Here is a 115,343-nt window from a genome sequence, read left to right on the forward strand (position 1 = left end):
CTCCACCTCGCCGTTGCGGCCGGCAGGGGTGATCATGCCCCGCGCGCCCAGCCGGGGAACCGCGACCTGCATCTGTGGCGTGTCCGGGTTTTCGACCACCACGCGCACCTGGTCTTTTGTGCTGCATCCCGCAGTCATCACGAGGGACAGGATCAAGAAAAGCCGCCTCATTTCCAGAACCTTCCCCAGCCGTCCCGAAGCGCGGTTTTCTGGGTGCGGCGTACGGTTTCGTACAGCCGCCCGGACACGTTCAGCCGCGCCCCGCCATCGCGGGTGACGGGGCGAATGACGGTACTGTATTGCTCGGTCGTCGGCTGGCCCGAGATGAAATTGATCGGGATGGTCAGGCGCAGACCCTTGTCAAAGGATCCTTCGCCGAAATCATCAAAGGACACGTCGGTAAGGGTGGCAAAGACCCCGATCCGCCAGCCATTGCGGAATTCGCGGTCGATCGAAAAGGTCGTGCCCCAATCCTTGGCCAGGTAGCGGCCCACATCGACCTGTGTCGTGAACCCGTTGCCGAAGTCCCAGTAGGCCGAGACATGGCCGGTCGCCACGTCGTAGTCGCGAAAGCCGAACATCTGGTCGAAATCGCGCTGCCGGACATAGTTGAGCTCGGCCCCCAGTGCGAAGCGGCTGTCCAGGGGCTGCCACAGCAGTTCGGTTGAAATCCCGCCATACATCGGTTCGAGGTAACCGGCGGTCACGCGGCCATAGAGGTTGGCGCCCGGCTTGAAGTAATAGGCGCCGACCAGTTCGGTGACCGCCGGGTCGCCCTCTCTTTCGTAGATGTTGAAATCCGACCGCACATGCGGCAGCACCGAGGTCGAGGCGCGCGTGCTCGCGTCGAGGTTGCCGATCACCTTCTTGCGCAGGCTCCCCTTGAACACGAGACCCTGGGCCGGCTGAAAAACGGCCGAAAGCTCGGCACCGAGGTCGGCCCGCAACGGCGAATCCGGATCGAACAGGCTGGGCGACAGGTAGGGTTTCAGATCCCATTCAAAGCGCGGATAACGTCCCGCGACAGGGTTGAGCGGCCCGGCGTCCGAAACGATCTGCGCCCGGGCGTAACTGCGCCAGCTGTTGTCATAGTCGAATTCCAGCTCTTCCAGGTCCGTCCGGCGCAACGTCACCGCCGCCCCTGCCAGCCCGTTCTCGACCGGGACGATGGTAAAACTCTCGACACCCGCGGGCACCGCATTGGTCAGCGCGCGCGCTGTGCGTCCAATCACCTGGGCCGAGTTGGCAAAGCGTTCATTCTCCACCTCCACCCGGAGGGTATCGCCCTCTGCCCGTATCCCGTGCAGGCGCAGGCCGTTGTTTGCCAGGACCTGAGCGACGCGGGCCTCGACCGTGGGCAATCCCACGCTCTCGACGCTCCATCCCAATTGCGCCGCGTTCTTGCGCGGCAGGACGGGCATCGCCCCACGGTCATACCCGGCAACGCCCCCGGGGTGCTTGGGATTGGTGGCCAGCGTCAGTTGAAATCCCAACTCCGAGCCGTAGAGATAGTTGACCCCCAACGTGATGCTTGGATTGAACCTGTAGGCCACCCCGAAGTTCACCGGAGAGCGGCGATTGAAGGCAGAGCCGTCTTCGTTCGGATAGGCGTCCGAGGAATATTCGAGAGCAAAGCTGAGGTTGTCCGTCGCCTGCCATTCGACCCCGCCAAAGAGCGCGGCATCTCCACGAAACCAGTTGCTCCACTCGACCTCGCCGCCCATGCCGCTCGTTCGGGGTGGACGGTTTTTGAACGAGTCCCCAATGATGGACAGCGGGTTCTGGAACCCGCCATGAGTGGCCAGCCGCCCCCAGCCCATACCCCCGGTCAGGCGCAGTCCCGGTGCCAGAGTCTTTGTCGCGACCACATACTCGGACGAGTACAGCCCGGTGCCGAGAAAGTCGTTCAGACCAACCGCGACAGCCGGCTGCCAACCTTCTTCATCCATCAGCCGGTAGTGAAGCGAGAAGCTGCGATCGAACCGGTACGGGGCCACCGCCCCGCCGGGGTTCGGGCGGATGTCATACAGTTGGGCATAGCGAAAACTGCCCGACAGGCGCGGCGTGATCTGAAAGGTCAGGGTGTTTCGGGTCTGGTTCTGGAAATGGCTGGATGTGATGGCCAGTTCGGCATCCGGCCGACTGACGGCAGAGGGCATGTCGATCAGCCCCGGATAGCCATAGGTATTGTACCGCGCCATGGGATCCGAACGCCCGGCCTCGGGCGCTGTGATCAGCAAGAAACCAAGGCACAGCGTTGCCCGAGAAAGAAGTGCGCGATTGGCCATGTCAATCAGATACGGCAGAGGGTTAGAAAAGACACAATTGAGACGACCATTTGACTTGGAGACAGAACCTTCGCTGTGTTTAGAGCACGCGAATATGTGTCATGTCGAGACGAATTGCGCGCCACTTTCATCACACAAGGCGGCCGTCAACGTCCCGGTGGCATAGGCACCGGTGTCGATTGCAATGCGGCCTGCCTCGGCCAGGGGCGCGTCGACGATCGTGTGCCCGTGAACCACCCACTGACCATCATCACGCGGGGTCGAGATGAAATCGCGATGCCCCCACAGGAGGGTCCGGCTGTCCTGGGCATCTAGCGGTCGTGCAGGGTCGGCGCCGGCATGAACCACGGTGACGTTGCCGCTGCTCCATCGCAACGGCAGCCCGCGCATCCATTCGATCAGAGGATCGCCCATGGCCAGGGCAAGCGCATCGCGCGCGCGGACATAGGTCGCCCCGGAACTGACCTCTCCCACGTCTCCGATGCCGAAACTGGCAAGGGTCTGCAACCCGCCATGGCGCATCCAGCGTGGCCCGGCCTTTTCGGGGTCGTCAAGGAAAGCCAGGCACATCGCCTCGTGGTTGCCCATGAGGCAGTGCACGCCCTCGGGGTTGTCGCTCCAGGCGGCGTGCAACAGGCGCAGCACCTCGGCGCTTTGATCGCCCCGGTCGATATAGTCGCCCACGAAGACCATCGGCAGTCCAAGCGCCAGCCCCGCGACCTTTTCCCCGAGTTCGAGGAGTAGGTCGGCCCGACCATGTATGTCGCCGATGACGCAGAACGCCCGATCCGGGGCGATGGGGGCGGTTGGCCTGGGAGCGCGCTCCACCTGGTCTCTGGACTGAAAGAAATTCCGCAACCCCAACATGCGGCCATAGATACCCAACCTCGGCGAATTGGCAAGATGTCGGAATGTCAAAAGGAGACAAACTTACATCACGGGCAAAATCCACCACTCGAAACCCCGAGGCGCGCGCGAGCTCTGCGGTGAGTTCAAAATGGGACATCATGTATCGAGCCTGCATCCAAACCGAAAGCGGGTAATAGATCATCGGCTTGTCATAGATCGGCAGCAACTGTTTCGGCACGCCGGTGGTCACCGGATAAAGGCGTGTTCTGGGCCCGCCGGCCAGGATGATGCCCCTGCGGTCGGTCATTGGGAAAACTCTCCGGGTTCTGTCGGCAAATCGTGACACTGGCTGCGTCGGTCGGGACGGGGGTCAACGATACCTTCCGGTTCGCAGCAACAAGGCCATGACCCCTGCGGTCCTTGCGACAGGTTGGCTTTCATCAGCGGCGGGACTGCAGGTGACTGTCACAGGGTCAAAGGGGAGGAGGCCACCGCCGTCGAACAGCCGGTCGGTTGACGTGTTTATGAAAGTTCAACGCTGGAGAGGCAGGGGGCGAGGATCCGAGTTGCAGGAACGGGCAGTATCATTTCAAAATAAAGTCACTCGGAAAACCGAAAATCCAACTGTCATAGGGAATATAGCATTGCTGGAAGTGCCCCGAAATTTGTGTCCACACAAAAAAGACCAGCAGCAAGCCCAGATAGGGCAGCGCAGAGTGCAGGGACTGGCTTGACCTGAACGGCAGAAATGGCAATCGGGCGAAAATCATCGTTTGAATTGGGATGAGATAGTAGCCGAACCTGTCACCGATGACGCTGGAAACCGGGAGCAAAAGAAACGCCAGCGCCATCCCGATCGCCCCGATGCTTGCCAGGCTGTAATCCTGCGGAAAGGATCGCATCCATTTCTTTCGCACGAACAGGAAGAAATAGAGCGCCGATAGCCCAAGGATGCCAACACGAAACACCGCACCGAAAGCCTCGGTACCTGTTCCGATATAGCGACTGCCCGCGATCTCTGCACTTTCCCCGCTGGCGAGCAAGATCGCCCCAGGAACAGCAAGGAGTGCCGCCATGACCAAGCGGGTCCTCGTGTAACGACCGGTTGTGAGCGGCAACAGAAGCAGGAAAACTGTACTGCTGGCGTGGAATCCGGCGGCGAGAACCACCCAAAGCGCAAACCGGATCGGGCGACGGTCGATGAAGGCGGTGAAAGCGATGCACAGCAACCCGATCGCCGCCCCCTGTCGGATCGCGGACATCGGCATGTTGATGATCAGGATCGGAAACAGCAGCACCAGAAAGCCCAAGGGGTCCGGCTGCCGCCGCGCCAATACATGAACCCCGACGAAGAACACAGCGCTGGAGACGATATTGGCAACCGGGTAGGGCAGACCTGCGCCCTGGATCCAGGCCAGGATGGCCCACCAGATAGGCTCACGGCCACTGACAATTTGGGACCAATCCTTGCCGGCGGCGCCCAGGTACTGGAAATAATACCCCGACCAGTCGCATCCGACCTGATAACGAAAGGCCGAGAACATGAACAGCGCCAGAAGAACAACGTAATAGACCTGTCGCCGCAGTCTTTGCGCTCCAGCCAATGCATAACGCAGAAGGAACAGCACATTCGTCACCCCGAAGTAGAGCATCGACCCTACCCGTTTCCCTCGGCGACTTCGCGCAACATCTGCGCCACACGTGGTCCCCAGACCTGGAGCGAATACTGCTCTTCGACTCTTCGGCGACCGGCGGCCCCCATCCGGCGCCGAAGGTCCGCATTTCCCAGCAAGGTTTCGATGGCTTCCCGCCAGCCGTCCTCACTCGCGGCCAAAAAACCGTTCACGCCATGCTCGACGATATCGCGATTGACGCCGACCGGCGAGGCCACGACCGGAAGGCCGCAGGCCATGTACTGGATCAGCTTGTAGCCACATTTTCCTCGTGCCCAAGGCGTGTCGGGCAGTGGCATGACCCCGATATCCATGCTCTGGATCAAAGCCACTTCCGCTTCTTCGCTCCAAGGGAGGACTTCCAGCGTTCCCCTGACTTCAGGCTGCATGCCGGCTCCCACGGCGCGAAACAGCGCCCGATGTTCTTCCAGCAGCGGATTCAGTATGTCGTGGATGGGATGTGCCAGTTCATGCCACGTCTGCGGGGTGCCGATCCAACCTATACGCTGTGCGTTTTCATCCACTGAACCCGGTCGAACCTGATAGGCTTCTAGATCGACAACGGTTGGCACTGTCTCAACCCGAGCGGCACCAGCGCGTCGTGCATGATTGCCGAGATAGGAGTTTCCGACCGTCACAAGGGCCGAGGCCGCCATCACCCGCCCGATTTTGCCGCCCAACACACCCCGAACCGCGCCAAGCCGATGTTTGTCGTAACGATGAAAGATCGCATCGTCGTAATCGCTGACGATCGGAACCCCGCGCGGCAGAAATGCGCGTTCGACAAGCCACGGCACCCAGGGCAAGGCTTCTTTTTCCAACCAGATCAGATCCAGCGCCGGTCCTTGTCGCATCTGGCCGATGCGTTGAAGCATGTACCGGGAAATCGACCGACGCACCCCTTGGCCCGAATAGAGTACGCGCAAATGGGCGTCATCGAAAAAAGGAGCAACCTGAACGTTCAGGCCTTCGCGAGCCAGCGCAGGCAGATACTGCATCGTGCGCAAGCGACTTGATGCCCCCATACGCGTGTAGCGCGACAACAGCAGGATGTTCATGCGTGCTCCTGCCCGGCGATATCATCGCCAGGCGCCGCGCAGAGCAGTCCTGTCAGGCCGCACATGGGGTGTCTTTCGTTCTAAGGATCGTTGCATAGATGTCGCGATAGCCCGCAGTGCCCGTTTCCAACGAGAAGACAGCCTCGGCCGTGGCACGGCATCGCACCGAGAGATCGGGATCGGTTTTCAGTGTTTCGAGTTGTCGCAGGGCCTCGACCATCTGGTCTTCGCGCGGTCCCGCGACGATCACGCCGACGGTGTTCCGTCGAACGATATCCGCGACATCGCCGACCCCCTCGTTTGCAACGACGGGCAGCCCGCACCCCAGGACCTCGGCCATCCTGGTGGGAGAGCGTCCAAGCTCTGAAATCTCGCCCCCGGCATAGAACATCATCGAAAGATCATGGCCGCGCACGGCATCGGGCATGTCCGCGGAGGGGCGCGGGCCGATGCTGAGGCGACCGGCCAATGCATCCGCCGGGTCAATGGCCGCACGCACGTGCTCCGGGTCGTCGCGCGTCACGATCTCGAACCGGGCGTCGGGATCGCGAGCGGCAACGGCCGAGATCCAGGCGGCGAGCCAGTCGGTTCGGAACCACCCCGACAGGATCGTTCCGATGCAGCCGTGTACGGCGTCGCCGCGGCTGCGCGCCGGGGCCGGGGTGAACCGATCCAGGTCGGCGCAGGTCGGGATCACGTCGATCCGTTGAGCGTGAAGCTCGGCGGGGTAAGCGCGCCTCAGGTGGGCGACCGCCGCATGTGTAAGTGACACGACCGCCGCCGCCTCGCGCAGACAGGCGCGTTCGACCCGGACGATGGCGCGATGCATCCACGAGCCGCGCCTGAGGCGCCCAGCCGTGATCAGCTCTTCCGGCCAGAGCGCCCGCATGTCAAAGATGAACGGCACCCGCGTCAACCGGTGCACCGCAAGGGCCACCGCCGCCGGAATGTAGGAGCGCGCGTGGATCAACTCGGCCCGTCCGGCGCGCACCTCGCGCAACACGAGCCAGACCATGCGCATCATGCTGAGCGCGGGAGCGATCACGCGCGGCTTGGCGTGGAACCGTTGCGGCAGCCAGCGAATGCCGTGCCGGTCACACTCTTCCCGGGCCTGCGCGACCCGGGCGCGATCGGCCCAATCCTCGGGCTTTTCATAGGTGATCAGGGTGATGGCATGGTCCCGCGACAACCCGCGCAGATAGCCAAGGACCTGGCTCTGGCCGAGCGGTTCCAGCAACCCGTTGCGGGTGAGGTAGAGGGTGGGGGTCAAGGTCAACCTATCTGTTCGAGATACGCGGCGGCTGCGCGTTTTGGACTGAACTCTGCGGCGCGGTTTTGAAGCTGCTCTGCCGGCACCCTGTCCTCCAGCGAGGCCCCGATTGCATGTGCCATCGCCCCGGCATCGCCCACCGGAACCAACCGTCCGTATCGCCCCTCCTCAAGTATCTCACCGGGACCGGAGGGGCAGTCGGTGGACACCACGGGCGTGCCGCAGGCCATGGCTTCGACAATCACATTGCCGAACCCCTCGTAATCCGAGGACAGCGCGAAAAGATCGGCGGTCTTGTAGAACGGCGTCGGATCGGGGTGAAATCCCGCAAGGATCACCCGGTTGGCCACGCCCAGATCGCGGGCCAGCGACAGAAGCGCATCGCGCCCATCTCCGTCGCCCACGAACATCAGTCGCGCGTCCGGCCGGTCGATCCGCGCGAAGGCCCGCAGGAGGAGCGGATGGTTCTTCTGCGCCTTCATGCTGCCCACGGTCACGATGCGTGCCCCCTTGGGAGCGGCCCAAAGTGCTTCGGCGTCCTCCATGGACCGGGCGGGCGGTTCGGGACGTGGAGGAACAGGATTGTGGATGACGTCAAACGCCTCAGGGCGCAGTCCCGATAGCCCTGAGATATCTTTCACCACCCCCAAGGAAACGCCGACCCGACAATCCGCAAGCGGATATCCAACGGCCATCGAGGCGCGCATGGCAACACGGTGCAAACGCCCCCAATCAGCATACTGAACGGACATCGTGTTATGTTCGGACACCAGTACCTTGCAGCGATGCCCGGACAGGCGCCGGGCGACCGGGGCGATCACGGTCAGTGGCCACATCGCGGCCAGCAGGGCGTCGGGCCGACGGCGGCGCAGGTAGCGGGCCAGGGCAAGGGGAACGGCGCGGGCGCGGGGAGTGGCGAGGTCGACAACCGAAAAACTGTCCCGCGCCTCCTCCAGCAACTCTCCGCGCGCCTGCATCAACACGAATTCCACCGTGTGTCCGGCACGGACGAACTCATGGGCGAGGTCGATATTGACCCGCTCGGCACCACCGCCACGCAGGTCGGGGAGGAGGATGGAGATGAGATTTTCACACATAAATCACGCTTTCACCGCAGAAATAAGGCGCTTTATATGCAAAAAAACTCTTCTACCGGGAAGTCTGATCAGAACAGATTTTGCGTAACCATGCGAAACTGCACTTGGAAACAAAAAGCCCCGGGCCAGAAAGCTCATCTCTGGCCAGCGGGCGTATTTCTGCATGAAAATAGATCGCTTGCGCAGTTTATCTGAATCGCAGCCTAAAAAAGAAATTGCATCAGCAGCATACTTGTACGCCTCTGCGGTTCTAGCGGTAATTTGCAGCGCTCTTGTTTCGCGGGCCCATTGGTCTTGCTGCTGAAGCAACCTGATCGGTCCAACATTGTTTTCGTGAACCCGTCGTCTGATGAGTGGCCTTTCGATCCTTTGTGAGGTCTTGTCGAGATGCTTGAACACGGCCATAAGCGCCATGTCCTCGATCAGTACTTTTGAAGGCGGCATCGGAAGGCGGGAAAGTTCGTCGGTTCGGAAACACGCAGTTGCGCCATGGAACCAGCAGCGGCTCGTCGAATAAAATTCGCGCCGCCTCACGATGTCATGTTCAGGATCAAAGGTGTTTCCCTGATCGTCAAAGAGAATGTCATCCGCTGAGCAAACGACAACGTTTCGTGGTGCCGAGAGCATGGCACTAGACATTACTTCAGTCCGTTCCGGAAATGATATGTCGTCTCCGGCAGCAACGACGAGAAACTTGCCCTTTGCGAGTTGGGCAACCGAAAGGACGTGCGCAAGCGTGCCTTGATTGTTCTCACCCCGCCGCACCTTGACCTCATGCGGCCCGTCATATTCCTCTGCCATCTCCTGCATGATCTCGAAGGTCCGGTCGCTCGAACAATCGTCGGAAAGGATGATTTCCAGCGGCTCGTAGGTCTGGGAAAACGCGCCCTCAATGGCCTCGCGGATGTAGTTTTCCTGGTTGTAGGCGAACAGCGCGAAAGTCACGAGCGGGCGGTCTGGGGTCGGGTCGGTCATGTCTCACTCCGGATGGGCCAGCCGAGGACGGCATAGATGCGGGACAGGCGGGTGGCGAGGCGGCCTTGGGGGCCGACCTTGATCAGCACGACGCGCAGGCCGAAGACCCCGGTCGCCCCCGCCAGCAGCGGCGAGGCGATGGCCGCCGCAAGGGGGGCCGTCAAGGCGAGCGCCAGCAGGGCCACGGCAAGACCGGCGTGAAGGCCCAGCAGGCCGAGCGACAGCGCCTCCCACCGGAAGCCGTGGATACGGCGGGCCAGAACGTACACCGTGGTCAGATAGACGAGGTAGCCTAGTACAAAGGCATAGGCCGTCACCTCCAGCCCGACGCGCGGCAACAGGGCCAGGACCATGGTCAGAAAGACGATGTTGAAGCTCAGCTCCATGAAGAAGAACGTCTTGGCACGGGCCGCCGCGACGATGGAAAAGCTCATCGCCCAGCTTGCCAGCTTGAACACGTTGCCCAGGGTCTGCCACTGCAAGAGCGTCACCGCAGGTCCGAACTCCGGCGAGTAGAGCAGGGAGATCACCCAAGGCGCCAGGCCGATCAACAGCAACAAGACCGGCCCGCCGATCGCGAGGCCAAGCTGCGCTTGGTCGTTCATCAATCGCACCGCCGCCACGCGGTCGTGGATCACCTCCGTCAGGCGGGGGTAATAATCGGCCCCCATGGCCCCCAGCAGAAACCCCACGTAAGTCATGGTCATGCCCCAGGCGGCGGCGAAATGCCCGGCGGCGTCCAACCCCAGCTCCTGCAGTATCCGCCCGCGCACCAGGAGAAGCGTTGCCGTCGTGGCCAGCCCCCCCAGCATGAAGGCGATGCCAAGCCTTGCCATGGGCTTCCAGATTTCCCAGATCTCGCCGAGCGACAGCCGCGCCGCCGTCGGCTTGGGCAACCGACCGGTGTAGGACCGGGCAATCAGAACCGTCGCCAGGGGTTGCACAAGGATGAACCAGATCAGCCCGCTTTCCCCCCGCAGCCAGACGGCGGCAAGGCCGGCCACCGTGCCGGCAAAGGCCGCGAACACCGTCACACGGCCCAGGTCGCCAATCCGGCGCAACCCCTGCAAGAGGGCGGTCTGCGCCGTGCCCAGAAGCGTCAACAGGATCGCGACCCCAATCAACCCGACCTCGGTCGCTCGCAGCGCATCCCCGAACAGCCAGGTGGCGATCCGGCCCCGCAAGACCCAGACCGCAACCATTGCCAGCGCGCCCTGAACCAGATGCGCGGCAAAGAGGACCCGGCGCACCCGGCTGAGCGTTGCCTCCTCACCGCGCGACGCGGCGATTTCGCGGACACCGCTGGACCCCATGCCAAGGCCGGCTGTCTGCGTCACCATGCCCAGCAGGTTGTTGTAGATACTCAGCAGGCCAACACCACTCGGACCCAGAAGGACGGCCAGCACCTTCATCCTGGCAATCGAGATCAGGATGTTCACCACCTGCGCCGAGCCGATGACCAGCATCGACTTGATCAACCCGCGCGAACTGGACGTATCAGCCATGCTCATTACGTGTTTCGGATCTGCGCGGTGATGTGGTGGACGTCGCCCAAATCCAACTGCGGTCCCATCGGCAGGCTCAGAACCTCACCGGCCAGTTGCCGTGCCAGCGGCAGCGCCTCGGGCGCGATCCCGAGCCCGGCATAGGCCGCCTGCATGTGCGGCGGGATCGGGTAGTGGATCAGCGTGCCGATACCCGCCTCGGTCAGCCGCGCCTGCAGCACATCGCGCCCGGGCGTGCGCACCACGTAGAGATGCCATGCGGGCTCGGCCCAATCCGGCACATGAGGCAGGGTCAAGTCGGTTGCCGCCAACCCCTCGGCATAGGCGGCGGCCACCGCGCGGCGGCGCTCGGCCCAGGCATCCAGCACCGTCAGCTTCACCCGCAGAACCGCCGCCTGAAGCGGATCGAGGCGCGAATTCACGCCCGCCTCTTCGTTCACGTATTTTTTCCGGGAACCGTAATTGCGCAACAGCGCCACCCGCTCGGCCAGGGCGTGATCGTTCGTCGTGATTGCCCCCGCATCGCCAAGCGCCCCAAGGTTCTTTCCGGGATAAAAGCTCCAGCAGACGATATCGCCATGCGCCCCGATCCGCCGTCCCTTGTAGCGCGCGCCATGGGCCTGTGCGGCATCCTCGATCACCCGCAGCTTATGACGGCAGGCGATATCAAGGATCGGATCAAGATCGGCGGGTTGCCCATAGAGATGCACCGGCAACAGGGCGCGCGTTCGCGGTGTGATCGCGGCCTCGATCCGCGCCGGATCGATGTTGTGTGTTGCCGGGTCGGGCTCGACCGGAACCGGCGAGGCCCCGACCCCCGAGACCGCGAGCCAAGTGGCGATATAGGTGTTGGAGGGCACGATCACCTCGTCGCCCGGCCCGATATCCAGCGCCCGCAGGGCCAGCCTCAGCGCGTCCAACCCGTTGGCGACCCCCACCGCGTGGCCCGCCTCGGAATAGGCGGCCCATTCGGCCTCGAAGGCCTCGACCTCGGGGCCAAGGATGTACCATCCGCTCTCCAGGACGCGCGACACGGCGGCGTCGATCTCGGGCTTGAGTTCGCGATAGGCCGCGCCCAGGTCGAGGAAGGGGATCATCACGCGTTTTCCCGTGCCGCCGCCAGGAACTCATTGTAATCGCGGTAATAATCCGCCTCGTCATAAGGGTGCGAGGCCAACACCATGCAGACCGCCCCCTGGCTGAAGGCATCCATTTCGCGCCAGATCATGCGGCTGATATAGAGGCCCTTTCGCGGGTCGCGCAGCCAGTATTCCGACTTGGTCTTGCCGTCATCGACCGTCATTCGGAAGCTGCCGGACAGCGCGAAGACGACTTGTTCCAGGTCTTTATGGGCGTGGCCGCCACGCTCGGAATCTACCGGTACATTGTAAAGGTAATAGACCCGCGCGATGTTGAAAGGCAGGTGATTGCCCCCCTCCACAAAAGTCAGGTCCCCGCGCGGGTCGTGGATTTGGGGCAGGTTAACGAGGCGGACTAGCCCATTTTGGTGTGGTTTGGTTTGATCTTTCATTGGGTATCCTCCGCTCCTATCGCCCGTAGGTGATCGCCGGCGTCCTGACGAAATTTCTCGACAGAATAGGTGAAGTAGATATTCTGGTGATCTTCCGACACGCGGGTCATGTTGAATCGCTCGTAGAAATGCAGTGCGCGATGGTTGCCTTTGCGGACGTCCACGGCACCAAACTTCAGGTTCAAACGATTGAACGCGGCGCCAAAACTCAACACGGCACTTTCCAGCGCCGCTTTGGGCGGCTTGTCCTCATTCAGGATCCAGCTGCCCCAGGTGAATTGATCGCCTTCGATTTCGTAAAGGCGCACGACGCCACAGGCCCGGCCGTTGTCCAGCCGTTCGATGACATAGTAATATTCGGTGCCCGCAGCTTCGCGAACCTTGTAGCGTTCGATCCACTGGTGCTGATCCGCGACACTTCCGGTGACCGCTGAAAGATGGGTGTTATAGCGCGGATCCAGCCGAAGTCCGTGGATGAAAGCCGCGTCTTCGGGCGCGACCAGGCGCAGCGCCAATCGCACGCCCTCGATCCGTTCCATGTCGGGGCGTGTCACAGTCGCAGGTCGCTGGCGCCGGAGGTCAGCACGTGTTTCAGATCGTACAAAACATGCTCCTTTTTCCCCAGTTTTCGCAGGGACTCGGCGCCGGTTTCGCAAAACTGTTGATGGGCGACGGCCAACACGATGGCGTCATAGGTTCCGGGTTCCGGCGCCGTGACCAAGCCGAGCCCATGGGCGTGGCGGGCCTCCTCCGGATCGACCCAGGGGTCATGCACGTCGACCTGCATCCCGTAGTCCTGCAACTCCACGATCACGTCCACGACCCGCGTGTTGCGCAGGTCCGGGCAGTTCTCCTTGAAGGTCAGCCCGAGGATCAGCACCCGCGCGCCGTCCACCTGGATGCGCTTGCTCAGCATCGCCTTGACCAGTTGACCGGCAACATAGGCCCCCATGCCGTCGTTGATCCGCCGCCCGGCCAGGATCACCTGGGGGTGATAGCCAAGTGCCTCGGCCTTGTGGGTCAGGTAGTAGGGGTCCACGCCGATGCAGTGCCCGCCGACCAGACCAGGCCGGAAGGGCAGGAAATTCCACTTGGTTCCGGCGGCCTTGAGCACTGCTTCGGTGTCGATCCCCATGCGGTTGAAGATGATCGCCAACTCATTGACCAGCGCGATGTTCAGGTCCCGCTGGGTGTTCTCGATCACCTTGGCCGCCTCGGCCACGCGGATGCTCTCGGCCTTGTAGGTGCCGGCGGTGATTATGCCGGCATAGAGTTGATCCACCTCTTCGGCCACCTCGGGCGTCGAGCCCGACGTGACCTTGCGGATATCGGGCAGGCGGTGGGTCTTGTCGCCGGGGTTGATCCGCTCGGGCGAATAGCCGGCAAAGAAATCCTCGTTGAAGGTGAGGCCCGAGACGCGTTCAAGTACCGGGACGCAATCCTCCTCGGTCGCGCCGGGGTAGACCGTGCTTTCATAGATGACGATGTCGCCGCGCTTCAGCACGCGACCGAGTGTTTCGGAGGCCTTGATCAGCGGCGTCAGATCGGGGCGCTTGTGCGCATCAATCGGCGTGGGCACCGTGACGATATAGATGGACGCGGCGGCCAGGTCGGCCGGATCGGTGGTGAAGGTGAGTTGCGTGGCGGCAGCCAGCTCCTCGGCCGACACCTCCTGCGTGGCATCCTGCCCGGCCCGCAGGGCCGCGATCCTGTCGGGATTTACGTCGAACCCGATCACGGGTCGTGATTTGCCGAACTCCACCGCAAGGGGGAGGCCGACATAGCCGAGGCCAACAACCGCTAACGTTGCTTTACTCTTCATAATTTGGATTTCCTGCCGCGAGTGGTGAAACATCTGGCACGCTGATGTGGTTCAATTCTCTAGCCAAACGAAGTTTGCGCCTGCGGGTTCGCAGAATTTGTTTCGTAATCGGTAACTTGTTCAAGAAATTTGAAACCAAGTATTTCGCAGACCCGGGATCCAAATATCCTATCGTGGATTTAAACGGCTCGACCAGAACGAGGCTTGGAGACGCAATCCTGACATATTTCATGCACCCATGGTTCCAGAATGAATTAAAATCATCTGCAACAAATCTCACGGGCTGATTGACCGCAAGGATCCTTCGTGCGGCCTCGATATCGATTATGTAGCACAAAGTGGAACGGACAAATCTTGCTTCGAATGGTGTAAGAACATTAGAAACCCCAACACTGAAACTGTCGTTTGACGAAAATTTAGATTCCCCCATCGTCGGACTGTGCAGTGAAATGATCTCACCTTCGCGTAACTGGCGCGCGACACCGGACACAATTTTATCAAAGTCAGGGGGCAGGGACGCGTCATCCTCGACAACAACTGCCTGCTTGATGCCGCGGTCTACCATAGCTTTATAAGCATTGAGATGCGACAGCGCGCACCCAATTTGACCGGACGAAAGCGTTGATACATCGCAACAGTCCGGCCGGCGCTCCAACTCGAGTGCACCGACTACACCAACGATCTCATAACTTATCTTCGATACCTCTTCTACCTGCTTCCGAATAAAGTGATATCGTTCGCCAAAAAATTCGTTCGCAACAATAAAGCCGGTAAGATCTGCTTCGATCCGATCTGACCTAGCCATTAGCCCGCATCCTGAATAAGATTATTTCTCTCAAAAATCATGATATTCCGGGAATACCAATCCGCGACATTTCTGTTCTCCCGAAGTTCGCTTCGGGCCATTTCCGACAGGCTTCCGTTATACAAGAAACCTCGCCGTTCAAATTTCTCGATCCAATAGGAATGCGGTTGCTCATTGACATGGTCCACCCCGCCCTGACCGGGTATCGCAGCCGTCATGAACACCTTATCGGACAGTCCGCAAAGCGTATCGACATAGCGGTCAGACAGAGCAGCAGGTAGATGTTCCGCAACTTCAGTGCTTACTGCCAAGTCAAATTTATTCTCCAGCCCCAGATCCTGATAATTGTCTCGCTCCAAGTCGAATTTCCGCACGTTCAATCCGCGTTCACGGCAGTAACGAAGGCCTGCGGTTGAATACTCCAACCCCATTACTTCGCAGCCCGCTTCCCTAAATCCAACGGCAATTCCACCTGTCCCACACCCTACATCTATCACGGATTTAACGGGGAGGTTCTCAACAACAAAGTCAGATATCGGACCGGATGCCCGCACAGCACCAACATCTACGCTTTCCGCATAGTAGGTTTCGTCATATAAAATCTGATGCGGTATTATGGCCGACTTAATCCGTTGCGCCATGCTCGTTCTACGTATTGACGCGGGAACAACTGATCTATACGTCAGTTTGGCAATTTTACCAAATTTCATTTTTGATAGTACTCCCGATACCACTCCACGAACCGGGCAATCCCATCGCGGAAATCCGTCTGGGGCCGATAGCCGGTCAGGGTTTTCAACAGTTCGGCGTTGGCCCAGGTCGCCGGAACGTCGCCGGTTTGCATGCCCATGTAATTCCGCTCGGCCTTTTGCCCGAGGCAGTCCTCGATCGCGTCAACGAAATCCAACAGCCGTACCTTGTCGGAATTGCCGATATTGACGACGCGGTAGGGGGCAACGGGCGAGAGACTGTCTCCCTCGGGCACCAGGCCATCTTCGGGGCGCACAGGGGCGACGTCGATCAATAGGCGGATCGCACGGACAAGATCGTCGACATAGGTAAAGTCGCGATACATGTCGCCGTTGTTGTAGATGTCGATGGGTCGTCCATCGAGGATCGCATCGACGAACTTGAACAGCGCCAGGTCCGGACGCCCCCAGGGTCCGTAGACGGTAAAGAACCGGAACATCGTGGTCGGCAGATCGTAAAGGTGGGCATAGGCATGGCCCATGCTCTCGTTCGCCTTCTTGGTCGCGGCATAGATCGTCAGCTGCGTGTCGGCCTTTTCGGTCTCGACGAACGGCATCTCGGTATTGGCGCCGTATACCGACGAGGTCGAGGCCATCAGCAGATGCTGCACGCCCAGCCGGCGCGCGGCCTCCATCACGTTGAAGGTGCCGATCACATTGGCATCGAGGTAGGCGCGGGGGTTTTCCAGGCTGTAGCGCACGCCGGCCTGTGCGGCGAGATGGACGATCACGTCGGGGTCAAAACCATCCGCAACGCGGTCGAACAGCGCCTGATCCTCCAGCATGCCTTCTGTGGCGGCGAAACTCGGACTCTCCAGCAACATCTGGTGCCGACGCTGCTTGAGGGTGACATCGTAATAATCCGTCATCCCGTCATAGCCATGAACGGTAAATCCCTCGGCCAGCAACAGCTTGGCCAGGTGGAATCCGATGAACCCGGCGGTGCCGGTGATCAGGACACGTGGTGGCGATGACGCCATTATTTAACTCCTCGCAAACGGCCAGAAAGGTATTGTAGAATTGTCGGGTGGTACCACTGCCGGCTCTGATCGCGGGACATGTCCTCAATCAGTCTCAGGTCGCCATCGGAAACTTGCCTCAAGACCTTAAGGAGCTCGGGCAAAGCAGCCGCTTGTTGAATGAGCGGGTAGGTCGAGAAATTGTCAGACGGCCCTATCTTTGGTCGGACGTGGCGCAGAACGCCACCGGTATCGACCCCCTTGTCAACAAGGTGGATTGTTGCTCCGAAGTTGTTTTCATCTCCGGCCCACAAGGCCCAATAGCCGCCGTGAACACCCCGGTACCTTGGTGTAATTCCGGCATGTATGTTGATGTAAGGGCAATCGGCGGCCGACAGTATATTGTCGCGGATAATACGCGTGCCATTTACAACAACAGCGTCCGGATTGCTGGATGCAAGATGATCTGCAACCATGGGAGTGTTGATCGACTTGACCCTGATGGCCGGGCGATCTGATGTCGTCTCCTTCAAACCGTGACGGCTCAGAATTTCCAACCGTCGACGTTTCGACCCTCTGCGAAGGAAGGGGAGTACGAGACCCATGAACGCCACCTGTCCGATAACAGGAATTATGCCTAATTTTCGGCGCCGATGGGCCAGCATGGCTTTGCGTGATGGCGGTTCTTCAATGATCGTTTCGATTTCGGCGAAAACGTTCTCTTCAAGGTAGTTTCGAAGGATGTTGGTCGACGGGCCATCGCCAGCGAGAAGCACGAGTTTCATGCGCCCTGATGTTCCATGCTTGCGGATTGCATGCCAAATGCGTCCTTCAAGGACCGAAAATGGGTCACTATGTCTCGCAACCCGTCCAGGTTCGCCTCGGTGTTCACGCCGAAGTTATGCGGGTGCCACCAAAGGTGGTATGCGTGGCCCAGTTTCGCGGAGTTGGTCATGCCCCGTTTGATTGTGTCAATGTGACGCCCATGAAACGGGGCGAGCTTGCCAGCACAAGGTCGGAGGAAACGGCTGGCCGGGGTATTGCGTGGGACGGTTGGGCCTTTGTCCCCGGCCACAGAATGAGCATGGCTTCCCAGAACACCTGAGTAGGCATCAACCAACCGCAGCGCGCGACGCGCCGGTGTTTGCTCGGCGCCCTTTGCGGCCCGGTAGGCCCAATGGGACGGGTTGCCACGATAGGTCTTGATTCCTGCCTTTTCGCAAACTCGCAGGTGTTCATCAGAATACTGGTTTCTTGGGAAGACGATCGACCGCAGGGCAATACCCTTTCGAGCGGCGATGGCGATAGCGGCTGAAAGGTCAGCAGCGAAAGTGGGTGAGGTGGCGCCATCTTCGAGGCAGTAGAAATGCGAGAATGTATGCGTCCCGATCTCCTGGCCGGGCGTCTGGGAAATCCGCCGGACAAGAGACGGGGCGAAATAATACGGGTCATCCTTTTCGTTCTGCCCGACCTCGCTCAGATAGGAATAGTTCGAGAGCACCGCGTTCCCATATGCGGGGCGGTCCTCCATCGCCGGCAAGCTCTCGATCAGTTCATCCTTGTCCTCACAGAACAAGAAACCGACCGTTGCCCATGTTGCCCTGACACCGTGCTCTGCGAACAGATCGAGTATGCGCGGGATCGCGGCGCGCCCACCCAACACATTCTCGCCATAGCTGTTCCGGTCCGCATGGTCGCGAACCCCCCAAAGGAGCTCGAAGTCGAGCGATATGACCAGTTTGCCGGTCATTCCACCGTGACCGACTTGGCCAGGTTGCGGGGCTGGTCGACATCGGTGCCCTTGCACACCGCCACGTGATAGGCCAGCAGCTGCATCACGACCGCCAGGCCGACCGGGGCGACCGACGGTGGAAGATCGGGCAGGCGGATGTGGTCGAAGCCCGAGGCCCCCTGCCGCCCATCCAGCGCGGCATCGCTGACGATCACCACGCGCCCGCCCCGCGCGGCAACCTCCTCGGCGTTCGTCAGTGTCTTGTCGAACAGCGCGTCGCGGGGGGCGAGAACCACGACGGGCACGTCCTTGTCGACCTGGGCAATCGGCCCGTGCTTGAGCTCGCCCGCAGGATAGCCTTCGGCGGTGATGTAGGAGACCTCCTTCATCTTCAGCGCGCCTTCAAGCGCAATCGGATAGGACGGACCGCGCCCCAGGAAGAGCGCAGTCGAAGCCTTTGCCGTGGCCTCCGCCTGCCGGGCGATCACCGGCTCCAATTCCAACACGTCGCGCACCAGGCGGGGAAGGGCCGACAGTTCCGTGACGAGGGCCCGTTCCGCCTCGGCGCAGATCCGTCCGCGCGCCTTGCCCATCGCCATGGCCAGCGCGGCAAGGGCCAGCAACTGGCCGGTGAATGCCTTGGTCGAGGCGACACCGATCTCCGGTCCGGCCAGGATCTCCAACATTCCGTCGGCCTCTCGCGCCATCGAACTGGTGGGGACATTCACCACCGCAAGGCGCGTCGCCACCCGGCCCCGCAGATGGGACATCGCAGCAAGGGTATCGGCGGTTTCGCCCGACTGGCTGACAAAGACGGCCAGTTCGCGCCCGCTGAACGCCGGCTGGCGATAGCGGTACTCCGACGCGATATCGACCTCGACCGGAAGGCCGGCGAATTGCTCTAACCAGTATTTCCCGGACAGGCAGGCATAGTGGGACGTCCCGCAGGCCACAAGGATCACCCGGTCGACCGAGGCAAGGTCGATCCCGGACAGGATCGGGCGCAGCCCCCCGGCGTGATGATCGGCAAACTGCGTCAGGGCGCGCGACAGGCTCTCGGGCTGTTCGTGGATTTCCTTGGCCATGAAATGGCGGAACGGCCCTTTCTCCACCCGCCAATCTTCTTCCGGCAGGGTCTGAACCGCGCGCACGACCTCTTGCCCATCGCGGTCGCGGATGACCGTGCGGCGGCGGGTGATCACGGCCAGATCCCCCTCTTCCAGGAAACAGACGTTCTGCGTGAAAGGGGCGAGCGCCAGCGCGTCCGACCCCACGAACATCTCGCATGTGCCATCCGGCGCGGCGTCGCCATACCCGAGCGCGAGCGGCGAGCCCCGCCGGGCCGCGATCATCAGTTCGGGCTGGTCCTCGAACAGAAAGGCCAGCGCATAGGCACCGCTCAACCGCTCCAACGTCTCGGCCACCGCTTCGATGGGGTCGCCCCCTTGGTCCAGCGTCTCGGCGCAAAGTTGGGCCACGACCTCGGTGTCGGTGTCCGATGTGAACCGAACGCCGCGCTGTTGAAGGTCACCGCGCAACTCGGCGTAGTTCTCAATGATCCCGTTATGGACCACCGTTACCGGTCCCGCGCGGTGGGGATGCGCATTGCGTTGGGTCGGGGCGCCATGGGTGGCCCATCGTGTGTGGCCAATACCGGCGGTGCCCGCGATCCTATGGTCGTTCAAAAGACCGCGCAGCGAGGACAACTTTCCGCTTGCCCTCCGGGTCTGCAGCCCCGCCTCGGGCGTCATGACCGCGATTCCGGCGCTGTCGTAGCCCCGGTATTCAAGCCGCGACAAGCCATCCATGAGGCGGTCCACCACATCGGCAGCCCCCAGAATGCCCACGATTCCACACATTTCGGTCGATGTTCCAGATAGTTAGGGTTGCATGTGCAACCGTGACCAGTCGCAACCGGTCGGATGCCCTATCGTTTCCGGCAAGGGGCCATGTCGGCCCCAAGTTCCATTTCGGCCTGCACGGCCTCGATCTCGGCCTTCAGAGCTTCGAATTCCTTGCGTTTCCGCTTCAGGAAGTTCCGTGTCAGCGTGGCCTTTTCAGCCACTCCCTTGGGTGTCAGCAAGTAGGCATATCGGCGCTTGTCCCTGGATGCCGAGAAATTCCCCAGCTTGATCAGCCCTTTTTCGACCAGTGCGCTCAGCACGTAATGCATAGCGCCCACACTGACCCCGACCGCCTCCGCCAGTTGGCGCTGTGACATCTCCGGGTTGTCTTGAAGCAAGCGCAGAACGCGAAACCTGACATCGTCTCGAAGGGCGTCGCGGCGCCCCGCCATCCAACTCCGCCCGGCCACGGCTACCGCACCGGAGCTCGCTGACAAGCCCCTCGGCGGAAAAAGCTAAGAATTTTCATAACCTTCGAACATGGTCGTTCAGGTATGAGCGATAGCATGACCAGCAAGCGAAAAAAAGATCATTTTGCGACCAATTGTTTTCCCACTGTAAGCGCTTCATCCGGTGGTTGCGCGGGCAAGCAAGCGGTTTCTATCGCCGTGACGACAGGCCGCCCATGCGTCACTTGCGCATAGGGCCGCGATCACAGGTCATTTCCCGGCAAAGCGATAGGCCATTAGACCGATGTTCTCCTTGATGGCCGTGTTCAACACGGTAAGATTCCGCGCCAGGTTCCATCCGATCCCGCTGGCGACTTTGCCGGTGCGAAAATCCACCGGATAGGGCACAAGCCCCGCCCAGCCCGCGTTGGCAAAGCTGCGCATGGCGCGCTTCATGTGAAAGGCACTGGTCACAAGCACCCAGGTCTGGTCCGGGTCGGGATTGACCAGCTTCAGGCTCAATTTGGCATTTTCCGCCGTATTGCGGGATCTCCCCTCCAGAATCAGGCGGTCACGAATCAGACCTTGGGTCGCAAAGAACCGCGCGGCGACCGTGGCCTCCCGGTCGGATTTGCCGATCAGACTGCGCAACGCACTGCTGCCACCGGTGAACAGGACCCGGGCCTCGGGAAACCGCCGCGCCAGTGCCAGCGCTGCTGTGAACCGCTCGGCACCTTCGTTCAACTGCGGTTGCCCCCAGGCGGCAGTCGCGCGCGCGTCCTCGGCCCCGCCCAGAACGATGATCCCGTCAACGTGGACAAGCGGTGGATCAACAGGAAACTCGCTTTCGATCGGACGCAAGAGCATCTCGCCAAGCGGCAGGATCGAGAGGGTCAGCAGAAAAACAAGCGTGAGGCCCCCCGTTGCCAGCGCCAAGCGCCGGCGATTGACCGCGATGGCCAGTGTTGTCAGGGCGACGGCGGCGATGATCCAGCTTTCGGGGCGGATCAGAAAACCGACCAATTTCGAGATCACGAAGAACAGCGTATCCATCCCGCCCTCACCCCTGCCCCGTCAAATGGGCGATGGCATCGCGGTAGGCGGCGACCACGATCGCCTCGTCAAATTCACGCTCCATTTTTTGGCGGCCGTTCTGCCCCATCGCGACCTTCGTACCATGTGGCATGTCAAGAAAACGCAGGCAGGCCTCGGCCAGGCTGTCGCTGTCGCGCGCCCGGCACAGCAACCCGGTCACACCATCCTCCACCACGGCGCGACAGCCGGGCACATCGGTCGTGATCAGCGGCCGGGCCATCGCAGCGGCCTCGATCAGCGTGCGCGGCGCCCCCTCTCGGTAGGAGGGCAACACCACGCACTGCGCCTTCGCGATGAACGGGCGCACATCCGGCGTGATACCCAGATGCTCGATCAACCCCTCCCGTTGCCAGGACCGCACCGTCGGGGCCCCTATCGCGGTGCGGTTTTCCGACCCGATCGCGCCCAGAAGTTGAAATCGGGCCTCCGGCACGCGGCTCTTGACCTGGCGCGCGGCCTCTACGAACTCGATCACGCCCTTGTCGCGCAAGAGCCGCCCAATCATCAGGAATACCGGCGGTTCCTCTGCATCCGGCAGGTCCGCAGCCGCAAACCGGGTCAGGTCAATTCCCGATCCGGGCAACAGACGCGCCTGACCGGGGCGCAACAGTCGGCGGCTCACGAACAGGTCGCGGTCGTCCTCGTTCTGAAAGAACACCACCGGCAACCGCCCGAAGGCCCGCCGGGACAACGTCTCGGCCACCATGCGTAGCGCACCACCCGACAGGAAGGCCGTGCCAAGCCCGGTGACGTTCGGGATGAACGGCAGCCCCACCGCCCGCGCCGCCATCGCGCCGAAAATGTTGTTCTTGATCGTATAACTCAACACGACGTCAGGCCGCTCAGCCCGAAAGATGCGTTTGAACCGGGTCATCAGCTTCAGGTCCTGCACCGGGTTCAGCCCCTTGACGTCCATCTCGAGCGACTGGAAGCCGCACCCCATGGCCTGGAGCTGGGCCACGCTGTCGTCGGACGGCGCCAGCACCGTGACCCGATGCCCTTGAGACAGCAGGTCACGCACCAGCGGACGCCGAAAGTTCCAGATGTTCCAGGCCGCGTTGACGGTCATCAGGATGTGCATGTCGTTCTCGTCTGGTGATGTTCAGGACCGTCAACGGACCAGGGACATCTGTATCAAAACGGAATGAGTCGCCACCCTTTCTCGCGACGGGATCCATGACCGCCGAAGGAGGCGCGCTCAACGCAGGGCGCCAAGATATTGTGTTATTTTGCTTTATATGTTCGTTCGGGAAATGAAGAAGCGGCATTCCAAGAGTCCGCATTTCATGATAGTACTCGGTCAGGTTATGTGTTCCGTATGGAGACTATTATGAAAAAAACCATGGCCACAATGGCCCTTCTCGCCCTGGCTGCTCCGGCGTTTGCCGCGGGCGATCCGGTCACCATTGCCCAGAATAGCGGCGTATGCGGTCAGGCAGGCGTGAAAAGCGCCCGCTGGCGTGCGGATGGGAGCGTAGGTGCTGTCTGCAATGCCAAGGCGTCCACGAAACGAACGACCTCCCTTCAGAATACCCCGCCTCCGCCGCCCACATTCCTGCCCGTGGTGGCAGGTGGAGCCGCTCTTGCCGGGCTTGCCGCTATCGCCGGTGGCGGTTCCAGCACGTCCGACACGCAGTAGACGTCCGTGAAATCACTCGACGCACCGGCCGAATCGGTCGGTGCGCGTAAGGCAAGGCGGTCGGCACCGTCTCCGCGCCGTCTCTTTTGTCACGCATTTTGGCCGGATCAGCCTGCATGGCGTCCTGCTATTGCTAAGAAGTGATCCGCTCGGACTGACCCGAGAAACTATCACTTCGTTCCTCGACGGCGATTTGCAACAACTGGAAAACGGGTGACGCCAACCCAAAGGCAAGCCGGGCGTCATTTGGGATCTGCGGTAGTTACACCGAAATCCGCATCGAAAATCCTGAAAAGACACCCAGAATCGGCGCCATAACCCTGCTACCTTCATTTCAGGATATACGCAGGGCGCCTTGAGCCGGCCTCTTGCGTTCACCGCGTGGTTGCGAAGCGCTCCCTCCATATGTATCAAAATGACATTGTTTAGCGTGTCACCAGAGATCGGGGCGGTTCATGTCGAATGACCAAATTGCGGATCAAGACTTCCGAGACTGGTACGCGGTTCAACTGAAGCCCGGCGGTCTCGACGCCGCGCGCCGCAATCTCCATCGCCAAGGATACATCGCCTTCATGCCGATGCGCCCGTCGGCCTCCGGCCCAAAGGGCGGGACAAGACAGCCCAAGCCGGTCCCCCTGTTCCCCGGGTACCTGTTCGTTCATGTCCCGGAGCGGAAACAAAACTGGCGCACCATCAACAGCACCCTCGGAGTGTCGCGGTTGGTGATGTCGCGTCCCGATCGCCCCGCCATCCTTCCGCGCGGATTCGTCGAATCCTTGCGGGCGCGTTGTGATGCGGATGGGCTGTATCGAACGACTGACAATCTCAGGCCGGGGGACTCCGTCGCCATGATCTCCGGACCGTTCGCCGGCGTGATCGCCCAGATCGAAACCCTGTCGCAGTCCGCTCGGATCGGGGTGCTGCTGGAAATCCTCGGCCGCAGCGTTCGCTCCCAGGTGCCGGTGGACTATTTGGACGTGGTGCCCATTGCGACGAAAAGGGCTGGTTAGTCCCTGGTGACCAGCAGAAATGCGCACTCTTTCAGGTGCCGCGAAGCGAAGCACATGGCAAAAAGCCATAACAGCAATCCTGTCATCCCGCCGACAAAAAGGTTTAGCGCGATCCAGAGCTGAGCCTCTAGCGAGAATTGATTGAACACGAGCTGCATGTTGATCACCCCATTGATCAGGCCCGCCAGCGCCCCGACCATCAGCACGGTGCGCCAGTTTGCCGGGTTGTCATACGATGCGTAGGCATTCCCCCCGAACCAGTTCACAACCTCGAAGGCGATAAGGCTGCAGCAGGAATAGCTCAGGACCATGGCGACCCACTCCGCTGCGCCAAGGCCGTAGTACTCGGCGATGATGAGCGCCTGCAGCGCCGTTCCAGGGAGGAGCAAGACCACGGCGCGCCCCTGCCAAAGCCAGGTCAGGACAACCCGGAACCCGTGCGGCAGAACCAGAAAGGTCGTCCACTTTCCGACCGACAGGTATTTCTCGGCGACATGTGCCTGACAGGGCATGAGTAACCAGAACGTGATACCGAACAGCGCCAGATAGACCCCCGTCACCCCCGATATCAGAACGATATTCTTTTTTCCGATCATCTGCACAGACCCCGCCCGTCCTGTGAATGGGGAATTCCTCAACGCGACCCGCCCATTGGCGTGGACGCCAAGGCGAGATTGAAAGGAAATGCAGCGCCCCCACGACACGTTGCGCCATCGCCACTTGACCCCAGCAACGCCACATCCGCGCCCGCGGACAAAGCGTGCGAAGCAAAAAATATATCGCCTGTATCAAAGTGACAAACAGATTCTGCGATGATCGGCTTGAGTCGTGACGCGATGCCACAGTCAGATTCACTGACCAGAGGGAGAGGACGCCGTGCCCCCCGATATAGCGCCATTATCGGGGCTGGCGTAACGATTATTCGGGTTTCCAAGTGTCCGAAAGCACGTAAACCCCCGTTTTGCGGCCCGGCGCCGGCAGGACAACGCCCTTGTGAACCAGCTTCTTGAGGTTCCTGTAAAACGTCGGTTTGGAGATTTTCCGGCAGAACGAATGATCCTTGATATCAGCACTTTGAAACTGCTCCGTCCCGTCCTGAGTGGACGCGGTCATCGCATAGATCATCGCCCGCTCCTCGTCCGAAAAGGTATCGAGACCCAAGTCCTCCTCCATGGAGGCGACAAGCTCATACAGCTTGGCAAGACGCGACAAAAGTTGGTTCGGCAAACGAGTGCTCCATAACATTTTCGCCCATTCATGGCCTCAAGTACCACTAGGGATAAAGAGTAGTATAGTATCAATACCGATTATTTAAAGCTTCAACAAAGGTGATGCAATGAGGTCGGCACCTGAGTAACCGCCCCGTGATGCACTTGTTGGCGCGTGCGCCTTCATGTCGGGGCGCCTCAAGTGACGACCAACATTTGCAACAACGACAGGCCAGACACCTATTGCCGTCAGGCCGCAACCTCCAGCCGCACCTGTGGAAACTGTGCCAGGACATCGGCACCGCGCAGAGGCGGCAGCAGGCAAAGCGCCGTGGAAAGCCCGTCTGCCAAGGCCGCGTCGGGCGCCGAGACCGAGACCAGCGCCCGCGCCGGAGCACCCCCGACCGGGTTAAGGATATGCCCCTGCCCGGTTTCGGCGTCCAGCACCGTGCCCCGCGGCGCCGAGGTGGCGAGCGCCCGGTCGGTCAGGGTCATCCGCCGCAGGACCTGGCCCTCCGGATCGGCGATGCCCACCGACCAGGCCGCCCCGTCGTTACGCCGACCCGATGCCGCGATCTCGCCCATGTCAATCAATACGTCACGCAGCCCGCGCGCCCGCAGCAGCGCCGCGATCCGGTCGGTCACCGCGCCTTGGGCAATACCGTTGAGCGTGATCGCCATGCCGGGGGCCTCGAAGCGCACCGCGGCGGTATCAAAGCGCAGCCTGTTCCAGCCCACCTGCGCGCGCGCCGCTTCGACCCCCTGCCCATTTGCCAGGGCCAGCCACAGCGGCTGCACCGTCGGGTCGAACACCCCACCCGTCGCATGGTGCAGCATGTCCGACAGGCTCAGCACTTGCAGCAGGTCGGGCGAGGGTGCGGTCAGCACACCGTCGCGGTTCAGCCGGGTGATCTCGGAGTCGGTCCGGTACAGGCTGAAGATCGCCTCCAGCCGGCTCAACTCCCGCTCGACCTCGGCAAAGATCGGCGCGGCGTCCGCCTCAGACAGCCCGGCCAGTTGCATTGACACCCTGGCACCCAGGGCGCGGCCCTGCCAGCGGGCAGTGGCGGGTGCCGCCCCTACGGGCACAGCCGCACAGGCGGCTGCGATGGTCAGAAATCTGCGGCGGCTGAAAGGGGTCATGACGCGCTCTCCAGTAACGGGGTCTCAAGGGGGTGTTCCAGGTCGACGGGGCCAAGGGCGGCATCGTCGGGAATGTCGGACATCGGCAGAGCCCGGCCGCCGTAACGGGCGATGAACCCGGCCGCCGCCGCCGGGTCGGCAAAGGGGACGATCTCGGGCGCGCCCATGCCGCCGGCAACCTCGGCGCCGATCACGAATGTCGCCGTCTCGGCAACCGTCCAGTTCTTCGGGCCGGGGTCTTCCCAACTGCCGGCGCGGCCCATGTCGCTGACGTAGACGGCGGTGATCTCGGCGTCGCGCTCGGGGCTTTTCAGATAGGCCACGAGATCCCGCACCTGGGCAAAGAACAGCGGCTGTTCGTGCCCGTCCAGGTGAATTTGCCCCTTGGGCCCGCCATGCTCGGCGATGTTCATCTGGCAGAAATAACTCAACGCGGTTTCGGTCAGCGGCGCCGGGGGCGGGGGTGCTGCGGCCTCGTCCTTCTTGCAGGCGACCAAGGCCAGCAGCGCGGCAAGGACAAATCCTTGTTTCATGGCTCGACCCTCCGGAATGCGGCGCGGGCAGCGGCAAAGCCCAGCACCGGCCAGATCAGCAGCGAGACCGGCGCCGCCCAATCGGGCAGCGCGCGTGCCGCACCGGCCATGCCGCTGCTCAGCGCAACACCGTCCGAGGCGGCGATGTTCCAGACCCGGAACGCATCGGCCGGATTGGCGACCATGATCCAGGGAAACACCGATTGCGTGAACGCGCCGCCCTGGTCCATCACCACCGCGCCCAAGAGGCCCAAGTCATAGAGCACCACGAAGATCAGCCACAGCCCGGCCGACATCCCCGCCGCTGCGGTGGTTCCCGGCGCCACCGCCGAGATCAGGTAGCCCAGCGTCAGAAACACCGCGCCCAGCAGCACCGAGGTTCCGATCAGCCGGGCCAACGCGGCGAGGCTGTCGCCCCCCGCGCCGCCGGACCAGGCCGCCACAGCGCCGGCGCTGCCGAACCCGATAATCATGGCAAACCCGAGGGCCGCCAGTTGCGCGGTGAATTTCCCCAACAGAACCTCGCCCCGCCCCGCTGGATAGGTCAGCAACAGCGCCAGGCTGCCGCGATCGGCCTCGCCGGCGATGGCATCGAAGGAGATCATCAGCGCCAGCAGCGGCGCGAGGTAGACCGACAGGGTGGTCATCGAGGCCACCGATACCGTCAGCATGTCGACCCCCAGCGTGCCGGTCGGCGCGCTGCCGGCAAAGGTCAGCGCCAGCGCGAACAGCACCATGATCAGCGTCGCCACCACCAGCCAGCGGTTGCGCTTGAGGATCTGCATCTCGGTTCGTGTGATGGCAAGAAAACGGATCATTGTGACACCTCCTGCGCGTAGTGACGGTAGAGATCCTCCAGTCGTGGCGGGGTGATGTCGATATCGGCCACCGCCTCGCCCATTGCCGCGACACGGCGCAGCGCGTCCATCTTTTCCGCCGGGCTGCACAGGATCTCGACCGAGGCGCCATTGACCCGTCGTCCGCAGGTCCGTTCGGCGATCGCGCCGGCATCCGCGCTGGCGCGGATGCGCAGCCGGATCGGCAGGCCGGCGCGCGCGCTCAGCCCGGCCAGCGTATCGTCGGCCACGAGGACACCCCGGCGCAGGATCGCGATCCGGTCGGTGCGCGCCTCGACCTCGGTCAGGGCATGGCTGGCGATCAGCACCGCGGTGCCCTGCCCCGCAAGTTCGTCGATGATGTCATAGAGGTCCTGCCGCGAGATCGGGTCCAGACCGCTTGTCGGTTCGTCCAGCAGTGCCACGCGCGGACGGCCCAGCAGAACCTGCGCCAAGCCCAGCCGCTGCCGCATGCCCTTGGAATAGGTGCCGATGCGGCGGTCGAGCGCGTCGGCCAGCCCGACCCGCGTCAGCAGGGTGGGCACATCGGCGCCTGCTCCGGCCAGCCGGGAAAACAGCGTCAGCTGTTCGCGCCCGGTCAGCGCGGGGTGAAAGCTGACCGCCTCGGGCAGAAAGGCCGTCGCCGCCCGCGCCGATGCGCTGCCCGGCTTTGCGCCATCGACACGGATGCGCCCGTCGCTGAGCGGCGTCAGCCCCAGAACGGCCTTGATCAGGGTCGATTTCCCGGCGCCGTTGTGACCCAGAAGCGCCACCCGTTCGCCGGGTGCGACCGACAACGACACGGCGTCGAGAACCCGCAGCTTGCCGCGATCCTTGCTCGCCTCTTCGATCTGTAAAACTCTATCCGTCATGGGGTACCTTCTGGCTGGCCTCGGGCCGCGCCGGTTTCATCATCGGATGGGAATCGATCACGCCACCGGGCAACAGCGCCGGGAACGCCGATTGCGACCAGCGCACCAGTTGCACCGCCGGCGATCCCATCAAGAGCTTGGCCGCCGGCTGGGTCCACAGCACGTGATCCATGCTGTCGTTGGGCCGATAGGGCGCGTCGGCGATCCCGTCGCCATCCACATCGAAACCGGCGAAATCGCTCCAGTAATTGCCGCGGCCCTGCTCGGACCATTCCACCCATTTGGTCGAGACATACTTGACCTGGGTGCGGTTGCCGACAAAGGCGTTGCCGCTGATCCGGTTGTCCTGCGACCCGGCGGTGAAATGGATGCCGATGCCGCAGCCCTCGAACCAATTGCCGGCAAACCGGTTGCGATGCGCGTTGTAGAGAAAGGCGCATTTGCCCTTCGTTCCCTTCACGTAATTTCCGCTGATCTCGCCCTTGTTGGCATAGTTCAACATCACCCCGTGATCGCGATCCCCGACCGAAACGTTGTCCGTGACCTTGACCCGGGTCGAGAACATCACCGCGTAACCGAGGTGGTTGCCGATCGAGACATTGCCGCTGACCTCGCTGTCATCGGCATACATGTAATGCACCGCGAAACGCAGGTCGCGGAACAGGTTGTTTCGAAAGATGTTGCGCTTGGAGGAGTTGACGAAGATCCCGTCACGGCCAAAGCGGATATCGTTATCCTCGACCACCGCGCCGGGCGCGTTCCAGACATAGACGCCGTTGCCGCGCGAATTCATGCGGGCGTCATGGCGCCCCTCGATCCGGTTGCCGGCAACGCGGGCCTCCTTGGCACCGTGGATGTCGATCCCATACAGATTGCCCAGCAGCACATTGTTCAGGACCTGCGGCGCGCGCGCGGTCTTGGTCAGCTTGATACCGCTGTCGATCTCCTCATGCGCCGAGCCTGAACCGATAACCGTCAGGTTCCGCACGGTGACGCCTGGGCCGGTAATCGTGATCACGCTGCCGGCGCCCTGCCCGTCGATCGTCGCGTGCCCCTGCCCGTCCAGCACCATGGGCCGGTCGAGCACGAGGGTTTCGGCATAGCTGCCGGGACGCAGGCGAAGAACGTCGCCGTCCACCGCCTGCGTCAGGGTTTCGGAGATGGCCCCCGGCCGGTTCGGCACGTCCCACTCCGCCGCGGCAGCAGCTGCGGCGAACAGGATCGGCATCAGGGCGAGGAGCCAGCGCATCGGTCAGACCGCCCGCGGCTCGACGATCATCCGGCCGCGCATCTCCATATGCAGCGCATGGCAGAACCACTGGCAATAGTACCAGTGCACGCCCGGACGGTCGGCGGTGAAGGTGACCGAGGCGGTCGCCTGCGGTGCAAGTTCCATCGCGACACCATAGTTCGAGATGGTGAACCCGTGGGTCAGGTCGTCGATGTCGTCGATATTGGTGACATAGACCGTCACCTCGTCGCCCTGTTTGACGGTGAACTTCTCCAGGCTGAACATCGGCGCCGAGGAATACATGTAGACCCGCACCTTGTTGCCATCGCGGATCACCTCGTCATGACCATCCTCGAGATCCACGCCATCGGCGGCGGCCTGTTTGACCGCATCGGCGAACATCGGATCGTCGCGCGACCAGACCCGCGACGGGTTGACGATATCCGACCGGACCAGGATCACGTCATGCGGCTCGGCAAAGGTCGGGCCGTCGTGCACCACCTTCATCTCGTCCGAGGAGATGTCGATGATCTGCTCGTTCTCGGGCTTCAGCGGACCCACGTTCAGGAACCGGTCTTTCGAGAACTTGTTGAGCGAGATCAGCCACTTGCCATCGGCTTCCTTGGTTTCGCCCATGGTCGTGTGGTTGTGGCCAGGCTGGTAATGCACATCGACCTTGGAGACGATCGGATCGACATCCTCGCCGGCATAGGCGCGCACGGCCTTGTCCATGTCCCATTTCACCACCTGGCTGTCGAGGAACAGCGTCGTATAGGCGAACCCCTTGCCGTCATAGGCAGTGTGAAGCGGCCCCAGCCCCAGTTCCGGCTCGGCCACCACGCAGGAGCGCGGATCGGCATCCTCGTCGAACAGCGCGTCGATCTTGGTGACGTCGATCACCGAGCAGGTCGGCGACAGCTTGCCGTTGATCACCACGTATTTTCCGTCAGGCGCGGTGTTGCAGCCATGCGGGCTGTTCGGGATCGGGACGTAACGGGTGTATTTCTTGTTCTGACCCTTGCGCCCGTCGATCACCGGCACGCCGTTCAGCACCTGAACATCGCCCTCGGCCACGCCCTTTTCGATTTCCTTGAGGTTGAAGATCACCACGTGATCCATCTCGTTCTCGGTCATATCGGCCAGGTTCATGCCCATTTCCGAGTTGTACGAGGTCGAGAAGGCATACTTGCCCTGGTAGTCGCAGTCGGTGTTGTCCAGGTTGCCCGAGACGATCACCTGCCAGGACACCTTCATCTCGTCGCCGTCGATGGCGGAAAAGACGTTCACGTATTTTTCCGGCTCGTCCAGGATCGACCCGTCATTGACCAGCGGGGCCTCGTGTTCGCCATTGGCAAAGACATAGCCGGTACGCGGGAACTTCTGCGGCCGCAGCCCGTGGATGTCGCTGGCGTTGGGGATCTCGATGATCTTGTCGCATTTCATCACGTCGCAGCGCACCCGCGCGACGCGGGTATTGGCCTTGTCGTTCATGAAGATATAGCGACCGTCATAGGTGCCGTCGGTGAACGACATGTGCGGGTGGTGCAGGTCGCCGTTGTCATAGGTGACCTTGCCGCGCTTGGCGAGAAACTCCTTGGTCTCCGGCAGCAGCCCCTCGGTCAGCACCTTGAGGCTTTCGTTGGTCTGGCCCCAACCGGTGGCCGAACAGCGGTTGAACACCGGCACCCGGACCAATTCGCGCATCGAGGGGATCCCGAGAATGCGCAGCTCGCCGGTCTGGCCCGAGGACCAGAAGCCATAGTATTCGTCCAGCTCTCCAGGCTCGAGGTTGATCTTGCCGGCGGCATTGGCCGCGGGCGCGCTCATCAGCGTGGCGCCAAGGCCGGTTCCGGCCACGACGGCCCCGGTCGCCGTCGCCCCCAGCAGGCCGCGACGTGTGACATTCAGTGTCTTTTCCTGTTCCGACATAGTGTCCTCCTTTCAGGAAATGGGTGTTGGTTTCGCGTTGGGGTGGTTCGCAGGCGGATCACCGATCGGCATCTTGAGATCGGCGGTCCCCACCTTGGCCCGGCGCTTGATCCGCTTGATCACCACCGGGCATTTGCTTTCCGACTGGTACAGAACCTGGCAGTGCAGGCAGTCGATGCATTCGTTGGGATTGATCTCACCCGTCGGATGGATCGCCTGCACCGGGCATTCGTTGGCGCAGGTCTGGCACGGGTTGCCGCATTCCTTGTAGCGGCGCAGCCAGTCGAACATCCGCATCCGTGCCGGGATCGCCAATGCCGCGCCCAACGGGCAGAGATAGCGGCAATAGAACCGCTCGACGAACAGCCCCAGCCCGAGCAGCACCAGCGCGAACACCACGAAGGGCCAGTCGCGCATGAACTTGAGGATGATCGCGGTCTTGAACGGCTCGACTTCGGCATAGGCCTCGGCCATCGGGATCGAGACCATCGACAACCCGAACAGCCCGAGGAAGATCATGTATTTCACCGGCCACAGCCGCTCATGCAGGCCCCAGGGCAGCCCCCACTGCGGCAGGCGCAGGGCGCGGCCGACCTGGTTGACCAGCTCCTGCAGCGCGCCGAAAGGACACAGCCAGCCGCAATAGGCGCCCCGCCCCCAGAAGATCAGCGCAGCGGCCACCGCGAACCACTGGATGAACACCAGCGGATCCAGCAGGAAGGCATCCCAGGTGAACCCGGTGCGCAGCGTCCCGGCCAATGCCATCAGGTTGACCACGCTCAGCTGCGCGTTGGCGTACCAGCCCAGGAACACCAGCGTAACGGTCAGGAACCCGATCCGGAACCAGTAGAACACGCGCTCATTCGCGGTGGCCTGGAACTGGAAGAAGAACACGCCCGTCAGCACCAGCAGCATCGCGGCCAGCCCGGCGATCTGGCCGGTGCGATCCTTCCAGATGCGCTGCCACAGGGCGGCCTTGGCGGCCTCCTCGCCGCTGGTGTCACTGACCAGTTCGGGCGCGGGCGCCGCCGGCAGCAGATAGCTCTCGGGCAGGTGATAGCCCAGGTCGAAGGTGAGATAGCTCTTTTGCACCGCGCCGACCGCGCGCTGCACCAAAAGCTGCAGGCGGAACGGTTCCGCCGGGTCGAAACCGGCGTCGGCGGGAATACGGAACAGGTCCAGCTCGGTGAACTCGGGCGCATCGTCAGCGGCCAGCGCGCCGATCCGCTTGTGCTGGCGATCGACGAAGCGCACCGATTGATCGCCCTGGATCAACTGGATCCGGTCAAAGATGCCACCGCGCACGTAACCCGAGCCCTTGAAGCTGTAACGCCCGCGCCCCATCACCAGGATCGCCTGTTCGCCCGGCTCCAGCGCCTCGATCAGGTTCTGGTACTCAGAGTCGCCCAGCAGGCTGCGCCCGATGCTGGGAACCGAGACCATCGCCATTTGCAAATCGATGAAGGTGTCCGAGGCCTCGCCCGGCTCCGGTCGGCTGATCGCGCGGGCATCGCCGCTCGCCTCGAAGGCGGCGTTGATCTGGCCCACGTCCAGCGTCAGCCGCCGCACCGATCCGTCACCCGCCAGGGTGATCCAGTCCTGCACTGCGTCCTGCGCCATGTCGATCTCACGCGGGGGGCCGCTCGGCCGGGCCGGTGACAACCCGCCCAATCCCAAGGCGCGCGCCACCTTCAGCCCGCCGCGCACGATGCTGTCGTCGATCACCATGATCGTCACCGTCGCGCCCGAGATGATGTCGAGGTCATGTGACTCGCCGCCGGTTTCGGCCTCGGCCTTGAGGTCCAGCCCGGCATACCCCTCGGTCAGGCGGATCATCTTCGCGTTGGGAATGCCGACCAGCACGATCGGTTCGGAATGCTTGACCAGCTTGACGCCGGTCATCACCGCGTCAGCGTCGATCGCCGCCACCACGTGGATCGGCTTGCCGGAATAGCCGGTGGTGCCGACGAAATCCGAGGTCAGGAACGCCCAGGCGACGGTTTCGCCGCCCTTCCGCACCGGCGCGACCGGCACGTCCTCGCGGATCGGGCCAAAGCTATCGGCACCGGGAACCAACTCGTCTGGGGAAATATCGGGAAGGAAACTGGCAAGGCTGTCTGCCCGGGCCGGAGTGGCGAGGATCGGAGAAAGGATCAGGGCCAGGGCCATCAGCCAAGAAGATATCGCGCGCTTTACGTCCACAGCGCACCTCCTTTGTTCGGGGTTGACGCATCGGACGCGACCGGGGCGCGGTCGGTCATGTTCTTGGGCGCGGACGGGGGGCCGCGCGGGCTGGGCCAGACCGCGCGCGGCACTGCGCGGTCCGTTTGTGCCTCAGGCAGGGTCGCGGCACGTGCCACACCATGCACAAGGGTCAGTGAGACCGAGTTTGGCGGAACCGCCGCAGCAGGGCCGCTGTAGGCCAGGCAGAAACCGCAGCACTCACAGGGGCCGTCTGGCGCGCGCGGCGATTGCGGCGCCTCGTCGTCCCCGAAATTCATCGGCACCACCACGACGCCCTGATCGGAACAGATCTCCATCCAGTCCGTCTGCGACGCCCGCGCCAGACCCGGCGCCAACAGTTGCAGGATCAGCGCGAAAACCCCCAGGATCGCCGCCACCGGGCACGCGCCGCACCGGCGCCGGGGCGCGGTGGCGGGCACGAGGGCCGGTTGCTGGATCGGGAGGGTCATGGTCACATCCAAACTCTTGTTCTGCGCCGGGTGTATGCCCCAGTGGTGAGGGCCTACTTGATTTATGTCAAGCATACCCATTCATTTGTCCGGAAATTCCCACTTAAAGAAATTCACTCGGAAAGAACCGTGCGCGGCCCGTCAAACATCGTAATTTTGCAATATTAACAAAATGTTGCGTATGTACTTTGAAAGCGGCTTGGGACAGTGCGAAGCCGCGATCCCATACCCTCGACGGCCCCGCGTTCGACGATGCCCAAGCGGTTGGAAATCCGCTTCGCGACGCCGGATTTGGCCGGATGGAACGGTCGCGCCGTGGACGACCTGTTCGCTTTTTGCTAGCACGTGCGCGGACACCGGCGGCAGACCCTGCCCGTGCAGGACGGCAACGAAAAAGGGACAGGTCTTGATCCAGGAACACCACAGGGTGATCGCGCGCAAGTCCGTGTTATTGCAATCCCTGCCCGACCAGCACGTCGAACCGCTGCTGTCCCGGGCCATCCACCGTCACTATGAACGCGGCGAGACGCTTTTTCTGCAGGATGAGGCCGCCGACGCGATCCACATCGTGCTGGCGGGTTGGGTCAAGCTCTATCGCGTCACCCCGAACGGCATCGAGGCGGTGGTCGGGGTCTTTACCCGCGGTGAAAGCTTCGGCGAGGCGATTGCGCTGCGCCACCTGCCCTATCCGGTCTCGGGCGAGGCGGCGACCTCGGCCGAAGTCCTGTGCCTGCCTTCCAGCGTTCTGATCGACCTGATCAAGCGTGACGCCGAGGTGGGGCTTTCGATCCTGTCCTCGACCTTCACCCACCTGCATTCGCTGGTGGCCCAGCTGGAACAGCTCAAGGCCCGGACCGGGGCGCAGCGGGTGGCCGAATTCCTGCTAGACCTTTGCGATGGCGACGGCGGCAGTTGCGTTGTGAAGATGCCGTATGACAAGGTGCTGATCGCCGGCCGGCTGGGGATGAAACCCGAAAGCCTGTCGCGCGCCTTTGCCCGGCTCCGGCGGTCCGGGGTCACCATCGAAAAGAACCAGGCCAGGATCGAGAGCATCGAACAGCTGCGCGACGTGGTGGAAATCAGCGGCTGAGCGCGCGGGAGGGCCGCCGCCTGATGCATGAGGTCGACGGATCCTGCGCCTGCCCGGTGAAATGGGGCGCCGGACTCTCGATACAAGCATCGGAAAAGGCGTGCGAATTTCCCAGGTATTTGCGTTTTGCATGGGCAATTTGAAATTGGCATTGGTCAGCCTGTGGGGCTTTCCAATAGGCTCCACTCGCCTAAACCGGAGACCAACCACTGGTCCCTTCTGGTCCCTTCAAGGAGGAAATGAAATGAGCTCTCTTCTACGCATCGCCGCGGTCGGCGCGATGTCTGTCATGCTCGGCAATGCCGCGTTGGCAGAGACCACCGTCAAGGTCGCCTATGATGCGGACCCCGTGTCGCTCGACCCGCATGAGCAACTGTCGGGTGGCACGCTGCAGCTGTCCCACATGGCGTTCGATCCCCTGGTCCGCTGGACCCAGGATCTGCAATTCGAACCGCGGCTGGCGACGAGCTGGGAACAGATCGACGACACCACCGTGCGGTTCCACCTGCGCGACGGCGTCAAGTTCCACAGCGGCAACCCGCTGACGACCGCCGATGTGGAATGGACCTTTGACCGCCTGAAGAGCAGCCCGGATTTCAAGGGGATCTTCGAGCCCTTTACCGATCTCGAGGTGGTCGACAGCCTGACCTTCGACCTGAAGACCTCGGCCGCCTATCCGCTGGTGCTGCACACCGCGACCTACCTGTTCCCGATGGACAGCAAGTTCTATACTGGCACCACCGCGGACGGGAAGGACAAGGCCGAGCTGGTCAAGCATGGCGACAGCTTTGCCTCGCGCAACCTGTCGGGCACCGGCCCTTTCATCGTGACCGAACGTGAGCAGGGCGTGCGCATGGTATTCGAGCGGTTCGACGGCTATTGGGACACCGCCTCCAAGGGCAATGTCGACAAGATCATCCTGACCCCGATCAAGGAGGATCCGACCCGCGTCGCGGCGCTGCTGTCGGGCGATGTGGACTTTATCGCGCCGGTGCCGCCGACCGACCTCAAGCGCGTCGACGAGGCCGAGGGCACCACGCTGGTGACCATGCCGGGCACCCGGATCATCACCGTCCAGCTGAATCAGGACCGGGTCGAGGCGTTCAAGGATGCCCGCGTCCGTCTGGCGATCGACTACGCGGTGAACAACGCCGGTATCGTGGACCGCATCATGCGCGGCTTCGGCACCGTGGCGGGTCAGGCCAGCCCGGCCGGTTACCTGGGGCATGACGCGGCGCTGGCGCCGCGCTTTGACCTGGAGAAAGCCAAGGCACTGATGGCCGAGGCCGGCTATGCCGACGGGTTCACCGTCACCATGATGTCGCCGAACAACCGCTATGTGAACGACGACAAGATCGCCCAGGCCGTGGCCTCGATGCTGTCGAAGATCAACATCAAGGTCGATCTGCAGACCATGCCCAAGGCGCAATACTGGCCCAAGTTCGACGAGCGCGCCGCCGACATGCTGCTGATCGGCTGGCATTCGGACACCGAGGATTCGGCGAACTTCCACCAGTTCCTGACCGCCTGCCCGGATGCTGAGACCGGCAACGGCCAGTACAACTCGGGCAACTACTGCAACCCGGAAGCCGATGCGCTGATGGTCGCCTCCAACACCGAGACCGACCCGGCCAAGCGCGCCGAAATGCTGCAAAAGATGGAAGGTATCCTGTACAACGAGGCCGCCTTCATCCCGCTGCACTGGCAGAACCTGGCCTGGGGCGCCCGCACCGGCGTTCATGCCGAGGGCATCGTCAACGCGATGAACTTCCCCTACTTCGGCGACTTGGTGGTCGACTGACCCCCGATCGCATTTTTCTCCGGGGCGGGCGCGTGCCTGCCCCGGGGTATCTGACTTTCCCGTTTCCAGGTCATTCTTTCATGCCCATGGCAGCCCACGGTCCGTTACCATGGCCTGTGCCGTGTGCATCAGACAATGACCCAAGAAGGTAACCAGACACCATGCTCGCCTATCTCGTGAAACGCGTGTTCCAGGCCGTGGCGGTGATGCTTGTCATCTCCGTGGTCGGATTTGCCATCCAGGACAACCTGGGCGACCCCCTGCGCGAACTGGTGGGGGTATCCGTATCGGAGGAGACCCGCCAGCAGTTGCGCGACGAGCTTGGGCTGAATGACAGTTTCGTCGTGCAGTACCTTCGTTTCCTCGGCAATGCCTTGCACGGCGATCTCGGCACCAGCTATTTCTTCAAGGAGCCGGCGCTTGAAGTGATCCTGAAAAAGATGCCGGCCACGCTGGAGCTGGTTTTCGGCGCCACCTTCATCATCATCGGCCTGTCGGTGCCGCTGGGGGTCTATACCGCGATCAAGCCCAACACGATCCTGGCCCGTCTGATCATGGGGCTGTCGATCGTCGGGATCTCGATCCCGGTGTTTCTGACCGCGATCCTGATGATCTTTGTCTTTGCGGTCAACCTGGGCTGGTTCCCCTCGTACGGGCGGGGGGAGTTGGCGCATGTCTTTGGCTATTGGGACACGAATTTCGCCACCGTCGATGGCGTGATGCATATCCTGCTGCCCTCCGTGGCGCTGGCCTCGATCATGCTGCCGCTGTTCGTGCGACTGATCCGGGCCGAGATGATGGAAGTGCTGCAAAGCGAATACGTCAAATTCGCCAAGGCCAAGGGGATCCGGCCCTGGCGGATCTATTTCGTCCACGCGCTGAAGAACACGTTGCTTCCGGTCATTACCGTCGGCGGGGTGCAGATCGGCACGATGGTGGCCTATACCATCCTGACCGAAACCGTGTTCCAGTGGCCCGGCATGGGGTTCATGTTCCTTGAGGCGGTGAACCGCGTCGATACCCCGTTGATCGTGGCGTATCTGATCGTCGTCGGCTTCATCTTCGTGGTGACCAACACCATCGTCGACCTGATCTATGGCCTTGTGAACCCCACCGTGAACCTGGCGAGGATGGGCGCATGAGCACCTTGAGCACAAATGGCCTGACCGAAAGCCGCTGGACCCGCATCTGGAACTCCAAGATGGGCTACAGTTTCCGCAGCAACCCGGTGGCGGTGGTGTCTCTGGCGATCTTCCTGATCATCGCCATCGGCGCGATATTCGCCCCGCTGATCGCGCCGTTCGATCCCTATGATCCGGCGCAGATCGACATCATGAACAGCGAGTACCCCCCGCTCTGGGTCGATGGGGCGGACCCGCAGTTCATTATCGGCACCGACGACCAGGGGCGCGACCTGTGGTCCACGATCCTGTACGGTACGCGGCTGTCGCTGATGATCGGGATCTGCGCCGTAGCCTTGCAGGCGGTGCTTGGCATCAGCATCGGGTTGCTGGCGGGATACGTCGGCGGCCGGCTCGACAGCCTGCTGATGCGGTTCGCCGACATCCAGCTGTCGTTCTCGACGCTGATGGTCGCCATCATCTTTCTCGCCGTGACCCAGGCCATGTTCGGCAGCGAGACCTTCAACCAATACGCGATCTACTTCCTGATCGCGGTGATCGGGGTGGCCGAATGGCCGCAATACGCCCGTACCGTCCGCGCCACCGTCCTGGCCGAGAAAAAGAAGGAATACGTCGATAGCGCCCGCGTTCTGGGTTTCGGCCCGATGCGGATCATGGTGCGCCACATCCTGCCCAACTCGCTGTCGCCGATCTTCGTGATCTCCACAGTGCAGGTGGCCAACGCAATCATTTCCGAGGCCTCGCTCAGCTTTCTCGGGCTGGGCATGCCGCCAAGCCAGCCGTCGCTGGGCTCACTGATCTCGTCCGGTTTCGACTATATCTTTTCGGGCAGCTGGTGGATCACCGCCATTCCCGGCGTGGTTCTGGTGGTTCTGGTGCTTGTCATCAACCTTCTGGGCGACTGGATGCGCGATGTCCTGAACCCGAAACTCTACAAGGGATGACCGATATGTCGTTGCTTTCCGTCCGCGACCTGACGGTCAAATTCGCCATGCGGTCCGAGACCGTGACCGCGCTTGACCAGATCTCCTTCGATCTGGGCAAGGGCGAGCGGCTGGGGATCGTCGGTGAATCCGGCGCCGGCAAATCCATCACCGGCTTTTCGCTGATGAACCTGCTCAGCCGCCCCGGTTACATCGACAAGGGCAAGATCCTGTTCGGCGGCGAGGACATCGTTCAGCTGTCCGAAGCCCGGATGCGCAACATCCGCGGCAACCGCATGGCGATGATCTTTCAGGATCCCATGGTGACGTTGAACCCGGTGCTGACCATCGGCCAGCAGATGGTCGAAACCCTGATGGCGCATCGCAAGCTGAGCCGGGTGGAGGCCGAGCATATCTCGGTCCTGAAGCTGCGCGAGGTCTATATCCCTTCGCCGGAGGAGCGAATGGGCCAGTATCCGCACGAGTTGTCGGGCGGCATGCGCCAGCGGATCATCATCGCCATCGCGCTGTTGCTGGATCCCGAACTGATCATCGCGGATGAGCCGACGACCGCGCTCGACGTGACGATCCAGGCCGACATCATGGAACTGCTGCTGGAGCTTTGCCAATCGAACAAGGTCGGGCTGATCCTGATCACCCACGATCTGGGCGTCGTCAGCCAGATGACCGAACGCACGCTGGTGATGTACGCCGGTCGCATCATCGAGGCCGGCCCCACGCGCGAGATCATCAACGACCCGCAGCACCCCTATACACAGGGGCTGATCAACGCCCTGCCACAGCAGACCCTGCCCGGCCACCGGTTGAAGCAGATCCCCGGCAACATGCCCTCTCTGACGGCAATACCCCAGGGCTGCCCATTCAACCCGCGCTGCGAATACGCCACCGATGTCTGCCGACGGGTGTTGCCGGAAACGGTGCACTTCGGCCAGGTCGAGGTCGCCTGTCACGAGGTCAGCCGCCTGCACGGCAGCGCCAATGAGGAGCAGAGCGCATGAAGGACATGATCACCACGGACGGCCGGACCCTGCTCGAACTGAAACAGCTGGAAAAAAGCTTTGTCCTCGACAAGAGCTTTCTCGAAACGATCAAGCTGCGCGGTGGCCACATCATCCGAGAAAAGCGCGCAGTGCATGCGGTCAACGACCTGTCGCTTTCGGTGAGCCAGGGCGAGGCGCTCGGCATCGTGGGGGAATCGGGCTGTGGCAAGTCCACTGTGGCGCGGCTGGTCGCGGGGCTGCTGACCCCCTCAGGCGGCGAAATCCACTATGACGGGGAGCGGATCGACAACCGGTCGCGCAAGGCGATGCTGCCGCTGCGCAAGAAGATGCAGATGATCTTTCAGAACCCCTATGCATCACTGAATCCGCGGATGACGATCCAGCAGGCGCTGGAAGAGCCGGTGCGCCATCACAACCCCTCGATATCGCGGGCGGAGGTGCACGAGAAGGTGGCCGAGGTGATGCGCTCGGTCGGCGTCGATCCCAGTTGGTCGTCGCGCTATCCGCATGAGTTCTCCGGCGGGCAAAGGCAGCGGATCGCCATCGCGCGCGCGCTGACGGTGGACCCCGAGTTCATCATCGCGGACGAGCCGATCTCGGCACTCGACGTCTCGATCCAGGCGCAGGTTCTGAACCTGATGCTGGAGGCCAAGGAAGAGCGGGGGCTGACCTACCTCTTCATCACCCACGACCTGAGCGTGGTCGAGCATTTCGCCACCCGTGTGGCCGTGCTGTACCTGGGCACGCTGTGCGAACTGGCCGAAACCCGCACCCTGTTCGAAACCCCCAAGCACCCCTATACAAAGGCGTTGCTGTCTGCGGTGCCGCAGCTGGAGGATGACAAGCCCAGCCACATCCGGCTCAAGGGCGAGATCCCGACCCCGATCAATCTGCCGCAGGGATGCCCCTTTCATAGCCGTTGCGCATCTGCCAATGATCGGTGCAGAAATGAGCGGCCCCGGCCGCTGCAGCAGGTCGACGGCAGCACGGTGGCCTGTCATGGAGTCGAGGAAAACCGGCTGGACGGTTGAGTTCCCCACCCTCCCAGGACGGATCAGGACGCATTGGACATCATTTGGCTCAGAGATTTCGAAGCGCTCACGGTGCACAAGAACTTTTCCCGTGCCGCCGAGGATCGCAACGTCAGCCAACCGGCCTTTTCCCGGCGCATCCGCGCGCTTGAGGACGAGGTCGGAGTCAAGCTGATCGACCGCCAGACCTTTCCGCTGTCGCTGACCCCGGCGGGAGAGGTGTTCTTGTCGCAGGCCCGGGCCATCCTGCGCACCTATTCCGAGACGCTGGAGCGGTGCCAGACAATCGCGGCTGCGGGCGAGAATGTCGTGCGCTTTGCCTCATCCCAGTCGCTCTACATGACGCATTACAAGACGCTCATCGCCCCTCTGGCGGAACAGGGCGGGTTGGATATCGACCTGAACTCGACCAGTTGGGGCGCCGATCAGTTCGTCACCGCGCTGCAGCAAAGCTATTGCGACTTGATCCTGACCTATTGGCACCCGGCCATGGATTTCCTGTCGCCCTTAGAGGTCAGCCGCTGCGAATACCTGACCCTGTCCACCGATGAGTTCATCCCGGTTTCCAAGCCCGGCCCGGACGGCCGCCCGCTCTTCAGTCTCGATTCCACGCAGAAACGGCAGGTTCCACTGCTGTCGTACGGAACCGCCTCGGCGCTGCGCGCGGTGCTGGACCATGTATTGCGCCAGCAGATCAACCCGCCGGGCATTCTGGTGGTCAACCAGAACGCGCTGGCCAATTCGGTCAAGGCGATGATCCTCGAAGGCTTCGGGCTGGGGTGGCTGCCCCGCGCGATCTGCGACGAGGAGCTGGACGAAGGGCGGCTGCAGATCGTTGGTGGTCAAAGCCATGTGAGCGGGCTGGAAATCCGGATCTACCGCGATCCGGGCAATCGAAAACCCACGCTGGACAGCCTCTGGGCGCATCTGAAGACGGTGGTGGACCCACAAGGCTGAACGGCCCTGCGCCCCCCCCCTGTCGCCGGTCGAACCGGGCGCAAACCAGCGGCGCGGGCGTCGGGAAGTTCCCCCTGTTTCAGTTGATCGCGGCTCCTTCAACCCGGTCTTCAAGCCTCGACCGTCGCACGCCTGCGCCAATTCGGGAGGGTTTTGGGGGTCATCCGCGAAACGATTCACTGGGTCGTTTTCGGATTCTCCTCACGGCCCACCTCCCTGCCCAGCTGCGCGAGCGAAGCTTGCCCCTTGTCGGAGCCATGCAGTTTCGCGTGGCGACGGGGGAAGGGCCGGTGACGGTTTGGATACAGCGCGGAATGACCACGTCTTTCAACAGGCGGACCCTGCCTCTCTTTACCGTCTCGAACAGTTGACGGCTGCCAGATTCGACCTCACGATCCTCCGCTGATCCTGCCCGCAATTGCGATCCCGTAGCGCGGAAAACGCGGGCAGAAATTTCCCAAGACTCCCTCAGCGAAGACGGGCCAAACCCACGATCGCTTCAGGATCTCCCCGCACGCATGGCTGCCTCGACCAGGTCGCGGGCGGGCAGGCCCGGATGCGCGCCCAGGGCCTCAGCCGCCGGGTTGCAGGCCGAGATCACCCCATCCTCCAGCGTAGATCTCGCGTCGCCGATCCGCGCCGACATCGCCGCGACCGTCGCTGCCGCCACGCCACGGGCCTGAAGCGCCGGCAGGCGCGAGGTGGCTGCGCCGCCCGCGTCGTTGAACAGCGCCAGAGCCGCATCTGCTTTCAGCGCATTGGCCGGGTCGCCACCGAAGATTGCCCCGTGTGACCCGGTAACGACCACCTGCCCCGCGTCCTGCGGCCCGACCAGGCTGGCGGAATCGACCAGGACCAGGCGCCGCCCGCCAAGGACCGGAGTTTCCTCTTGCCGTGCTTCGCGGATGTCCGGGCAGGTACCAGCAGGTTGTGTCGCCCCCTCCAGCAACCGCACGGCTTCGGCGCAGGACATCCCCAGCCGCAGCCCCAAATCCTCGGCCAGGGAGTTGGCGTGGGAAATCACCCCCTGCCCCACCATCGCGCCGGCGTTGCCGATGGGGGCGCTTTGGTGATCCACCGCCGCGGCCGCCATACCCAACCGCGCCAACCAGCCAAGGCCGCCGATCCCGGCGTGATCCAGCCCGACACCCGCGTCGTTGAACACCGCCGCCCGCGCACCAGAGCGAAAGGCGAGACAGGCGGCAAAGACCCCCCCGTGCGACCCGGTGACGACGACGCGGCCCGCCGCACCTGCGAGTTTCGTGACACTGTCGGACAGCAGCGGCTCAGGCAATCCGGTCACCCTTCTTCACCTGCACCGCGCGGCTGTCGGCGGCTGGCAGCATCTTGCCCGGATCGCGGGTGACCACCACATCCAGCACCGTGGGCCGCCCCTGTTCCGCCAACCCGCGCCGGATCGCACCGGCCAGCGCGTCGGGTGTCTCGACCCGGATACCAAGGCAGCCGGTCGCCTTGGCGACATCGGCGTAATTGGTCTCGGCCAGATCGCTGGATTGGTAATTGCCCTCGCCATACATCAGGTGTTGCAGTGCTTTGACATAGCCCGAGGCAGCGTTGTTCACGACGATGATCACCGGCGCCACACCCATCCGCCGGGCGGTCTCGATCTCGCCCAGCACCATGTTGAAACCACCATCGCCGGTGATCGCCACCACGGCGCGCTCCGGGGCGGCCAGACAGGCGCCGATTGCGCCGGGCAGCCCATAGCCGATCGAGGCAAACCCGCGATCCGGAACAAAGCCGCGCCCGGCCCGGCGGCTGTCATAAAGCAGCCCGCCCCAGTGCGCGGCGAACCCGCCGTCAGCGATCAGGATGGCGTCCTCGGGCAGATGGGTGTTCAACTCCCCCATCATCCGGCCCATGGAGACCGGAACGTCTTCGCTGGTCAGCCGCTCCTTCGCCATCTCGCGCCAGTCGTTCATCTTGGCGACGACACCCTCGCACCAGGTCTTGCGCGCCTCGGGGATCGGCTTTCCATCCAGCGCCGTCATCAGATCGCGAATGCCCTCGCGCGCATCACCCCAAAGCGGAAGCTCGGGTTGATAAGTGCGGCCAATCTCCTCGGCGACGCAATCCAGATGGATCACCCGCTTGCCGGGCGCTGGCACGGTGTAGCGTTTGGTGGCGATCTCCCCCAGTTTGCAGCCGATGACCAGCAGACAGTCGCTGTCCTCGATCAGCCCGTTGGCGATCCGGTCATAACGCCCGAACAACCCCGCCGACAGCGGGCTGGTGCAGGCGATCGCCCCCTTGCCGCTCATCGTATGGGCGACAGGGATCTGCGCCGCCTCGGCCAGCGCCTGAAGATCCGGCGCGGCCTGCGAGATGTGGATACCGCCCCCGGCAAGGATCAGCGGACGCTCCGCCGCCGCCAACAGCGCCGCCGCCTCGGCCAGCCCCTCGGCCTCGGGTCGACACCGCAGAGCCGGCGCCGCCTGATAGCGGGGATCGCAGGCGAAATCTTCGTCCGCGAAGCCATGAGTGCCATGCGCGATATCCTCCGGCACGATCAGCACCACGGGGCCGGGCCGACCGCTGGTCGCCACGATGAAAGCCCGGCGCAACAGCTCGGGAATGCGCTGGATCGACTCGACGCGGATCACCTCTTTCGCGGCGGGGCGCAGGATCTCGGCTTGGTGGGTCTCCTGCGTCATGTTCTTCCAGGAATGATCGCGGTGAGTATCCCCCACGATCGCCACGATGGGAGAGCCCGCATTCAGCGCCTCCACCAGCCCGGTGACAAGGTTCGTGGCCCCCGGTCCAAGCGTGGCATCGACCAGCCCGACCCGGCCGGTGACCTTGGCATAGGCATCCGCCGCGAAGACCCCGCAGCGTTCGTCGTTGATCAGGTGATGGGTCAGCCCCAGCCGCCGCGCGGCATCGTAGTAGGGCAACAGTTGAAACCCGCCCATGCCGAAGACCGGCCCGGCCTCATGCGCCAGCAGGCCCCGCACCAGTGCTTCGCCACCGGTCATCTCATTGGTTTGTGTCATCGTCTCTTCCAGTCAGGTAATGCGATAGCCCAGCAGCCTCGGCAGCCAGAGCGCGATTTCGGGAAAGATCAGGATCAGCGCCAGCGCCACCACCATCGCCAGCAGCAGCCAGCCGACCCAGCGAAAGGTGGATTCCAGCGGCACGCCGGCGATCTTGGCGGTCACCATCAGGTTGACCGCGACCGGCGGGGTGAACTGGCCCATGGCGATGTTGATGGCCATGACGACACCGAACCAGACATAGGACCAGCCAAAGGTCTGCACGATCGGGATCAGCAGCGGCAGCGTGATCAGATAGATCGAGACCCCGTCCAGAACCATGCCAGCAAACAGCATGACGATCATGATCAGGACAAGGATGACCCATTGATTGTCGCTGACCGACAACAACAGGTCCGCCGTGGCGCTGAAGGCACCCATGGTCGACCCGGCCCAGGCGAACAGCCCGGCCAGCGACAGGATCAGCATCAGAACGCCGGATATCCGGGCGCTTTCGGCCAGCACGTTATAAACGTCGCGCCACCCCATCGTGCGATAGAGCACCACGCCGACGAAGAACCCGTAGACCACCGCCACCACCGCCGTTTCGGTCGGCGTGAACAGGCCCGAGCGCAGCCCGCCCAGGATGATCACCGGCGCCATCAGCCCCGGCAAGGCCCGGCGCAGGCTGGCCCAGAACGGCGGGCGCTCGGGCGCCTCATTCGCGCCAAAGCCGTGCTTGCGGCTGAGCAGGATGGTCGGCACCGCCACCGCTGTCCCCAGCAACAGCCCCGGGAACAACCCGGCGGCGAACAGCGCCCGCAGATCAAGGCCGGGAATGATCACCGAATAAACGATCATCGCGATCGACGGCGGGATCAGGATCGCGGTCGAGGCCGAGGCGGCGATCACGCTGGAGGTGAACGACCTTGGATAGCCCGCCTTGACCATCGAGGGCAGCATCACGGTGGCCACCGCCGCCGCATCCGCCGGGCCGGAACCCGACATGCCGCCCATGATCATGCAGACGAGGATCGCCACCAGCGCCAGCCCCCCCCGGCGCGGCCCGACCATGGCCTGGGCAAACTCCACCAGCCGCGCGGCCACGCCCGAGCGTTCAAAGACCGCCCCGGTCAGGATGAACAGCGGGATCGCGATCAGCGGGTACTTGGCCACCGCCGCATAGGTATTCGGCCCGATCATCCCCATCGCGGTCAGGTCAAGCCCGAGATAAACCCCCACCGCGCCACCCAGGCCAAGGGCCACGGCGATCGGGGTGCCGATCAGCATCAGGCCGACGAAGACCAGCAAGAGCATCAGGTTGGCAAGGATCATGATCGCGCGCCCCCGTCTCGGCGACGGCGCAACAGCACCGCCCAGCCCCGGCCAAGTACGCGCAGCAGGATCGCGACGCAAAGGATCGGCATCCAGATCGTGTAGATCCAGCTCGGGTTGCCCAGCCCCGGCGTGGTCTCTTCCCAATACCATTCGGAATAGGTCACCCGCGCGCCGTAGAACAGCACCAGAGAGAACATCAGCGTGGTCGCGGCCAACGTGACCAGCTCGCAGACCCACCGCAGCCCGCGCGGCATCCGCTCGAGGAAAAAGGTGATGCGGATATGCTCGTTGCCCGCGAAGGCGGCCGAAGCCCCCACGAAGGTCATGAACACCAGCAGAAAGACCGAGTATTCCTCGGTAAAGGCAAAGGACACGTCGGTGGCGTAGCGGGCGATCACATTGCCGAAGGATATCAGGCAGATCAGCGCCATCGCTGCGGCGCCGAGCGCCTCTTCGATTCGAACCGGGACGATCACATGTCCGGTGTCCGGCCCGTTGGAACCGGGGCCGGTTTCGGGCTCGTCGGGCGGCATCTCACCCATTCCGCGCTCCTGTCTTGGCAGTGGAAAGGCCCGGCCCCGCAGACTTGACGCGGGGCCGGAATGTCAGCTTAGCGGTTGGCGATCGAGGCTTCGGCCTGATCCACCAGATCCGCACCGATCTTCTGCTTCCACTGGTCATAGACGCCACGGGTCGCATCGACGAACTGCTGGCGTTCTTCCGGGGACAGGGTCACCACGTCGACGCCATAGCCCTTGATCTCGTCGATCAGGCTCTGGTCGTCACCGGTCATGCCCTTGCGCGCGACCTCGATCCCATAGGCCCCGGCATCCACCGCCGCCTGTTGCAGGATCTGCTGATCCTCCTCAGTAAAGCTGTCAAAGACCGCCGGGTTCACCGCGAAGATCAGCGGATCGGCGACATAGCCCCAGAGCGTCACGTGGGTTTGGCCCAGCTCGTGCATTTTCAGCACCGAGTAGATGGTCAGCGGATTTTCCTGGCCATCGACCGCACCGGTGGTCAGCGCCGGCTGCGCGTCGGCCCAACTCATCTGGGTGGGGTTGGCGCCAAGCGCGGTGAACATGTCGTTGTAGATCGGCGAGCCCACGACGCGCAGTTTCAGCCCCTCCATGTCGGCGGGGGTGCGGATCGACCGTTTGGAGTTGGTGACCTCGCGAAAGCCGTTCTCGGCCCAGGCCAGCGGCACCGCGCCCTTCTTGCGGACCGCGTCGAAGATCGCCTCGCCCACCGGACCTTGCGTCAGCGAATCCAGCGCCGCGTAATCCGGCATCAGGAACGGCAGCGAGAACAGGTTGAGCTCGTTGATTTGCGGCGACCAGTTGATGGTCGAACCGACCGCCATGTCGATCACCCCCTGCCGCAGCGCGGTGAATTCGCGGGTCTGATCGCCCTGCACCAGCTGCACGCCGGGATAGATCTTCAGGTTGATGCGCCCTTCTGTACGTTCTTTGGTCAGTTCCGCCCATTTCTCGGCGGCCAGCCCCCATGGGAACGGGGCGGGAACCACGGTCGAAACGCGGTACTCGTCCTTGTACTCCGCCATCGCCGGGGTCAGCCCCAGCGTCGTCAGCGCCACGGCTGCGGCGATCATTGTTTTTAAGGTTTTCATCTTATCTCCTCCCTTGGTGATGAATATTGAAATGGCGGTGCCCTCCTCGACACCGCCGGTTCACGCCACGGCGACGGGCTCCATCATCCCCCGAACCGCAGCGGCAATGCTGTCGTCGCTGACCCGCGCCTGATCCTCCATCGGCGGGGCATAGGCGATGGGGATGCGCGGCGCCCCCAACCGGCGCACCGGCGCCTTCAGCCGGTGGTGCAAAGCCTCGGCCACGCTGGCGGCGATCTCTGCCCCGAAGCCCGAGACCGCGACCGCCTCATGCACGACCAGAAGACGCCCGGTCTTTTCGACCGATGCAAAGACGGTGTCGCGATCCCACGGCCAGAGCGTGCGCAGGTCGATCACCTCGACGCCGATCCCGCTGGCAACCATCTGTTCGGCCACGCGCAGACAGCCCTGGCGCATTCCCGACCATGTCACGATGGTCAGCTCGTCCCCCTCGTGGGCGACGTCGGCCTTGCCCAGCGGCACCAGGTGCTCCTGTTCGGGCACCTCGCCCTCCAGTGGCCAGAGGTTCTTGTGCTCCAGGTAAACCACCGGATCGTCGCTGCGGATCGCCGCTTTCAACAGACCGAGGTTGTCGGCCGGGGTCGCCGGGGCCACCACCACCAGTCCGGGGATATGGGTGTACCAGCTTTCCAGCGATTGCGAATGCTGCGCCGCCGAGGAGCGCCACATCCCCACGGGTTCGCGTACCACCAACGGCACCCGCATCTGACCACCAAACATGAATCGGGCCTTGGCGGCCTGGTTGACCAGCTCGTCCACCGCGCAGAGGGCAAAGTCTGAAAACCGCATCTCGACGATCGGTCGCGTGCCGGTCATCGCGGCCCCGACGGCGGCCCCCATAATGCAGGCCTCGGAGATCGGCGTGTCGGCGATGCGGTCGGCGCCGAACATCTCCTGCAGACCCTTGTACTGGCCGAAGACACCGCCGCGGCCCAGGTCTTCTCCGAGTGCCCAGACGGAGGCATCGCGCTGCATCTCCTCGATCACGGCGCGGCGGCCGGCCTCAAGATAGGTCGTCATTGCCATCAGAATGCCCTCTCCCTCGGGTCGCCGATATCCTGAACGTCGGTAAAGGCGCCGGCGGCGGCGGGCCAGCCGGTGTCCCGCGCCTCTTGCGCGATCCGGGCCATCGTTCCTGTCTCCTCCGCATGCAGGGCACTGAGCCGCGCGTCGCTTTCCCCGGCCATCCGCAGCGCCACCTCAAGCCGGGCGATGGGACAATTGCCTCGCCATTCATCGACCTCTTGCGCGGGGCGGTAGGTCGCCGGATCAACGGCGGTGTGCCCGGTCATCCGGTAGGTGTGGCAGGTCAGGAACCGCGGCCCCTTGCCCGCCCGGATTGCGTCGATCGCCGCACAGGCGGCGGCATCCACCGCGACCACATCGTTGCCGTCGACCTCCTGCGCCTCCAGCCCCAGGCTTTCGGCCCGCGCCGCCGCCCCCGCTCCACCGGTCATCTCCCGCGTGCGGGTGGTAGCCGAGAACCCGTTGTCCTCGCAGACGAACAGCACCGGCAGGTCAAAGACCCGCGCCCAGTTCAACCCTTCGAGAAAAGGGCCGCGATTGATCGCGCCATCACCAAAGATGCAGACGGTGATCTGGCGCGAACCTTGCAGCTTTTGCGCATGGGCGGCACCGGTGGCGATCGGGATATTGGCCCCGACCACCCCGTTGGCGCCCAACATGCCGACGCCGAAATCGGCGATATGCATCGAGCCGCCCTTGCCGCCGCAGGTCCCGCCCGCACGCCCGAACAGCTCTCGCATCATCGCCAACGGATCGGCCCCCTTGGCCAGCGTATGACCGTGGCCGCGATGGGTCGAGAGCAGCAGGTCGGCGGGTTCGAGGTTGGCGCAAACGCCTGCCGCGACCGCCTCCTGTCCGATCGAGGGGTGGATTGCCCCCAGCACCAGACCGTCCTTCTGCGCCGCGATCGCCTCCTCCTCAAAGGCGCGGATGCGGTGCATCAGGGCCAGTCGACCCAGGAACCTTTCCCGATCCAGATTATGATGTCGCCCCTCGGCGGTTTCGTCCTGCACCTCGATCTCCTCCTCCTTGAAGTCACGCGCAATCGCACGCCGTCATGTCCCGTCTCGCGTCCAGCACCCGCGCCAGATCCGCCGCCTCGGCCTTGAGTTGCGCCACCAGCTCTTCCTGCCGGGGGGACACCATGCGCTCGCGGATCGCGGCGATCGACAGCGCCGCGACAACGCGACCGTCCCGGTCGAGAACCGGTACGCCCACGGCATTCATCGCGCTGACGATCCGCCCGTCGTTGAAGGAAAAGCCCGCCTTTCGCGCCGCGTCGATCATCCCGCGCAGCGCAGCGTCATCAAAGGCGCCGAACGCTTGCCGCTCCTCACGGCTTGCCTCCAGCACCCGCCCGACCTCCGCGTCGGGCTCGAACGCCAGCAGCGCCAGCGACCCCGCCCCCACGCCCAACGGCCGCCGATCCCCGACCGACAGCGTCAGCGTCCGGATCGGAAACGCGCCGGTCTGACGATCGACGCAGAGCGCCTGGTTGCCGTCGCGCAGGGACAGAAACACCGTGTCCCCGGTCAGGGCGGCCAGCCGGGCAATCCCCGGGCGCGCGAGGTCTATGATGTGAAACCGTCGCGCGGCATTGCCCAGTTTGAACAGGCTGTATCCCAGCCGGAAATGCCGCCCCCCTGCGTCCAGTTCGACATAACCGACATCGATCAGCGCCTTGAGCAGACGAGCTGCGGTGGTTTTACCCAAGCCCACCGCTTCGGCCACATCGGACAGGCGCATGCCGCCGGACGGCCCCTCGGACAGTGACGTCAGCACCATCGAAGCGCGCCCGATCGTTTGCACGGATGCCACGGATTTGTCCGGCACTCATTCCTCCTCCAGCCGGTTCCTCCCAACCGGTTCCGTGGAGTGAAACAGATTCGACCGCTGAATGAAACATTTTCTGCACCGAGGTCGGTTTTTTCCGGTCCGGGAAACCGGCCGGGAGGAAGAATGGAACCCGTCGCACCAACCGACATTGATCCAATGCCGGCAAGCCCAGCCCTTCTTTTCAACCGTCACCCTGCCGGGATTCGTACCCGGGATGATTGCCAGGGTTGGACCTCGTCATGCCGGCGATGTCCCGTAAACACGAAAGGGACGATAAGAGGTCTGACCGGACTGCCAACATGTTCGCGAGCGTACTTTCGCATTGGCCCCCGGTGTCGCAACCGCTGCCAGGCGAGCGCGGTAATACAGACCGATTGCGCCGGGCACAGGGACCGAACAACAGGATCGAAGGATCGCACGGGCAAACCGGAAAACGCGATGAAAGCGCCAGACTTCCAGAGCTTGGCACCCAATGGCACCATCTGGAAGCCTTGGCGCCGGTCTGCGATGCACCCAGCCTGCAGCTCAGGCGGATTGATGAACTCGGCCCGTCGAAAGCACTCAATCCACCATGAGCAATAGCAGGCTATCGGGCATGATTGGCATCATCCGGCATAGACCACCTCGGTGCCCCAACCTGCACAGGCCTCGGCGAGATCGGGTTTGATCTCGCGATCCGTGAAAACCGCATCCACATCCGAAAGCGAGGCGATCCGCGCCGGCGCGCTTCTGGCGAATTTCGTGTGATCGGACACCAGAAATGTCTTGCGCGATTGCCGCAAGATGGTCTGGCTGACGTTGACCTCCTGAATGTCGAAATCCAGAAAATCGCCGTCCTGGTCGAGGGCGGAACAGCCGATGACGGCAAGGTCGAATTTGAACTTCTGGATGGTTTGCGCCGCCAAGGTACCGACAAGCCCGCCGTCCGAACGGCGCAGGTGACCCCCGGTCACGATGACTTCGCACTTCGGGTTGGTGGCCAGGATATTGGCCACATTCATGTTGTTGGTCACCACCATGAGGCCTTCGTGTTGAAGCAGCTCCTGGGCCACCGCCTCGGTGCTCGTGCCGATGTTCAGGAACAGGGAAATCCCGTCCGGGATCCGCGCGGCACAGGCGCGCGCGATCGCGGTCTTGGCCTCGGCATTGAGGCGCCTCCGGTCCTCATATCCGATGTTCGTGGTGCCAGATGGCATGACCGCCCCGCCATGCACGCGTTCGAGACGCCCCTCATCCGCAAGCTCGGAAAGATCGCGGCGGATGGTCTGAAGGGTCACGCCGAAATGATCGGCTAGCCCCTCCACGGTGACTTTTCCCGTCTTGCGGGCGATCTCGACGATCTCGGGATGGCGAAAATTGTTGGACATGCAGGTTCGCTTTGGTTCGTTTTCTCTCTGTACCCCCTTAAAGAGCCTGATACCCCCCTGCGAATCCAGTTGATTCTTTTCGGGATGCCAAGATTTCCCGGAAACAGGCCTTTCAGATGCAGAACGGATGCCGCACGGGAATATTGCAACTACCTGAAGTTAAACGGATAAAATCAAAACGAACAAAACCGAATGAAATTACTTGCGATTTTTCATCCTTCCTGTGTAGATTTTTGCGAAGTCTAGGAGGGCCGAGCGTGAGCGGACAGCAGGTTTCCAATCCGGTCGATCTCTTTGTGATCGGCGGCGGCATCAATGGCTGCGGGATTGCACGAGACGCTGCGGGACGCGGATATTCCGTGACGCTCGCCGAGATGAACGATCTGGCCTCGGCCACGTCTTCATCATCGACCAAACTGTTCCACGGCGGGCTGCGCTATCTGGAGTATTTCGAACTGCGGCTGGTGCGGGAGGCACTGATCGAGCGTGAGGTGCTCTTGCGCGCGATGCCGCACATCAGCTGGCCGATGCGGTTCGTCCTGCCCTATCACAAGGACATGCGGTTCGAGGCAGAAACGCCCACCTCCAAACTGCTCTCCGTTGTGATGCCATGGATGAAAGGGCGGCGTCCCGCGTGGCTGATCCGCATGGGGTTGTTCATGTATGATCACCTGGGCGGGCGCAAAATCCTTCCCGGCACCGAGACCCGCGATTTGCGCGGCACACCCGAGGGCGCCCCGCTGCAGGAGCGGTACGCAAAGGCCTATGAATATTCCGACTGCTGGGTCGAGGATTCGCGACTTGTCGTGCTCAATGCCCGCGATGCCGAGGCGCGGGGCGCTGCGATCTTGACCCGCACGAAAGTGACCCATGCCGCCCGTAAAGATGGCCTGTGGCACATTGACGTGAAGGATATGAAGAGCGGCGCCACCCAAACCCACTATGCGAAAATGCTGGTGAATGCGGCGGGGCCATGGGTCGGAAAGGTCATCCACGAGACGATTGATCTGCCGTCGAAAGAAGACGTGCGGCTGGTTCGCGGCAGCCATATCGTGACACGCAAACTCTACGATCACGACAAGTGTTATTTCTTTCAGGGCACCGACGGGCGCATCATTTTCGCCATTCCCTACGAGACTGATTTCACCTTGATCGGCACCACGGACGCCGAGCATCAAGATCCGTCGCAACCGCCCGTCTGCACCCCGCAGGAGCGGGATTATCTCATTGCCTTTGCGAACGAGTATTTCAAAGAGCCGATTGGCGCCGAGGATGTCGTCTGGAGCTATTCGGGTGTGCGCCCGCTCTATGACGATGGCGCGTCTTCGGCAACCGCGGCGACGCGGGATTATACGCTCAAGGTCGATGCGAGTGCCGGCGCACCGGTGCTCAATATCTTTGGCGGAAAGATCACGACCTACCGACGCCTTGCCGAGAGTGCACTTGAGAAGATCTCGGAACATCTGCCGCGCGCGACGGGCCCGTGGACGGCGGGTGTGCCGCTCGCGGGGGGCGATTTCCCGGTTGGCGGGGTCGACGCCCTGGTGGGGCAGCTTCGCGCGCGCTTCCCGTTCTTGACCGCCGCATGGGCTAAACGGCTCGTGCGGGCCTATGGCACCGAGGCGGAAACGTTGCTTGGAGAGGCCGGAACCGCCGAAGACCTCGGTCAGGACTTCGGCGCGACACTGTGTGAGGCAGAGGTGATCTGGCTGATGGACCATGAATATGCGCGCACCGCGGAGGACGTGATCTGGCGGCGCACGAAACTCGGGCTTCGGCTTGATGCGGCGCAGATCGCGGTGCTGGAGGATTGGATGAAAACCCGACGCGAACGGGTGGCCGCAGCGGAGTAATCGTTTCGGCCAGACAGAAATCAAGCGCGGGGAGGAGGGCCTTATGACGCTGGAATTGAAGGGCGTGTCAAAGATCGAGGACGGGCAGACACATATCGCCCCCACCGATCTGACGCTCGAAAACGGAACGATGAACGTCCTGCTGGGGCCGACATTGTCGGGCAAGACCTCATTGATGCGTCTCATGGCGGGCCTGGATCAGCCCGCTTCTGGCCAGATCTTTTGGGATGGTCAGGATGTGACCGGCATGCGGGTGCAAGACCGACGCGTGGCCATGGTCTATCAGCAGTTCATCAACTACCCGTCGATGAGCGTGTACGACAATATCGCCTCTCCGCTGCGGCTCATGGGGGTCTCCCGGTCCGAGGTCGACCGCCGCGTGCGTGAAAGCGCCGAGATGATGAAGCTCGGCCCTTTGCTGGACCGCAAACCGCTTGAGCTTTCGGGCGGACAACAGCAGCGCTGCGCCCTGGCGCGAGCCCTGGTCAAGAATGCCGGGCTTGTTCTGCTCGATGAGCCCTTGGCCAATCTCGACTACAAGCTGCGCGAGGAACTGCGCGTCGAAATCCCCAAGATCTTTGAAGCGTCCGGCGCGATTTTCGTCTATGCGACCACCGAACCGGAAGAGGCGCTTTTGCTGGGCGGCAACACCGCGACGCTTTGGGAAGGGCGCGTGACGCAATTCGGCCCGACACCCGAGGTCTACCGCCAACCGGTCGATGCGACCACGGCACGGGTGTTTTCCGACCCGCCGATGAATTTCCTGCAGATCGCCAAGACGGGCGATCAGTTGATGTTCGGAGAGGGCCAGAACACGACGGCCAGCGGAAAGCTCGCCGAACTCCCCGACGGGCGTTACATGGCGGGGTTCCGTCCGAACCATCTGGAAATTCTCCGGCATTCGGACACGGCCATGAGGTTCACCACCGATCTGCATGTGACCGAACTGACCGGCTCGGAGACCTTTGTGCACCTGGACCACCACGGCGCGCGCTGGGTCGGGCTTATCCAGGGGGTGCATGATCTCGCGATCGGGGAGGCGCTCGAGGTCTGGCTCGATCCGCGTCACGTCTATGTGTTCGATGAAGACGGGCGTCTCGTTGCGCCTGCTGCCTATGCGATGGCAGCGTAAGGGAGGCGGAAATGGCACGTATCACACTCGATAATCTCGCACATTCCTATATGGCAAACCCGGCCTCGGACGCGGATTTCGCGCTCAAGGAATTGAATTACGACTGGGAAGACGGTGAAGCCTATGCGCTCTTGGGCGCATCGGGCTGTGGCAAGTCCACGCTTCTCAACATCATCTCGGGGCTCTTGATGCCGTCGCAGGGGCGCATCCTGTTTGACGGCAAGGATGTGACCCACGCCCCGACCGCAGAACGCAACATCGCGCAGGTGTTTCAGTTCCCCGTGGTGTACGACACGATGACGGTGCACGACAACCTGGCCTTCCCGCTGCGCAACCGTGGCCATGATGAGACCTATGTGGCCGAGCGCGTTCAGGAAATCGCGCGGATGATCGGCATGGAAGACATGCTGCGCAAAAAGGCGCGCGGGCTTGGAGCGGATGCGAAACAGAAGATCTCGTTGGGCCGTGGCATGGTGCGCAAGGATGTGAATGCGCTGTTGTTCGACGAGCCGCTGACCGTGATCGACCCGCATATGAAGTGGGAATTGCGCACGCAACTCAAGAAGCTGCACCACGACTTCGGCCACACGATGATCTATGTCACCCACGACCAGACCGAGGCGCTGACCTTCGCGGACAAGGTGGTTGTGATGTATGACGGGCGGGTGGTTCAGATCGGCACCCCCGAAGAGCTGTTCGAACGGCCTGAACATACCTTTGTCGGCTATTTCATCGGCTCGCCGGGGATGAATGTGATCCCGGCGCAGGTCAAGGGGACGACAGCCTATGTCAACGGTGCCGAGGTCGCGCTTGGGGCCGGATATGGTCCGCTCGACGGCAAGGTCGAGATCGGAGTGCGCCCCGAATTCGTGCGTCTGACCGATGGCGAGGGACTGCCCGTAAAAGTGCGCCGCGTCGAGGACGCGGGGCGTCACAAGATCATCCGCGCCGACTGTTTCGGTCAGGACATCAACATCATCTCGGGCGAGGACGATCCGGTGCGCGCGGACATGACCCGCGTCACCTTCGAGGCCGCGAAAGTGAATGTCTATGCAAATGACTGGCGCGTGGCGCCAGTGGATGGCGAGGCCGCGTGATGCAACAGAAAACCACCAATCAGAAAGCATGGTTCCTCGTTCTGCCCGTGCTGATCCTCGTGGCCTTTTCCGCCGTGATCCCGCTCATGACCGTGGTCAACTATTCGGTGCAGGACACCTTCGGCAACAACCAGTTCTTCTGGGCCGGACTTGAATGGTTCGAGGAAATGCTGAGCGACGAGCGCATGTGGAATGCTCTGCAACGCCAGCTCATGTTCTCCGGCATCATTCTGGTCATTGAAATCCCGCTCGGCATTTTCGTGGCGCTCAACATGCCGAAATCCGGCCTATGGTCATCCTTCTGCCTTGTCGTCATGTCCTTGCCGCTGCTCATTCCATGGAATGTGGTGGGCACGATCTGGCAGATTTTCGGCCGCGTGGACATTGGCCTCCTGGGCCATGCGCTTGAGGCCATCGGGATCAACTACAACTACACCCAGAACACGGTGTCCGCATGGATCACCATCATCGTCATGGATGTCTGGCACTGGACCTCGCTGGTCGCGCTTCTGGCCTTTGCCGGTCTGAAATCCATCCCCGACGCCTATTACCAGGCGGCACGGATTGACCAGGCGAGCCGGTGGAAAGTCTTTCGTTTCATCGAGCTTCCGAAAATGATGGGCGTGTTGATGATCGCGATCCTGCTGCGGTTCATGGACAGTTTCATGATCTACACCGAGCCCTTTGTCGTGACAGGGGGCGGGCCGGGCAATGCCACGACGCTTCTGTCCATCGACCTTGTGAAAATGGCGCTGGGGCAGTTTGACCTCGGACCCGCCGCCGCCTTCTCCCTGATGTATTTCCTCGTGATCCTTTTGATCTCATGGGTGTTCTACACCGTGATGGTCAATCTCGACAAAAAGGACCTCTGAGATGACAGACGCAACCGTACCTGTCACCGCCGGCAAGCGCCGGAGCCTTCCGAGGGTCAACGGCCGCGCCGTGGTGATGACGCTCTATCTCGTGTTCCTGATGCTGCCGATCTACTGGCTGATCAACATGAGCCTGAAAACCAATGCCGAGACCCTGGGCAGTTTCTCGCTCTGGCCGCGCGATCTGACCTTCGCCAATTATCTCACCATTCTCACCGATGAGGCGTGGTACATGGGCTATGTCAATTCGATGATCTACGTGGTGATGAACACGGTCATCTCTCTGGCCGTGGCGCTGCCTGCCGCCTATGCCTTCTCGCGCTACAACTTTCTTGGCGACAAGCACCTGTTCTTTTGGCTGCTGACCAACCGCATGGCCCCGCCCGCCGTGTTCGCCCTACCGTTCTTTCAGCTCTATTCCTCGATCGGGCTGTTCGACACGCATATCGCGGTGGCGCTGGCGCATTGTCTGTTCAACGTGCCGCTGGCGGTCTGGATTCTCGAAGGGTTCATGCGCGGCGTGCCCAAGGAAATCGACGAAACCGCCTATATTGACGGCTATGGCTTTGGCCGGTTCTTCGTGAAAATCTTCATGCCGCTCATCGCTTCGGGGATCGGCGTCGCCGCCTTCTTCTGCTTCATGTTCAGCTGGGTCGAACTGCTCTTGTCCCGCACGCTCACCTCGGTGGATGCCAAACCCATCGCCGCCACCATGACGCGCACCGTTGGCGCGGCAGGGGTCGATTGGGGCGTCCTGGCCGCCGCAGGGGTACTGACCATCGTGCCGGGCGCGCTCGTCATCTGGTTTGTCCGCAACTACATCGCCAAGGGCTTTGCCCTCGGGCGGGTTTGATCGAGGGAGGATCAAGCAATGGAATGGATGGCATGGACGTGGCCGACCGCTGCATTTTTCGCAACGATTGCGACGCTGTTGGTAATCTTCACCGTGTTGGCGATCAAGTTTCCCGAAACGCCGCGCGTCGGGGTTTTGCGGATCGAGACCACGAGGGGGGACCGCCTGTTCATCACCCTCCTGGGGTCCGCTTTCATCAATCTTGCGTGGCTGGGCCTTGTCGGCACGGCACAGCCCGCCGCGCTGATCGTGTGCCTCATCTATGCCGCGGCGGTGTTCCGCTGGGCATGAGGGGCGCCGACCGGTGCGGGGAGCGCCGGTACTTGAGGAGTCGTATGGATTAGGTTCAATCAGGGAGGAAACCATGAACCCAACGATCAAAACATCAACTGCCATGGCGCTTGCGCTTGGCATCCTGTGCGGCCCGGCCTGGGCCGATATGGAGGCGGCGAAAACCTTTCTCGACGCTGAGATCGGCGATATGTCCGCGCTGTCGCGGGCAGATCAAGAGGCCGAGATGCAGTGGTTCATCGACGCCGCCGAGCCGTTCAAGGGCATGGCAATCAAGGTCGTGTCAGAGACCATCACCACCCATGAATACGAAAGCCAGGTGCTTGCCCCGGCATTCGAGGCCATCACCGGCATCAAGGTCACCCATGACCTGATCGGCGAAGGCGATGTGGTCGAGAAACTTCAGACCCAGATGCAGTCGGGCGAGAATATCTATGACGCCTATGTAAACGACAGCGACCTGATCGGCACCCATTGGCGCTATCAGCAGGTGCGCAATCTCACCGACTTCATGGCGAATGAAGGCGCGGATGTGACCAACCCCGGTCTTGATCTCGGCGATTTCATCGGCACGCAGTTTACCACCGCACCCGACGGGAAACTCTACCAGCTTCCCGATCAGCAATTCGCGAACCTCTACTGGTTCCGCAATGACTGGTTCAGCGATCCGGCCATCATGGCCGAGTTCAAGGAAAAATACGGCTACGATCTGGGCGTTCCGGTCAACTGGTCGGCCTATGAGGACATCGCGGAGTTCTTCACCGGCCGCGAAATTGACGGGGTCGAGGTCTTTGGCTCGATGGACTACGGCAAGAAAGATCCCTCGCTTGGCTGGCGCTATACGGACGCGTGGATGTCCATGGCCGGCATGGGCGACAAGGGCGAGCCCAACGGCCTGCCCGTCGATGAATGGGGCATTCGCGTGAATGAAAACTCCCAACCGGTCGGCGCCTGCATGGCCCGTGGCGGTGCGGCCAACAGCCCGGCGGCAGTCTATGCGGTCGAAAAGGCCATCGACTGGCTCAACAAGTACTCGCCGCCCTCTGCGATGGGGATGACCTTCTCCGAGGCCGGGCCGGTTCCGGGCCAGGGCAACATCGCGCAGCAGATGTTCATGTACACCACCTTTGTCGCGCCCCTGGTCGACAGCCCGGCGGTGATGAACGAGGACGGCACGCCGAAATGGCGCCTCGCCCCCTCGCCGCATGGTGTCTATTGGGAAGACGGCATGAAGGTCGGCTATCAGGACGTGGGGTCCTGGACGCTGATGAAATCCACGCCGGAAGATCGCGCCAAGGCGGCATGGCTCTATGCGCAGTTCGTGACCTCCAAAACGGTGGATGTGAAGAAATCGCACGTGGGCCTGACCTTCATCCGCGAAAGCACGATCCAGCATGAAAGCTTCACGGAACGCGCGCCCAAACTCGGCGGGCTGGTCGAATTCTACCGGTCCCCGGATCGTGTGCGCTGGTCCCCGACAGGCACCAACGTGCCGGATTATCCGAAACTTGCCCAGCTTTGGTGGCAGAATATCGGTGACGCCATGTCCGGTGCCAAATCGGCACAAGAGGCACTCGACAGCCTCTGCTCGGACATGGAGCGCGTGATGGAACGTCTCGAACGTGCGGGCATTCAGGGCGACCTTGGCCCGGTCATGAACGACGAGAAAGACGCAGCGGAGTGGCTCGCCATGGCCGGTGCGCCGAAACCGGCGATCGCGAACGAGCGCGAAGAACCGAAAACCGTTGCCTATGACGACCTGGTGGCGTCCTGGCAGTAAACAAACCTTGGGTGGAGCTTCGGCTCCGCCCATGTCTCTTTTGCGCCATGGGCCTTCGGGGCCATTGTCCAAAAGAGATGTACACGGAACGATCCTTGGGAGGATGTGAGTGCCCTATATTCTGGCCATTGATCAGGGAACGACCTCGTCGCGGGCGATCCTGTTTGACGACAGCCTGTCCGTGGCCGCCACGGCCCAGGTGGAATTTACCCAGCATTTCCCCAAGAGCGGTTGGGTCGAACATGCGGCCTCCGATCTTTGGTCCACCACGGCGGCCACCTGCCGTTCGGTGATCGAAAAGGCGGGAATCGAGGCGCGGGATATCGTGGCCTTGGGCATCACCAACCAACGGGAAACCACCCTGGTCTGGGATCGAAAGACCGGGAAACCCATTCACAACGCCATCGTCTGGCAAGACCGCCGCACCTCGCAAGCCTGCAAGGCGCTCAAGGCGGGCGGGTTAGAAGAGGTGGTGACGGAAAGAACGGGGCTTTTGCTCGACCCGTATTTTTCCGGCACCAAGCTCGCCTGGATTCTCGACAATGTGGACGGTGCGCGCGCCCGTGCCAAGGCCGGAGAGCTGGCCTTTGGCACGGTGGACAGCTGGCTGGTGTGGAACCTGACGGGCGGCAAACGCCATGTCACCGATGCCACCAATGCGGCGCGCACGATGCTCTATGACATCCGCAAGGGCCGCTGGTCGCAAACCATTTGCGATCACCTGAACATTCCGATGTCCATGCTGCCCGAAGTGCACGATTGCGCCTCTGACTTCGGAGAAACCCGCGCCGATCTCTTTGGTCGTCCGATCCCGATCCTCGGTATCGCGGGCGATCAACAGGCGGCCACGGTGGGCCAGGCGTGTTTTCAACCGGGCATGGTCAAATCGACCTATGGCACGGGCTGCTTTGCCCTGCTGAACACCGGAGACACGCCGGTGCGATCACAGAACCGGCTTCTGACCACCATCGCCTATCAGTTGGATGGAAAACCGACCTATGCGCTTGAAGGCTCGATTTTCATCGCGGGCGCAGTGGTGCAATGGCTGCGCGACGGGTTGAAGATCATCCGCGATGCGAAAGAGACGCAGCCCTTGGCCGAACGCGCCGATCCGACACAAGAGGTTGTCCTGGTCCCCGCCTTCACCGGGTTGGGTGCGCCCTATTGGAATGCCGAATGCCGTGGCGCCGTGTTCGGGCTGACCCGCAATTCCGGCCCCGAGGAATTTGCCCGCGCCGCGCTAGAAAGCGTGGGGTACCAAACCCGCGATCTTCTTGAGGCGATGCATGCGGATTGGCAGGGCGCCTCAACCACCGCGCTGCGGGTCGATGGCGGGATGAGTGCCTCGGACTACACGATGCAATTCCTGTCTGACATCATCGCAGCCCCGGTGGATCGCCCCAAGGTCGTCGAGACCACCGCCATGGGCGCGGCGTGGCTTGCCGGGCACAAGGCGGGGCTTTACCCGGACCAGGATGAATTTGCCGCGGCATGGGCCTTGGACCACCAGTTCCATCCGCACATGGCGGACGACATGCGCAAGGAAAAATACGACGGCTGGAAACGGGCCGTCGATGCCACGATGAGGTTCTGAAAGGGGCCTGACATGCAGGGGTTTTCCCTCCTCACGCCCGCGCGCACGCTGTTTGGTCGGGGCACCTTGTCCCGCGCCGCAGACGAGATCGCCCGCGTGGGTCAGCGCATCCTTTTGGTGCGCAGCGGGTCGGTCGCCTGGGCCGATGTTCTGGCGGCTGATCTGGGCGCGCGGGACGTGCAGGTCGTGCTCTTGCAAAGCGGTGGAGAGCCGGCAATCGACGACGTCCGGCACGGTGTGGCCAAGGCGCGCGAAATCGCTGCCGATTGCATCGTCTCGGTGGGCGGCGGCGCGACGATTGACCTGGGCAAGGCCATTTCCGGTCTCTGTATGTCAGGGGGCGACCCGACAGACTATCTCGGGGTCGGCAAATCCCCTCCGCCTCGCCTGCAGGATCCCGTGGCATTCGTCGCCATTCCATCCACGTCCGGAACGGGGGCAGAGGCGACACGCAACGCGGTGATCACCCTGCCGGAGCGACAGCTCAAAATCAGCCTGCGCGACCCGCGTCTGGTCCCTGATCTGGCGCTGATCGACCCCGCCCTGACCGATGATCTGCCCAAAGGCCTGACGCTGAGCACGGGGCTGGATGCCCTGACTCAGTTGATCGAGAGCTATCTGTGCAACCGATCGAACCTGCTCACCGATGCCCTCTGCCGTGACACGATCCCCATGGCAATCACCGCCCTGCGACGCCTGATGGACGATCCAGACAGCGCGGCACGGGACGTCATGGCACAGGCCAGCTATATCAGCGGCATCGCGCTTGCCAATTCCGGCCTCGGGATCGTCCACGGACTGGCCGCCGTGATCGGCAGCCGCGGCGGGGCCCATGGCGCGATCTGCGGGCGGCTTTTGCCCGCAGCCCTGATCGTCAACCGAGAGGCGATGATAGAACGCGGCCACGCCACGGGCCGGATCGACCAAGTCGATGCATGGCTCAGTGCGGCTCTTGGCACCGGTCCCGGTGACCAGCAGGCCGGACACGGCGCGCGGTCCCTGCGTGACTTCATGGATCGCCATTCTCTGGCTTCTCTCGGCCATCTGCACTGTGGGCCGGAGGTTTGGACCGATGTCGCGCAAAATGCCCGAACCGCCTCTTCGACCAAGGCCAATCCGGTTGACCTGAGCGAGAGAGAGATCGCAAGAATTCTGGAGCTTTCTGAGTTACTCCCCGATCGTTGGACAAGGTCTGGCGTAATTTAAGCTACTCGTTGCACCTGCTGATCGGGTTGGTTGTGACCTAATGGGATGAACTACCCTCCCACCTTGCATCGTGGCGATGGAGGCGTGCGGAGGGGCCCAGGTAAACGAACGCGTTGCCGGTCTCGATACCGAGATCCGCACCAACGCGCGCCATGACGCGGACATGCGGCGGTTGATGGAGATCCCCGGCGTTGGCCCCACCATCGCCACCGCACTCGTCGCCGCGATCGGCGACGGGAGCAGTTTTCACCGGGCGCGGACCGTCCTGCATCTTGTCCGTGACAGGTCGACGCCGTTGGCACGGTGGGTCGATGCACTGAAGGCAAGAGCACACGCCAACGTTGCTGGCGTTGCTATGGCGAACAAACTGGCGCGCAAGCTCTAACGACGACCGAAGACACGTCGGGTCGCACATCAGTCACAGATATAGACGTCTTGCATCACAGGTCCTCCGGAACAATCAACTCGGCGACCGGGCCGCCGGTGTGCAGGGTCGCGCCCGTCACCGCCTGCAGGTCCGCCATGGAAACCGCGGGCAGTTTTTCGCGCAGCACGAAATGCGCGTCCTCGACATCAATCACCGCCAACGAGGTGTAGACGCGGGTCACGCACCCCTTGCCGGTCAGTGGAAAGCTGCATTGCTCGACCAGCTTGGGCTTGCCGTCCTTGGTCACGTGATCAGTGACCACCGCCACCCGTTTGGCCCCATGTACCAGGTCCATCGCGCCGCCCACCGCCGGCACACCGCCGCGCCCGGTGGACCAGTTCGCCAGATCGCCGTTCTGCGCCACCTGGAACGCGCCAAGGATCGCCACGTCCAGATGGCCGCCACGCACCATGGCGAAACTGTCGGCATGGTGAAAGAACGCCGTGCCAGGGCGCACCGTGATCGCCTTCTTGCCGGCATTGATACAGTCCCAATCCTCCTGCCCCGGCTCGGGGGCGGGACCGAAATCCAGAACGCCGTTCTCGGTGTGAAAGATCGCCTGCCGGCCTTCGGGCTGGAACTTGGCCACCATCTCGGGAAACCCGATGCCGAGGTTGACATAGGCGCCGTCGCCAATGTCCTGCGCCGCGCGCCATGCGATCTGCGCGTTGGTCAGTTTGATCTCGCTGATATCGGTCATGGGTATACCGCCCCCTCGCGGTTGAGCACCTCTTCCTGCGCCGGATCCGTCACCTCGACGACGGCATCGACGAAGATTCCCGGTGTCACCACATGTTCCGGGTCGATCCCGCCAAGCGGAACAATGCGACGCGCCTGCACGATGCTGCGCCTCGCCGCCATCGCCATGACCGGGTTGAAGTTCCGCGCTGCCATCCGATAAGTCAGATTGCCATGCGGGTCGGCGCACTCCGCCTTGACCAGCGCGTAATCGGCCTTCAGCCAGCGTTCCCGCACGTAGTGCCGGCCTTCGAACTCCTCGACCGGCTTACCCTCGGCCAGATCGGTGCCATAGCTGGTGGGCGTGTAGAACGCCGGGATGCCGGCGCCGCCGGCACGAATGCGTTCGGCCAGCGTTCCCTGCGGCACGATCTCCAGCTCGATCTTTCCCGCCTTGTAGAAATCGTTGAAAACCGTGGGATCGGCGGAACGCGGAAAGGAACAGATCAGCCGGCGCACCCGACCCTGTTCGATCAGCGCGGCCAGTCCGACATGCCCATTGCCCGCGTTGTTGTTGATGACCGTCAGATCCCGGGCACCCTGGTCGATGAGGGCGTGAATCAGTTCGATCGGCGCGCCCGATCCGCCAAAGCCGCCGATCATGACGGACGCGCCATCGGGAATATCGGCAACCGCCCCGGCCAGAGATGAGATTGTTTTGTCCATGCGGAATCCTCCTGCCCGGCAGTGCTAGGAACAATTTCGGATCGTTTCCAGACATCTCGTTCACATAATTCATTTGTTCAAAATGCTTATTCTGGTGGTCGCATGGTGAACAGATCCGACTTCATAGGTTCCCTGGCCAAGGGATTGAGCGTGCTGGAGGTGTTTGGCGGCGAGACCCCGCACCTGTCGATCGCAGAGGTGGCCGAGGCGACCGGGCTGATGCCGGGATCGCGCCTGCCGGCGCATTGCCCCTCGATGGGGCGCAGGTTGTTCGCGGCGTTGCCGCCGCCGCAGGCCCGCGCGTTGATCGACAGGTTTGACCTGACACCGCACACGGTCAACTGCGTCACCGACCCCGGCGAGATCATGGACCGGATTGCCCAGGTGCGGACTGACGGCTTTGCCATCATCGAACAGCAGGGCGAGATCGGTCTGCGCTCACTCGCGGTGCCGGTGCTGAACGCCCGCGGCTTCGTCATCGCTGCGCTCAACACCGGCCTTGCCGTCTCCGAAGCGGATCTTGTCCGCGACCACCTGCCCAAATTGCTTCGGGTACAAGCCGGGTTGCGCAAGATCCTGACCTGATGCCTGACGTGGTGCCCGGGCGAAGATCTGGCCTGCCCAATCCCCGAACAGGTTCGGCAGGATCTCGAGGTGATAGAACCGGGCGATGTTGTCGGCCGGCACGCGGCGTTCGAAATGGCCCTGCATGGGGACCTCCGGTGTCTCGGAATGCTCCATACATGATGGCACGAATTCGACATGATGCGCAAAATAAAACAGGTTTGCACAGCACCGATGCGAGTTGTGGATACAGATAATTATACCCGATAAGTACCGTTATCACGCCTGTTGCGAAAGCGCCGGAAAAGCCGCAATATCCCCGCCATGTCACACCTTGATCCCCCTCGCCTGCCTTGCCACTCAAGCCGAGACGCCGCCCTTCGGCGCCCGCCACGGGACATGCCGCTTCAGTCGCAGCCCCATGCCTGGGGAGGGAACACTTGACCCACCTGCCCTTCCCGATCCGCACGCAGCTTTCCGAAGCCGACCAGGCGGCGCTGACCGATCTCTATGTCCGCGGCACGCCGGAGAACACGCTGCGCGCCTACGAGCGCGACCTGCTCTACATCACGCTGTGGCGCGAGATGGTGTTCGGCGCCGGGCCCGAGTGGCCGGAGCGCGAGGAGGTGGCGCTGCGGTTCATCCTCGATCACGCCCGCGACCTCGGCACGGCGGAGGCGGCGGACAGCGCCCGCATCGCCGGTGAGGCGCTGGTCGACGCCGGGTTGCGCAAGAGCCTCGCCTGCCCTGCCCCGGCGACGCTGGATCGCCGCATCGCCTCTTGGCGGGCGTTCCACCGGATGAAGAACCTGCCGTCGCCGTTCGAGGCGCCGATGCTGCGCCAGGCCCGCGCCAAGGCGCGCCGTGTTGCCGCCCGGCCCCGGGCGCCGAAGTCGAACAAGCCCATCACCCGCGACGTGCTGGAACAGATGCTGGCGACCTGCGGCCGCGATCTGCGCGGGATGCGCGACCGGGCGGTGCTGATGCTCGGTTGGGCCAGTGGCGGACGACGCCGCTCGGAGCTCTCGAGCCTGCAGCGCGAGGACCTGTCGCTGGAGGAGTTCGAGGAAACCGGGCTGATCTGGATCCACCTGCTGGAGACCAAGACCACCCGCCGCGATGCGACGCCACGGCTGGTGCTCAAGGGCCGCGCCGCCCGCGCCGTCGCGCGCTGGATCGAAGCGGCGGAGATCGCGGACGGGCCGCTGTTCCGACCGATCAGTAAATCGGGGCGCCCCCTGCCCCGCCGGTTGTCGCCTGACGGGATCTACCAGATCGTCAAGCGGCGGCTGGTGCTGGCCAGTCTGCCGGAAGACATGGCCAGCCCGCACGGGTTGCGCTCCGGCTTTCTGACCCAGGCAGCACTCGACGGCGCCCCGGTACAGGCCGCCATGCGGCTGTCCCTGCACCGTTCCATGGCCCAGGCGCAGCGCTACTACGACGACGTGGACATCGCCGAGAACCCGGCAACCGATCTGTTGGAGTGAGGGGATTTAGTTGGTTTGCGCCTTTTCACTGCGGGGAAACAAATCGCCACGCGCTCTTTGACACGTCCGCATTTCCGGGTTGGTTTCGCCGCTGCACCCGACAGGTTTCGCGGCGAAACCTCGATCCTTAGGGTTCCAGCAGGTTCTGGATTTCCGCCATCAGCGTATCCATGATTTCGCTGTCGACCGCCTTGCCCTCGAACCGCAGGATGTGGCCCTTGCTGTCTTGTGCGCGGCGGATGGTGATGCCGCTGGAGGTGCGCACCGTCTTGCTGTCGATCCAGCCGTAGTCCTGCGGTTTCGACTTTGGCCGCCCGCCCCGGCTGGCGTCACGCGGGGTCTTCTCGATCGCCGCAAGGACCGGTTCGATCAGCGCCCATTCCTCTTCGGCGTCTTCCGGTGCCCGCTCCGCAAGGGCCTCGCGCAGCCGCGCCTCGGCGCCGAACCGCAACGCCGAGGCAAGGCGCAGACCCCGCTTTTCGGTCAGGGATTCGGGGAAGACCAGCATGTCGCCCAACTCTTCGAAGACCAGCGCGAAGGAACGGACCTTGGATCGCTTGGCCTTTGACCCGGTGGCGAAGAGCTTGTTCACCGCCTCCTCGGTATTGGCAAAGGCGCCCTGGTTGGCGGCGATCACCGCGATGCGCCCGCGCTCGAAATGGCTGAGTTCCTGCCGAACCTCGTTCTCCTCGACCATCGAGACAAAGGCGGCATCGGCCTCCGAACGTTCGCGGATGATGGCACGGATGCGGGTGTATTTTTTGGCCTCGGTCAGTTCCAGCAAGCCGCGCACCGCCAGCAATCGGCGATAGCCCGAGAGCAACCCATACCGCTTGCCATCGGTGCCGGGGGTCTCGAGTTCGAACACCTCGACCGGCAGGCGCAGCCCGTTGGTGGCAATCGACAGCCGCAGCTCGGTCTGTTCCTCTTCGCTCAGGGCCATGCGATCGCGCACCAGCGCGTTTTCGTCGATCTCCTCCACTGGCAGCTCGACCATCAACAGACCCTGGTCCTCGGCCGCCTTCAGCCTTGCCGCATCGGCCTCGGTCTTGGCGCGGGCGGCGCGGGTGTCCGGGCTGGCGGCCTGAACCTCTGCGGCGGTTTCTGCGGCAACCTGCGCTATCGGCGCGAGGCCACGGGCCGGCGCGGGCTTGGGGGAGGTTTCGCCGCGAAACTCCTGCTCCAGCCGATCGAGATCGGCGGTGCTGGGGGCCGAAAGACGTCTGCGTTTAACCATGTGCCTGTTCCTCTGCTGCGGCCTGTTCCTCGGCCTTTTCCATCTGTTGATCCCGCCACCACGTACCCAGGATCAATTCCTTGACCTCGGCCCAGGTCCGGTCGAAGGTCTCGCGCCCGCGCACGTAGGTGTCGCGGTTGAACTCCCGGTAGTCGGCCTCGTAGATCCCGTTGACCTGCTCGCCGGCCTGCCCGACCATCGCCGTCAACTCCTGCCGATAGGTGGTCATGAAATCCCCGAAATAGGCCTGGATCACGTTCGCCAGGTCGGTCTGTTGCGCCGCGTCGAACCGCGTGACCAAGGCCCGGACCGCATCCCACTCAAAACGCATCTCGGGCAGGCCGTCTCGGCGGCGGGCGGCGTTTTCCCCCTCTTCGACGCTGGCAAAGGTGGAATAGAGCATGTCGAAAAAACGCCCGGTGGAATCGAACTCCAGGAAAGAGGCGCCAAGCGGCACCAGCAGGATATCGGCGGCCGCCAGCGCGTTGATGGTCAGGTAGCCGAGTGCGGGCGGAGTATCGAGAATGATGATATCGTATTCGTCAACGATGCGGTCGTTGACCAGTGCGTTCGACAGCGCATCCCAGAGCGGCCAGCTGCGCAAGCCCATGCGCCAAACCGGCACCTGGAATTCCGCCCAGTAGAGATTGAGCTGCGCACCGAGCAGGTCGATGTTGGGCCAGTGGGTCGATTGGATCACGTCGCGCGCCGAAACCGTCAGCGCCTCGGTCAGGGTCTCGTCGAAGGGCAGGGGAGGCTGACCGGCGGCCTCGCGCACCCGGTTCTCGTCCTGCAGGGCGAGGGCGTAATCCTTGGCCAGAAGCGGAAAAGCGGTGGACCATTCGTCGGGCACGTCGCCGCCCATGATCGAGGTCATCGAGCCCTGGCTGTCGAGGTCGACCACCAGCACCTTGTAGCCGTCCAGCGCGGCCGACATGGCGATATGCGCCGCCGTCGAGGTCTTGCCGACCCCGCCTTTGAAGTTCGCCACCGCGATAGTCTTGGCCGGCAGCCCCTCGGGGCGCCAGGGTCGATATTCGCGCCCGGCGGCACCTTCGGCCGCGAAGTGATCGCGGAGCTTGAGAACCTCGTCCAGCGTGAACCACTTGGAATTGCCCTCGCCGGTGCCCTGCGGCAACTCGGGGTTCTTGCGCAGGACACGGCGGAAATGGGCCGGGGCGACGGGGATGAGATAGCGGCAAACCTCCCACGTGGAGAAGCGGCGCAGGCGTTTGCGGCCATCGGGGGCATAGCCACGTTCGGCGAGATCCTGGCGCCCGCGGGCGGCGAAGGCGGCCGCCTTGGCGAATCGCGCGGTATCGATAGGATCGGACAGACGCTCGGCCGCCTTGGCGGGGTCGATATTGAAATAGGGGGGGAGGGGATCCTTGCCTGAGGACATGTCACTTCCTTTGCGATGTGCTGCTCTGATCGGTATTTTGGCGAAACTATCGCACATGTGCCACGGCAAGTGAATCGCAAAGGGCGGAATACCCCCTGAAATCAATGTTTTTCAGAGAAAGCGGCGGCATAAAGCTTGTTAGATTCTTTGAGAAATTTAGAATCTTTGCGTCTGAAAAGTAGTTGTATATCAACATCTTACATGCAGTTCGGAACCTGAATACGGGACCAAGGGGACCTGTTTACAGGACCAAGGGCACCCGGTTACGGGATCAGCGGCACCGATTCGCGGGAACAAGGGGCCCTGTCTGCGGTAGAGCCTAATATAGCGGGGTTTCGCGGCGAAAACGGCGGGGCACCAGTCCTGTCGGTCCCGGAAATGGGTACCTTTATCGGGGACCTCATGGGAAAGGTACCTGTCTACGGGAGAGCCGGTGCCCGGTTTTGGGAACCCTTTGCGCAGTTGCGCGAAGGTACCTTATTCGGCATAGTGGCGGCAACAAAAAGACGGGCAGGGCGATGGACGATATTCCGCGCGATCAGCTGACCGGCGCATTGCGCCGCGGGGCGGTCAAGAAACACGTGGCGGCGATCCACGTGTCGGGCAAGCTGACGCTATTGCAGCGCAAGCTGTCGAACGTGCTGCTGCTCAATGCCTATGACACGCTGACCAACCGCACCCGGCATGAGATTGACGCCCGGACCCTGTGCCTGATGATCGGCTACAACTCCAACGACATGGACACGCTGAAGCAGTCGCTGCGTGGTCTTGCCGAGACCGTGGCCGAATGGGACATGCTGGACGCCAAGGGCCAGCAGGAATGGGGGGTGTCCAGCCTGTTGAGCTATGCCAAGCTCAAGGGCGGGGTTTGCGAGTACGCCTATTCCGAGGCGCTGGCGGAAAAGCTGCACGACCCCAAGGTTTTCGCGCTGATCAACCTCAACATCCAGCGGCGCTTTACCTCGGGGCATGCGCTGGCGCTCTATGAGAATTGCTATCGCTTCGTGCGGACCGGGTCGACGGGCTGGTGGCCGCTGGACCTGTTTCGCCGGCTGATGGGGCTGGACGGGTCGAGTTATTACGAGAGCTTCAAGCATCTGAACGCCAAGGTGATCAAGCCGGCGGTGGCCGAGGTCAACAAGACCAGCAACATCATCGTCACACCCGAGACGCGCAAGAAGGGCAGGGTGGTCACCGAGATCCGGTTTCTCATCAAGGATAACCCGCAGCTTGCCATTCTGGACATCGACGATGGCGAGGGGCTGCGCCACGGGCCGGTCTATGCCCGGCTGCGCGAACATGGGGTGAGCGACCGTCTGGCGCGGCAATGGCTGGCCTCGCACGGGGAGGCGCAGGTGGCGGCGAAGATCGACTATGTCGAGGGCCGCAAGAACGTGCGCAGCAAGGTCGGGTACCTGAGCGCGGCGCTGGATGGCGATTTCGGCGCGCTGGAGGGCGGGCCAGGGCAGGCCGCCGCGCCAAGCGGCCGCGCCGAGCGGCTGGCCCGGGTGCTGGAGGTGGTCCGGGCGCGCACGCCAACCCAGCGCGACGCGGACAAACGCCTGTTCCTGAGCCAGTTGACCGACGGTGCCGCGCGTCAGGATTTCGAGAACCATGGCTGGATGTCGCCGCTGAACACCGCCCGCATCGCTGCCTTCTGGGAAGAGATGTCGCCGGGCCTGTTCGATGGAATTGCCGCAGATGGCGGTAAAGAGGCGCAGGCGGGCGGCTCCTGACGGGGGGATCGGGCGTCGTCATGCGCGATTGCTACATCACCGGAATCGCAGCCGATGGTCGCAACAGCGCTTTCTACGTTGCAGAGCTTTCGGGCAGACGGGATCCAAAGCGAAGGTTTCCCACGCCAGGCGCCATGGGTCGGGATGACAGTCTGTTCTCGAGGACATAGGGTTGCGCCGAGATAACCAAGACAGGACCCCGCCCATGTTCGACCTCGTGATCAAGAATGCGACGCTGCCCGATGGCCGGACCGGCGTCGATGTCGCGGTACAAGACGAACGGATCGCTGCCGTTGAACCCGGCATCACCGCCGAGACCGGGCAGGTGATCGACGCGGAGGGATTGCTGCTGAGCCCGCCTTTTGTCGATCCGCATTTCCACATGGATGCGACCCTGTCGCTTGGCCTGCCGCGGATGAATGTCTCAGGGACCTTGCTGGAAGGGATCGCCCTGTGGGGCGAATTGCGGCCGACCCTGACGAAAGAAGCGTTGATAGACCGGGCCGTCCGGTACTGTGACCTGGCGGTGTCGAAGGGGCTTCTGGCGGTGCGCAGTCACGTTGATGTTTCAGACCCCCGGCTGGTGACGGCCGAGGCGATGCTTGAGGTCAGGGAGCTTGTCGCGCCCTATCTCGACCTTCAACTCGTCGCCTTTCCGCAGGATGGGTATTATCGTGAGCCGGGGATCGAAGAGGCGCTGAGCCGGGCGCTCGACATGGGGGTCGAGATCGTCGGTGGCATCCCGCATTTCGAACGCACGATGGACGATGGCGCGAGGTCCGTCGAAGCCCTGTGCCGGATCGCGGCGGACCGGGGTCTGATGGTCGACATGCATTGCGACGAGACCGACGATCCGATGTCGCGCCATGTCGAGACGCTGGCTGCGCAGACGGTCCGTTTCGGGTTGCAGGGCAGGGTGGCCGGGTCGCATCTGACCTCGATGCATTCGATGGACAACTACTATGTCTCGAAACTGCTGCCGCTGATGGCCGAGGCGCAGATGGCGGCGATCCCGAACCCCCTGATCAACATGATGCTGCAAGGGCGGCACGATACCTATCCCAAGCGGCGCGGGCTGACCCGTATTCCCCAGATGATGGAAATGGGCATTCCCGTCGGCCTTGGACAGGACTGCGTGATGGACCCGTGGTATTCCATGGGGACCGGCGATCTGCTGGACGTGGCGCATATGGCCGTGCATGCGACGCAGTTGGGATCGGTCGAGGACAAGCGCGCGATGTTCGACGCGGTCACGGTGAATTCGGCCCGCATCATGGGGCTCGAGGGCTACGGACTCGACGTCGGCTGCCACGCCGACATGGTCCTGCTTCAGGCGCGTGACACGGCCGAGGCGATCCGGCTGCGCCCGAACCGGCTCAAGGTCATCCGGCGCGGCAAGGTGATTGCCGAAACCCCCGCCGAGCGCAGCAGGCTGAGCCTTCGGGGCCGTCCCGAATCCGTGGACCCCGCCGCCTATGCCCCCGGGAATACGATTTGACCGTTTGGTCAGAAATTGCCTAATATGGCGGCAATCGCGGTGGCTCTTTCGGCTGCCGATTGATTGGCGCGCTTGACATGGATCGCCGGCAACGGGCTCAATCGCCGGGTGCTGCATTCAAGGGCACCCAGACCACGCCCGGTGCTGTCCCGGGCAGACAGGGACAAGGAATTTCACGGATGACACGACTTCTTATCAATCGCCGCCGTCTTCTGGGCACGGGCGCTGCCCTTGGCGCGGCAACCCTTTTCGCGCCGTCCATTCTGAGGGCGCAATCGACCCCTCTGAAAGTCGCCGGCATTCATGCCTCTCCGGTCGAGAACACCTGGAACTCGGTTCTGCATGCCGCGATGATGGCGGCGAACGAGGACGGGTCGATCGAGTATGTCTTCTCGGAAGGGGTCTCGGGAACCGACTATCCGCGCGTCATGCGGGAATATGCCGAGGCCGGGCACACGCTGATCGTCGGCGAATCCTACGCGGTCGAGCGCGAGGCGCGGACCGTCGCGGGCGATTATCCCGACACGGCGTTCCTCATGGGGTCGTCGGGCGAAGCGGCGGGCGACAATTTCGGCGTCTTTGGCACCTGGAACTGGGAGGCGGCCTATCTCTGCGGCATGCTGGCGGGCGCGATGACCGAGACCGGCACGGTCGGTTCCGTCGGCGCGATTCCGATCCCCGAGGTCAACATGCTGATCAACGGCTTTGCCGATGGCGCGCGGGCGGTGAACCCGGATGTGAAACACCTGGTCAGCTTCATCGGCACCTTCTTCGATCCGCCCAAGGCCCGCGAAGCCGGTCTGGCGCAGATCGACAGCGGCGCGGATATTCTGTTTGGCGAACGGATCGGCACGGCGGATGCCGCCAAGGAGCGCGGGATCAAGGCGGTCGGGTCGATGATCGACTACACGCCGCGCTATCCCGACACCGTCTTTGCCAATGCGCTCTGGTCGTTCCGCCCGCTGCTGGATTCCGCGGTGGCCGATGCCGCTGCGGGCAACCCGACGGGCAAGAACTACACCCCGCTCAGCCTGATGAAAGACGGCGGCAACGATATCGCCTACGTCGAAGGGGCGGCCCCGGCTGACGCCGTGGCGAAGATGGAAGAGGTTCGCGCGGCGATCAAGGCGGGCGAGTTCGAGGTGCCGCGCAATTTCGACGAGCCCAAGTAAGACGACGTGGTGCGCTCTTTCGGGCAACATAGACTGCCCCGCCCGGGTGCCGGGCGGGATCAGCAAAGGTGCCCAAGATGACCCGGATGAATGACGATGCCGTCGGTCTGGCGAAGGCGATCACGGAGGGGCGTCTGACCGCTGCGGATGCCATGGCCGCCGCCCGCGCCCGGCTGGACGCGGTCGCGGATCTGGGGGCGGTCTGTTGGCAGGCTCCGGACGCGGAGGTGTCAGAGGCGCAGGCCGGGCCGTTTTCCGGTGTGCCGCTTTTGGTGAAGGACCTGGGCGGCCCCTTTGCCGGTATCCCGATGCGGGCCGGATCGGCAGCGCTGGCCCGGATGAAGGGCGCCTCGGACAGTGATCTTGCGGTGCGGTTTCGCGGTGCCGGGTTCCGGCCCTTCGGCGCGACAACGGTGCCTGAGTTCGGCTTGTCTCTGTCGAGTGAACCCGCCGTCGGACCGATCTGCCGCAATCCGTTCGACCCGTCGCGGATTGCCGGAGGATCGTCGGGCGGCAGTGCGGTGGCGGTCGCCGCGGGAATCGTGCCGTTGGCCCATGCGACCGACGCGGGCGGCTCGATCCGGGTGCCGGCCGCCTGTTGCGGGCTGGTCGGGCTGAAACCGTCGCGGGGGGCCATTCCTGCAGGTCCGGGCTTTGGCAATCACCTGGGGGGAATCGCCACGGAATTCGCGGTCACGCGATCGGTCCGGGACGCGCAGGCGCTCTGGCCCTGCGTGACAGGCGGGGCGCGAGGGCCTTATCCCGACCCGGCCCAGTTCGCGGACAAGGTCCCGTTGCGGATCGGCGTGGTATCGGATGCGCGCGGGATCGACCCCACGCGCGCCGCAGCCATCCCCGCCGCCGCCGCCGCACTTGAGAAGGCCGGTCATGTGTTGATCGACATTCCGGCCGCTGACCTCTCCCCGATCCGCCGCGCCTCGGCCCGCGCCTTTGAACGGATCATCGCCGCGAACCTGGCGACGTTGGCGACCTCCGGCCTCGACCCCGCACAGACCGAGCCACTGACCCAGGCGTTCATCGAGCGTGGCCTGTCCATGACCGCACCCGAGCTATGGGCCGCCCAGGAGGGCGGGGCGGCCGCCGCCTACAAGCTCTGGTCCGTGTTCGACCGGGTCGATGTGCTTTTGTTGCCGATGTTGTCCTCGGCGCCGCCGCCGCTTGGCGCTTTTCCGATGGACCATCGCGACGGGGCCACGCAAATTGAACGGATGGATGGTTTTGCCCCTTTCGCGGCCCTCGCCAACGTCACCGGCGCCCCGGCCCTTTCGCTGCCCTTCGGCGCAGATGATGCCGGTCTGCCGCTGCCGGTGCAGCTGATCGCCCCGCTCGGGGGTGACCTGCGGCTGCTGACGCTTGGCGCGGCGCTTGAGGCCGAGGGCCGCTGGCAGCATCCGATCCCGCTCTTCGGAGGTGCCTTGTGACCCGCGTGCTCGACCTCTCCGGCATAACCAAGCGGTTCGGCCATGTGACCGCGAACGAGAACGTGTCGCTGCATCTCGACAAGGGAGAGATCGTCGCGCTCCTGGGGGAAAACGGGGCCGGGAAGACCACGCTCATGTCGATCCTTTTCGGTCACTACGTTGCCGACGAGGGCACGGTTCGGGTCGAAGGGGCCGAACTGCCGCCGGGCCGGTCCCGCGCGGCGATCCGGGCGGGCGTCGGCATGGTGCACCAGCATTTCGCGCTGGCCCCGAACCTCACCGTTCTGGACAACGTGATGACCGGCACCGAACCCCTGTGGAAGCTGCGCTCGGACCGGGCGGCGGGGCGGGCCAAGCTGGTCGCCCTGTCCGAGAGGTTCGGCCTGAAGGTCGACCCGGATGCCCGTGTCTCGGATCTGTCGGTCGGGGAATGCCAGCGGGTCGAGATCCTCAAGGCGCTGTATAACGACGCGCATATCCTGATCCTGGACGAGCCGACCGCCGTGCTGACCGCGCAGGAGGCCGAGAGCCTTTTCGCCACGCTGCGCCAGATGACCGAGAACGGGCTGTCGCTGATCTTCATCAGCCACAAACTGCACGAGGTCATGTCGGCCTCGGACCGGGTTGTCGTGCTGAGACAGGGCAGGGTGGTGGCCACGCGGCGCACAAGCGAGACCACCAAGGAAGAGCTGGCCGAGCTGATGGTCGGACGCAAGGTCGACCGTCCGTCGCGCCCGCCCGCGACACCGGGCAAGGTCCTGCTCGAAGGGGTCGATCTGAGCCTGTCGGGCAAGGGCGGCGCGTCGCTGCACGACGTGTCGTTCCGTTTGCGGGCCGGAGAAACACTCGGCATCATCGGGGTCTCCGGAAACGGCCAGACAACCCTCGCCGGGCTGGTGTCCGGCCTTTATCCACCGGACAGCGGCGCGCTCATGGTCGATGGTCAGCAGGTCACTGTCTTTGACGTTCCCCATGCCATCTCGGCCGGTATCGGGCGCATCCCCGAGGACCGCAACGCCGAGGGTACGATCGGCGACATGACCACCTGGGAAAACGTGGTGCTGGAACGGATCTGGTCGCCAGACTTCTCGTCTCGCGGGATGGTCCGCCGTGCCGCCGCCCGTGCGGCCACGGAAAAGATCATAAAGGCGCATGACGTGCGCGGCGCCACGGTCGACGGGCGCATTCGGCTGCTGTCGGGTGGAAACATGCAGAAAATCATTCTTGGGCGCGTTCTGGATGCCGAACCGGATATCCTTGTTGCGGCGCAGCCCAGCCGGGGTCTGGACGAAGGGGCCATCGCGGGCGTTCACGAACGTCTGCTCGAGGCGCGGGGACGCGGGGCAGGGGTGCTGTTGATCTCGGAGGACCTGGACGAGGTGATTGCGCTGTCGGACCGGATCCGCGCCATCGTTGGCGGCAGGCTGTCGCCGGCCATCCCGGCGGATCGGGCGAATGCGCAGATCCTGGGGTTGATGATGGCGGGCGACTGGTCCGCGGCCGGGGCCATCGAGGCGGAGACAACGCATGCGGTTTGAACGTCGGGAGCACCCGTCACGCCTGCTGACGATCATCGCCCCGATCGGCGCCATATTGGCGGCGCTCATCGTGGCGGGGCTGTTGATCCTGATCGCGGGGGCGTCCCCCTTTCGCGCCTATGCGCTGATCCTCAAGGGGGCCTTCGGATCGCGCCTTGGGCTGTCCGAGATGTTGACGCGGGCGACGCCGCTCATCCTGACCGGGTTGGCGGCGGCGGTCGCGTTCCGGGCGCGGCTGTGGAATATCGGCGGCGAGGGGCAGTTCTATCTCGGCGCGCTGGGGGTGGCGGCCTTCGGGATGATCCCGGCTGTGGCGGTCATGCCTGCGGGTCTGGCCATCGTATTGTGCCTGCTGGTGGGGGCCGTGGCGGGCATGGTCTTGTTGCTCATCCCGCTCGGTCTGCGGTTGAAGTTCGGCGTCGACGAGGTGGTGACGACCCTGTTGCTGAACTTCGTCGCGGTGCTGTTCGTGTCGTTGATGATCGAAGGGGCGATGAAGGACCCCCTTGCCTTTGGCTGGCCGCAGTCGGTGCCTGTGCCCGACAGCGCCGTCCTGCCCAAGCTGGTCGAGCGCACCCGCCTCCACGTCGGCCTGCTGATCGCGCTGGCCATGGCCGTCGCGGTCTGGTGGCTGCAATCGCGCACGGTCTTCGGCATCCGCGCCCGCGCCGCCGGGCTGAACCCCCGCGCCGCCGCCTTTGCCGGCGTGCCGCTTGGCCGGACCCTTGTCATGGTGGCCTGCCTGTCGGGCGGGCTGGCGGGCCTTGCCGGGGCGATCGAGGTCATGGGGGTCAAGGGCTATGTCACCACCGACCTGTCGCCCAACTATGGCTATTCCGGGATCGTCATCGCGATGCTGGCCAACCTCAACCCGATCGGGGCGATCTTTGCCGCGCTGTTCTCGGCCATCATGTTCGTTGGCGCCGACAGCATGTCACGCGCGCTGTCGATCCCTTCCTACATCGCGGACGTCACCGTGGCCCTATCGCTGCTGACCATGCTGGTCGCGATCTTTCTGGCACAATACCGGGTGCGAAGATGAGTGTTCTGTTCGATATCCTCGGCTCGGTCGGCATGTGGGAGGCCGTGCTGCGCATTGCCACGCCGCTGATCTTCGGAACGCTCGGCGTTCTGCTTTGCGAAAGGGTGGGGGTGCTGAACCTCGGGATCGAGGGGATCATGACCTTCGGCGCCATGCTGGGCTGGCTGACCGTCTATTCCGGCGGGGATCTCTGGACCGGCATGCTGGTCGCGGCGCTTGGCGGGGCGATGTTCGGATTCCTGCACGCGCTGCTGACCGTGCCGCTTGGCCTCAGCCAGCATGTGACGGGTCTCGGCATCACGCTTTTCGCGTCCAGTTTCTCATACTACGTCTTCCGCCTTGCTGTCCCGACGGCTTCGTCTCCGCCGACGATCGAGCCGTTCCGGCCGCTCGACATCCCGCTGCTGTCGGATGTGCCGTTCATCGGGCCGGTGCTGTTCAACCAGACCGCCCCAACATACCTGGCCCTAGTCCTGGTCGGGATGCTGGTATGGCTCCTTTACCGCACGCCGCTTGGCCTCGCGATCCGCATGGCGGGCGAGAATCCGCATGCGGTCGACGCGCAGGGGATCGACCCGATCTGGCTGCGCATCGGCACCATCATGGCGGGGTCGGCCCTGATGGGCATGGCCGGCGCCTTCCTGACCCTCGCCGCCTTCAACTCGTTCTTCCCGACGATGGTGCAGGGGCGCGGCTGGATCTGCGTGGCGCTGGTGGTCTTTGCGTCGTGGAACCCGGCGCGGGCCCTGTTGGGGGCCCTGCTTTTCGCGTTCTTCGATGCGTTTCAGCTGCGCCTGCAAACCGTGGTCGAGGGCGTGCCCTATCAGTTGTTCCTGATGCTGCCCTATGTCCTGTCCATCGTGGCGCTGATCGTGATGGCGCGTAGGGCGCGGGTGCCACAGGCGCTGATGCAACCCTATCGGCGCGGCGAGCGATAGGGTTTAGCGCGCATCGTCCGTCTCGTCGGTTGCGCATTGGAACGCCACCGCGCCCTCGCACACACCTTGTGCCAAGGCCGGCGCGTGGCCGGCCGACCGGACCTCCTCCTCCCGTCACGGGGAGCGGACGGCACGGGCATAAACGCCGAAAGGGAAGGCGTCCTCGAAGATATCGGGTCGAGGCGCCGTTGGCCTTTCAACCACTCTTCAACAGGGCTGCTTCATGCGGTGATGGGTTCTTTGGACGCCAACGCCTGGCACAGGAAATCCGTCACCTCCCGCGTCGTCGCGCTGCCCTTCAGATCAGTGGTGAGACAGCCCGCGCTCAACGCGCCCTCGGTGACGCGGCGGATTCGGCCTCCCGCGTCCAGGAGCCGCTTATCGTCATGCTTGCGCCCCAGCCAATCAAGCATCGCCGCAGCGGAGAGCACCATGCCATAGGGGTTCGCGATTCCCCGCCCGGCAATATCCGGTGCCGACCCGTGCGAAGGCTGGAACAGCCCATTGTCGGCACCCACTTCGGCCGAGGGCGCCATGCCAAGGCCCCCGATGGTTGCCGCCGCCAGATCGGACAGAATGTCGCCGAACATGTTCTCGGTTACGATGATGTTGAAATGGCCCGGACGCTGGACAAGATACATGGTCATCGCATCGACGATCACATGTTCCGCCTCGATTTCCGGGTAGTCCTTGGCGACTTCGTCAAAAACCGCACGAAAGAACGCATAGCTGCGCAACACGTTTGCCTTGTCGCAACAGGTCACGCGGCGAACCCCATCCGCCGGGGCGCCATCGGACAGGCGTGCCAGTTCAAACGCCTTGCGCACGATCCTTTCGATCCCCTTGCGGGTCTGGACCAACGTATCGACCGCCACGTCACCCCGCAGCACCGAGCCGGCGCCGCGCGCGGCATAGAGGCCCTCGCTGTTCTCGCGAACGATGACATAGTCGATTCCGCCAGCCGGGATGCCGACCAGCGCGCTCTCGACCCCGTCATACAGGCGGATGGGCCGGATATTGGCATAGAGGTCGAGGCCAAAGCGTAGCTTGAGCGAAAAATCGACCCCGGCCTCGGTGCCATCAGGATGGACCGCACCCGGCAGGCCAGCGGCGCCATGCAAGATGGCGTCGGCCGCGCGACAGGCTTGCGCCGTCTTCTCAGGCAGGCTTTCACCGGTGGCAAGGAAATGCTCTGCTCCGGCTGGATACTCGATAAACCGCAGGATGCCCGTACCGAGCGTTGCATCGAGAACCTCGATGGCCGCGCCGCACACTTCCGGGCCGATGCCGTCGCCATGCACGACCGCAATCTCGTAACTGTCTTTCATCTCTACTCCTCCTCCAGAACGCCGGCAACGGCGCCCCCTGCTTCTGCCGGGTCAACAGGTCGACCGGACCTGTGACGCCCACGGCGCCTCTCGCGTCACGGACCATGGGAAAAAGCCGGCAACTTGGACAGTCCGATTATCTGAACGCAGGATTAGGTTTTCTTTCGACGGGGTGCGCGCCCTGGTGCGGACCCTCCCTCGCAAAGGCAAGAACAAGTCCTCCGTGGGCAATTCGGATTGAACCGCGATTTGTTGCATCAGGCTGAAATTGCTTGGCGGTTTCGTCACCTTGCGGTGCCGGTGTTGTCGGAACCTCGCCAATCACTCACGGTCAGCGGCGATCGCCGATCCCGGCTGACAGTGCCCGTTCCTCGGGGCATCGCATTATCTGAACGGGGTATCAGCTTTCCCCGTTTGTGAGCCCGACGCGGCCGACGCATGATCGTCCACCGGATCGGAGGCGCCATCAGGCGGAGGGAGACGAATGACAAACTGGCAAGACCGCGCGACCGCGCTCTACAACGGCGGCTTTCGCCCCATGTTCATCGGTGGTCAATGGTGCGAGGCGCGCTCCGGCGCGGTGATCGAGGCGCGTAACCCCGCAGATGGTTCGCTGCTGGCCACGGTGCCCAAGGGCGAGGCCGCCGATATCGACGCCGCCGTCGTGGCCGCGCGCGCGGCCTTCGAGGGGCCGTGGTCCAAATTCACCCCCTTCGAACGGCAGGCGCTGTTGCTGCGCATTGCCGACAAGTTCGAGGAAGAATGGGAAACCCTCTGCCTGTCCGATACGCTCGACATGGGCATGCCGATCCAGCGCACCCTGGCCAACAGCCGCCGGGTTCTGGGCATGCTGCGTTTTTACGCGGGGCAGGCGGTGGCGATCCATGGCGAGACCATCCCCAACTCCTTCCCGGGCGAGATCTATTCGCAGACCGTGCGCGAACCGGTTGGGGTGGTCGGGGCCATCATCCCGTGGAACGCCCCGATCGCCGGGTCGATCTGGAAGATCGCGCCGGCGCTTGCCACCGGCTGCACCGTGATCCTGAAACCCTCGGAAGAGGCCTCGCTCACCGTGCTGCTGATCGCGAAGATCATGCAGGAGGCCGGGCTGCCCGACGGGGTGCTCAACATCGTCACCGGCCATGGCGCCGACGCCGGCGCGGCGCTGGCCGCGCATCCCGGCGTCGACAAGATCGTCTTTACCGGATCCACCGCCACCGGGCAGGCCATCGCCCGGGCGGCCACCGGCAACCTCAAGCGGGTCTCGCTCGAGCTGGGCGGGAAATCCCCGGTGATCGTCTGCCGCGATGCCGATATCGACAAGGCCGTGCCGGTCGCGGCGATGGCGGTTTTCGCCAATTCCGGGCAGATCTGCATCGCCGGTTCGCGCCTGTTCGTGGCGCGCGAGATCCATGACGAGTTCCTGCGCCGGGTGGCCGATTATGCCGCCAACCTGCGGATCGGCCACGGCGTCGAGGAGGGCACGGATATCGGTCCGATCATCTCGGCGCGGCAGGCCGAGCGCATCGCCGGATACCTCGCCGCCGGGCCGCAAGAGGGGGCCGAGGTGCTCACCGGTGGCGCCCGGGCCGAGGGCGCGGGGCTTGACGGCGGCCATTTCTTTCAGCCCACCGTGTTCGGGGGCGTGACCGACGAGATGACCATCGCGCGCGAGGAAATCTTCGGCCCGGTGATCTCGGCGCTGCCCTTCGACACCATCGACGAGGTGGTCGAGCGCGCCAATGCCACCCCCTACGGGCTGGCCGCCGGCGTGTTCTCGACCCACCTGGGCACCGCGCACAAGCTGGCGCACCGGCTCAAGGCGGGCTCGGTCTGGGTCAACATGTACCACGCCATCGACCCGGCGGTGCCCTTCGGCGGCGTCAAGATGTCCGGCTACGGCCGCGAGGGCGGCACCGAGCACATGGAAGAATACCTCGATACCAAGGCGATCTGGATCAACGCGGATTGAGAGCCTCTCGGGTTCTCAACAGGCGTCATTGGCATCGCGGCGTAACTCGGTTCGGATAAGCTCCATCAATTGTTCGGAATAGTTGTGATGCACATAGCCACGCGCGGTGATGATCCCCACCGCGCGTTCGGCCCCATCATCCAGCAGAGGGACGACCCGAAAGGACGTGGCCGGCAACATCGGGACGGCAATAAAGGGAACCACCGCCACTCCCAACCCGGCGGCGGCCAGAGTCATCGCGGTATAGGCGTATTTCACCTCGTACTGGATGTTCAGTTTGACATCGCCACCGATCCGATCCAGCAGCGCACGTGCCGCTGTTTGACGATCAAGCAGGATCAGTGGGAACGACGCGATATCGGCCAGTGAGAACCCGTCAGCCCCTTCATCGAATTCCGTGGGAACACAAACGGCAAATCGGTCCCGCAGGATCGGCTCGAAATGGAATTCCGTCATGTTCGGAACTTCCGGCCCGACATAAAGCTCGACTTCCTGCTCTTGCAGAAAGGTCAACGCAGCCATCGGCGGGGTTTCCTTCAGGTCGATGACCGACCGGGGATAGCGCAGCTTGAACGTTGCGAGGATATTGCCCAACCGGGTGGCGGCCAGCGTCGGCGCGCAGCCGATGCTCACGTGGCTGCGCCGTTGCGCCGCCACATCCGACAACCGATCGAGACCCGTCTGAACGTCAGCCATCGCCGAGCGTACCTGCTCGTAGAGCATTTCGCCGGACGGGGTCAGGTTGGCTGATTGCGGCGTGCGGACGAACAGGCTCACGCCGACCTGTTCCTCCAAGTCCCGGATCTGCATCGACACGGCAGAAGGCGAGCGGTTGCTCTCTTCGGCGGCGCGGCGGAAGCTGCCATGCTCCGCCGCCAGCAAAAAGGTCTGCAGGAGTTTCAGGTTGACGTTGTTCGCGCTCATCGCCAACCAGATCTCCTTGCCGCATGGATCTCGGGGCGGCCCGAAGAGCCAGATGATGTCTGCAAGGTCAGTGGACCGCCGCGAACATGATCTTCTCTTCCGACGCCTGAGATGCCAGTATCTCTTCCACGATCTTGCCCCGCTTCGCAACCAGGATACGATCCGACACGGCCATGATCTCGGGCAGGTAGGAGGAAATCACGACCACGGCAAGGCCCTGGTCGGCCAGATCCTGGATCAATTGATGGATCTCGACAATGGCCCCCACGTCGACCCCGCGCGTGGGTTCGTCGAAGATGATCAGCTTGGGCTTCTGGATCAGGGATTTCGCGATCACCACCTTCTGCTGGTTGCCCCCCGACAGTTCGATCATCCGGGCCCGCTCCGAAATCGCGCGCAGGTGCAGTTTGCCACCCCATTCCCGCGCCAGTTCCGCCGCACGGCTCATTGTCACGGGCGTAACCGGGTTCGAGGCTGTCGACAGCTCCGCCAACAGCATATTCTGACCGGCGGTCATGGTTTCGAAGAAGCCATCGTGCTTGCGGTCTTCGGTGACATAGACGATGCCGTCCCGCATTGCCGGCCTCGGCACGCGATAACGCACCGGTTTGCCATTCAGCCGGACCTCGCCGCCGTGCATGAAGTCGCGCTTCATCACGCCGGACACGATCTTGGCCATCTCGGTCCGCCCGGCGCCGACCAGCCCGAAGATTCCCGTGACCTGCCCACCGAAAACGGAAAACGAGGAATTGCGCACGATCCCTGCGCAGGACAGGTTCTCGACGCTCAGGACCTTTTCACCGTAGGGGCGCGGTTCGCGCTTGGTGACTCCATGCAGCGTCTCTGTCAGGTTGCGTCCGACCATCGCTTGCACAATGGATTCCCGCGTGAATTCCGTGGCATCGGCCGTGGCCACCAGTTCGCCATCGCGCAGAACCGTGATCCGGTCGGAGACTTCCAGGGCCTCTTCCAGCGCGTGGCTGATGAAGACGATCGCGACGCCCTTGGCCTTCAACCGTTCGATCAGCGAAAAGAAATGCCGCTTTTCCTCGGGCGTGAGAGTCGCGGTGGGTTCATCAAAGATGATGACCCGCGCGTTGTGGTGGACCGCCCGGGCAATCTCGACCATCTGCTTCTGTGCCGCGCCCAGCGTCGAAACCTGGGCGGTCGGATCAACCTGAAATCCCATGCTGACCAGGAACTGCCGCGCTTCGATGTATAGGCCGCGCAACCGGTTGAACGCCTTTTCGTCACCCAGGTAGATATTTTGCGCCACGGTCATTGCCGGCACCAGGTTGGTTTCCTGGAACACCATGGCAACCCCGGCGCGCAGCCCTTCCGAGGGTGCCCCGAAGCTAACCTCGGTCCCGCCGAGCAACAGCTTGCCGGCATTCAACCGATAGACCCCGGCCATGACCTTGGTCAGTGTCGATTTTCCGGCCCCGTTCTCACCCAGCAGAGCGTGAATCTCGCCCTTGCGCAGCGTGAAGTCGATATCCTTGAACGCGGCGATTCCGCCAAAGGATTTTGTCGCGCCCTGCATTTCAATGATGTTGTCCACGCCTCACTCCTCCCGTGCCACGTCGTCAAGTCGCAGGATCCGCCCCGCGCCGCGCGAGGCGACATAAAGTGCATCTCCCCGTTCGCAGACCGAGACGCAGCCGTGCGCCGCCCCGTCCGCACGCGAATGAAAGCTGCGGATCGCGCGCATCTTCGGGTCGCATTGCACCACCAGCCCATAGGAGCGGGTCGCTGCATAGGGTTTCAGCACGCCCATCTGCTTGAGCTGGCTGCCCTGCATCGGTTCCCTGAACGAGTTTCCAGAGGAGAGCGAGGGTGCCATCCAATAGGCTTCGGGCACTTCCGCCAGCATCCGGCCGCGATAGGCATCCTCCCGCAGGATGAATTCCACGAGCTGGTTGCGCACCGAGTAGAAGCTCAGCCAATAGCCGGCGTTCACCGCCGGGGCGATGCGGGCAGGATAGGCCGGAAGATGCTCCAGAACCGGTGTGCTTTGCCCGGTCTCCAAGTCGACCGAAAGGATCCGGTGCCGCCAGCTTTCGGCGATCCAGATCCGTTGCGACCCGGTCATTGCCACGCCGGACGCCCAACCCAGCCCGCCCAGGATACGCGCGGCTTTGCCGCTGGCGAGATCCAGCCGCCACAGGCTGCCGCTGCGGCGTTTCTCCATCAGGTCTCGGCGCCAGTTGCCCGCCGCATTGTCCTCCGACCCCTCGGTCGCAAGCAAGGTGGTCCCGTCCAGAAAAGCCAGAGATGTCGGGTGCTTTGGTCCCACCCCTGCCATGCCGTCAAAACGATGGCCATCAAACTGGCCGCCATGGATGACGACACCCTGACCGTCGACACCGATGGCGAGCATGCCCTTGCCACCGGCCATGGCGCTGACCGGCGCGGGCAGGTCCAGGAGCGTGGTTGCCACGCCCTCGACCCAGTCCAGGCGCCGAACCTCGGCCCCCGCGGAACAGACCAGCCCCTGGTCTGTGGCAACAAGGTTGTCCGCATCGGGAACTTGGGCAAAACGCCCGGCCTCGTCCAGCGCCGCGTTGGGCATCAGCGGCCCGTCCAGGATCGGTACCGTGATTGCGGCCTCGCCGCGGCCCAGGCGACGGTCGATGAAACGTCGGATCGCATTCATGCAGGTTTCCCCCAATAGGTGTCTACCCCGCACCAGTCCTGGTCCGCGTCGGGCAGTTTCAGCGTCCCCATCCGGTTGTTGAAGATCCCGCACAGATAGAGCGTACCCTTGTGTTCGCGCATCGAGGTGATCATCGGGTGTTTCTGACCGCCCAGATCCCACAGGCTCTCCAGGATTTCCCCCTTTTCGTTGAACTTGAGGACGCAGCCGGTGTTCAGGTTCGGCATCAGCCAGGAGTCCTCGGACACCCGCCGCGCCATGCGCCGGCGAAAGCCCGGCATCTCCAGCGAAAGGTCCAGCGCCGGGGTCCGCGAGCCCATGAGCGCAAGCCAATAAGTCCCGTCAGACGCGCGGTTGATATTGTCGGGATAGCCCGGCAAGCCCTCGATCACGCGCTCCAGCTGTCCCTTCTTGGGTCCTGCGTAATAATACCGGTTGATCCGGCAAGCCCAGCTCTCGGCAAAGAGCACCGACTCTCCGTCGTAGGAGGTGCAGACTCCGTTGGGAAAGATCAGGTTGTTCAGGATGGTGCGCGTTGTCTTGGTTTTGGGATCAAAGCAGATCAGCCGCCCATTGCCCCGGCTTTCCAATGCATCGGCATACCAGTCGTGCATCTCGAACCGGACCGTTGCCTCGGAAAAGACGATCCGCCCATCGGGAAGCACGTCGCAATCATCTGCGAGCTTCATCACCGAGTCATCCGCGACTGATGTCCAACTCCGGTTGGTTTCCGCGGTTTGCAGGCTCACCTCGCCCTCGGGCGTGATCTGGTAAAGTCCCATGCCGCCAACACAGACCGACATGTTGCCCTGTTTGTCGAACAACATGCCCATCGGCGCGCCGCCGATATGGGCAAACACCTCGTGTCGCGTGTAATCGGGCGGGAACCAGCGCAGAATATCGCCATGGCGCGAGCCGGTATAAAGGTTGTCGTTGCGGTCGAAGATCACGTCCTCGGCCCCATCGAGAATGCCCAGGCCGATGACACCCACGTCCTTCAGCCGGTCATTGGGCTTCATCGGACCTTCGTCGGTCGAAATCGCCGGGGGCATCTTGTTGAAGGTCGGCGAGACATAGACCGCGCGCAACAGTTTGTGCCGGTTCTTGACCCACCGCACGTCGAGGAACACGGCGGCAACCAGGATCAGGCCCAGGAGCAAGGCGTTGACCGGCCCCGGAATACCCAGAGACAGCAGAGAGTTCGACAGCATGAGGACGAAGACCGTCCCCATCAAGGCCTTGGAAACCGATCCGCGCCCCCCGCCCAGCGAGATACCGCCAAGCACCGTCGCGGTCAGCGCCTGAAGCTCGAGTCCCGCACCGATGTCAGAGGCCGCCGACCCAATGCGGGCCGAGAACAGAAAGGCCGCCAGAGCCACGAAAGCGGAACAGACGACATAGGCCGAAAATACCGTCCAGCGCACGTTGATCCCGGCATTATGTGCCGACCGGCGCGCGCCACCCACGGCCATCAGACGCCAGCCATAACGCCCGCGCGACAGCAGGATATGCAGCGCGACCGAGATTGCCGCCATCAGCAGGAATGAAACCGGAAGCCCCCAGACCTGTCCGATACCCAGAAACTCGAACCAGCCCGACTCGGGATAGTTCATGACAATGTCGGTCGACACCTCGGGAAAGACGATGTCAAAGATCGACCGATAGATGATCAGCGTGACCAGCGTGGTCAGGAAGGCCCGCATCCGCAGAACGCCCACCATCAGACCGTTGATCATGCCGCAGATCACCCCGACCCCCAGCGTCGCCAGCAGGCCGGTGGTGAAACCGGCCCCTTGCACGTTCATCACATAGAGCGCGGTGGTTACGGTAAGGGCAAAGGTGGAACCGACCGAAAGGTCGATCCCACCCGAGATCATCACAATGGACAATCCCAGGACAATAAGCCCCAGTTCCGCCACCTGAGCGGAAAGAATGGACAGGGTGCCGAAGTCGAAGAACCGGGGCACGATGGACCCGAAGATCGCGATGATCAACACCAGCGCGAAAAAGGGGATCGCGCTGTCTGACCATTTCTTGTTCAGCAATTCGCCCATGACGTGATCTGGCAAAAACCGATACCGCCATCGCACAAGGGTTTCCGTGAAGCTCATTCCGGGAGTCCTTACTTCAGCTGGTCGATGGTCCAGCAGTTGCGCCCGGTCGCATTGGACGCATCCACGCGGGTGATCGGGCCAAAGAACACCGTCTGTTCAGACCCTGCGGGACGTTCGGGGTTTTGCAGAAACTCGGAAATCTGCTGGGCCGCGATCTCGGCCTGGATCGGCGCGTTGAAGTTGTAAACGACGTCCAACAGCCCCTTGTCGATGCTGTCGCAGGCGGTATGCGCCCCGGCCCCGTTGGTCACGATGGTGACCTGGTCCTGCTTGCCTGCGGCCAGGACGGCCGCGCCTGCACCCACTTCAGCATTGTCCCAGATGCCCATGATCCCGCAGAGATCGGGGTGCTGTTGCAACACCGTCTCGGTGATCTGACGGGCCTTTTCGCTGTCATAATCGGCCGGCTGGTCCGAAACGAGCTCAAGCTCGGGGTTCTCGGTCAGTATCTGATCCAGCCCTTCGCGCATGTAAATATTCGCGGCGCCGGTCTGAACACCCGCCAGCCAGACGATCTTTTTCGAAGGTGCGCCTTCGGCCAGGCACGTCCGTGCCAGTTCCCCGGCCTCAAGCCGGCCCATCTCGATCCAGTCATTGCCGACATAGCTGTCGGTCTGGGTGATCGACTGCATGTTGATCTGCAAGATCTTGATACCTGCCTTCTGGGCCTGTTTCAGGGCACGGGCATAGGTTTGAACATCCGGGTTCTGCACGATCAGGACGTCAGGTTGGTCGGCAATCGCACCCTGCAGGGCGCGGATACCGGCGGCGGTATCCATGTTCGGATCCCGCACCTGGAATTCGAACCCGTAACGGTCCGCGTGACGCTCCCAAACGGCGGTCCAGGCCTGGTTCAGGTCCATTCCCTGCGACAGGGGAATAAAGATCACCTTCTTGTCCTTCAGGGCCTCCAGATAGGCCTGCCGACCCACCTGTTCGATCTCCTTGGCCGCCGCCGGCAGCCCTGTGAGCATCGCGGCCGTCAAGGCCGCTACAGTCGCTTTCTTGAAAATCTTCATTTGGTTTCCTCCCTTATTGAAACTCGAACGGATTTAGATGTCTCCGCTTTGCGAGGTCTGTTCGTCCCGTGGATTGATCACCGCATCGAGCGCCAGCGCGCCCAGCAGGATCACGCTCTTGATCAGGTTCTGGCTGGTGTAGCTGAAGTTCATGATGGTCATGCCGTTGATCAGGATCCCGACCAGTACGGTTCCCACCAGCACGTTGCGCACGCCACCCTGCCCACCCGACAGGCTGATGCCGCCCAGCACGACAACCAGCAGAACATCGTAGATCAGGGTCGAGTTGTAGAGCCGGGTGTTGATCCCCGAGACCAACCCGGTCAGCAGTATCCCCGCCGCATAGGCGATCAGCGCGGAGATCACGTATTGCGAGATAACCACCGGGCGAGATGGCAAGCCCATGGTGCGCGCCGTCTCCGGATTGTCCCCGGTGGCATAGACGAAACGGCCAAACCGGGTGAAACGCAGGAACAACGCGATCAGGGCTGCCACTCCAAAGAAGATCACGACGGAAACCGGAACTCCCAGGACCGTGCCCGATCCGATAAAGGTCAGCCATCCAATGCCGCCCGGCGCATAGAGGACGTCCGAATTGAACGCCACGCGCCCGCCTCCGTAAACGACCGAGGCCATGGCCAGCGTGGCAAAGATCGGCGGAACTTCGGCCACCGCAATCAGTACGCCCGTCACCAGCCCGCAGGCGGCGACCAGTAGCGCGCCTACCGCGATGGCCTCGCCAAAGGTAAAACCCTGGGTCGCCAGCCAGATGGCAAAGGCCACCCCCACCACCATGACCGCCACCATGGTGAGGTCGATCCCCCGTCCGACGATGACGAACCCCATGCCGACCGCCAGCATGCCCAGAATGGCCACGTTCTTGAGAAGGGCCAAAATGTTGCCTTGGGTCAGGAACCTGTCGAGCGCCATCGAAAACACGACGAAGAGAACCGCCGCGATGGCCATGACCACCCCTTCCTGCGTGATCTTGAACGGCGGTTTCACCCGCCCGCCCGGCGCGTCTTTTGCGTTGGATGCCATGTCATCCTCCCCTGCCGATCAAACAGACGCTTCCAGCCCCGGCACTGCCATGCCGGGCGTGTGAGATCGTCCGCGATCGTAAGCTCCTCCATGCCCCTTTCGGGGCCACCCCGTCTCCCGGCGGGGCGTTTCTCTCCGGCGTTGGCCGGGTTCGAAACAATGTGCCAACCGCCCCGGAGAACGACAATTCGATTTTTCTGATGCCCCGTGCAGAAATGGCGCGCCCCGCTCCACCCTGCGCGATCGGGCCACGCATTCCCCCCAAGAAAACGGATGAAATAACTGAAACCCGGGCGCAGATGGTTGTGCCGGAGACAACGCAACGCGCTGATATCGCCATCGTCAGAAAAGCAGAACGGGGTGTAAGAAAATGGCCCGGTCCGCGCGCCGGGTCGCCTTTCCCGACTTTGTGGACTCGGCTACTCCTGTGAAAATGCACGCGGGTCCGGTCAACGAAGCCTCAGGAAGGCGCCGGTAGAAACCTTGGCGCGTGCGTTTGTGGAGGACAGACATGAACGTAGGATTGATCGGCGTCGGGCTTATGGGCCACGGCATTGCACGCAACGTCTTGGGGCGGGGGGGAATGGCGCTTTCCTTCCTCGACCATCCGGGCAACCAGCCCGTGGAGGAGATCCTGGCGCTCGGCGGAACCGGCAGCGCGACCTCGGCCGAGGTGGCCGCCGCTTCAGACGTCATCATTCTCTGCGTTACCGGCTCGCCACAGGTCGAGGCGGTTCTTGCCGGCGAGGACGGGGTTCTTTCAAGTCTGCGTCCGGGCACCGTGGTGGTCGATTGCTCCACCGCCTTGCCCGAAGCCACTATTCGCATGGGTGAGATGGTAAAGGCCGCCGGGGGGGATTTCCTTGACGCACCGATGACACGCACGGCAAGACACGCGCACGAGGGGACGCTGAACCTGTTGGTCGGTGGCGATCCGGAGGTTCTTGAAAAAGTCCGTCCGGTTCTGTCCACCTTTACCGAGGCTGTCGATCACGTCGGTCCTCTCGGTGCCGGCCACCGGCTGAAGCTGTTGCACAACTACGTCTCCGTCGGTTTCATGACCTTGTTGGCCGAAGCTGCTGCCCAGGCTGCCGATGCAAACGTCGATCCCAAACGGTTTGTCGATGTCATCGCCACAGGCGGCGGGGCCAGCATTGCGCTTGACCGAATGGCGCCGTTCATCACTGACGGGGACAGCGAAGGACTGCCCTTTTTTGTCAGCAACGCGCTAAAGGACATCGACTATTTTCGAATGATGTCTGAACACGCCGGGGCGCAGAAAACCATCGCTGACGGCATTCATGCGGCGATCACCGCTGCGGTCGGAGACGGGCACGGGCAAGCATTTCTTCCCGAACTATCGCGTATCTTTCGCCGCCCGGAAGATAACTGAACCGGCGGTATGGCCTGGGAACGTGTATGGGGATTGCCAACGTCTTTGCGCGTGCTGGTGCGGGTCGTCGACGGACATGATAAAGCCCGCCGTTATGTGCTCAGCGCCTCGGTCTGGAGCGGATCGGCGCGTGACGCGGTTGGGATTGGCGGCGATCTTCGCGGCGGATTTTTTTCACCACACTAGTGACGACGCAGACCTCTACCGACTTTGGGGCGCCCCGTGGCTGCAAGCCCCGGAGCGCCCTCCGGCGGCTCAGTCGCGGCCTCGGGTCTGCGCCCCCTTGCGGGCCATACGGAAGGCCAGCATCAGCATCAGGATCGTGATCGCGTAGATCGTCAGCGCGATCGGACTTTCGAACAGCACCGCGAAATCGCCGCCGGAGATCGACAGCGCCCGGCGCAGGTTGTTCTCCATATCGGCGCCGAGCAGCAACCCCAGCACCACCGGCACCAGAGAGATGTCGAGCTTGCGCAGCAGATAGCCCAGCACCCCAAACCCGATCATCACCATCAGGTCAAAGGTCGAATGGCTGATCGAATAGATCCCGATGAAGCTGACCATCACGACGAAGGGCATCAGCAGCCATTGCGGCAGGCTCAGCAACCGGGTGAACAGGCCGACCATCGGGATGTTCAGGATCAGCAGGACGAAATTGGCGATATAGAGCGAGGCGATCAGGCCCCAGACCATGTCCGGTTCGCGCTCGAACAGCAGCGGACCGGGCTGGATGTTGAGCGAGATCAGCAGCGCCAGCATCACCGCCGTGGTGCCGCTCCCCGGCACGCCGAGGGTCAGCATCGGGATCAGCGCGCCGCCGGAGGCCGCGTTGTTGCCCGCCTCCGGTGCGGCGATGCCGCGCGGATCTCCCTTGCCGAAGGTGCCGTCCTTGTCGCTGAACTGTTTTTCGGTGGTATAGGAGACGAAGGCCCCGAGAGAGGCGCCCGCCCCCGGCAGAACCCCGCATATGAAACCGATGACCGAGCCGCGCAGCGAGGCGGTCAGCCCCTTGGTGATCTCGCTCAGGCGCGGTAATGCCCGTCCAAGCGGTATCCTGTCGCCGCCCGAGCGTGCCGCCGTCTCGAAATAGACCAGCACCTCGCTTATGGCGAACAGCCCGACGATCGAGACGATCGGATCAAACCCGTCATAGAGGTTGAAGGATCCGAAGGTATAGCGCGCGGTGCCGGTGCCGGGATCGAGCCCGACCGTGGCCAGCATCAGCCCCAGGAACGCGGCGAGCAGTGTCTTGGCCGGGTTGACGCCCACGACCCCGCCGATGGTGGCAAAGGCCATGACATAGAGCGCGAAATAATCGCTTGGGCCGAAGTGGATCGCGGCCTGCGCCAGCAGCGGGGCAAACAGCGTCAGGCCGATGGTCGCCGCGGTGGCGCCGATGAAGGAGGCGACGGCGGAGATGCCCAGGGCCTCGGCCGCCTTGCCTGCCTTGGCCATGGGATAGCCGTCGAGCGTGGTCATGATCGCCGGCTCGTCGCCGGGGATGTTCAGCATGATGCTGGAGATGCGCCCGCCGTACATGCAGCCATAATAGATGCAGGACAGCATGATCAGCGCCGAGGCCGGTTCCAGCTTCATCGCGAAGGCCAGCGGGATCAGGATCGCCACGCCATTGACCGGGCCGAGCCCCGGTAGGGCGCCGATCAGCGTCCCGACGAAACAGCCGAAGAAGGCCAGCAGCAGGTTGGTCGGCGTGAGCGCGACCGAAAAGCCGGCGCCGAGCGCATCAAGAAGTTCCATGGAATATCAGCCCGTGAGATTGGGAAGAAGAGGCAGCGGAAGCCCCAGAAGCCGGTCGAACGACACATAGAGCAGCAGCGCGATCACCACGCCGGCGCTGATCGCCTTTTGCCAACCCGTGCCGATCAGCCGCGCAAGCAGGGTGACGCCGAGCATTGTCGCCAGCGGAAAACCGAGCCGCTCCAACAACAGGGCATAGCCCAGCAGAACCGCCAACGTGGCGGCCTGCCGGGCCATTGGCCGGCCCGTTGCCCAGGCCGGATTCGACCCCGGTTGCAGGATCATCATGACGCTCATCAGCGCCGCGGGCACCGCGACCATCATGGGAAAGGCCGCGGGGCCCAAGGGGTCGCCGAAGCTCGCCTTGTAATCCCCCGCGGTCACGCCGTACCAGATCGACAGTGTCAGAAACACCAGGCCGACGATACGGTCTGTCATTCGATGACCCCGATTTCACGCGAAATCTGTTCCATCTTGGCGGATTGCTCGACCACGTAGCCCTCGAAGGCCGTGCCGCCGCGCCATACCGGAACCAGGCCGTTGGCCTTGGCCGCCTCTTTCCAGGCCTCGCTGTCATAGAGGGTCTTCAGCTTTTCGACCCAGGCGTCATAGGCCTCGGCGGACACGTCCCCGCCGGTGTAGAAGCCGCGCCAGTTATAGCCGGTCACGTCGTACCCCTGTTCCTTGGCGGTCGGGGCGTCCGGGAAGGCCGGGATGCGTTCATCCGACAGCGCCGCGAGGATGCGGATATCGCCGGATTCGACAAAGCCGGCAATCTCGCCCAGGTCGGTCGATACGGCGCCGACCTGACCCCCCATCATCTGGGTCACCGCCGGGCTGCCGCCGTCGAACTGGACCCAGCGGATCGCCTTGTAGTCGTTGCCGGACATGCCTGCCGAATCCGCCAGCATCAACAGGCGGATATGGTCCCAACCGCCGGCGCCGGACGACCCTGCCACCGGTACCGAGGTCGGATCGGCCTTGAGCGCGGCCAGCAGGTCATCGATCGACTTGTACTCGGAATCGGCGTCAACGACGATCACGCCCACGTCGCTTCCCAGCATCCCAAGCCAGCGCATCACGCTGACATCGCCGGGGTATTTGCCCTGTGCGATCTGGGTCACGCCGACGGTCGAGGTGGCGACCAGAAGATCGGCATCGTCCGAGCGCTTGGCCGCCACGTTCGCGAAGGCCACGGCGCCGACGCCGCCGGGCATGTTGGTGACCTGGACAGGCGCGTCCACGATGTCCAGTTCATGCAGGAGCTGGCCCACGGTCCGGCAGGTGAAGTCCCAGCCGCCGCCCGGATCGGCCGGCGCGATGCATTCCTCCGCGCTGGCCGTGGTGACCCCCAGTGTCGCGGTCAGGATGGCCGCTCCGAAGATGTTTCTAGCGAAAAACATGTCGTTTTTTCCTCCCTCGTGTCTTCTCCGAAATGTGCCGGCGGACCGGCGCTCAGGCATCCTTGCGGGGATGCCGGATGGCGTCGTCGGGATCGTCGGCAAAGCTGCGCGCACCAAGATAGCGCCGCGCCTCGCCTATGGCCCCGAGGATCTGATCCCGCACGGCGCGCGTGTGCGCGCGGATTGCGGTGACGGCCTTGTCCACATCGCCGTGCCGGACATGTGCGATGATTTCCGAATGTTCGCGGTGGGCGACTTCGCGCTCGCCGGGATCACTGGCCAGAAGCCAGCGGGCGCGCAGCGCGCGGCGGGCGGCATCGCGCACGGCCTCGCGCAGGTAGCGGTTGCCCGACAGCTCGGCCAGCTCAACGTGGATATCCAGGCCGGAGCCGAGCCAATCCTCCGGCTCCAGTTCCTCGAGGCCGCGATCGACAGTCGCCTGCAATGCGTCGAGTTGCTCGGGCGTGGCCCGTTCGCAGACCAGCCGGACCGCCGAAACCTCGACCTCTTCGCGGAACTCGAACAGCTCGACCAGCTCCTGCACATCGAAGGGGGCAACGACGTAACTGCGGGTGATGCGCTGTACCAGCCCCTCCTGGATCAGGGTGGCCAGAGCCTGTCGGATCAATGTCCGGGATACGCCGTAGCGGGTCTCGAGATTGCGCTCGGATACCGCCTCGCCCGGCGCGAGCGCCAGCGACAGGATGTCCGCGCGCATCTGCGCAAGCGCCTGTTCGTGCAGGCGCTTCGGCTCTTCTCCTGCCGTGTCGGACGTGGTGCGTGTCGGCATTGACCCTCCCTCTCCGCAATTGGTATACCACTCCGGTAGACCAAATCAATCACCTTTTGGAGCCCCCATGCCGCATACCAGGATCGAAGGTTTTCCCGCCGAGGTTCGGATCACCGAAGTCGGCCCCCGCGACGGGTTGCAGGCCTTGCCCGACTGGGTGCCGACCGAGGCCAAGATCGCCATGGTCAACGACCTGATCGCCGCCGGCTTGCGCCAGTTCGAGGTCAGCTCTTTCGTTTCTCCACGGGCGGTGCCGCAGATGCGCGACGCTGCCGAGGTGTTTGCCGGGATCGATCGCGGCAAGGGCGCCGAGCTGACCGCGCTGGTGCCCAACGCCCGTGGCGCCGCCCGCGCGGTCGAGGCCGGGGTCGATGCGATGGTGGTGTTCCTCTCCGCCTCGGAAAGCCACAACCAGGCCAACGTGAATTGCAGTCGCGAAACCTCGCTGACAGCGTTCCGCGAGATTTGCCGCATCGGGGAAGAGGCCGGGATTCCGGTGCAGGGCGCCATCGCCACCGCCTTCGGGTGCCCGTTCGAAGGGGATGTGCCGGTCACGGCGATCACCGAGCTGGCGCGCGCCTATGCGGATATGGGCATCACCCGCATCAGCCTGGGCGACACCACCGGCATGGCGACGCCTCTGCTGGTGCAGGAGCGTTGCCGCGCACTGAAGCGCGAGGTGCCGGAGGCCGCGATCACGCTGCATTTCCACAACACCCGGGGGGTTGGACTGGCCTGTGTCTATGCCGGGCTCTTGGAGGGGATCACCCGCTATGAATCCAGTCTTGGTGGATTGGGCGGCTGTCCCTTCGCGCCCGGCGCGACGGGCAATATCTGCACCGAGGACCTGGTCTATCTGCTGGAGGAATCGGGCGTTGCGACCGGAGTCGATCTGGAGGCGGTCTTCGCGGTCGCCCGCCGCATGGAAAAGATACTGGACCGGCCGCTGCCGGGACAGGTGATGAAGGCAGGGCCGCGGTTGACCTTGCATCGGCGTGACGCGGTGCCCTGTGCGGCAGGATGAGCAGCATGACCGATAAGACGACGGCGCCCCGCCTGCCGCTGGACGGACTCCGCGTGATCGACCTCACCCGTGTCCTGTCGGGGCCCTATTGCTCGATGATGCTGGGGGACATGGGGGCCGAGGTCCTCAAGATCGAAACGCCCCAGGGTGATCCGGTGCGGGCCCAGGGGACGATCCGCGACGGGCTGTCATGGTATTTTGCCAGCTTCAACCGCAACAAGAAGTCGGTGGTGCTCGACCTTTACACGGAGGCCGGCCGGGCGGCGCTGGCCCGGTTGCTGGCGGATGCCGATGTCCTGCTGGAGAATTACCGCCCCGGTGTGCTGGAGAAGATGGGGTTCGGCAAGGAGCGCCTGCAACAGATCAATCCGCGCCTCGTCACGGCCTCGATCAACGGGTTCGGCAGCACCGGCCCTTACGTCGAGCGGCCGGCATTCGATTTCATCGCGCAGGCGATGAGCGGGTTGATGGCGACCAATGGCCCGGCAGGCGGTGAACCCATGCGCATGGCGCAGCCGATTACCGATCTGCTGGCCGGAGTCTACTGTGCCTTTGGCGTCGTCACCGCCCTGCGCGGGCGGGATCTGAACGGCAACGGCCAGCACGTCGAGGCGGCCATGGTCAACGGAGCCATGAGCACCATGGCCTATCTCGCGGCGGAATATTTCGCCACCGGAGCCGAGTCCGAGCGGACCGGCAACGACCATCCGCTGGTTGCGCCCTATGGCTTGTTCCAGGCCGCGGACGGAAAGATCGCCATCGCCCCGTCGAACGACACCATCCTGCGACGGCTGCTGGACGCACTGGATCTGGGGCATCTGATGTCGGACGAGCGGTTCGACACCAATGCCAAGCGTTTTGCCTGCCGCGACGTGTTGCACCGGCTTCTCGACGAGAGGTTGGTTACCGATACGCAGGATGCCTGGATTACCCGGCTCAACGCCGCCGGCGTGCCTTGCGGGCGGGTGCAAAGCCTGAGCGAAGCGTTCGAGGATCCTCAGATCGTGGCGCAGGAGATGGCGATCGAGGTCGATCACCCTGGCCATGGCCCGGTGCGCATGCTGGGGTTCCCGGTAAAGCTGGACAAAACGCCCTGCACCCCCCGCCTGCCCGCGCCGGAACTCGGCGCGCATACCCATGAGGTCCTGCAGGGGGCCGGCTTCACCGCCGAGGAAATCGCCGATCTGACGGGCGCGACCGAGGAACGTCGGAGTAAAAGGGGCTGAGCGCCCTCTCTTGCGTACCCGGCGTGTTGCGCAACACCCCAGAGCCCGCTCCCGGATCTTCTCGGCGCCGCGGGCACGATTGTTTCTTGCCTGCTCGATAGGATGGGGCGGCCGTTCAGACCGACACGAACCCCGCAATCAACCATCGTGCGGCAATCCCGCGGAATGCCATTCCCAAGTTGTTTTCAGCTGAACGCGATCCTGTTGGGATGATGGCGCTCGGGAGGACATTTCGGCGGATCGGGCAGATGGCGCTGATCCGGTCATGTGTCGCGAGGTACCGCTGCGCTGGCCCGGGGGAACTGAATTGCTCCATGATTTTTCCCGCGGCGCCTCCGGACAAGGATGTCGCGTAGGTTGCCGTTGGTATCTTTCGCGCGCCAGGGCGAGTGCTTTTTGGCATTGATCGGGAGCACGACTTCTCCCAAGAGCCATTTGTCGTTCGGAGGGGTCTGGTCTCGCCGAATACAAGCGGCGAACTGCGCCGCAAAGCCCTGGCCCGGGATCACCTGAGCAAAGCCGATGTCATCCGGGTCGCAAAGCGCGAGGCCGCGCTATGCGTGTTCGTCGATGGCCCCGGCTCGCGACTGCAGGTCGATTAATGGGTCCCGAATCCCGCTTCAACACAAAAGGTGGTCACCATTCAGGCAGATGACCTCGGATGTGCACAATAAATCATCACAGTTCGTGGATTCCGGCATTATTAGAAAATGGATATTCTACTTTTCAAGTAAATCTGAGAGCGTCGGGCCAGTCCATCTACCAACGGGGATAACATGACCAAACTCAGCAGACGGAACTTCCTTCAAACCACTGGCATGGCCAGCGCGGCCATTCTGGCCGCACCGCTGGTCGCACGAGCCCAGGCCGACACAATCAAGATCGGTGGCCTGCACGACCTGTCCGGCGCACTTGATTCGGTCGGCGTTCCGATGAACCAGGTGTTCAAGCTCGCCATCGACGAGATCAACGAGGCCGGAGGCCTGCTTGGCAAAATGCTCGAGCCGGTGATCTATGACCCGCAGTCGAACATGTCACTGTATTCGCAGTATGCCACGCAGCTGGCTCTGAAGGACCGTGTCGATGTGGTTCTGGGCGGCATCACGTCCGCCTCGCGCGAGACGATTCGCCCGATCTTTCACCGCTACGACACCTTCTACTTCTACAACACCCAGTACGAAGGCGGTGTATGCGACCGCAACGAGGTCACGCTGGGCACCACGCCCGCGCAGACCGTTGCCCGCCTGATCCCGTATGGCATGAACCTGTACGGCAAGAAGGTTTACACCATCGCGGCCGATTACAACTATGGCCACATTACCGCGGCCTGGGTGAAACGCTACGTCGAGGAAAACGGCGGCGAAGTCATTGAAACCGAATTCTTCCCGCTGGACGTGTCGCAGTTCGGTTCGACCGTGTCCAAGATCCAGGGCGCAAAGCCTGATTTCGTCCTGTCGGCACTGGTCGGCACGTCGCACATGGGCTTTTACCGTCAGTGGGCGGCAGCCGGCATGAAATCGGAAATCCCGGTGATGTCGACCGTGTTGGGCGCCGGCGGATCGGACCAGTTGCTCCTGACCGCCGAAGAGGGCAATGGCCTCACCGCGTCGTTTGGGTATTTCGAGGAGATCGACAACCCGACCAACAAGGCATTCCTCAAAAAGGTCGCGGCGGCCTATCCCGACAAGGATTGGGTGATGTCCGAGATTTCCGAAGTAACCTACGAGGCCGTCAGGATGTGGGCCGACGCGGTTGCCGAGGCTGGCACCACCGAACGCGATCCGCTGCTTGAGGTGCTGACCTCGGGCAAGACCTACGACATGCCTGCCGGCAAGGTCAAAATCGACCCCAAGACCCAGCACGCCATTCGCGACGTGTACATCGCGGAGCTGCAGGACCAGGTGTTCAACATCAAGAAAGCCTTTCCCAATAGCCCGCCGACCGACACTCAGATGGTCTGTGATCTGATCGCAAACCCTGACTCGAACAAGCACGTCGAGATCAGCCTCTGATCTGAATAGCAGGAGACGAGCATGGACTATACTATCGTAATCGCCCTTGAAATGGTGCGCGCCGTTGCTTGGCTGGTGCTGCTGGCCTCGGGGCTGGCGATCATCTTTGGCATGATGCGGATCATCAACTTCGCCCACGGAGAATTCCTTATGCTGGGCGGATACACGGTGGTTATTTCCACCGGACATGGCGTGAACGAATGGTTTGCCATGCTCGTCCTTGCGCCCATCGTGGTTGGCATCTTTGGTGTCCTTGTCGAACGGCTGGTGATCCAGCGGCTTTATGGGCGCATCCTTGACAGCCTCTTGGCGACATGGGGGCTGTCGATGCTGATGATCGGCGGCGTGACGATGATCTTCGGCAATTCAGTCACCGGGGTTGCGACCCCGTTGGGCGGGATGAGCATCGGGGACTACCAGATGCCGCGCTATAACCTCGTGTTGATCTTTGCCGCCATTGCGCTGCTGGCGCTGATCTGGGCGGTGCTGAAATTCACCAAGGCCGGGCTGATTGCCCGCGCCACCATGCAGAATCCCGATATGTCCGAGGCTTTGGGCATCCCGACGCGCTGGGTCTACATGGCGACCTTTGGCATCGGCTCGGCCGTCACCGGTTTTGCCGGCGCGCTGCTGGCTCCGCTGACGGGCGTTGTGCCGACCATGGGCGTGAACTTCATTGCGCAAAGCTTCATCACCGTGATCACCGGGGGCGCCTCCGTCATCACCGGCACGCTGACAGCGGCGGGTCTTCTTGGCTCGATCAGCCAGGGCGTGACGTTCCTTTCCGGGCCTGTCTATGGCGACGCGGCACTGCTTCTGGCCGCGCTTGTACTGCTACGGCTGCTGCCGCTGGGCATCACCGGAAGCATCTTCAAGAAATCTTTGTAAGGGACTGGGGCTAATGGAAAAAAAAGTTACCCGTGATCCAGGTTTCTACATCATGGTCGCCATAGGGCTGGCAGTGATGTTCATCGCTCCGGTGATGCTGGATCTCTTTACCATCATGCAGATCACGCAATATGTCGTTCTGTCGATCTTCGCCCTGTCCCTCGGATACATCTGGGGCTTCGGAGGCATCCTGAGCTTTGGTCAAGCGGCCTTCTTTGGCCTTGGTGCGTATACCTTCGCGGTTGCGTCGATCAATATGGGCAGCACGACGATCCCCTTGGTGCTGTCCATCATCGTCCCCACGGTTTTTGGCGCAGCGCTTGGGTATTTCATGTTCTACGGCCGATTGTCGGACGTCTACCTTGGTGTTGTGACAATGGTCGTGGCGCTGATTTTCTGGAAGCTGATCAACCACACTGCCGGGCCCGAGTATTCCATCGGATCGGCGCGGCTTGGGGGCTTCAATGGGATCCCGTCGATCCCGACACTGCACATCCCGGGCGATCCCGGCGCATGGCTGGATCCGGGCCAGATGTTCCAGGTGTTCATGGGTTTCTTGATCGTCATCTACGTTGCTCTGCGGTTCCTTATCGCGTCCGACTTCGGCCGCGTCACCATCGGCATCCGCGAGAACGAGACCCGCGCCGCGCTGTTGGGCTATGACGTGCGCAAACAAAAGGTCATCGTATTCGCCATTGGCGGCGGCATTGCAGGCCTCGCTGGGGCCATGTGGGCCACCTACCAGGCGTTCATCGACCCGAACTCAGTGTCGATGGAAATGTCTGCCAAAGCGCTTGTCTGGGTCATGGCGGGTGGTGTCGGCACCCTGGTCGGTCCGATTATCGGCTGCATTCTCTTGCAATGGCTGACGCTGCAACTTGGCACCGTGGACGTGGTCAATCCGATCGCCGTGCTTGGCGCAATCATGGTGGTGCTGGTCTTGGCGCTGCCCAAGGGCATCGTGCCGACCGCACGCTCGCTGGCGCTTGGCGGCTACGTGCTGTGGAAACGCAACCATGGGCGGGATGTGCCCGCAAAGGCCGTGAAAGAATGAGCAAATACCTCCTTACCACTCGTGGTCTGACCATGCGCTTTGGCGGTGTGACGGCTGTAGACAACGTTGATTTCAACTTGGCGGAAGGCGAACTGCGCTGTCTGTTGGGGCCGAACGGGGCGGGGAAATCCACCTTCTTCAAATGCCTCACCGGCCAGCTGACGCCGACCGAGGGCAAGATTACCCTGTCCGATCAGGACATTACCGGCGCGCTGACGCATCAGATCGTCAACCTTGGCGTGGGTATCAAGACCCAGGTCCCCAACGTCTTCGATGGCGTCACCGCCTATGAAAACGTGCGGTTGTCTGCCCGTCGCAAACACCTCGCGCCGATGGCCAAAGACCTGACGCATCACACCTTGGAACGCTGCGGCATCACCCATCTGGCCAAGCGCGAGGTTGGTCTGTTGTCCCACGGTCAGCGCCAGCTGGTGGAACTGGCGATGGTGCTGGCGGGTGAGCCCAAGCTGATCTTGCTGGACGAACCTGCTGCCGGGATGACGGGAGATGAACGCGACCGCCTTGCACAGCTCGTGCTGGAATCCGCCCGAAGCGCAGCTGTGGTCGTGGTCGAACACGACATGGCCTTCATCCGGCAGATTGCCAATTTTGTCACGGTCTTCAATCGGGGCGCAATCTTCCGCGAAGGAATGATCAACGACATCATGCAGGACCGCGAGGTTCAGGAAATTTACCTAGGGAAACAGGCCAATGCTGCTTGACGTAAAGGATCTGTCGGCCGCCTACGGCCTCGTGCCCGCGCTGCACCGCGTCAACTTCCATGCGAAAGCGGGCGAAATCGTCGGCATTCTGGGCCACAACGGCATGGGCAAAACCACGCTGATGCGCTCGATCATGGGCTATGTGAAAGTCACCGGCGGCGAAATCAACTTCGATGGCCGGTCCATCCGCGGCACCGCCGTGGACGCGCGTGCCAAGATGGGAATCGGACTTGTTCCTCAGGGCCGGCAGATCTTTCCGAACCTCACGGTCGAGGAGAACCTGCATGTCGCCATCTCAGGCGGCAAGACCGAGATGGCGCGGGTCAGTGATGAAATGCTTGAACTGTTTCCTCGTCTGAAGCGCTTGCTTGACCGTCGTGGTGGCGCGCTGTCAGGCGGCGAGCAGCAACTCTTGGCGCTGGCGCGCTGCCTGGCACGCCATCCCCGCCTGATGCTGTTGGACGAGCCGACCGAAGGCATCCAGCCGTCGATCATTGACGAAATTGTCGACACCCTTTCGGCACTGACCAAGAAGATCGACATCACCATCGTTCTGGTGGAACAGAATCTCGATTTCATCACCGGTCTGTCGGATCGCGTCTACGCCATTTCGAATGGCGTTCTGGAACGCGAAATCCCCAAGTCCGAACTGACAGATGCCAGTGCAGTGAGCGCCTTTATGGGTTTCACCGCCTGAACTCGCGCCCCTTCGGGGCGCCCTCAAACGACACCATTGAAAGGAATGATTGGATGTCTGTGACACTTCCGAACGAAGAACAATTGGCCGATGTGGCCAAGCGCCTTGGCTTCAACCTCTCGCCCGAGGATGTGAAATCATTTCAGGGGCTGATGCAGGGTTATGTTGATGACTACAACGCGATCGACCTGATGATCGACCCGGTGCCCGAGGTGACCTACCCGCGCACCCCCGGCAAACGTCCGCCGGTAGAAGAAAACGAGCTGAATGCCTGGTACGTCAAATCCACCGTGACCGGTGCCCCCGAAGGCAAGCTCAAGGGCAAGACCGTCGTCCTGAAGGACAACGTCATGCTGGGCGGCGTGCCGATGATGAACGGCTCGTCCACCTTGGAAGGCTATGTCCCCAACATTGACGCCACCGTCGTGACGCGGCTGCTGGACGCGGGTGCCACCATCGTGGGCAAGGCGCATTGCGAGTGTTTCTGCATGTCTTGCGGCTCGCACACCTCGGCGTTGGGGCCGGTTTGCAACCCGAATGATCCGACGAAATCCGCTGGCGGGTCGTCGTCGGGCGCGGCTGCATTGGTCGCGAAGGGCGAGGTCGACATGGCCGTCGGTGGCGATCAGGGCGGATCGATCCGCATGCCGTCAGCGTTCTGCGGCACCGTGGGCATGAAGCCGACGCATGGCCTTGTTCCTTATACCGGCATCGTGCCGATCGAAATCACGGTCGACCACACCGGCCCGATCACCGCGACTGTCGCTGACAGCGCGTTGATGCTCGAAGTGCTTGCCGGGTCCGATGGTTATGACAGCCGTCAAATCGATATCTCGGTTTCCAACTACACCGAGGCGCTGGACAAGCCGGTCAAGGGCATGAAGGTCGCCATCCTCAAGGAAGGGTTCGGCCACGCCAATTCCGAAGCGGCCTCCGACGACAAGGTCCGCGAAGCGGCCAAGAAGCTTGAGGCACTTGGCGTTACCGTCGAAGAAGTCTCGATCCCCTTGCACCTGATGGGCCCGGCAATCTGGACCCCGATCGGGCTGGAAGGCTCGATGCAGACGATGATGCTGGGCGATGGCTACGGCACGTCGCGTTCCGATCTCTATGTCACCAGTTTCATGGATTTCCATCGCGGTTGGCGCGAACGCGCCGACGAGTTGTCCGAGACGCTGAAGTGCGCGATGCTGTTCGCGCAATACGCTGACGATCAGCACGGCAAGCGTTACTATGGCAAGGCCCATAACATCGTCAAAACCCTGCGCGCTGCCTATGACGCGGTGCTGGCCGATTACGATGCGATCCTGATGCCCACCGTTCCGATGGTCGCGACGCCGCTCCCGGCAGCTGATGCCAGCCGTGAGGAAATCCTTCAGCGTGGCTTTGAAATCCTCGCGAACACCGCGCCGTTCGACATCACCCATCACCCGGCGCTGTCGGTGCCCTGCGGCACAGTCGATGGCCTGCCCGTGGGCATGATGTTGGTCGGCAAACTGTGGGATGAAAGCACCCTGTATACGCTGGCCGACGCGTTCGAGAAATCGGGCGACTGGAAGACCTGGTAAGCGGATCAAGACCACCTCTCTGGTGAACCAGCCCGTCCCTCGCGCTTTTGGGGGGCGGGCCCTTTTCCCCGCAAGGAAAGATCTATGGAAGACGTGTCACCCAATGCCCCTCTGATGCTCGAGGCTGTTCTGGGCCAGATGTCAGATCCGGAATGGCATGATCGACTACACGCTCTGGAACATGAGGGGGCGCTGGAATACCTGTCGATCCCCGAAACGGACAGCGCCCGTAAACGGATGCGCCTTCACACCGACAAGGGGCGCGATTGCGCCATCGCCTTGTCGCGCGAACAATCATTGAGCGATGGTGCGGTGCTGTTTCACGACGGGCGGCTTGCCATCGTTTCCCGCATTGATGGCGCGGCCCGGTTGCGGTTGAAGCCCGCAACGGTCAATGACGCGATGCGCCTTGGCCACTGGTGCGGCAACCTGCACTGGAAAGTAGTGTTCGGGCCTGGAGTCATGGACGTAGTGCTGGATGGTCCGGTCGATCGCTACATCGACCGACTGAGCGACCTGCGGGACCTCGCAGAATTTGAAATCCTGGATCTGGAATGACCCTGTCGGCGATCCGCGCGATGCAACTTGCGGACAGCAGCTTTCCGTCCGGGGTCTTTGCGTTTTCCTGGGGGCTGGAAAGCGCACTGGCCGATGGGCAGGTCTGCAAGGCGACCCTGCCGGACTGGATCGCAGCCGAACTGCGCACCCGCTGGCACCGTTTTGACCGGGTGGCATTGGCCGGGGGGCACCGCTTGACCGGCGCGGCGTTGACCGACTGGTTCGACACCGTCGACACCCTGATGCCCGCCGAAGGATTGCGCCGGGACAGCGTGCAGGCGGGCGATGCCCTGTTCGCCTCGGCGCGCGCCTTGCACATCGATTTGGACCCTGGCGCGCTGGCCGCGCAATCCCAAGGCACCGGGCATTTCGCCGTGGCCCATGGCGTTTTCCTGCGGGCTTGCGGGCTGGATCTGGCCAATGCGCTGGCCACCTCGGCGCTCAGCATGGCGCGGGGCGCATTTTCTGCCGCCGTGCGCCTTGGCGTTTCGGGGGCGATCACCACGCAGCGCGACCTGCTCGCGTTGGCCCCGCTGATTGCCGATCTGGCAACCGAACCCGAGCCGAACGCGCTGCCCTCGGGTGCCATGCCGCTGTCCGACGTGGCGCTCATGCGCCCCCGCTCGGGGCGGCTGTTCATCAACTAAGGAAGCAACAGATGCACCTGACCCCCACGGAAATGGAGCGGCTGACCATCTTCACCGCCGCCGATCTGGCCCGTCGCTATATCAGCCTGGGCATTCGGCTTGCGCACCCCGAGGCCGTCGCGCTGCTGGCCGATGAACTGCTGACCTTTGCCCGGCTTGGTCACACCCACAGCGAGATCGTCAGCCACGTTTCGACCCTACTGACGGCGGAACAAGTTGAACCCGGCGTGGCGCATATGTTGAAAACCTTCTCGGTCGAGGTGTCGATGGCCGAGGGCACCAAGCTGGTCACCGTCTTTGACCCCATCGCCCCCGCTCCGGACGATCCGATCCCAGGTGAGGTCATCCCGGCGCAGGGCGACATCGAGATCAATGCGGGCCGCAAGGCGATCACGATCAGCGTGCTCAATACCGGCGACCGCACCATCCAGGTGCGCTCCCATGCGCATTTCTTCGAGGTGAACCCGGCGTTGCACTTTGACCGCAAGGCCGCGTTCGGGATGCGGCTTGACCGGCCCTCGGGCGGGGGAGAACGGTTCGATCCAGGCATCGAAAAAGACATCGTTCTGGTGCCTTACGGCGGCAAACGCGTCGTCCACGGCTTTGCCGGTCTGACCGAAGGCCCAGTTGAAGGCGGGCTGGATGGCGCCATCGCGGCGGCCACCCGGCGGGGGTACATGAAATGAAACTGACCCGTGACGCATATGCGCGGCTTTACGGCCCCACCACCGGCGACATGGTACGCCTTGGCGATACCTCGCTGCTGGCCGAGATCGAATGTGACCATACCCACCCCGGCGACGAATTGACCGCAGGTGCCGGCAAGATCATGCGCGATGGCGAAGGCTTCTGCACCACCGGCACGGCGGCGAATGGCGCGCTGGATATGGTCATCATAAACGCCGTAATCATCGACGCCGAGCTGGGCATCGTAAAGGGTGACATCGGCATCCGCGACGGGCGCATCGTGGGCGTCGGCAAGGCCGGAAACCCCGACATCATGAACGGCGTCACAGATGGCATGGTGACCGGCCCCAATACCACTGTGGTGCATGGCGACAATCATTTTGTCACCGCCGGCGCAATCGAAGCGCATGCGCATTTCCTGTCGCCTCAGCAATGCCACCACGCGCTGGCGGGGGGGTGTACAACGATGATCGGCATGTCTCCGGGGCCGAACTTCGACGTGTCGTGTTCGGGGCCGAACGTGCTGGGTAAACTGATCCAGGCGGCGGAAGAATACCCGCTGAATTTCGGGTTTCTCGGGCGCGGGAACAGCAACCCCGAGGCGGTTCGCGAAAGCGTGTCGGGCGGCGCGCTTGGCGTCAAGATCCACGAGGATTTCGGCGCATCCCCGGCGGTGCTGGATGGCACGCTGACCGCTGCCGACAATTCTGATTTCTCGGTGCATCTGCACACCGACACGATCAACGAATTCGGGTTCTACGACACGACGATGGACGCTATCGCCGGGCGGTCGATCCACATGTACCACACGGAAGGCGCGGGTGGCGGACACGCCCCCGATATCCTCGTGGTGAATGGCTATCCCAACGTCTTGCCGTCCTCCACCAATCCAACCAATCCCTATACGCTGCCTGCCCTCGAAGAGGGATTGCCGATGACCATGCTTGCCCACATGATGAGCTTTGATCTGCTCGAAGATGTGGCCTTTGCCGAGGCGCGCATCAGGCCACAGAGCATGGCTGCCGAAGACCTGCTGCACGACATGGGCGCAATTTCGATCTTCGCCACCGACACCCAAGGCATGGGCCGCCTCGCCGAGAACCTTGCGAAATGCTGGCAACTGGCGTCGGTGATGAAAGACCGCGTCGGCCGTCTGGATGATGAGACCACCGAACAGGCCGACAACCAGCGCATCCTGCGCTACATCGCCAAATACACCATCAACCCCGCCATCGCGGCAGGCATCGACCACGAGGTCGGCAGCATCGCGCCCGGCAAGATGGCCGATATCGTCCTGTGGCCGTTCGCGTCTTTCGGGGCCAAGCCTGCGACGGTCATCAAATCCGGTACGATTGTCTGGGCAACCATGGGCGACGGCAACGGCAGTTTCTTGGGGTCGGAACCGATGATCCACCGGCCCATGTGGGGCGCGCTCGGCGCGGCGAAACATCGTCTTGGCGTGACGTTCGTGTCCGAACTCGCGATCAAGGCCGGCACGCAGGAAAAGCTCGGAGTGCAGAAACCGTTCGTGCAGATCCGCAATACTCGCAAACTGGGAAAACAGAACATGATCCGCAACACCGCCCTGCCCAAGATCACCGTCGATCCGCAAACTTTCGAGGTCGAAGCAGATGGCGTGCCGATGGTCGCGGACCCCGCCCGCGAGGTGCCGCTTGCCCGGCGGTATTTCCTGCGATGACCGCCGCGCGCGTAGGGATCGGCGGCCCGGTGGGATCCGGCAAGACCGCCCTGATCGAGGTCATGCTTGCCAAGCTAGCCAAGGCCGGCATCGACACCGCTGTCATCACCAACGATCTGGTGACGGACGAAGACGCGGAACGCCTGCGCAAGGGCGGTCTGCTTGCCGCCGACCGCGTGCGCGCGGTACAGGCCGGTGCCTGTCCCCATACGGTCATTCGCGAAGACCCCACCCTGAACATGGCCGCCGCCGACCGGCTGGAATCTGATTTTCCGGGGCTGGATCTGATCCTGATCGAATCCGGGGGCGACAATCTGGCATCGACCTTTTCGCCCGATCTGGTGGATTTCTGGATGTTCGTGATCGACGTGGCGGGGGGCGATGACATCCCCCGCAAGAAAGGACCGGGGATCTTGCAGGCCAACCTTCTGGTGATCAACAAGGCCGATCTGGCCCCGCATGTGGGCGTCGATTTCCCAAAGATGCTGGCCGAGGCCGTGCAGGTGCGCGGCGGCGGCGCGGTGCTGCCCACCATTTGCCGCAAGGGCGATGGCGTGGACGAGGTCATCGCCCATTTGCGCCGCGAGGTTCTGTTCAAGTGAAGGATATCGCCGAGACGCCGCAGGTGGCGCTCACCTGCGGGCTTGCGCCCGATGGCGGCACGGCGATCCTTTCGCGTCACGTCGAATGGCCCTGGTCATTGCCGCGTGGATTTCGGCGTGGCGGGTTGACCGGAGCCTTGACGGTATTGCCGCAATGCGCCGGCGCGGCCCTGTTACCGGGGGACCATTGGCGGCATGCGGTGACGGTGAAGGCGGGTGCCGGCGTCGATCTGATCAGCGCGGGCGCGCTGATGATCCACGCCGATCGCAAACGGGGCCGCGAAGGACGCTCTGATTGGGACCTGGTCGCAGAGGCCGGCGCAATCCTGCGCCATATGCCGGACCCCAACGTGCTGATGCCCGGCGCCAGAATGCGCCAGCGCATCACGTTGACGCTTGCCCCCGGTGCGCGGGCGGTGCTGTTCGATGGGTTCTGTCGTCAGTTTGCTGCGCCCGATTTGGGTGGGTGGTGGCAGTCGGACATGATCGTGTCGGATGCGGCAAACAAGGTGATCCTGCGAGAACGCCAGCATGTGACCGAGGCCGATTTGATCGCATTTGCCACGTTGCCCGGCGGAACGACTGCCTTTGGTACTGTCATTCTGCTGGGCGACGCGCCGTTTCCCGACGGTCCGCTGGACCTGCCCGATGCCTATGCCGCCGCAGGGCAGACACGCGGCAACACCGGGCAGGTCATCCGTATTGCCGCCAAGACCGGAGGCGCGCTCGACCGCGCCTTCCGGCAGATCCGCGCAGCTCTCACGTAAACGGCGACAGATCCGGGCGCTTGGTGTGAAAATCCGTGGCCCGCTGGAACGCAGCGCCCGCCTTGAACAGTGCAGCTTCCGTCAGCGCAGGGCCCATCAGCTGAAAGCCGATCGGGGCGCCGCGGCTGTCGAACCCGCCTGGCAGCGTCAGCGACGGATAGCCCGTGAAATCGGCAGGGGCAGTGAATTTCAGCATGTCGCCAAGGTTTTCGTTCTTACCTGCCGAGGGTGCGCCGTAGATGTTATCCAACTCGGGCATCGGTGCGCTGGTGATCGGGAACAGCACCATGTCCAACCCCTGCATCGCCCGGGCGACAGTTCCGTTGTAAACCAGTCGCCACTGCATCGCCGCTCCAACCTCTTTCGCAGTCAGGCCAAGACCGTAATCCAGCAGCTCGGTCAGATGTGGGGCGTAGCCGTCTCGCTGTTCGGGGAACCGGCCCTGATGGGCCAATGCGACCTCGATGGCGCACAGCACCGTCCACTGGTCGACCGCATCGTCGGGAAAAGGGAAGGACACCGGCACGATCTCGGCCCCAAGAGACTCGTATACGGCGATGGCCTCGCGGATCACCTCGGCGGTTTCAGGGCTGGCCTTGTCGATGATCACCGCGCGATCGACGCCGATGCGCATCCCCCGGATCGGCCCGTCGCACGCGGCAAGATAGTCGTCTACCGGTGCCATCAGCGCGGTAGGGTCGTTGACATCCGGCCCCGCGATGGCGGTCATGATCGCGGCACAATCCTCTGCGCTGCGCGCCATCGGGCCGACGTGATCCAGACTATCGGCCAGGGCAAAGACACCGTGGCGGCTGACACGGCCCCAAGTGCCCTTCATCCCCGTGATGCCGTTGCAGCCGGAAGGAAAGCGGATCGACCCACCGGTGTCTGATCCGATCGCGCCAAAGGTCATACCTGCCGCGACCGACACGCCCGATCCGGACGACGATGACCCAGCCCAGCATGCGGGGTTCCAGGGGTTCTTTGGTACGACCATCTTGTCGTTGTGGCCCGAATAGGCGCCTTCGGTCATACCTAACTTGCCTATGGTGACACAGCCGGCTTGTTCCAGCCGCGTCGTCACGGTTGCGTTGCGCCCGGTGGTGTTGTCCTTGAGCAAGGCCAGTCCTGCTGAGGTGGGTGCGAAATCGGTCTCGCACAAGTCCTTGAACGCGAAGGGAATGCCGTGCAGCGGCCCCCGGCGCAGCCCGGCGGCGCGTTCCTTGGTGGCGGTTTCGGCCTGTTCCAGCGCGCGGTCCGCCGTGACAGTGATAAAGGCAGTCAGCGCGCCGTCGACCTCGGCCACGCGGGCCAGAACGGATTGCGTGACCTCAAGCGGGGTGGCTTGACCGGACGCGATCAGCGCGCTGGTTTCCATCAGCGATAGGTCGGGGATGTCGCGCGTGGACAGGGTCACGGGTCTTGTCGGGGCGTTCATGGGAGCTTCCTTAATTGCTTTGAAAATAGTTGAAAAGGATAATACCGAGATAGCAAGCACCCATTGACGCGCTACTATTCTTGTCGCCCCTCAGGTGAGTGCCTGGTTGTAGCTGCACAGAAAATAGGCGCCCGGCGCCCCAGAGAGGCTGCGAGCTTTCGCGGAATTTGTGGGGAGGCCCAACCTGCGCTAGTGATTCACTCTATGAAAATCGGATTGATCCTCTCTCATGGCGGGCCGGCGGGAATCTGGACATCCGGCTGCCAAGGGGCCGCGCTTCTGGCTGCCGCCGAGCTGAACGCCGGGGGCGGTGTACTGGGCCAGGAAATAGAGCTGGTCGAGGTGAATTCCGGTGAAAGCCAGGACAGTGCCTTTCAGGCCGCGCAGCGGTTGGCGATCGACGAAAACGTCGACGCGGTGATCGGGCTTCAGTCCAGCGATCTGCGTTTCGCCGTGCGGCGCGGGCTAGGGGGGTTGGCGCCCTATATCTATACCCCGCATTACGAGGGTGGCTTTTGCGGCCCCGGCACCGCGCAGCTTGGCATCACGGATGCAGAAGTGCTGAACCCCAGCCTTGACTGGATGGTTAGCCACCGCAAGGCGCGCCGCTTTTTCTTTGTCGGCAACAACTATATTTGGCCGCGCATCGCCCATGGCACCACCCTGGATGCAGTAAAACAGGCGGGCGGGACGTTCACTGGAGACGCCTTGCTGCCCTTTGGCGAACGCGACTACGCCGAGGTGCTTGACCGGATCCGCAAGGCCCGTGCGGATGTGGTCGTCATCGCCATGTTGGGTGAAGACTCCGTCTGCTTCAACCGCGCCTTCGCCGAGGCGGGCCTAAGCGGCACCATCACCCGCCTGAATCTCGCCTTTGACGAAACGCAATTGCTGGCGCTGGCCGATGGCGGAACGGAGAACCTTTTTGCCGCGCAAGCCTATTTCGACGCCAGCCGGGGCACCGGGCGCGACGCTTTGGTGGAGCGCTACGATGCGTGTTTCTCGGGAAGGCGCCCGACGATGACAGCGAATTCGGTTCAATTTTATGACGCAATCTACCTTGTGGCGGCCATTGCGCGGCAGGTCGGGCGGGTCGACGGGTGCCGGATGGCGCATTTCCTGCGCCCGCGCCTGCACCGGGATGACGCCTATCGGATGATCGGGCGCAGCGATGCCGACGCCAAAGTGCGGCTGGCCGAAGCGGACGGGATCGATTTCGTCCTCAGGCAGGCCTTCGTCGCCTGACGCCAGCGGTTGTGGCATTTGCGTTGCCAGAAATCTGCATGTCAGTACTGGATTTTTCAAATATTGTGGAATAGTTCAACCGTGAACGTTATACATAACATACTTGTCACTATTCCGGTTGTTCGAGGAAAGCACCATGGCGGATCCGAAGTTTACCGAGCAGCTCGGCTATCTTATCGCGCGGGCGAACCGGCTGATCGAGGAAGACCTTGCCAAACGCCTTTCGGTCAACGGCATCTCCATCGAGCAATACCGCGTACTCAAAACACTTGAAGAAGAAGGCCCCCAGCCCATGGGGCGCCTTGCTGAGCGGGTATTGGTAGAACCGGCGACGCTGACCAAGATCATCGACCGCATGGTGCGCGGAGCACTCGTTTTTCGGGTGCCCGATGAAAACGACCGGCGTAAGGTGCGCGTGGCGCTGGCCGAGGCTGGCGTGTCCATGTGCCGTCAGCTTGAAGAGATCGGCGAAGATCACGAACAGCACATCTCGGACACGCTCGGGACCGGTCACTTGAATGACGTGCTGCGCATTCTGTCGGATGTGAACGTCTGAAAGGACCTGCCTCCGTTCATTTGGCGATGGTTGCGCCGCGTCATGTCAGCCCGGCAGGCAATTGGGGATTGTTGCATTGGGCTGTACAGGGCCGCTGCTGCGCAGACATAGCCGAGAACTCATGGTGTGAACCGGCTTCGTCGATGGCGTCGCGAGGGGGTATCCACCTCATCGACGGCGTTGCGGCCTCGGGGGTGTGCCGCATTCAGTACATTCGGATATTGGGCAAGCAAGGGATCTACTTACGCGCGGACGGCTGGTCCTCACGGCTGCAGAGCTTTTCCAGCAACAAGGTGATTTGATCCGAAACCTCCTCTCCCGAAAAATCCGCGATTGCCGCGTGAAGTCTCTCTTCTTGGACCTCCAAATGCGGCTTCATCTCCGAATAGACGGCTTGACCATCCGGCGTCGCGATCACCCGGACCTTGCGCCGGTCAGTCGGATCAGGCGCTCTGTAAACGAGGTTTTCGCTGACCATCCGATCAATCACCTTCGTGAAAGTGGATGTATCGACAACTGCGTAATTTGCCAGTTCAGACATGGTCATACCGCCAGGGACAGAGCTCTGGCACAGGGCTTCCAGCACCCGAACCTGCTCTATGGGCAACCGAAGATGCCGCAGCTCTTCTTCGACTTCTTTTTCAAGTTGCCGGTTCAAGCTTGCCACCAAGTGGCTTATCCTGCCTTTGACTGTTCCTGTCACGAGTATCACCCTCTTTGCAGTGCATAACATTTGCCAACTGCTGATCGCCACTTCTTCCGAGATGACAATATCTTAGAATCTACTAGCCGGGAATGCAACCAGAGACATACGTCACGTTAGGTCGCGTCGTGCTCTCCTTTGGGTCCAAAGGATCAGCCGACTGCCTGAGATTTCTCCTCGCCCGAGAGGGCAAGACGGCTGTCACGGACCGGGCCGGACTTTGGGGGCGTCTCGTCCCGCGCGCAGGCCGCAGCTAGAACCATTACGCATCAGGTGCGGGGCGGCGACGACCGAACCTTGAAACTGGCGAACGCCCTTGTGAAGCGTCATGTCGGGCCGAAGCACCCTAGTGTTTCGCTCAACTTTCCTCATGTCAATCCAGCCTGCCGCTCAGGCAGTTACCGCAAGCCTGTCTGGCTGGGGGCAGTTTTTTCTTGACATGCAGATGATGTCATTTGACACTATTCGAAAGGAAACAAACAAGAGGACCAGAGATGCCCATTACCCGCCCCACCAAGGAAGACGTCGCGCAGCTCGGCTCTGATCTCCATTTTATGCTGACGTCGGATGAGGTGAGCGAATTTCACTCGCTCATGGGTGGCATGTTCGACGCCTACGACCTGATAGATGCCATGCCAAATCCGGTTCCGGCGGTGGAATTTCCCCGCACCCCCGGAGCCCGCCCCTCGGCGGATAAGAACAAGCTGGGTGCCTGGGCCTGCAAGACCGAAGTAAACGGGGCAGCCGAAGGCAAACTTTCAGGCAAAACGATTGTACTCAAGGACAACGTTGCCTTGGCCGGCGTGCCGATGATGAACGGGTCGACCACGCTCGAGGGCTTTATTCCCGCTGCCGATGCCACGATCGTCACCCGTATCCTGGAAGCCGGCGGCACCATCGCCGGCAAGGCGGTGAGCGAGCACTTCTGCCTGTCCGGTGGCAGCCACACCTCTGACCCGGGTCCGGTCCACAATCCGCATCGGCATGGCTATTCGGCTGGCGGCTCTTCATCAGGGAGTGCCGCACTTGTGGCGGCAGGCGAAGTGGACATGGCAATTGGTGGCGACCAAGGTGGCTCCATCCGCATTCCGTCCTCGTTCTGCGGTACCTACGGCATGAAGCCGACTCATGGCCTGGTGCCTTACACCGGAGTCATGCCCATCGAGGCAACGATCGACCATACGGGCCCGATCACGGCAAACGTGGCCGATAACGCGTTGTTCCTTGAAGTTTTGGCCGGTGCCGATGGCCGCGACCCAAGACAATACGCACCGAAGACCGACAACTATACCGCGGCGCTTGGCCAGGGCGTCAA

105 protein-coding genes and 1 pseudogene (2 of these 106 cut by a window edge) are annotated in these 115,343 nt (G+C 62.9%); 47 read left to right on the top strand and 59 right to left on the bottom strand.

Annotation, left to right across the window (positions count from 1 at the left end):
- The 23 genes and pseudogenes from ABWV23_RS12535 to ABWV23_RS12645 form a co-directional block, all read right to left on the bottom strand.
- Positions 1-171: the 5' end (the start) of a YjbF family lipoprotein gene (locus ABWV23_RS12535; RefSeq protein ID WP_353348212.1), read on the bottom strand. It extends 402 nt beyond the left edge of the window; 171 of the gene's 573 nt are visible here — the first part of the coding sequence; the start codon lies at positions 169-171; the stop codon falls past the left edge of the window.
- Positions 168-2,201, bottom strand: coding sequence for a YjbH domain-containing protein (locus ABWV23_RS12540; protein WP_353348214.1), 2,034 nt, complete (start codon positions 2,199-2,201; stop codon positions 168-170). The genes ABWV23_RS12535 and ABWV23_RS12540 overlap by 4 nt, the downstream gene beginning before the upstream one ends.
- Positions 2,202-2,387: 186 nt before the next feature.
- The gene (locus tag ABWV23_RS12545; RefSeq protein ID WP_353348216.1) at positions 2,388-3,116 is read right to left on the bottom strand and encodes a metallophosphoesterase family protein; all 729 of its coding nucleotides are present in this window, start codon (positions 3,114-3,116) and stop codon (positions 2,388-2,390) included.
- Positions 3,117-3,303: 187 nt separating this feature from the next.
- Positions 3,304-3,444 (bottom strand): annotated as a pseudogene (locus tag ABWV23_RS12550) (sugar phosphate nucleotidyltransferase); the annotation flags it as partial.
- Between the two features lie 277 nt (positions 3,445-3,721).
- Entirely contained in the window at positions 3,722-4,789 is a 1,068-nt protein-coding gene (locus ABWV23_RS12555) for an EpsG family protein (protein WP_353348218.1), read from the bottom strand.
- Between the two features lie 5 nt (positions 4,790-4,794).
- Positions 4,795-5,868: a glycosyltransferase family 4 protein gene (locus ABWV23_RS12560; protein ID WP_353348220.1), complete on the bottom strand. Its 1,074-nt coding sequence runs from the start codon at positions 5,866-5,868 to the stop codon at positions 4,795-4,797.
- Between the two features lie 52 nt (positions 5,869-5,920).
- Complete coding sequence (locus ABWV23_RS12565; protein WP_353348222.1) at positions 5,921-7,138, bottom strand: glycosyltransferase family 4 protein; 1,218 nt, start codon at positions 7,136-7,138, stop codon at positions 5,921-5,923.
- 2 nt (positions 7,139-7,140) lie between these two features.
- On the bottom strand, positions 7,141-8,235 hold the full coding sequence (locus tag ABWV23_RS12570) for a glycosyltransferase (protein WP_353348224.1): 1,095 nt from the start codon (positions 8,233-8,235) through the stop codon (positions 7,141-7,143).
- A 3-nt stretch (positions 8,236-8,238) separates the two neighbouring features.
- The gene (locus ABWV23_RS12575) at positions 8,239-9,210 is read right to left on the bottom strand and encodes a glycosyltransferase (protein WP_353348226.1); all 972 of its coding nucleotides are present in this window, start codon (positions 9,208-9,210) and stop codon (positions 8,239-8,241) included.
- The gene (locus tag ABWV23_RS12580) at positions 9,207-10,715 is read right to left on the bottom strand and encodes an O-antigen translocase (RefSeq protein WP_353348228.1); all 1,509 of its coding nucleotides are present in this window, start codon (positions 10,713-10,715) and stop codon (positions 9,207-9,209) included. Before ABWV23_RS12580 ends, ABWV23_RS12575 begins: the two co-directional genes overlap by 4 nt.
- A 5-nt stretch (positions 10,716-10,720) precedes the next feature.
- A complete protein-coding gene (locus ABWV23_RS12585; protein WP_353348230.1) occupies positions 10,721-11,815 on the bottom strand; it encodes a DegT/DnrJ/EryC1/StrS family aminotransferase in 1,095 nt (364 codons plus the stop codon).
- Positions 11,812-12,246: a sugar 3,4-ketoisomerase gene (locus ABWV23_RS12590; protein ID WP_353348232.1), complete on the bottom strand. Its 435-nt coding sequence runs from the start codon at positions 12,244-12,246 to the stop codon at positions 11,812-11,814. Before ABWV23_RS12590 ends, ABWV23_RS12585 begins: the two co-directional genes overlap by 4 nt.
- On the bottom strand, positions 12,243-12,785 hold the full coding sequence (locus ABWV23_RS12595) for a GNAT family N-acetyltransferase (RefSeq protein ID WP_353348234.1): 543 nt from the start codon (positions 12,783-12,785) through the stop codon (positions 12,243-12,245). Before ABWV23_RS12595 ends, ABWV23_RS12590 begins: the two co-directional genes overlap by 4 nt.
- A gap of 11 nt (positions 12,786-12,796) precedes the next feature.
- Positions 12,797-14,068, bottom strand: a complete 1,272-nt coding sequence (tviB, locus tag ABWV23_RS12600) for a Vi polysaccharide biosynthesis UDP-N-acetylglucosamine C-6 dehydrogenase TviB (protein ID WP_353348236.1) — start codon at positions 14,066-14,068, stop codon at positions 12,797-12,799.
- On the bottom strand, positions 14,058-14,873 hold the full coding sequence (locus tag ABWV23_RS12605; RefSeq protein WP_353348238.1) for a glycosyltransferase family 25 protein: 816 nt from the start codon (positions 14,871-14,873) through the stop codon (positions 14,058-14,060). The genes tviB and ABWV23_RS12605 overlap by 11 nt, the downstream gene beginning before the upstream one ends.
- A complete protein-coding gene (locus ABWV23_RS12610; RefSeq protein ID WP_353348240.1) occupies positions 14,873-15,583 on the bottom strand; it encodes a class I SAM-dependent methyltransferase in 711 nt (236 codons plus the stop codon). The genes ABWV23_RS12605 and ABWV23_RS12610 overlap by 1 nt, the downstream gene beginning before the upstream one ends.
- A complete protein-coding gene (locus ABWV23_RS12615) occupies positions 15,580-16,602 on the bottom strand; it encodes an NAD-dependent epimerase/dehydratase family protein (protein WP_353348242.1) in 1,023 nt (340 codons plus the stop codon). Before ABWV23_RS12615 ends, ABWV23_RS12610 begins: the two co-directional genes overlap by 4 nt.
- Complete coding sequence (locus ABWV23_RS12620; protein WP_353348244.1) at positions 16,602-17,366, bottom strand: formyl transferase; 765 nt, start codon at positions 17,364-17,366, stop codon at positions 16,602-16,604. Before ABWV23_RS12620 ends, ABWV23_RS12615 begins: the two co-directional genes overlap by 1 nt.
- Complete coding sequence (locus tag ABWV23_RS12625) at positions 17,363-18,331, bottom strand: polysaccharide deacetylase family protein (protein ID WP_353348246.1); 969 nt, start codon at positions 18,329-18,331, stop codon at positions 17,363-17,365. Before ABWV23_RS12625 ends, ABWV23_RS12620 begins: the two co-directional genes overlap by 4 nt.
- A complete protein-coding gene (glmS, locus tag ABWV23_RS12630) occupies positions 18,328-20,172 on the bottom strand; it encodes a glutamine--fructose-6-phosphate transaminase (isomerizing) (RefSeq protein WP_353348248.1) in 1,845 nt (614 codons plus the stop codon). Before glmS ends, ABWV23_RS12625 begins: the two co-directional genes overlap by 4 nt.
- 68 nt (positions 20,173-20,240) lie before the next feature.
- Positions 20,241-20,609, bottom strand: a complete 369-nt coding sequence (locus tag ABWV23_RS12635; RefSeq protein ID WP_353348250.1) for a MarR family EPS-associated transcriptional regulator — start codon at positions 20,607-20,609, stop codon at positions 20,241-20,243.
- A gap of 267 nt (positions 20,610-20,876) precedes the next feature.
- Entirely contained in the window at positions 20,877-21,659 is a 783-nt protein-coding gene (locus ABWV23_RS12640; protein WP_353348252.1) for a YdcF family protein, read from the bottom strand.
- Positions 21,660-21,666: 7 nt separating this feature from the next.
- Positions 21,667-22,782, bottom strand: a complete 1,116-nt coding sequence (locus ABWV23_RS12645; RefSeq protein ID WP_353348254.1) for a glycosyltransferase family 4 protein — start codon at positions 22,780-22,782, stop codon at positions 21,667-21,669.
- 249 nt (positions 22,783-23,031) lie between these two features.
- Between ABWV23_RS12645 and ABWV23_RS12650 the strand changes: the two genes are divergently transcribed.
- Entirely contained in the window at positions 23,032-23,340 is a 309-nt protein-coding gene (locus ABWV23_RS12650; protein WP_353348256.1) for a hypothetical protein, read from the top strand.
- Positions 23,341-23,795: 455 nt separating this feature from the next.
- Positions 23,796-24,350, top strand: coding sequence for a transcription termination/antitermination protein NusG (gene nusG, locus ABWV23_RS12655; protein ID WP_353348258.1), 555 nt, complete (start codon positions 23,796-23,798; stop codon positions 24,348-24,350).
- Here the strand turns inward: nusG and ABWV23_RS12660 are convergent.
- From ABWV23_RS12660 to ABWV23_RS12705, 10 genes are all read right to left on the bottom strand, one after another.
- Positions 24,347-24,946, bottom strand: a complete 600-nt coding sequence (locus ABWV23_RS12660; protein ID WP_353348260.1) for a hypothetical protein — start codon at positions 24,944-24,946, stop codon at positions 24,347-24,349. The genes nusG and ABWV23_RS12660 overlap by 4 nt on opposite strands.
- A gap of 322 nt (positions 24,947-25,268) precedes the next feature.
- Complete coding sequence (locus ABWV23_RS12665) at positions 25,269-25,577, bottom strand: hypothetical protein (protein ID WP_353348262.1); 309 nt, start codon at positions 25,575-25,577, stop codon at positions 25,269-25,271.
- Positions 25,578-25,807: 230 nt separating this feature from the next.
- The gene (locus ABWV23_RS12670; RefSeq protein ID WP_353348264.1) at positions 25,808-26,701 is read right to left on the bottom strand and encodes an FAD:protein FMN transferase; all 894 of its coding nucleotides are present in this window, start codon (positions 26,699-26,701) and stop codon (positions 25,808-25,810) included.
- The gene (locus ABWV23_RS12675; RefSeq protein ID WP_353348266.1) at positions 26,698-27,234 is read right to left on the bottom strand and encodes a nitrous oxide reductase accessory protein NosL; all 537 of its coding nucleotides are present in this window, start codon (positions 27,232-27,234) and stop codon (positions 26,698-26,700) included. Before ABWV23_RS12675 ends, ABWV23_RS12670 begins: the two co-directional genes overlap by 4 nt.
- The gene (locus tag ABWV23_RS12680; RefSeq protein ID WP_353348268.1) at positions 27,231-28,052 is read right to left on the bottom strand and encodes an ABC transporter permease; all 822 of its coding nucleotides are present in this window, start codon (positions 28,050-28,052) and stop codon (positions 27,231-27,233) included. Before ABWV23_RS12680 ends, ABWV23_RS12675 begins: the two co-directional genes overlap by 4 nt.
- Entirely contained in the window at positions 28,049-28,942 is an 894-nt protein-coding gene (locus ABWV23_RS12685; protein WP_353348270.1) for an ABC transporter ATP-binding protein, read from the bottom strand. The genes ABWV23_RS12680 and ABWV23_RS12685 overlap by 4 nt, the downstream gene beginning before the upstream one ends.
- Complete coding sequence (locus ABWV23_RS12690; protein ID WP_353348272.1) at positions 28,932-30,191, bottom strand: nitrous oxide reductase family maturation protein NosD; 1,260 nt, start codon at positions 30,189-30,191, stop codon at positions 28,932-28,934. The genes ABWV23_RS12685 and ABWV23_RS12690 overlap by 11 nt, the downstream gene beginning before the upstream one ends.
- A 3-nt stretch (positions 30,192-30,194) precedes the next feature.
- The gene (nosZ, locus tag ABWV23_RS12695; protein WP_353348274.1) at positions 30,195-32,102 is read right to left on the bottom strand and encodes a TAT-dependent nitrous-oxide reductase; all 1,908 of its coding nucleotides are present in this window, start codon (positions 32,100-32,102) and stop codon (positions 30,195-30,197) included.
- A gap of 12 nt (positions 32,103-32,114) precedes the next feature.
- Positions 32,115-34,271: a 4Fe-4S binding protein gene (locus ABWV23_RS12700; protein ID WP_353348276.1), complete on the bottom strand. Its 2,157-nt coding sequence runs from the start codon at positions 34,269-34,271 to the stop codon at positions 32,115-32,117.
- A gap of 23 nt (positions 34,272-34,294) precedes the next feature.
- Positions 34,295-34,795, bottom strand: coding sequence for a DUF2946 family protein (locus tag ABWV23_RS12705; protein ID WP_353348432.1), 501 nt, complete (start codon positions 34,793-34,795; stop codon positions 34,295-34,297).
- 406 nt (positions 34,796-35,201) lie between these two features.
- Between ABWV23_RS12705 and ABWV23_RS12710 the strand changes: the two genes are divergently transcribed.
- The 7 genes from ABWV23_RS12710 (at position 35,202) to ABWV23_RS12740 (ending at position 42,761) form a co-directional block, all read left to right on the top strand.
- The gene (locus ABWV23_RS12710; RefSeq protein ID WP_353348278.1) at positions 35,202-35,885 is read left to right on the top strand and encodes a Crp/Fnr family transcriptional regulator; all 684 of its coding nucleotides are present in this window, start codon (positions 35,202-35,204) and stop codon (positions 35,883-35,885) included.
- Positions 35,886-36,129: 244 nt separating this feature from the next.
- Positions 36,130-37,686 (top strand): ABC transporter substrate-binding protein, encoded by a 1,557-nt coding sequence (locus tag ABWV23_RS12715; RefSeq protein ID WP_353348280.1) that lies wholly within the window; start codon positions 36,130-36,132, stop codon positions 37,684-37,686.
- A 161-nt stretch (positions 37,687-37,847) separates the two neighbouring features.
- Positions 37,848-38,828 carry an ABC transporter permease gene (locus ABWV23_RS12720; protein ID WP_353348282.1) on the top strand — a complete coding sequence of 327 codons (981 nt, stop codon included), beginning with the start codon at positions 37,848-37,850 and terminating at the stop codon, positions 38,826-38,828.
- Positions 38,825-39,772 (top strand): ABC transporter permease, encoded by a 948-nt coding sequence (locus ABWV23_RS12725; RefSeq protein WP_353348284.1) that lies wholly within the window; start codon positions 38,825-38,827, stop codon positions 39,770-39,772. The genes ABWV23_RS12720 and ABWV23_RS12725 overlap by 4 nt, the downstream gene beginning before the upstream one ends.
- 5 nt (positions 39,773-39,777) lie before the next feature.
- Positions 39,778-40,770 carry an ABC transporter ATP-binding protein gene (locus ABWV23_RS12730; RefSeq protein WP_353348286.1) on the top strand — a complete coding sequence of 331 codons (993 nt, stop codon included), beginning with the start codon at positions 39,778-39,780 and terminating at the stop codon, positions 40,768-40,770.
- Positions 40,767-41,804 (top strand): ABC transporter ATP-binding protein, encoded by a 1,038-nt coding sequence (locus ABWV23_RS12735; RefSeq protein ID WP_353348288.1) that lies wholly within the window; start codon positions 40,767-40,769, stop codon positions 41,802-41,804. The genes ABWV23_RS12730 and ABWV23_RS12735 overlap by 4 nt, the downstream gene beginning before the upstream one ends.
- A 33-nt stretch (positions 41,805-41,837) precedes the next feature.
- Positions 41,838-42,761, top strand: coding sequence for a LysR family transcriptional regulator (locus tag ABWV23_RS12740; protein WP_353348290.1), 924 nt, complete (start codon positions 41,838-41,840; stop codon positions 42,759-42,761).
- Positions 42,762-43,260: 499 nt separating this feature from the next.
- On the opposite strand, the gene ABWV23_RS12745 is transcribed toward ABWV23_RS12740, so the two are convergent.
- From ABWV23_RS12745 to ABWV23_RS12785, 9 genes are all read right to left on the bottom strand, one after another.
- A complete protein-coding gene (locus ABWV23_RS12745; protein WP_353348292.1) occupies positions 43,261-44,064 on the bottom strand; it encodes a hypothetical protein in 804 nt (267 codons plus the stop codon).
- Positions 44,048-45,775, bottom strand: a complete 1,728-nt coding sequence (locus ABWV23_RS12750) for a thiamine pyrophosphate-binding protein (RefSeq protein ID WP_353348294.1) — start codon at positions 45,773-45,775, stop codon at positions 44,048-44,050. Before ABWV23_RS12750 ends, ABWV23_RS12745 begins: the two co-directional genes overlap by 17 nt.
- Before the next feature lie 12 nt (positions 45,776-45,787).
- Entirely contained in the window at positions 45,788-47,089 is a 1,302-nt protein-coding gene (locus tag ABWV23_RS12755) for a TRAP transporter large permease (RefSeq protein ID WP_353348296.1), read from the bottom strand.
- Complete coding sequence (locus ABWV23_RS12760) at positions 47,086-47,634, bottom strand: TRAP transporter small permease (protein WP_353348298.1); 549 nt, start codon at positions 47,632-47,634, stop codon at positions 47,086-47,088. The genes ABWV23_RS12755 and ABWV23_RS12760 overlap by 4 nt, the downstream gene beginning before the upstream one ends.
- A gap of 68 nt (positions 47,635-47,702) precedes the next feature.
- Positions 47,703-48,722, bottom strand: a complete 1,020-nt coding sequence (locus ABWV23_RS12765; protein WP_353348300.1) for a DctP family TRAP transporter solute-binding subunit — start codon at positions 48,720-48,722, stop codon at positions 47,703-47,705.
- A 60-nt stretch (positions 48,723-48,782) separates the two neighbouring features.
- Positions 48,783-49,763, bottom strand: a complete 981-nt coding sequence (locus ABWV23_RS12770; RefSeq protein ID WP_353348302.1) for an alpha-ketoacid dehydrogenase subunit beta — start codon at positions 49,761-49,763, stop codon at positions 48,783-48,785.
- A gap of 5 nt (positions 49,764-49,768) precedes the next feature.
- Positions 49,769-50,782, bottom strand: coding sequence for a thiamine pyrophosphate-dependent dehydrogenase E1 component subunit alpha (locus tag ABWV23_RS12775; protein ID WP_353348304.1), 1,014 nt, complete (start codon positions 50,780-50,782; stop codon positions 49,769-49,771).
- Positions 50,783-50,804: 22 nt separating this feature from the next.
- The gene (locus ABWV23_RS12780; protein WP_353348306.1) at positions 50,805-51,602 is read right to left on the bottom strand and encodes an IclR family transcriptional regulator; all 798 of its coding nucleotides are present in this window, start codon (positions 51,600-51,602) and stop codon (positions 50,805-50,807) included.
- 608 nt (positions 51,603-52,210) lie between these two features.
- Positions 52,211-52,972: a DeoR/GlpR family DNA-binding transcription regulator gene (locus ABWV23_RS12785; RefSeq protein WP_353348308.1), complete on the bottom strand. Its 762-nt coding sequence runs from the start codon at positions 52,970-52,972 to the stop codon at positions 52,211-52,213.
- A 257-nt stretch (positions 52,973-53,229) separates the two neighbouring features.
- Between ABWV23_RS12785 and glpD the strand changes: the two genes are divergently transcribed.
- The 10 genes from glpD to ABWV23_RS12835 all read left to right on the top strand — a co-directional run bounded on the left by glpD (position 53,230) and on the right by ABWV23_RS12835 (position 64,035).
- Positions 53,230-54,825, top strand: a complete 1,596-nt coding sequence (gene glpD, locus ABWV23_RS12790; RefSeq protein WP_353348310.1) for a glycerol-3-phosphate dehydrogenase — start codon at positions 53,230-53,232, stop codon at positions 54,823-54,825.
- 43 nt (positions 54,826-54,868) lie between these two features.
- Positions 54,869-55,957, top strand: coding sequence for an ABC transporter ATP-binding protein (locus ABWV23_RS12795; RefSeq protein ID WP_353348312.1), 1,089 nt, complete (start codon positions 54,869-54,871; stop codon positions 55,955-55,957).
- Between the two features lie 11 nt (positions 55,958-55,968).
- Positions 55,969-57,054: an ABC transporter ATP-binding protein gene (locus ABWV23_RS12800; RefSeq protein WP_353348314.1), complete on the top strand. Its 1,086-nt coding sequence runs from the start codon at positions 55,969-55,971 to the stop codon at positions 57,052-57,054.
- The gene (locus tag ABWV23_RS12805; protein ID WP_353348316.1) at positions 57,054-57,926 is read left to right on the top strand and encodes a carbohydrate ABC transporter permease; all 873 of its coding nucleotides are present in this window, start codon (positions 57,054-57,056) and stop codon (positions 57,924-57,926) included. The genes ABWV23_RS12800 and ABWV23_RS12805 overlap by 1 nt, the downstream gene beginning before the upstream one ends.
- 1 nt (position 57,927) lies before the next feature.
- Positions 57,928-58,779 carry a carbohydrate ABC transporter permease gene (locus ABWV23_RS12810; RefSeq protein ID WP_353348318.1) on the top strand — a complete coding sequence of 284 codons (852 nt, stop codon included), beginning with the start codon at positions 57,928-57,930 and terminating at the stop codon, positions 58,777-58,779.
- An 18-nt stretch (positions 58,780-58,797) separates the two neighbouring features.
- Positions 58,798-59,070 (top strand): DUF2160 domain-containing protein, encoded by a 273-nt coding sequence (locus ABWV23_RS12815; RefSeq protein ID WP_353348320.1) that lies wholly within the window; start codon positions 58,798-58,800, stop codon positions 59,068-59,070.
- A 73-nt stretch (positions 59,071-59,143) separates the two neighbouring features.
- Complete coding sequence (locus tag ABWV23_RS12820; RefSeq protein WP_353348322.1) at positions 59,144-60,850, top strand: ABC transporter substrate-binding protein; 1,707 nt, start codon at positions 59,144-59,146, stop codon at positions 60,848-60,850.
- A gap of 109 nt (positions 60,851-60,959) precedes the next feature.
- Entirely contained in the window at positions 60,960-62,444 is a 1,485-nt protein-coding gene (gene glpK, locus ABWV23_RS12825) for a glycerol kinase GlpK (RefSeq protein WP_353348324.1), read from the top strand.
- 12 nt (positions 62,445-62,456) lie between these two features.
- Positions 62,457-63,650: an iron-containing alcohol dehydrogenase gene (locus ABWV23_RS12830; RefSeq protein WP_353348326.1), complete on the top strand. Its 1,194-nt coding sequence runs from the start codon at positions 62,457-62,459 to the stop codon at positions 63,648-63,650.
- Positions 63,651-63,726: 76 nt separating this feature from the next.
- Positions 63,727-64,035, top strand: a complete 309-nt coding sequence (locus ABWV23_RS12835; RefSeq protein WP_353348328.1) for a transposase — start codon at positions 63,727-63,729, stop codon at positions 64,033-64,035.
- Positions 64,036-64,090: 55 nt separating this feature from the next.
- Here ABWV23_RS12835 and ABWV23_RS12840 read toward each other — a convergent pair whose 3' ends face one another.
- Together ABWV23_RS12840 and ABWV23_RS12845 are read right to left on the bottom strand one after the other, a co-directional pair.
- Positions 64,091-64,777, bottom strand: a complete 687-nt coding sequence (locus tag ABWV23_RS12840; RefSeq protein WP_353348330.1) for a 3-oxoacid CoA-transferase subunit B — start codon at positions 64,775-64,777, stop codon at positions 64,091-64,093.
- The gene (locus tag ABWV23_RS12845; RefSeq protein WP_353348332.1) at positions 64,774-65,481 is read right to left on the bottom strand and encodes a 3-oxoacid CoA-transferase subunit A; all 708 of its coding nucleotides are present in this window, start codon (positions 65,479-65,481) and stop codon (positions 64,774-64,776) included. Before ABWV23_RS12845 ends, ABWV23_RS12840 begins: the two co-directional genes overlap by 4 nt.
- 102 nt (positions 65,482-65,583) lie before the next feature.
- Here ABWV23_RS12845 and ABWV23_RS12850 point away from each other — a divergent pair, with 102 nt between their 5' ends.
- Positions 65,584-66,066: an IclR family transcriptional regulator domain-containing protein gene (locus ABWV23_RS12850; RefSeq protein ID WP_353348334.1), complete on the top strand. Its 483-nt coding sequence runs from the start codon at positions 65,584-65,586 to the stop codon at positions 66,064-66,066.
- A 419-nt stretch (positions 66,067-66,485) separates the two neighbouring features.
- Positions 66,486-67,532 (top strand): site-specific integrase, encoded by a 1,047-nt coding sequence (locus ABWV23_RS12855; protein WP_353348336.1) that lies wholly within the window; start codon positions 66,486-66,488, stop codon positions 67,530-67,532.
- 127 nt (positions 67,533-67,659) lie between these two features.
- Here ABWV23_RS12855 and ABWV23_RS12860 read toward each other — a convergent pair whose 3' ends face one another.
- Together ABWV23_RS12860 and ABWV23_RS12865 are read right to left on the bottom strand one after the other, a co-directional pair.
- Positions 67,660-68,769, bottom strand: coding sequence for a ParB/RepB/Spo0J family partition protein (locus ABWV23_RS12860; protein WP_353348338.1), 1,110 nt, complete (start codon positions 68,767-68,769; stop codon positions 67,660-67,662).
- Complete coding sequence (locus ABWV23_RS12865; protein WP_353348340.1) at positions 68,762-70,171, bottom strand: AAA family ATPase; 1,410 nt, start codon at positions 70,169-70,171, stop codon at positions 68,762-68,764. Before ABWV23_RS12865 ends, ABWV23_RS12860 begins: the two co-directional genes overlap by 8 nt.
- A 518-nt stretch (positions 70,172-70,689) precedes the next feature.
- On the opposite strand from ABWV23_RS12865, the gene ABWV23_RS12870 reads away from it, so the two are divergent.
- The 7 genes from ABWV23_RS12870 to ABWV23_RS12900 all read left to right on the top strand — a co-directional run bounded on the left by ABWV23_RS12870 (position 70,690) and on the right by ABWV23_RS12900 (position 79,537).
- Entirely contained in the window at positions 70,690-71,907 is a 1,218-nt protein-coding gene (locus tag ABWV23_RS12870; protein WP_353348342.1) for a replication initiation protein, read from the top strand.
- Positions 71,908-72,112: 205 nt separating this feature from the next.
- The gene (locus ABWV23_RS12875) at positions 72,113-73,405 is read left to right on the top strand and encodes an amidohydrolase family protein (RefSeq protein ID WP_353348346.1); all 1,293 of its coding nucleotides are present in this window, start codon (positions 72,113-72,115) and stop codon (positions 73,403-73,405) included.
- A gap of 179 nt (positions 73,406-73,584) precedes the next feature.
- Positions 73,585-74,577 carry a BMP family protein gene (locus ABWV23_RS12880; protein ID WP_353348348.1) on the top strand — a complete coding sequence of 331 codons (993 nt, stop codon included), beginning with the start codon at positions 73,585-73,587 and terminating at the stop codon, positions 74,575-74,577.
- A gap of 77 nt (positions 74,578-74,654) precedes the next feature.
- Positions 74,655-76,019: an amidase gene (locus ABWV23_RS12885; RefSeq protein ID WP_353348350.1), complete on the top strand. Its 1,365-nt coding sequence runs from the start codon at positions 74,655-74,657 to the stop codon at positions 76,017-76,019.
- Complete coding sequence (locus tag ABWV23_RS12890; RefSeq protein WP_353348352.1) at positions 76,016-77,557, top strand: ABC transporter ATP-binding protein; 1,542 nt, start codon at positions 76,016-76,018, stop codon at positions 77,555-77,557. The genes ABWV23_RS12885 and ABWV23_RS12890 overlap by 4 nt, the downstream gene beginning before the upstream one ends.
- Positions 77,547-78,599 carry an ABC transporter permease gene (locus ABWV23_RS12895; protein ID WP_353348354.1) on the top strand — a complete coding sequence of 351 codons (1,053 nt, stop codon included), beginning with the start codon at positions 77,547-77,549 and terminating at the stop codon, positions 78,597-78,599. Before ABWV23_RS12890 ends, ABWV23_RS12895 begins: the two co-directional genes overlap by 11 nt.
- Entirely contained in the window at positions 78,596-79,537 is a 942-nt protein-coding gene (locus ABWV23_RS12900; protein ID WP_353348356.1) for an ABC transporter permease, read from the top strand. The genes ABWV23_RS12895 and ABWV23_RS12900 overlap by 4 nt, the downstream gene beginning before the upstream one ends.
- Before the next feature lie 221 nt (positions 79,538-79,758).
- Here the strand turns inward: ABWV23_RS12900 and ABWV23_RS12905 are convergent, their stop codons facing one another.
- Positions 79,759-80,865 (bottom strand): isocitrate/isopropylmalate dehydrogenase family protein, encoded by a 1,107-nt coding sequence (locus ABWV23_RS12905; protein ID WP_353348358.1) that lies wholly within the window; start codon positions 80,863-80,865, stop codon positions 79,759-79,761.
- A gap of 484 nt (positions 80,866-81,349) precedes the next feature.
- On the opposite strand from ABWV23_RS12905, the gene ABWV23_RS12910 reads away from it, so the two are divergent.
- Positions 81,350-82,837 carry an aldehyde dehydrogenase family protein gene (locus ABWV23_RS12910; protein WP_353348360.1) on the top strand — a complete coding sequence of 496 codons (1,488 nt, stop codon included), beginning with the start codon at positions 81,350-81,352 and terminating at the stop codon, positions 82,835-82,837.
- Between the two features lie 15 nt (positions 82,838-82,852).
- On the opposite strand, the gene ABWV23_RS12915 is transcribed toward ABWV23_RS12910, so the two are convergent.
- The 6 genes from ABWV23_RS12915 to ABWV23_RS12940 form a co-directional block, all read right to left on the bottom strand.
- On the bottom strand, positions 82,853-83,761 hold the full coding sequence (locus tag ABWV23_RS12915; protein WP_353348362.1) for a LysR family transcriptional regulator: 909 nt from the start codon (positions 83,759-83,761) through the stop codon (positions 82,853-82,855).
- 67 nt (positions 83,762-83,828) lie between these two features.
- Positions 83,829-85,322 carry a sugar ABC transporter ATP-binding protein gene (locus ABWV23_RS12920; protein ID WP_353348364.1) on the bottom strand — a complete coding sequence of 498 codons (1,494 nt, stop codon included), beginning with the start codon at positions 85,320-85,322 and terminating at the stop codon, positions 83,829-83,831.
- Positions 85,323-85,325: 3 nt separating this feature from the next.
- Positions 85,326-86,417 (bottom strand): NHL repeat-containing protein, encoded by a 1,092-nt coding sequence (locus ABWV23_RS12925; protein WP_353348365.1) that lies wholly within the window; start codon positions 86,415-86,417, stop codon positions 85,326-85,328.
- Complete coding sequence (locus ABWV23_RS12930; RefSeq protein ID WP_353348367.1) at positions 86,414-88,528, bottom strand: ABC transporter permease; 2,115 nt, start codon at positions 88,526-88,528, stop codon at positions 86,414-86,416. The genes ABWV23_RS12925 and ABWV23_RS12930 overlap by 4 nt, the downstream gene beginning before the upstream one ends.
- 11 nt (positions 88,529-88,539) lie before the next feature.
- Entirely contained in the window at positions 88,540-89,550 is a 1,011-nt protein-coding gene (locus tag ABWV23_RS12935) for a sugar ABC transporter substrate-binding protein (protein WP_353348369.1), read from the bottom strand.
- Positions 89,551-89,583: 33 nt separating this feature from the next.
- Complete coding sequence (locus tag ABWV23_RS12940; RefSeq protein WP_353348371.1) at positions 89,584-90,591, bottom strand: ABC transporter permease; 1,008 nt, start codon at positions 90,589-90,591, stop codon at positions 89,584-89,586.
- Between the two features lie 511 nt (positions 90,592-91,102).
- Between ABWV23_RS12940 and ABWV23_RS12945 the strand changes: the two genes are divergently transcribed.
- Positions 91,103-91,984 carry an NAD(P)-dependent oxidoreductase gene (locus tag ABWV23_RS12945; protein ID WP_353348373.1) on the top strand — a complete coding sequence of 294 codons (882 nt, stop codon included), beginning with the start codon at positions 91,103-91,105 and terminating at the stop codon, positions 91,982-91,984.
- A gap of 255 nt (positions 91,985-92,239) precedes the next feature.
- On the opposite strand, the gene ABWV23_RS12950 is transcribed toward ABWV23_RS12945, so the two are convergent.
- From ABWV23_RS12950 to ABWV23_RS12965, 4 genes are read right to left on the bottom strand one after another with little or no spacing between them, the layout of a single operon-like run.
- Complete coding sequence (locus ABWV23_RS12950) at positions 92,240-93,742, bottom strand: tripartite tricarboxylate transporter permease (RefSeq protein ID WP_353348375.1); 1,503 nt, start codon at positions 93,740-93,742, stop codon at positions 92,240-92,242.
- A 6-nt stretch (positions 93,743-93,748) separates the two neighbouring features.
- A complete protein-coding gene (locus ABWV23_RS12955; protein ID WP_353348377.1) occupies positions 93,749-94,180 on the bottom strand; it encodes a tripartite tricarboxylate transporter TctB family protein in 432 nt (143 codons plus the stop codon).
- Positions 94,177-95,145, bottom strand: a complete 969-nt coding sequence (locus ABWV23_RS12960) for a Bug family tripartite tricarboxylate transporter substrate binding protein (RefSeq protein WP_353348379.1) — start codon at positions 95,143-95,145, stop codon at positions 94,177-94,179. The genes ABWV23_RS12955 and ABWV23_RS12960 overlap by 4 nt, the downstream gene beginning before the upstream one ends.
- A 52-nt stretch (positions 95,146-95,197) precedes the next feature.
- Positions 95,198-95,935: a GntR family transcriptional regulator gene (locus ABWV23_RS12965; protein WP_353348381.1), complete on the bottom strand. Its 738-nt coding sequence runs from the start codon at positions 95,933-95,935 to the stop codon at positions 95,198-95,200.
- A 67-nt stretch (positions 95,936-96,002) separates the two neighbouring features.
- Here ABWV23_RS12965 and ABWV23_RS12970 point away from each other — a divergent pair, with 67 nt between their 5' ends.
- The 14 genes from ABWV23_RS12970 to ABWV23_RS13040 all read left to right on the top strand — a co-directional run bounded on the left by ABWV23_RS12970 (position 96,003) and on the right by ABWV23_RS13040 (position 110,086).
- A complete protein-coding gene (locus ABWV23_RS12970; RefSeq protein ID WP_353348382.1) occupies positions 96,003-96,959 on the top strand; it encodes a hydroxymethylglutaryl-CoA lyase in 957 nt (318 codons plus the stop codon).
- 5 nt (positions 96,960-96,964) lie between these two features.
- Positions 96,965-98,185, top strand: coding sequence for a CaiB/BaiF CoA transferase family protein (locus ABWV23_RS12975; protein WP_353348384.1), 1,221 nt, complete (start codon positions 96,965-96,967; stop codon positions 98,183-98,185).
- 776 nt (positions 98,186-98,961) lie between these two features.
- Positions 98,962-100,197: a transporter substrate-binding protein gene (locus tag ABWV23_RS12985; RefSeq protein ID WP_353348386.1), complete on the top strand. Its 1,236-nt coding sequence runs from the start codon at positions 98,962-98,964 to the stop codon at positions 100,195-100,197.
- A 21-nt stretch (positions 100,198-100,218) separates the two neighbouring features.
- Complete coding sequence (locus tag ABWV23_RS12990; RefSeq protein ID WP_353348388.1) at positions 100,219-101,085, top strand: branched-chain amino acid ABC transporter permease; 867 nt, start codon at positions 100,219-100,221, stop codon at positions 101,083-101,085.
- 13 nt (positions 101,086-101,098) lie between these two features.
- Positions 101,099-102,139, top strand: a complete 1,041-nt coding sequence (locus ABWV23_RS12995; RefSeq protein WP_353348390.1) for an ABC transporter permease subunit — start codon at positions 101,099-101,101, stop codon at positions 102,137-102,139.
- Positions 102,136-102,861, top strand: a complete 726-nt coding sequence (locus tag ABWV23_RS13000; RefSeq protein WP_353348392.1) for an ATP-binding cassette domain-containing protein — start codon at positions 102,136-102,138, stop codon at positions 102,859-102,861. Before ABWV23_RS12995 ends, ABWV23_RS13000 begins: the two co-directional genes overlap by 4 nt.
- On the top strand, positions 102,851-103,558 hold the full coding sequence (locus tag ABWV23_RS13005; protein WP_353348394.1) for an ABC transporter ATP-binding protein: 708 nt from the start codon (positions 102,851-102,853) through the stop codon (positions 103,556-103,558). The genes ABWV23_RS13000 and ABWV23_RS13005 overlap by 11 nt, the downstream gene beginning before the upstream one ends.
- Positions 103,559-103,611: 53 nt before the next feature.
- Positions 103,612-105,126, top strand: coding sequence for an amidase (locus ABWV23_RS13010; protein WP_353348396.1), 1,515 nt, complete (start codon positions 103,612-103,614; stop codon positions 105,124-105,126).
- A gap of 84 nt (positions 105,127-105,210) precedes the next feature.
- Positions 105,211-105,684, top strand: a complete 474-nt coding sequence (locus ABWV23_RS13015) for an urease accessory protein UreE (RefSeq protein WP_353348398.1) — start codon at positions 105,211-105,213, stop codon at positions 105,682-105,684.
- Entirely contained in the window at positions 105,681-106,331 is a 651-nt protein-coding gene (locus ABWV23_RS13020) for an urease accessory protein UreF (protein WP_353348400.1), read from the top strand. The genes ABWV23_RS13015 and ABWV23_RS13020 overlap by 4 nt, the downstream gene beginning before the upstream one ends.
- Positions 106,332-106,342: 11 nt before the next feature.
- Positions 106,343-107,017: an urease subunit beta gene (gene ureB, locus ABWV23_RS13025; protein WP_353348402.1), complete on the top strand. Its 675-nt coding sequence runs from the start codon at positions 106,343-106,345 to the stop codon at positions 107,015-107,017.
- On the top strand, positions 107,014-108,717 hold the full coding sequence (gene ureC / locus ABWV23_RS13030; RefSeq protein WP_353348404.1) for an urease subunit alpha: 1,704 nt from the start codon (positions 107,014-107,016) through the stop codon (positions 108,715-108,717). Before ureB ends, ureC begins: the two co-directional genes overlap by 4 nt.
- Positions 108,714-109,319 carry an urease accessory protein UreG gene (gene ureG / locus ABWV23_RS13035; protein ID WP_353348406.1) on the top strand — a complete coding sequence of 202 codons (606 nt, stop codon included), beginning with the start codon at positions 108,714-108,716 and terminating at the stop codon, positions 109,317-109,319. Before ureC ends, ureG begins: the two co-directional genes overlap by 4 nt.
- Complete coding sequence (locus ABWV23_RS13040) at positions 109,316-110,086, top strand: urease accessory protein UreD (protein ID WP_353348408.1); 771 nt, start codon at positions 109,316-109,318, stop codon at positions 110,084-110,086. The genes ureG and ABWV23_RS13040 overlap by 4 nt, the downstream gene beginning before the upstream one ends.
- On the opposite strand, the gene ABWV23_RS13045 is transcribed toward ABWV23_RS13040, so the two are convergent.
- Positions 110,079-111,524, bottom strand: a complete 1,446-nt coding sequence (locus ABWV23_RS13045) for an amidase (protein ID WP_353348410.1) — start codon at positions 111,522-111,524, stop codon at positions 110,079-110,081. The genes ABWV23_RS13040 and ABWV23_RS13045 overlap by 8 nt on opposite strands.
- A 63-nt stretch (positions 111,525-111,587) precedes the next feature.
- On the opposite strand from ABWV23_RS13045, the gene ABWV23_RS13050 reads away from it, so the two are divergent.
- Together ABWV23_RS13050 and ABWV23_RS13055 are read left to right on the top strand one after the other, a co-directional pair.
- A complete protein-coding gene (locus ABWV23_RS13050; RefSeq protein ID WP_353348412.1) occupies positions 111,588-112,769 on the top strand; it encodes a substrate-binding domain-containing protein in 1,182 nt (393 codons plus the stop codon).
- A gap of 136 nt (positions 112,770-112,905) precedes the next feature.
- Positions 112,906-113,325, top strand: coding sequence for a MarR family winged helix-turn-helix transcriptional regulator (locus tag ABWV23_RS13055; protein WP_353348414.1), 420 nt, complete (start codon positions 112,906-112,908; stop codon positions 113,323-113,325).
- A 238-nt stretch (positions 113,326-113,563) separates the two neighbouring features.
- On the opposite strand, the gene ABWV23_RS13060 is transcribed toward ABWV23_RS13055, so the two are convergent.
- Positions 113,564-113,992, bottom strand: a complete 429-nt coding sequence (locus ABWV23_RS13060) for a MarR family winged helix-turn-helix transcriptional regulator (RefSeq protein ID WP_353348416.1) — start codon at positions 113,990-113,992, stop codon at positions 113,564-113,566.
- Between the two features lie 530 nt (positions 113,993-114,522).
- Between ABWV23_RS13060 and ABWV23_RS13065 the strand changes: the two genes are divergently transcribed.
- On the top strand, positions 114,523-115,343 hold the 5' portion of the coding sequence (locus ABWV23_RS13065; RefSeq protein ID WP_353348418.1) for an amidase. 694 nt of this gene lie beyond the right edge of the window; the window shows 821 of its 1,515 coding nt (coding positions 1-821); it begins with the start codon at positions 114,523-114,525; the stop codon falls past the right edge of the window.

This window comes from Aquicoccus sp. SU-CL01552, assembly GCF_040365005.1.
GTDB lineage: Bacteria > Pseudomonadota > Alphaproteobacteria > Rhodobacterales > Rhodobacteraceae > Antarcticimicrobium.

Bases quoted from the DNA above. Each gene is read 5' to 3' on its own strand.
- ABWV23_RS12845 (WP_353348332.1), bottom strand. From the start codon at position 65,481: ATGGACAAAACAATCTCATCTCTGGCCGGGGCGGTTGCCGATATTCCC.
- ABWV23_RS12810 (WP_353348318.1), top strand. From the start codon at position 57,928: ATGACAGACGCAACCGTACCTGTCACCGCCGGCAAGCGCCGGAGCCTT.
- ABWV23_RS12820 (WP_353348322.1), top strand. From the start codon at position 59,144: ATGAACCCAACGATCAAAACATCAACTGCCATGGCGCTTGCGCTTGGC.
- ABWV23_RS12950 (WP_353348375.1), bottom strand. From the start codon at position 93,742: ATGGAACTTCTTGATGCGCTCGGCGCCGGCTTTTCGGTCGCGCTCACG.
- ABWV23_RS12955 (WP_353348377.1), bottom strand. From the start codon at position 94,180: ATGACAGACCGTATCGTCGGCCTGGTGTTTCTGACACTGTCGATCTGG.
- ABWV23_RS12960 (WP_353348379.1), bottom strand. From the start codon at position 95,145: ATGTTTTTCGCTAGAAACATCTTCGGAGCGGCCATCCTGACCGCGACA.
- ABWV23_RS12965 (WP_353348381.1), bottom strand. From the start codon at position 95,935: ATGCCGACACGCACCACGTCCGACACGGCAGGAGAAGAGCCGAAGCGC.
- ABWV23_RS13010 (WP_353348396.1), top strand. From the start codon at position 103,612: ATGTCTGTGACACTTCCGAACGAAGAACAATTGGCCGATGTGGCCAAG.
- tviB (WP_353348236.1), bottom strand. From the start codon at position 14,068: ATGAAGAGTAAAGCAACGTTAGCGGTTGTTGGCCTCGGCTATGTCGGC.
- ABWV23_RS12850 (WP_353348334.1), top strand. From the start codon at position 65,584: ATGGTGAACAGATCCGACTTCATAGGTTCCCTGGCCAAGGGATTGAGC.
- ABWV23_RS12770 (WP_353348302.1), bottom strand. From the start codon at position 49,763: ATGACGACCTATCTTGAGGCCGGCCGCCGCGCCGTGATCGAGGAGATG.
- ABWV23_RS12785 (WP_353348308.1), bottom strand. From the start codon at position 52,972: ATGTCCAACAATTTTCGCCATCCCGAGATCGTCGAGATCGCCCGCAAG.
- ABWV23_RS12990 (WP_353348388.1), top strand. From the start codon at position 100,219: ATGGACTATACTATCGTAATCGCCCTTGAAATGGTGCGCGCCGTTGCT.
- ureC (WP_353348404.1), top strand. From the start codon at position 107,014: ATGAAACTGACCCGTGACGCATATGCGCGGCTTTACGGCCCCACCACC.
- ABWV23_RS12905 (WP_353348358.1), bottom strand. From the start codon at position 80,865: ATGAAAGACAGTTACGAGATTGCGGTCGTGCATGGCGACGGCATCGGC.
- ABWV23_RS12885 (WP_353348350.1), top strand. From the start codon at position 74,655: ATGACCCGGATGAATGACGATGCCGTCGGTCTGGCGAAGGCGATCACG.
- ABWV23_RS12640 (WP_353348252.1), bottom strand. From the start codon at position 21,659: ATGGATACGCTGTTCTTCGTGATCTCGAAATTGGTCGGTTTTCTGATC.
- ABWV23_RS12690 (WP_353348272.1), bottom strand. From the start codon at position 30,191: ATGCGCTGGCTCCTCGCCCTGATGCCGATCCTGTTCGCCGCAGCTGCT.
- ABWV23_RS12610 (WP_353348240.1), bottom strand. From the start codon at position 15,583: ATGAAATTTGGTAAAATTGCCAAACTGACGTATAGATCAGTTGTTCCC.
- glmS (WP_353348248.1), bottom strand. From the start codon at position 20,172: ATGTGTGGAATCGTGGGCATTCTGGGGGCTGCCGATGTGGTGGACCGC.
- ABWV23_RS12685 (WP_353348270.1), bottom strand. From the start codon at position 28,942: ATGACGGATAGAGTTTTACAGATCGAAGAGGCGAGCAAGGATCGCGGC.
- ABWV23_RS12645 (WP_353348254.1), bottom strand. From the start codon at position 22,782: ATGCACATCCTGATGACCGTCAACGCGGCCTGGAACATCTGGAACTTT.
- ABWV23_RS12675 (WP_353348266.1), bottom strand. From the start codon at position 27,234: ATGAAACAAGGATTTGTCCTTGCCGCGCTGCTGGCCTTGGTCGCCTGC.
- ABWV23_RS12830 (WP_353348326.1), top strand. From the start codon at position 62,457: ATGCAGGGGTTTTCCCTCCTCACGCCCGCGCGCACGCTGTTTGGTCGG.
- nosZ (WP_353348274.1), bottom strand. From the start codon at position 32,102: ATGTCGGAACAGGAAAAGACACTGAATGTCACACGTCGCGGCCTGCTG.
- ABWV23_RS12865 (WP_353348340.1), bottom strand. From the start codon at position 70,171: ATGTCCTCAGGCAAGGATCCCCTCCCCCCCTATTTCAATATCGACCCC.
- ABWV23_RS12580 (WP_353348228.1), bottom strand. From the start codon at position 10,715: ATGGCTGATACGTCCAGTTCGCGCGGGTTGATCAAGTCGATGCTGGTC.
- ABWV23_RS13020 (WP_353348400.1), top strand. From the start codon at position 105,681: ATGACCCTGTCGGCGATCCGCGCGATGCAACTTGCGGACAGCAGCTTT.
- ABWV23_RS12895 (WP_353348354.1), top strand. From the start codon at position 77,547: ATGCGGTTTGAACGTCGGGAGCACCCGTCACGCCTGCTGACGATCATC.
- ABWV23_RS12930 (WP_353348367.1), bottom strand. From the start codon at position 88,528: ATGAGCTTCACGGAAACCCTTGTGCGATGGCGGTATCGGTTTTTGCCA.
- ABWV23_RS13045 (WP_353348410.1), bottom strand. From the start codon at position 111,524: ATGAACGCCCCGACAAGACCCGTGACCCTGTCCACGCGCGACATCCCC.
- ABWV23_RS12910 (WP_353348360.1), top strand. From the start codon at position 81,350: ATGACAAACTGGCAAGACCGCGCGACCGCGCTCTACAACGGCGGCTTT.
- ABWV23_RS12615 (WP_353348242.1), bottom strand. From the start codon at position 16,602: ATGGCGTCATCGCCACCACGTGTCCTGATCACCGGCACCGCCGGGTTC.
- ABWV23_RS12935 (WP_353348369.1), bottom strand. From the start codon at position 89,550: ATGAAGATTTTCAAGAAAGCGACTGTAGCGGCCTTGACGGCCGCGATG.
- nusG (WP_353348258.1), top strand. From the start codon at position 23,796: ATGTCGAATGACCAAATTGCGGATCAAGACTTCCGAGACTGGTACGCG.
- ABWV23_RS13005 (WP_353348394.1), top strand. From the start codon at position 102,851: ATGCTGCTTGACGTAAAGGATCTGTCGGCCGCCTACGGCCTCGTGCCC.
- ABWV23_RS12975 (WP_353348384.1), top strand. From the start codon at position 96,965: ATGACCGATAAGACGACGGCGCCCCGCCTGCCGCTGGACGGACTCCGC.
- ABWV23_RS12605 (WP_353348238.1), bottom strand. From the start codon at position 14,873: ATGGCTAGGTCAGATCGGATCGAAGCAGATCTTACCGGCTTTATTGTT.
- ABWV23_RS12860 (WP_353348338.1), bottom strand. From the start codon at position 68,769: ATGGTTAAACGCAGACGTCTTTCGGCCCCCAGCACCGCCGATCTCGAT.
- ABWV23_RS12755 (WP_353348296.1), bottom strand. From the start codon at position 47,089: ATGATCCTTGCCAACCTGATGCTCTTGCTGGTCTTCGTCGGCCTGATG.
- ABWV23_RS12900 (WP_353348356.1), top strand. From the start codon at position 78,596: ATGAGTGTTCTGTTCGATATCCTCGGCTCGGTCGGCATGTGGGAGGCC.
- ABWV23_RS12575 (WP_353348226.1), bottom strand. From the start codon at position 9,210: ATGACCGACCCGACCCCAGACCGCCCGCTCGTGACTTTCGCGCTGTTC.
- ABWV23_RS12680 (WP_353348268.1), bottom strand. From the start codon at position 28,052: ATGATCCGTTTTCTTGCCATCACACGAACCGAGATGCAGATCCTCAAG.
- ABWV23_RS12875 (WP_353348346.1), top strand. From the start codon at position 72,113: ATGTTCGACCTCGTGATCAAGAATGCGACGCTGCCCGATGGCCGGACC.
- ABWV23_RS13000 (WP_353348392.1), top strand. From the start codon at position 102,136: ATGAGCAAATACCTCCTTACCACTCGTGGTCTGACCATGCGCTTTGGC.
- ABWV23_RS12915 (WP_353348362.1), bottom strand. From the start codon at position 83,761: ATGAGCGCGAACAACGTCAACCTGAAACTCCTGCAGACCTTTTTGCTG.
- ureB (WP_353348402.1), top strand. From the start codon at position 106,343: ATGCACCTGACCCCCACGGAAATGGAGCGGCTGACCATCTTCACCGCC.
- ABWV23_RS12625 (WP_353348246.1), bottom strand. From the start codon at position 18,331: ATGACCGGCAAACTGGTCATATCGCTCGACTTCGAGCTCCTTTGGGGG.
- ABWV23_RS12650 (WP_353348256.1), top strand. From the start codon at position 23,032: ATGAAAAAAACCATGGCCACAATGGCCCTTCTCGCCCTGGCTGCTCCG.
- ABWV23_RS12620 (WP_353348244.1), bottom strand. From the start codon at position 17,366: ATGAAACTCGTGCTTCTCGCTGGCGATGGCCCGTCGACCAACATCCTT.
- ABWV23_RS12795 (WP_353348312.1), top strand. From the start codon at position 54,869: ATGACGCTGGAATTGAAGGGCGTGTCAAAGATCGAGGACGGGCAGACA.
- ABWV23_RS12715 (WP_353348280.1), top strand. From the start codon at position 36,130: ATGAGCTCTCTTCTACGCATCGCCGCGGTCGGCGCGATGTCTGTCATG.
- ABWV23_RS12750 (WP_353348294.1), bottom strand. From the start codon at position 45,775: ATGACACAAACCAATGAGATGACCGGTGGCGAAGCACTGGTGCGGGGC.
- ABWV23_RS12540 (WP_353348214.1), bottom strand. From the start codon at position 2,201: ATGGCGCGGTACAATACCTATGGCTATCCGGGGCTGATCGACATGCCC.
- ABWV23_RS12765 (WP_353348300.1), bottom strand. From the start codon at position 48,722: ATGAAAACCTTAAAAACAATGATCGCCGCAGCCGTGGCGCTGACGACG.
- ABWV23_RS12560 (WP_353348220.1), bottom strand. From the start codon at position 5,868: ATGAACATCCTGCTGTTGTCGCGCTACACGCGTATGGGGGCATCAAGT.
- ABWV23_RS12985 (WP_353348386.1), top strand. From the start codon at position 98,962: ATGACCAAACTCAGCAGACGGAACTTCCTTCAAACCACTGGCATGGCC.
- ABWV23_RS12720 (WP_353348282.1), top strand. From the start codon at position 37,848: ATGCTCGCCTATCTCGTGAAACGCGTGTTCCAGGCCGTGGCGGTGATG.
- ABWV23_RS12555 (WP_353348218.1), bottom strand. From the start codon at position 4,789: ATGCTCTACTTCGGGGTGACGAATGTGCTGTTCCTTCTGCGTTATGCA.
- ABWV23_RS12800 (WP_353348314.1), top strand. From the start codon at position 55,969: ATGGCACGTATCACACTCGATAATCTCGCACATTCCTATATGGCAAAC.
- ABWV23_RS12705 (WP_353348432.1), bottom strand. From the start codon at position 34,795: ATGACCCTCCCGATCCAGCAACCGGCCCTCGTGCCCGCCACCGCGCCC.
- ABWV23_RS12700 (WP_353348276.1), bottom strand. From the start codon at position 34,271: ATGGCCCTGGCCCTGATCCTTTCTCCGATCCTCGCCACTCCGGCCCGG.
- ABWV23_RS12840 (WP_353348330.1), bottom strand. From the start codon at position 64,777: ATGACCGATATCAGCGAGATCAAACTGACCAACGCGCAGATCGCATGG.
- ABWV23_RS12995 (WP_353348390.1), top strand. From the start codon at position 101,099: ATGGAAAAAAAAGTTACCCGTGATCCAGGTTTCTACATCATGGTCGCC.
- ABWV23_RS12815 (WP_353348320.1), top strand. From the start codon at position 58,798: ATGGAATGGATGGCATGGACGTGGCCGACCGCTGCATTTTTCGCAACG.
- ABWV23_RS12940 (WP_353348371.1), bottom strand. From the start codon at position 90,591: ATGGCATCCAACGCAAAAGACGCGCCGGGCGGGCGGGTGAAACCGCCG.
- ABWV23_RS12970 (WP_353348382.1), top strand. From the start codon at position 96,003: ATGCCGCATACCAGGATCGAAGGTTTTCCCGCCGAGGTTCGGATCACC.
- ABWV23_RS13055 (WP_353348414.1), top strand. From the start codon at position 112,906: ATGGCGGATCCGAAGTTTACCGAGCAGCTCGGCTATCTTATCGCGCGG.
- ABWV23_RS13015 (WP_353348398.1), top strand. From the start codon at position 105,211: ATGGAAGACGTGTCACCCAATGCCCCTCTGATGCTCGAGGCTGTTCTG.
- ABWV23_RS12880 (WP_353348348.1), top strand. From the start codon at position 73,585: ATGACACGACTTCTTATCAATCGCCGCCGTCTTCTGGGCACGGGCGCT.
- ABWV23_RS12660 (WP_353348260.1), bottom strand. From the start codon at position 24,946: ATGATCGGAAAAAAGAATATCGTTCTGATATCGGGGGTGACGGGGGTC.
- ureG (WP_353348406.1), top strand. From the start codon at position 108,714: ATGACCGCCGCGCGCGTAGGGATCGGCGGCCCGGTGGGATCCGGCAAG.
- ABWV23_RS12835 (WP_353348328.1), top strand. From the start codon at position 63,727: ATGGAGGCGTGCGGAGGGGCCCAGGTAAACGAACGCGTTGCCGGTCTC.
- ABWV23_RS12760 (WP_353348298.1), bottom strand. From the start codon at position 47,634: ATGGGTGAGATGCCGCCCGACGAGCCCGAAACCGGCCCCGGTTCCAAC.
- ABWV23_RS12730 (WP_353348286.1), top strand. From the start codon at position 39,778: ATGTCGTTGCTTTCCGTCCGCGACCTGACGGTCAAATTCGCCATGCGG.
- ABWV23_RS12590 (WP_353348232.1), bottom strand. From the start codon at position 12,246: ATGAAAGATCAAACCAAACCACACCAAAATGGGCTAGTCCGCCTCGTT.
- ABWV23_RS12735 (WP_353348288.1), top strand. From the start codon at position 40,767: ATGAAGGACATGATCACCACGGACGGCCGGACCCTGCTCGAACTGAAA.
- ABWV23_RS12635 (WP_353348250.1), bottom strand. From the start codon at position 20,609: ATGGCGGGGCGCCGCGACGCCCTTCGAGACGATGTCAGGTTTCGCGTT.
- ABWV23_RS12945 (WP_353348373.1), top strand. From the start codon at position 91,103: ATGAACGTAGGATTGATCGGCGTCGGGCTTATGGGCCACGGCATTGCA.
- ABWV23_RS12725 (WP_353348284.1), top strand. From the start codon at position 38,825: ATGAGCACCTTGAGCACAAATGGCCTGACCGAAAGCCGCTGGACCCGC.
- ABWV23_RS12805 (WP_353348316.1), top strand. From the start codon at position 57,054: ATGCAACAGAAAACCACCAATCAGAAAGCATGGTTCCTCGTTCTGCCC.
- ABWV23_RS12870 (WP_353348342.1), top strand. From the start codon at position 70,690: ATGGACGATATTCCGCGCGATCAGCTGACCGGCGCATTGCGCCGCGGG.
- ABWV23_RS12925 (WP_353348365.1), bottom strand. From the start codon at position 86,417: ATGAATGCGATCCGACGTTTCATCGACCGTCGCCTGGGCCGCGGCGAG.
- ABWV23_RS12670 (WP_353348264.1), bottom strand. From the start codon at position 26,701: ATGACCCCTTTCAGCCGCCGCAGATTTCTGACCATCGCAGCCGCCTGT.
- ABWV23_RS12570 (WP_353348224.1), bottom strand. From the start codon at position 8,235: ATGTGTGAAAATCTCATCTCCATCCTCCTCCCCGACCTGCGTGGCGGT.
- ABWV23_RS12595 (WP_353348234.1), bottom strand. From the start codon at position 12,785: ATGGAACGGATCGAGGGCGTGCGATTGGCGCTGCGCCTGGTCGCGCCC.